The 115,343-nt window shown below is 70.9% G+C and carries 78 protein-coding genes and 1 pseudogene (1 of these 79 cut by a window edge); 37 read left to right on the plus strand and 42 right to left on the minus strand.

The features are described 5' to 3' along the window. Positions 1-1,261, plus strand: partial view of a hypothetical protein gene (locus WMF29_RS26385; RefSeq protein ID WP_437322905.1) — the 3' portion only. 650 nt of this gene lie to the left of the window's left edge; only the last 1,261 of its 1,911 coding nucleotides appear in the window; its start codon lies off the left edge, out of view; its stop codon occupies positions 1,259-1,261. A 239-nt stretch (positions 1,262-1,500) separates the two neighbouring features. On the opposite strand, the gene WMF29_RS26390 is transcribed toward WMF29_RS26385, so the two are convergent. After that, positions 1,501-2,496 (minus strand): zinc-dependent alcohol dehydrogenase family protein, encoded by a 996-nt coding sequence (locus tag WMF29_RS26390; RefSeq protein WP_437322906.1) that lies wholly within the window; start codon positions 2,494-2,496, stop codon positions 1,501-1,503. An 874-nt stretch (positions 2,497-3,370) separates the two neighbouring features. On the opposite strand from WMF29_RS26390, the gene WMF29_RS26395 reads away from it, so the two are divergent. From WMF29_RS26395 to WMF29_RS26415, 5 genes are all read left to right on the plus strand, one after another. Beyond that, on the plus strand, positions 3,371-4,027 hold the full coding sequence (locus WMF29_RS26395; RefSeq protein ID WP_437322907.1) for an RNA polymerase sigma factor: 657 nt from the start codon (positions 3,371-3,373) through the stop codon (positions 4,025-4,027). A 453-nt stretch (positions 4,028-4,480) separates the two neighbouring features. Beyond that, positions 4,481-5,923 carry a DUF1592 domain-containing protein gene (locus WMF29_RS26400; RefSeq protein WP_437322908.1) on the plus strand — a complete coding sequence of 481 codons (1,443 nt, stop codon included), beginning with the start codon at positions 4,481-4,483 and terminating at the stop codon, positions 5,921-5,923. Between the two features lie 73 nt (positions 5,924-5,996). Further along, positions 5,997-7,559: a DUF1552 domain-containing protein gene (locus WMF29_RS26405; RefSeq protein ID WP_437322909.1), complete on the plus strand. Its 1,563-nt coding sequence runs from the start codon at positions 5,997-5,999 to the stop codon at positions 7,557-7,559. Positions 7,560-7,844: 285 nt separating this feature from the next. After that, entirely contained in the window at positions 7,845-8,795 is a 951-nt protein-coding gene (locus WMF29_RS26410; RefSeq protein ID WP_437322910.1) for an STAS domain-containing protein, read from the plus strand. A gap of 272 nt (positions 8,796-9,067) precedes the next feature. Next, positions 9,068-10,456, plus strand: a complete 1,389-nt coding sequence (locus WMF29_RS26415) for a pectate lyase family protein (protein ID WP_437322911.1) — start codon at positions 9,068-9,070, stop codon at positions 10,454-10,456. Positions 10,457-10,484: 28 nt separating this feature from the next. Here the strand turns inward: WMF29_RS26415 and WMF29_RS26420 are convergent, their stop codons facing one another. From WMF29_RS26420 to WMF29_RS26430, 3 genes are read right to left on the minus strand one after another with little or no spacing between them, the layout of a single operon-like run. Continuing rightward, positions 10,485-11,504, minus strand: a complete 1,020-nt coding sequence (locus WMF29_RS26420) for a hypothetical protein (RefSeq protein WP_437322912.1) — start codon at positions 11,502-11,504, stop codon at positions 10,485-10,487. 3 nt (positions 11,505-11,507) lie between these two features. Further along, positions 11,508-12,869 carry a FecR domain-containing protein gene (locus WMF29_RS26425; RefSeq protein WP_437322913.1) on the minus strand — a complete coding sequence of 454 codons (1,362 nt, stop codon included), beginning with the start codon at positions 12,867-12,869 and terminating at the stop codon, positions 11,508-11,510. Beyond that, the gene (locus WMF29_RS26430; protein ID WP_437322914.1) at positions 12,866-13,501 is read right to left on the minus strand and encodes an RNA polymerase sigma factor; all 636 of its coding nucleotides are present in this window, start codon (positions 13,499-13,501) and stop codon (positions 12,866-12,868) included. The genes WMF29_RS26425 and WMF29_RS26430 overlap by 4 nt, the downstream gene beginning before the upstream one ends. 136 nt (positions 13,502-13,637) lie before the next feature. Between WMF29_RS26430 and WMF29_RS26435 the strand changes: the two genes are divergently transcribed. The 5 genes from WMF29_RS26435 (at position 13,638) to WMF29_RS26455 (ending at position 19,678) form a co-directional block, all read left to right on the plus strand. Further along, positions 13,638-15,368 carry a pectate lyase family protein gene (locus tag WMF29_RS26435; RefSeq protein ID WP_437322915.1) on the plus strand — a complete coding sequence of 577 codons (1,731 nt, stop codon included), beginning with the start codon at positions 13,638-13,640 and terminating at the stop codon, positions 15,366-15,368. Positions 15,369-15,584: 216 nt separating this feature from the next. Continuing rightward, positions 15,585-16,832, plus strand: coding sequence for a pectinesterase family protein (locus WMF29_RS26440; protein ID WP_437322916.1), 1,248 nt, complete (start codon positions 15,585-15,587; stop codon positions 16,830-16,832). A gap of 53 nt (positions 16,833-16,885) precedes the next feature. Next, positions 16,886-18,109 (plus strand): pectate lyase family protein, encoded by a 1,224-nt coding sequence (locus WMF29_RS26445; RefSeq protein WP_437322917.1) that lies wholly within the window; start codon positions 16,886-16,888, stop codon positions 18,107-18,109. Between the two features lie 400 nt (positions 18,110-18,509). After that, positions 18,510-19,484: a GAF domain-containing protein gene (locus tag WMF29_RS26450; protein ID WP_437322918.1), complete on the plus strand. Its 975-nt coding sequence runs from the start codon at positions 18,510-18,512 to the stop codon at positions 19,482-19,484. Continuing rightward, positions 19,481-19,678, plus strand: a complete 198-nt coding sequence (locus WMF29_RS26455) for a hypothetical protein (RefSeq protein WP_437322919.1) — start codon at positions 19,481-19,483, stop codon at positions 19,676-19,678. The genes WMF29_RS26450 and WMF29_RS26455 overlap by 4 nt, the downstream gene beginning before the upstream one ends. A 50-nt stretch (positions 19,679-19,728) precedes the next feature. Here WMF29_RS26455 and WMF29_RS26460 read toward each other — a convergent pair whose 3' ends face one another. Further along, positions 19,729-20,880, minus strand: a complete 1,152-nt coding sequence (locus tag WMF29_RS26460; protein ID WP_437322920.1) for a hypothetical protein — start codon at positions 20,878-20,880, stop codon at positions 19,729-19,731. Here WMF29_RS26460 and WMF29_RS26465 point away from each other — a divergent pair. Together WMF29_RS26465 and WMF29_RS26470 are read left to right on the plus strand one after the other, a co-directional pair. Then, a complete protein-coding gene (locus WMF29_RS26465; RefSeq protein WP_437322921.1) occupies positions 20,834-21,796 on the plus strand; it encodes a glycoside hydrolase family 5 protein in 963 nt (320 codons plus the stop codon). The genes WMF29_RS26460 and WMF29_RS26465 overlap by 47 nt on opposite strands. Before the next feature lie 909 nt (positions 21,797-22,705). Then, positions 22,706-24,619: a cytochrome-c peroxidase gene (locus WMF29_RS26470; RefSeq protein WP_437322922.1), complete on the plus strand. Its 1,914-nt coding sequence runs from the start codon at positions 22,706-22,708 to the stop codon at positions 24,617-24,619. 499 nt (positions 24,620-25,118) lie between these two features. Here the strand turns inward: WMF29_RS26470 and WMF29_RS26475 are convergent, their stop codons facing one another. Continuing rightward, on the minus strand, positions 25,119-25,943 hold the full coding sequence (locus tag WMF29_RS26475; RefSeq protein ID WP_437322923.1) for a TetR family transcriptional regulator: 825 nt from the start codon (positions 25,941-25,943) through the stop codon (positions 25,119-25,121). Positions 25,944-26,210: 267 nt separating this feature from the next. Here WMF29_RS26475 and WMF29_RS26480 point away from each other — a divergent pair, with 267 nt between their 5' ends. From WMF29_RS26480 to WMF29_RS26495, 4 genes are read left to right on the plus strand one after another with little or no spacing between them, the layout of a single operon-like run. Continuing rightward, on the plus strand, positions 26,211-27,059 hold the full coding sequence (locus tag WMF29_RS26480; protein ID WP_437322924.1) for an urea amidolyase associated protein UAAP1: 849 nt from the start codon (positions 26,211-26,213) through the stop codon (positions 27,057-27,059). Then, positions 27,056-27,730: an urea amidolyase associated protein UAAP2 gene (locus tag WMF29_RS26485; protein ID WP_437322925.1), complete on the plus strand. Its 675-nt coding sequence runs from the start codon at positions 27,056-27,058 to the stop codon at positions 27,728-27,730. The genes WMF29_RS26480 and WMF29_RS26485 overlap by 4 nt, the downstream gene beginning before the upstream one ends. Continuing rightward, positions 27,727-31,479 carry a 5-oxoprolinase/urea amidolyase family protein gene (locus WMF29_RS26490; protein WP_437322926.1) on the plus strand — a complete coding sequence of 1,251 codons (3,753 nt, stop codon included), beginning with the start codon at positions 27,727-27,729 and terminating at the stop codon, positions 31,477-31,479. The genes WMF29_RS26485 and WMF29_RS26490 overlap by 4 nt, the downstream gene beginning before the upstream one ends. Next, the gene (locus WMF29_RS26495; protein WP_437322927.1) at positions 31,472-33,037 is read left to right on the plus strand and encodes an APC family permease; all 1,566 of its coding nucleotides are present in this window, start codon (positions 31,472-31,474) and stop codon (positions 33,035-33,037) included. The genes WMF29_RS26490 and WMF29_RS26495 overlap by 8 nt, the downstream gene beginning before the upstream one ends. A 26-nt stretch (positions 33,038-33,063) precedes the next feature. On the opposite strand, the gene WMF29_RS26500 is transcribed toward WMF29_RS26495, so the two are convergent. Both WMF29_RS26500 and ssuD read right to left on the minus strand, forming a co-directional pair. Beyond that, a complete protein-coding gene (locus WMF29_RS26500) occupies positions 33,064-34,638 on the minus strand; it encodes a hypothetical protein (protein WP_437322928.1) in 1,575 nt (524 codons plus the stop codon). A 682-nt stretch (positions 34,639-35,320) separates the two neighbouring features. Then, positions 35,321-36,460: an FMNH2-dependent alkanesulfonate monooxygenase gene (ssuD, locus tag WMF29_RS26505; RefSeq protein ID WP_437322929.1), complete on the minus strand. Its 1,140-nt coding sequence runs from the start codon at positions 36,458-36,460 to the stop codon at positions 35,321-35,323. Between the two features lie 2 nt (positions 36,461-36,462). Between ssuD and WMF29_RS26510 the strand changes: the two genes are divergently transcribed. The 5 genes from WMF29_RS26510 to WMF29_RS26530 all read left to right on the plus strand — a co-directional run bounded on the left by WMF29_RS26510 (position 36,463) and on the right by WMF29_RS26530 (position 41,714). Then, entirely contained in the window at positions 36,463-36,630 is a 168-nt protein-coding gene (locus WMF29_RS26510; protein ID WP_437322930.1) for a hypothetical protein, read from the plus strand. 175 nt (positions 36,631-36,805) lie between these two features. After that, the gene (locus tag WMF29_RS26515) at positions 36,806-37,849 is read left to right on the plus strand and encodes a sulfonate ABC transporter substrate-binding protein (protein ID WP_437322931.1); all 1,044 of its coding nucleotides are present in this window, start codon (positions 36,806-36,808) and stop codon (positions 37,847-37,849) included. After that, positions 37,846-38,658: an ABC transporter permease subunit gene (locus tag WMF29_RS26520; RefSeq protein ID WP_437322932.1), complete on the plus strand. Its 813-nt coding sequence runs from the start codon at positions 37,846-37,848 to the stop codon at positions 38,656-38,658. The genes WMF29_RS26515 and WMF29_RS26520 overlap by 4 nt, the downstream gene beginning before the upstream one ends. 4 nt (positions 38,659-38,662) lie before the next feature. Then, positions 38,663-39,502, plus strand: coding sequence for an ABC transporter ATP-binding protein (locus WMF29_RS26525; RefSeq protein WP_437322933.1), 840 nt, complete (start codon positions 38,663-38,665; stop codon positions 39,500-39,502). Between the two features lie 226 nt (positions 39,503-39,728). Next, positions 39,729-41,714 carry a hypothetical protein gene (locus WMF29_RS26530; RefSeq protein WP_437322934.1) on the plus strand — a complete coding sequence of 662 codons (1,986 nt, stop codon included), beginning with the start codon at positions 39,729-39,731 and terminating at the stop codon, positions 41,712-41,714. A gap of 227 nt (positions 41,715-41,941) precedes the next feature. On the opposite strand, the gene WMF29_RS26535 is transcribed toward WMF29_RS26530, so the two are convergent. Then, positions 41,942-43,258, minus strand: a complete 1,317-nt coding sequence (locus WMF29_RS26535; RefSeq protein ID WP_437322935.1) for a hypothetical protein — start codon at positions 43,256-43,258, stop codon at positions 41,942-41,944. 240 nt (positions 43,259-43,498) lie between these two features. Between WMF29_RS26535 and WMF29_RS26540 the strand changes: the two genes are divergently transcribed. Next, the gene (locus tag WMF29_RS26540; RefSeq protein ID WP_437322936.1) at positions 43,499-44,821 is read left to right on the plus strand and encodes a DUF6688 family protein; all 1,323 of its coding nucleotides are present in this window, start codon (positions 43,499-43,501) and stop codon (positions 44,819-44,821) included. Between the two features lie 348 nt (positions 44,822-45,169). Here the strand turns inward: WMF29_RS26540 and WMF29_RS26545 are convergent, their stop codons facing one another. Then, positions 45,170-46,090: a transposase gene (locus tag WMF29_RS26545; protein ID WP_437331170.1), complete on the minus strand. Its 921-nt coding sequence runs from the start codon at positions 46,088-46,090 to the stop codon at positions 45,170-45,172. Between the two features lie 387 nt (positions 46,091-46,477). Here WMF29_RS26545 and WMF29_RS26550 point away from each other — a divergent pair, with 387 nt between their 5' ends. Beyond that, entirely contained in the window at positions 46,478-48,610 is a 2,133-nt protein-coding gene (locus WMF29_RS26550; RefSeq protein ID WP_437322937.1) for a DUF6055 domain-containing protein, read from the plus strand. 7 nt (positions 48,611-48,617) lie between these two features. Then, positions 48,618-48,978 (plus strand): annotated as a pseudogene (locus WMF29_RS26555) (hypothetical protein); the annotation flags it as partial. A 167-nt stretch (positions 48,979-49,145) separates the two neighbouring features. On the opposite strand, the gene WMF29_RS26560 reads toward WMF29_RS26555, so the two are convergent. From WMF29_RS26560 to WMF29_RS26590, 7 genes are all read right to left on the minus strand, one after another. Further along, a complete protein-coding gene (locus tag WMF29_RS26560; protein ID WP_437322938.1) occupies positions 49,146-50,897 on the minus strand; it encodes a hypothetical protein in 1,752 nt (583 codons plus the stop codon). Next, a complete protein-coding gene (locus WMF29_RS26565; RefSeq protein ID WP_012237562.1) occupies positions 50,894-51,286 on the minus strand; it encodes a DUF4150 domain-containing protein in 393 nt (130 codons plus the stop codon). The genes WMF29_RS26560 and WMF29_RS26565 overlap by 4 nt, the downstream gene beginning before the upstream one ends. 51 nt (positions 51,287-51,337) lie before the next feature. Then, positions 51,338-52,063 (minus strand): DUF3540 domain-containing protein, encoded by a 726-nt coding sequence (locus WMF29_RS26570; RefSeq protein WP_437322939.1) that lies wholly within the window; start codon positions 52,061-52,063, stop codon positions 51,338-51,340. A gap of 208 nt (positions 52,064-52,271) precedes the next feature. After that, on the minus strand, positions 52,272-53,345 hold the full coding sequence (locus WMF29_RS26575; protein WP_437322940.1) for a pentapeptide repeat-containing protein: 1,074 nt from the start codon (positions 53,343-53,345) through the stop codon (positions 52,272-52,274). Beyond that, positions 53,342-56,014, minus strand: coding sequence for a DUF2169 domain-containing protein (locus WMF29_RS26580; RefSeq protein ID WP_437322941.1), 2,673 nt, complete (start codon positions 56,012-56,014; stop codon positions 53,342-53,344). The genes WMF29_RS26575 and WMF29_RS26580 overlap by 4 nt, the downstream gene beginning before the upstream one ends. 6 nt (positions 56,015-56,020) lie before the next feature. Continuing rightward, entirely contained in the window at positions 56,021-58,456 is a 2,436-nt protein-coding gene (locus WMF29_RS26585) for a type VI secretion system Vgr family protein (RefSeq protein WP_437322942.1), read from the minus strand. 308 nt (positions 58,457-58,764) lie between these two features. Continuing rightward, on the minus strand, positions 58,765-59,559 hold the full coding sequence (locus WMF29_RS26590) for an N-formylglutamate amidohydrolase (protein WP_437322943.1): 795 nt from the start codon (positions 59,557-59,559) through the stop codon (positions 58,765-58,767). Between the two features lie 67 nt (positions 59,560-59,626). Here WMF29_RS26590 and WMF29_RS26595 point away from each other — a divergent pair, with 67 nt between their 5' ends. Next, positions 59,627-60,763, plus strand: coding sequence for a hypothetical protein (locus WMF29_RS26595; protein ID WP_437322944.1), 1,137 nt, complete (start codon positions 59,627-59,629; stop codon positions 60,761-60,763). Positions 60,764-60,857: 94 nt separating this feature from the next. Here the strand turns inward: WMF29_RS26595 and WMF29_RS26600 are convergent, their stop codons facing one another. From WMF29_RS26600 to WMF29_RS26615, 4 genes are all read right to left on the minus strand, one after another. Next, the gene (locus WMF29_RS26600; protein ID WP_437331171.1) at positions 60,858-61,628 is read right to left on the minus strand and encodes a YbhB/YbcL family Raf kinase inhibitor-like protein; all 771 of its coding nucleotides are present in this window, start codon (positions 61,626-61,628) and stop codon (positions 60,858-60,860) included. A 428-nt stretch (positions 61,629-62,056) separates the two neighbouring features. Further along, positions 62,057-62,719, minus strand: coding sequence for a pectate lyase (locus WMF29_RS26605; protein WP_373372186.1), 663 nt, complete (start codon positions 62,717-62,719; stop codon positions 62,057-62,059). Between the two features lie 876 nt (positions 62,720-63,595). Continuing rightward, entirely contained in the window at positions 63,596-65,446 is a 1,851-nt protein-coding gene (asnB, locus tag WMF29_RS26610) for an asparagine synthase (glutamine-hydrolyzing) (RefSeq protein ID WP_437322945.1), read from the minus strand. 236 nt (positions 65,447-65,682) lie between these two features. Then, positions 65,683-68,508: a DNRLRE domain-containing protein gene (locus WMF29_RS26615; protein ID WP_437322946.1), complete on the minus strand. Its 2,826-nt coding sequence runs from the start codon at positions 68,506-68,508 to the stop codon at positions 65,683-65,685. Between the two features lie 765 nt (positions 68,509-69,273). On the opposite strand from WMF29_RS26615, the gene WMF29_RS26620 reads away from it, so the two are divergent. Continuing rightward, on the plus strand, positions 69,274-71,169 hold the full coding sequence (locus WMF29_RS26620; RefSeq protein ID WP_437322947.1) for a c-type cytochrome: 1,896 nt from the start codon (positions 69,274-69,276) through the stop codon (positions 71,167-71,169). A 457-nt stretch (positions 71,170-71,626) separates the two neighbouring features. Further along, positions 71,627-72,589, plus strand: a complete 963-nt coding sequence (locus WMF29_RS26625) for a hypothetical protein (RefSeq protein WP_437322948.1) — start codon at positions 71,627-71,629, stop codon at positions 72,587-72,589. On the opposite strand, the gene cobT is transcribed toward WMF29_RS26625, so the two are convergent. The 6 genes from cobT to WMF29_RS26655 all read right to left on the minus strand — a co-directional run bounded on the left by cobT (position 72,541) and on the right by WMF29_RS26655 (position 79,717). After that, on the minus strand, positions 72,541-74,388 hold the full coding sequence (cobT, locus tag WMF29_RS26630; protein WP_437322949.1) for a nicotinate-nucleotide--dimethylbenzimidazole phosphoribosyltransferase: 1,848 nt from the start codon (positions 74,386-74,388) through the stop codon (positions 72,541-72,543). The genes WMF29_RS26625 and cobT overlap by 49 nt on opposite strands. A 184-nt stretch (positions 74,389-74,572) precedes the next feature. After that, positions 74,573-76,216 (minus strand): flavin-containing monooxygenase, encoded by a 1,644-nt coding sequence (locus WMF29_RS26635; RefSeq protein WP_437322950.1) that lies wholly within the window; start codon positions 76,214-76,216, stop codon positions 74,573-74,575. Positions 76,217-76,316: 100 nt separating this feature from the next. After that, the gene (locus tag WMF29_RS26640; protein WP_437322951.1) at positions 76,317-77,540 is read right to left on the minus strand and encodes an MFS transporter; all 1,224 of its coding nucleotides are present in this window, start codon (positions 77,538-77,540) and stop codon (positions 76,317-76,319) included. Continuing rightward, complete coding sequence (locus WMF29_RS26645; RefSeq protein WP_437322952.1) at positions 77,537-78,076, minus strand: glycine-rich domain-containing protein; 540 nt, start codon at positions 78,074-78,076, stop codon at positions 77,537-77,539. The genes WMF29_RS26640 and WMF29_RS26645 overlap by 4 nt, the downstream gene beginning before the upstream one ends. A gap of 2 nt (positions 78,077-78,078) precedes the next feature. Continuing rightward, positions 78,079-79,350 carry a hypothetical protein gene (locus tag WMF29_RS26650; RefSeq protein ID WP_437322953.1) on the minus strand — a complete coding sequence of 424 codons (1,272 nt, stop codon included), beginning with the start codon at positions 79,348-79,350 and terminating at the stop codon, positions 78,079-78,081. Positions 79,351-79,486: 136 nt separating this feature from the next. Further along, positions 79,487-79,717: a hypothetical protein gene (locus WMF29_RS26655; protein WP_437322954.1), complete on the minus strand. Its 231-nt coding sequence runs from the start codon at positions 79,715-79,717 to the stop codon at positions 79,487-79,489. 329 nt (positions 79,718-80,046) lie between these two features. On the opposite strand from WMF29_RS26655, the gene WMF29_RS26660 reads away from it, so the two are divergent. Both WMF29_RS26660 and WMF29_RS26665 read left to right on the plus strand, forming a co-directional pair. Continuing rightward, entirely contained in the window at positions 80,047-80,943 is an 897-nt protein-coding gene (locus WMF29_RS26660; RefSeq protein ID WP_437322955.1) for an SDR family oxidoreductase, read from the plus strand. Between the two features lie 440 nt (positions 80,944-81,383). After that, positions 81,384-87,725, plus strand: coding sequence for a DUF4215 domain-containing protein (locus WMF29_RS26665; protein ID WP_437322956.1), 6,342 nt, complete (start codon positions 81,384-81,386; stop codon positions 87,723-87,725). Positions 87,726-87,908: 183 nt separating this feature from the next. Here the strand turns inward: WMF29_RS26665 and WMF29_RS26670 are convergent, their stop codons facing one another. The 3 genes from WMF29_RS26670 to WMF29_RS26680 are packed head-to-tail and all read right to left on the minus strand — an operon-like array spanning position 87,909 to position 93,675. Further along, entirely contained in the window at positions 87,909-89,168 is a 1,260-nt protein-coding gene (locus WMF29_RS26670) for a PEGA domain-containing protein (RefSeq protein ID WP_437322957.1), read from the minus strand. Continuing rightward, positions 89,165-91,960, minus strand: coding sequence for an FG-GAP repeat domain-containing protein (locus tag WMF29_RS26675; RefSeq protein WP_437322958.1), 2,796 nt, complete (start codon positions 91,958-91,960; stop codon positions 89,165-89,167). Before WMF29_RS26675 ends, WMF29_RS26670 begins: the two co-directional genes overlap by 4 nt. Next, the gene (locus tag WMF29_RS26680) at positions 91,957-93,675 is read right to left on the minus strand and encodes a serine/threonine-protein kinase (protein WP_437322959.1); all 1,719 of its coding nucleotides are present in this window, start codon (positions 93,673-93,675) and stop codon (positions 91,957-91,959) included. Before WMF29_RS26680 ends, WMF29_RS26675 begins: the two co-directional genes overlap by 4 nt. A 660-nt stretch (positions 93,676-94,335) precedes the next feature. Here WMF29_RS26680 and WMF29_RS26685 point away from each other — a divergent pair. Genes WMF29_RS26685 through WMF29_RS26695 form a run of 3 tightly spaced genes read left to right on the plus strand, consistent with a single transcriptional unit; the run spans position 94,336 to position 98,247 of the window. Next, positions 94,336-95,466: a hybrid sensor histidine kinase/response regulator gene (locus WMF29_RS26685; protein ID WP_437322960.1), complete on the plus strand. Its 1,131-nt coding sequence runs from the start codon at positions 94,336-94,338 to the stop codon at positions 95,464-95,466. Further along, positions 95,456-97,465, plus strand: coding sequence for a PAS domain-containing hybrid sensor histidine kinase/response regulator (locus tag WMF29_RS26690; RefSeq protein WP_437322961.1), 2,010 nt, complete (start codon positions 95,456-95,458; stop codon positions 97,463-97,465). The genes WMF29_RS26685 and WMF29_RS26690 overlap by 11 nt, the downstream gene beginning before the upstream one ends. Before the next feature lie 14 nt (positions 97,466-97,479). Further along, a complete protein-coding gene (locus tag WMF29_RS26695) occupies positions 97,480-98,247 on the plus strand; it encodes a phosphotransferase enzyme family protein (RefSeq protein ID WP_437322962.1) in 768 nt (255 codons plus the stop codon). A gap of 93 nt (positions 98,248-98,340) precedes the next feature. Here the strand turns inward: WMF29_RS26695 and WMF29_RS26700 are convergent, their stop codons facing one another. Next, the gene (locus WMF29_RS26700) at positions 98,341-99,207 is read right to left on the minus strand and encodes a HEAT repeat domain-containing protein (protein ID WP_437322963.1); all 867 of its coding nucleotides are present in this window, start codon (positions 99,205-99,207) and stop codon (positions 98,341-98,343) included. 294 nt (positions 99,208-99,501) lie between these two features. Here WMF29_RS26700 and WMF29_RS26705 point away from each other — a divergent pair, with 294 nt between their 5' ends. Next, positions 99,502-100,194 (plus strand): transcriptional regulator, encoded by a 693-nt coding sequence (locus WMF29_RS26705; RefSeq protein WP_437322964.1) that lies wholly within the window; start codon positions 99,502-99,504, stop codon positions 100,192-100,194. 19 nt (positions 100,195-100,213) lie between these two features. On the opposite strand, the gene WMF29_RS26710 is transcribed toward WMF29_RS26705, so the two are convergent. After that, positions 100,214-101,116 carry a nucleoside hydrolase gene (locus WMF29_RS26710; protein ID WP_437322965.1) on the minus strand — a complete coding sequence of 301 codons (903 nt, stop codon included), beginning with the start codon at positions 101,114-101,116 and terminating at the stop codon, positions 100,214-100,216. Positions 101,117-101,263: 147 nt separating this feature from the next. Here WMF29_RS26710 and WMF29_RS26715 point away from each other — a divergent pair, with 147 nt between their 5' ends. Further along, positions 101,264-102,094 carry a hypothetical protein gene (locus WMF29_RS26715; RefSeq protein ID WP_437322966.1) on the plus strand — a complete coding sequence of 277 codons (831 nt, stop codon included), beginning with the start codon at positions 101,264-101,266 and terminating at the stop codon, positions 102,092-102,094. A 227-nt stretch (positions 102,095-102,321) separates the two neighbouring features. Further along, positions 102,322-103,482: a PAS domain-containing protein gene (locus WMF29_RS26720; protein WP_437322967.1), complete on the plus strand. Its 1,161-nt coding sequence runs from the start codon at positions 102,322-102,324 to the stop codon at positions 103,480-103,482. 145 nt (positions 103,483-103,627) lie between these two features. Here the strand turns inward: WMF29_RS26720 and WMF29_RS26725 are convergent, their stop codons facing one another. Beyond that, positions 103,628-104,863: a hypothetical protein gene (locus WMF29_RS26725; RefSeq protein ID WP_437322968.1), complete on the minus strand. Its 1,236-nt coding sequence runs from the start codon at positions 104,861-104,863 to the stop codon at positions 103,628-103,630. Between the two features lie 395 nt (positions 104,864-105,258). Further along, positions 105,259-105,927 carry a glutathione binding-like protein gene (locus WMF29_RS26730; protein ID WP_437322969.1) on the minus strand — a complete coding sequence of 223 codons (669 nt, stop codon included), beginning with the start codon at positions 105,925-105,927 and terminating at the stop codon, positions 105,259-105,261. Positions 105,928-106,003: 76 nt separating this feature from the next. Here WMF29_RS26730 and WMF29_RS26735 point away from each other — a divergent pair, with 76 nt between their 5' ends. Beyond that, positions 106,004-106,972: a LysR family transcriptional regulator gene (locus WMF29_RS26735; protein ID WP_437322970.1), complete on the plus strand. Its 969-nt coding sequence runs from the start codon at positions 106,004-106,006 to the stop codon at positions 106,970-106,972. Positions 106,973-106,993: 21 nt separating this feature from the next. Here WMF29_RS26735 and argC read toward each other — a convergent pair whose 3' ends face one another. The 8 genes from argC to WMF29_RS26775 all read right to left on the minus strand — a co-directional run bounded on the left by argC (position 106,994) and on the right by WMF29_RS26775 (position 115,264). Continuing rightward, the gene (gene argC, locus WMF29_RS26740; RefSeq protein WP_437322971.1) at positions 106,994-107,944 is read right to left on the minus strand and encodes an N-acetyl-gamma-glutamyl-phosphate reductase; all 951 of its coding nucleotides are present in this window, start codon (positions 107,942-107,944) and stop codon (positions 106,994-106,996) included. A gap of 54 nt (positions 107,945-107,998) precedes the next feature. Next, entirely contained in the window at positions 107,999-108,256 is a 258-nt protein-coding gene (locus tag WMF29_RS26745; RefSeq protein WP_437322972.1) for a hypothetical protein, read from the minus strand. 8 nt (positions 108,257-108,264) lie between these two features. Continuing rightward, positions 108,265-108,867, minus strand: a complete 603-nt coding sequence (locus tag WMF29_RS26750) for an RNA polymerase sigma factor (protein WP_437322973.1) — start codon at positions 108,865-108,867, stop codon at positions 108,265-108,267. A gap of 8 nt (positions 108,868-108,875) precedes the next feature. Continuing rightward, on the minus strand, positions 108,876-109,088 hold the full coding sequence (locus WMF29_RS26755) for a YgaP-like transmembrane domain (protein WP_437322974.1): 213 nt from the start codon (positions 109,086-109,088) through the stop codon (positions 108,876-108,878). 206 nt (positions 109,089-109,294) lie between these two features. Beyond that, complete coding sequence (locus tag WMF29_RS26760) at positions 109,295-112,360, minus strand: hypothetical protein (protein WP_437322975.1); 3,066 nt, start codon at positions 112,358-112,360, stop codon at positions 109,295-109,297. A 181-nt stretch (positions 112,361-112,541) separates the two neighbouring features. Beyond that, complete coding sequence (locus tag WMF29_RS26765; RefSeq protein ID WP_437322976.1) at positions 112,542-112,943, minus strand: group II truncated hemoglobin; 402 nt, start codon at positions 112,941-112,943, stop codon at positions 112,542-112,544. Positions 112,944-112,990: 47 nt separating this feature from the next. Further along, positions 112,991-114,529, minus strand: a complete 1,539-nt coding sequence (locus WMF29_RS26770) for an FAD-dependent monooxygenase (protein WP_437322977.1) — start codon at positions 114,527-114,529, stop codon at positions 112,991-112,993. Positions 114,530-114,616: 87 nt separating this feature from the next. Continuing rightward, complete coding sequence (locus WMF29_RS26775; protein ID WP_437322978.1) at positions 114,617-115,264, minus strand: TetR/AcrR family transcriptional regulator; 648 nt, start codon at positions 115,262-115,264, stop codon at positions 114,617-114,619. Between the last annotated feature and the right edge of the window lie 79 nt (positions 115,265-115,343).

A 115,343-nucleotide genomic window follows, 5' to 3' on the forward strand; every position in this document is an offset into this window, starting at 1 on the left:
TTCGATGCCCTGGATCGAGGAGGCCGACACGAAGCCCTGGGAGATTCGCCTCGTCAAGAAGTTCACGCGCCTCACGGACAGGGGAGAGACCCCGCTGTTGCAAGTAAAACGATGCCACGTCATCGACGTCGGCAAGAGCGGTCTGCTCGGCGCCACGGAGGAGCTGATCGCGGTCCGAAAGGCCCTGAACGCGGTGCACGCGAAGCACCCCGACCGCACGATACACCACGCGACCATCCTGAACTGGCCGTTCTGCTCCGTGCTGGCCATCAACCAGAAGGACTCCTCGGGCAAGGGCACCACGCGCATCGTCACGCCCTGCGTCGGCGCCACGGATGCGCGCTGGCAGGTGCGCGTGCTCGACCTGTCATACAACGAGATCTGGCAAGGGCTCGCGCGCTTTTCTCCGCAAGACCAGCAAATAATCGCTCGCGTGCTCATCGGCCTCGTGGAGGGAGAGATGCCGTCCGTGGACGTGCAACGACAGGTCGTGCCGCTCACGGGCGTGAAGGCGCGGTTCTTGCGCGGGGTCAGGCTCGACCAGAGCACCAGCGCGCTGCAGTTCAGCGAGAAATGGTGGCTCTCGAACTATGCCAAGAAGATCGACGTCAAGCTCTCCATGATGGAATTCCTGTGTTCCATGGCCGCGATCCTCTTCGTCGCGGAGCCGCGGCACGCGCGCGCCATGATCCCCGTCACCCTGATCCAGCTCCAGGAGGTCGTCGACGGCGAGCTCACCATGGCGGACCTCTTCGGCGACCTCGGCGGCGGCATCGAATATGGACGATTGCTCGCGGGCGCGAACTATATTGGCGACAAACTCAGGCAGGCCTCGGACCAAGGCCAGTGGTTGACGCAAGCGTGCACGACATGGGCCTCCATCAAGGATCGCATCCCCCCGGGGCATAACCTCGTGGTGCGATCATGCCCGCTGAAAGATCTGAGGATGGTGCTCGCCGACAGCCCGGGCTACGAGGTCACGGCGCCTGCGTCGTTTTTATACCATGGAGCATCGCTGGCCGTCGGGTATACGAGCGCGGCGCGCGCGCCGGTATACCAGGTCCTCATGAAAGAGCTATTCACGATGTTCCTGAGGACGCTCACAGAGATGAAACAGTCACTGAGGCTCAACCTCCCTGCGGCGCCCGTGCCTACCCGTCACGTCCAGGTACCCGCGCTGCTCCCGAGCGACATCGAAGACGTCGCGCTCGGCGAGGCCGAGGCGGCGTTCGACGAGGACATCTCCTCGTTGGATCCATGACGGTCTCGCCGAGCCGCGGAGCCAGGACGCCTCGAACCATCATGAGCAGCACCCCCCCTTGGCCAGCTCATGTCCTTGGGCGCCTCCGTGGAATTGACTTGTTGGACCAACTACGTATCCGGACAAAGTTGGAACGAATACCAGGCTGCGCCTGAGTCACGCGTCGCGAGCGCATCGCCGACACGTCCCAGACAGCACACCTCCTACGGCTGATCGGCGCGGCGCTCGGGGAGCTGGGTTCACGTCGGCACGAGCACCGCTGCCCCCGAAAAGCGGCCGTTCCGCAGATCGTCGAGCGCCTCGTTGGCCGCCAGCAGCGGGTAGACGTTCACCTGCGTCCGCACGGGCACCCGCGGCGCGAGCGCGAGGAACTCCTCGCCGTCCCTGCGCGTCAGGTTCGCCACCGACCGCAGCACCCGCTCGCCCCACAGGATCGAATAAGGGAACGAGGGGATGTCGCTCATGTGGATTCCCCCGCAGACCACGGCGCCGCCCTTGCGTACGGCGCGCAGCGCGGCCGGCACGAGATCGCCGGCCGGGGCGAAGATCAGCGCCGCGTCGAGCTCCTCGGGCGGCGCGTCGAAGGAAGAGCCTGCCCACTCGGCCCCCATCGACAGCGCGAACGCGCGCGCCGCGTCGTCGCCCGGCCGGACGAACCCGAAGACGCGCCGACCCTCGAAGCGGGCCACCTGCGCAACGAGGTGGGCGGCGGCGCCAAACCCGTAGATGCCAATCCGCTCGGCGTCCCCCGCCAGACGCAGCGTCCTGTACCCGATGAGCCCGGCGCAGAGCAGCGGCGCGGCCGAGAGGTCCGGGAAGCCGTCGGGGATCGGAAAGCAGAAGCGCGCGTCCGCGACCGCGAGCTCCGCATACCCGCCGTCGATCTGGTACCCGGTGAAGCGCGCCCGGTCGCAGAGGTTCTCCCGCCCTGCGCGGCAATGCGCGCACACGCCGCAGGTCCAGCCGAGCCAGGGCACACCCACGCGCACGCCCGGCGCGAACCGCGGCCCTTCGCCCACCGCGGGCACCTCCTCGAGGACCTCGCCCACGATCTGGTGCCCCGGCACGAGCGGCAGCCTCGCGTCCGGCAGCTCGCCGTCGACCACGTGCAGATCGGTGCGGCACACGGCGCAGGCGCGCACGCGGAGCAGCACCTCACCGGGACCAGGCCGCGGAGCGGGCCGATCCTCCAGCACGAGCGGACTCTTCGGGGCTCTCAGGACGAGGGCGCGCATGGCTCCGAGCCGAGGTTTCCGAGCCGAGTGTATTGCAGCCAGCGCCCCCCGTCCCGTGTGTGAGCCCAGAAGATCGCCGAGCCCAGCCTGCTCGACGGGAAGCGACGCTATCCTGTGCCCTGACGTCCGCTGCCCGCTGCTCTTGACACGGCGCTCCGGAGGAGCCCCGCCAGCCGTGTCCTCCCCAGGGTTCGAGGAGCTCCGCGGTCCCACCGATAGGAGTTGACACTGCGCGTGTGAGCGTTCACAATCGGCCCTAGCGGGTATCCTTTCGCTTCCCCGCTGAAGGGGTCGGTACGCGCACCGAGACCTTCATGTCCCGAACGACATCGGCATGGATTCGTTCGGTCGTCGCGGATGCGAGTCACGGTGAGCTCAATCAATTGCCCGCGGCTGGAATCGCAGTCCTGGCCGGTAGCATCCTTTGTATAGCAGCGATTACAGCGGCGGTTCATCTGTTGAATAACATCGCTTTATCATCAATGTCTCCCTCTCCCCGCGCCTGACGCGCGGCGCTGTCATGTTGAAACCCGGCCCGCCTGAGGGGCCGTCCATGCCGCGCTCTCGAGAGGTTGAGCCAGGAACAGGGGGAGATGTTCCATGCGGATTGCAACCCCTCTCGAAGGGCGAGCTCGGAGCAGTAGATTCGGACGAGCGAGCCTCGCAATGGTGAAGGCGGCACCCCTCGGTGCATGGCTAGGTTCTGGTATCCGGGAGGCTCGCATAGGATGGATTTCTACGGCGGCGGCCGAAAGACCGATCCGTTCGCGCACCTCGACGCCTTCCTCGCCGCCTGCGACGGCTGCCGCGTCGATCTCATCGCGGCGCGTTGGCAGGCTTGCGACTGGCCGGCCCCCGTGTGTGGTACTGTATCTTGGCGAGCTCCGATGCACCCGGCGGCGAGGTGCAGCCCGTGACCGCCCGCGCCGCGGTCGCTCCGTCGACGCCTCCGCCCGCCGACGCGGTCTCCGCGGCGGGCGTACAGGCCGCGCCGCTCGACTTCGCAGAGGTGTACGAGGAGATCTTCCCCTTGGTCTGGCGGACCGTGCGCCGCCTCGTCGCGGACGCCTCCGCGCACGAGGACGTATGCCAGGAAGTGTTCGCCGTCGTGCACCGGCGGCTCCCGGAGTTCCGGGGCCGCTCGTCGCTGAAGACGTGGGTCTTCGGGATCGTGGTCAACGTCGTACAGGCGCACCGGAGAGCGCAGCGCCGGCAGAGCCCTGCCCACCGCGGGACAGGAGAGATCGTGGATCCCGAGCAGCTCGCGGGGCCGAGCGACCTCAGCCCCTACGAGGTCATGAAGAGGGCGGAGGCCGCGCGCGTGGTGCACGACCTCCTGGCGTCGCTCGACGAGGAGAAGCGCGTGGTGCTCCTCCTCGCCGAGCTGGAAGAGCTCCCGGCGTCGGAGATCGCGCAGGGGATCGGGGTCAACGTCAACACCGTGTATGCGCGGCTGAGGGCCGCTCGACAGGCGTTTTCCGACGCGGTGCACCGCCACCACGCCAAGATCCGAGGAGGCCGCCATGGATGAGCTGGGTGCTGGCGAGCGGGCGCTCTTGAGCGCCCCTTCGAGACGCGGACGAGCCGACCGACGAGGACAGGCGGTCGATGCGCGCGCCCGTGGAGGGCAGGCTCTGGCCGAACGCGCAGGTCGAGCAGGCGCTTGCCCGATGCCGATTGCCGCCGCCCCTGTATTCATACGACCCCCCGCGATCTTCGCGTTTATGCCCGCACGCGGTCGATTTGATCACGAAAACAGCGCGCTCCGGTCACAAGACGGAACTGCCGATTCCACACGCGGGAGCCGACGATGACATTCAGATTGGACCGAGTGTTCGCGAGTCCCTGGATTGCTGCCGGGGGATGCCTCCTGAGCATCTCGTGCACTGGCACCCTCGGGGGTGATGACTCTTCGGAGCAGAGTCCGGGGCAGACCCCGGACCAGGGTGCCGCCATCGCTGTAGACAGGATGCCTCTGCACCACATGACAGCGTCGGAGTACAACTCCACCGTCGCCCACCTCCTGGGAACGAGCCTGCGGCCCGCGGACGGATTCCCGGCCTTCGGCGCGAAGGGCTTCGACGCAAACGTCAACGCGCTCTCGAACCTCTCGCAGGTCCTGGTCCAGGGGTATTACGACGCCGCCAGGACGCTCGCCGAGGACGCGTTCTCGAACGAGGCGCAGCGCGCCAAGATCCTCGTGTGCGACCCGGCAGAGGGCACGGACGACCGGTGCGCACGCGAGATCATCGAGCGCTTCGGGCTGCGCGCCTTCCGGCGCCCGCTCGAGGCGGCGGAGGTCGACCGGTACGCGGCGCAGTACGACGACGCGCGGACCACCCTCGAGATGTCCCCGGTCGAGGCGGTGCAGCACGTCGTCCGGACGGTGCTGACGTCGCCGCACTTCATCCTCCGGATCGAGCTGGGCCCCGACTCGGCGAGATCGCCGGGCGCCCTCAACGGCTACGAGGTCGCGTCGCGCCTCTCGTACCTGCTCTGGAGCTCGCTCCCGGACGAGGAGCTCTTCGACGCGGCGGCGAGCGATGAGCTGGCCACCGCGGGCGAGCTCGAGCAGCAGGTGGACCGCATGCTGGACGACCCGAAGAGCGCCGCCTTCTTCCAGAACTTCTTCGGGCAGTGGCTCGGCACGCGCACGCTCCCCAGCCACAACGCCGACACGAGCCAGTTCCCGAACTGGAACGATGAGATGAAGAGCGCGATGCTCGACCAGGTCAACGAGTACTTCGCCGAGTTCACGACCGGCGGGCGGCCGTGGTCCGAGTTCCTCACGGCGCCCCACCCGGAGAGCCGGCTGATCGAGCCGCTCTATGCGAACGACCCCGAGGGCCTGCGCGAGGGGTTCCTCACGCTCCCGGCGTTCCTGACGCTGTCGTCCCGCGCCGACCGGACCTCTCCCACGTCCCGCGCGAAGACGATCCTGGAGCAGCTCTTCTGCGCGCCCATGGCGCCGCCCGCCAACGTGGATATCCCGGAGCTCGGCGCCGCGGACGGGGAGACGGGCGGCGTCACCAACGTGCGCAAGGAGCTCGAGAAGCACCGCGCGTCGCCCGACTGCGCGGGCTGCCACGACGTGCTCGACCCGATCGGGCTGAGCCTGGAGAACTTCGACCCGATCGGCGCCTACAGGACCCAGTACCCGAACGGCGACCCGATCGACGCGACGGGGGTGTACGAGGGCGCGGCGTTCGAGGACATCTCCGGCCTCGTGCCGGCGCTCGTGGAGGCCGCCCGCTCGGGGACGTGCCCCTCCGAGCAGCTCTTCAGCTATGCCCTGCGCCGGCGCCCGAGCGCCGGGGACAGGACGAGGATCAAGGAGATCGCCGGGCGTTGGGCCGGCGGCACGATCGCGGATCTGGCGAAGCAGGTGGTGACCAGCGATGCGTTCCGCCTTCGAGCGAAGGACTAGGCGCGGTGAGGCCGCACGCGTTGTTTCTGCACACGACGAGGCACGAAGGAGCGATGCGCACATGAAACGCTTGATGACACGCAGAAACTTGTTGCGCGGCGCGGGCGTCTGCCTGGCGCTGCCGTTTCTCGAGAGCCTCGCGCCGCGCAGCGCGCGCGGCGGTGAACCCGGCACCCCGAAGCGGTTCGTGCTCTGCACCTTTCCGAACGGGGCGCCCCATCACTGGTGGGAGACGGCCCCGGCGTTCGGAAAGACGCTGAAGGGCGCCGACTTCAAGCTGCCGAGGGTGCTCGAGCACTTCGCGCCGGTGAAGTCGAAGATGCTCATGATCAGCCGCCTCGGCAACTACACGTGGAGCACGGAGCAGCACCCCTACATCGAGCCTTCGCACTCGCGCCTCGGCGCGGCGCTCTCGACCTGCGTGGACGCCGATCAGCTGGGGAGGGAGGCGCGCCGGGACCTCGGCGAGTGGGTGGGGAACGGCGTCTCGGTCGACCAGCTCATCGTCCAGAAGGCAGGCCCGGAGCAGGCGACCCGCATCCCGTCGCTGCAGACGGGGCTCGGCGTCAAGCCCGGCTTCTTCGACCAGCGCAGCTACGCCTACAATCAGGTCCTCTCCTGGAAGAGCCCGAGCGAGCCGCTGAAGCGCTCGGTCAACCCGAAGGCGGTGTTCGACGCGCTCGTCGGCGCGGGCGCGGCGGGGTCCATGCCAGGGCAGACCGACGAGCAGGCGAGGATCGAGGCGGAGCGGCGCGCGGCGACCGAGAAGAGCGTCATCGACGGCGTGCTCGCGGACGCGAACTCGCTCATGAACCGGGTCGGCACCGACGATCGCAAGATCGTCCAGCAATACCTGGACTCGCTGCGCGAGATCGAGAAGAACGCGACCCGCGTCCAGTCGACGATGACCCCCTCGATGGGCCTTGGCTGCAGCCCGATCAGCCAGCCCGGCGTGGTCCCGGAGCCGCCGGGCCAGGCGGAGGGGCTCAACGAGAACGACAACACGGGAGCCGGCCCGTACAAGCACGAAGATCACGCGAAGGTCATGATCGACCTCATCGTCATGGCGATTCAATGCGACGTGACGCGCGTGATCACCCACATGCACGACGACATGCGCTCCGAGTTCGAGTACCGGTGCATCCCGGAGGACGTCCGCGCCAAGGTGGGACTCGCGTACAGGAGAGAGGCCAGCCTGCACTACCACTCCTCCCAGCACGCCGCCGGCAACCTGGACCGCGCGACCCAGAACGGCCAGTACAAGATCGTCACGCAGAGCAACCTCGACTACGCGGCGATCAACTGCTGGCTCAACCAGAAGAGCGCGCAGCTCGCGCAGCGGCTCGACGCGATCCCCGAGGGCGACGGCACGGTGCTCGATCACTGCGTCATGGTGCACATGAGCGAGATGCGCTCGCACGACCACGACGGGTACGACCTGCCCATCGTGCTCCTCGGCGGAGACGGCGTCTTCTTGAACGACGCGCACGTCGCCTACGACGCCCTCGGCAACGATCGCCAGCTCCGCGATCTGTGGTTCACCATCATGAACCAGTACTACGGCCTGGGCGTCACGTCGTTCGGCGAGGATCGCCGCGGCGTGAAGAACGCGCTCCTCGAGGAGATCCTGCGGTAGCGCGGTGACTCACGGCGACCCGCGCGGACGGTCATGAGCGCACCATGCCGGCAGCGCCCGGCCGCCGCGCGGAAAACCTGCAATGTTGATGGCTGGGACCCAACGTGGGCAAGCCAACGACTGCATCAAATCCATCCAGCCTGGCTTTCAAGTAGATCGCAGGCCTTCCTCTCGCCTATAGTTCATCACGCCTCGGACACACGGCGGTTCGCAGGAACACGTTTGTGGTGCTGGGCGCCGCGCAGCGGTGAGCGTGTGTGAACAAGCTGGCATGAGGGGAGCGCCATGAGCATGGATGGCCGACTCGATCCGAGCGACGCCTCGGCGCTGCGGGAGCGCGTCGTCCGCCTGGAGCAGGAGCTGGCCGAGCGCGAGCGGGAGCTGGCCGAGCACAGGCGCGAGATCGGGGCGCTGCACGAGCGCGAGGCGCAGCTCCTCGAGATCGAGGCGGAGCAGAAGCGGCTCGCCGCCGTGACGGAGAACAGCTCGGATTTCATCGGCATCGCCTCGATGGAAGGGGTCGCCCAGTACCTCAACGAGGCAGGGCGGGAGCTCGTCGGCCTCGAAGCGAGCGAGCTGCCGCGGGTGACGATCGGCAGCTTCTTCTTCCCCGACGATCTCCCCTACATCGAGCAGCACATCATGCCCGCGACGATGGAGCACGGCCGCTGGGTCGGGGAGTTCAGGTTCAGGCACTTCAAGACCGGGGCTGCGATTCCGGTCCTTTACAACTCCTTCCTGATCAGGGACCCGGAGACCGGGGAGCCCATGGCGCTGGCGACCGTGACGGCGGACCTCACCGAGCGCAAGCGCGCCGAGGAGGAGCGCGTCCGCCTGAAGGACGAGATGATCCGGCTCCAGGCCGCCATGCTCCGCGAGCTGTCGACCCCCCTGCTCCGGATCAGCGATCGGGCCGTCATCATGCCGCTCATCGGCGCGGTGGACTCGAGCCGCGCCGCGGCGGTCCTCGAGCGGCTGCTCCAGGGCGTCAGCGCCGAGCAGTCCAGGGTGGTGATCCTCGACATCACGGGCGTATCGAACGTGGACTCCCACGTCGCCGACGCGCTCATCCGGACGGCGAAGGCCGTGCGCCTGCTCGGCGCGCAGATGGTCCTCACCGGCATCCGGCCGGAGGTGGCGCAGATCCTCGTGGCGCTCGGCGTCGATCTGAACAGCATCGTCACGATGGGCTCGCTCCAGAGCGGCATCGCGTTTGCGTTGAGCCAGCCGCGTTGAGGTCGACGCGCCCGCGTCGGCTGAGCCCACTGGCAACACTGCGTGGGCCTCGGCGATATCGCGTGCGACGCAGTACGCCATCCTGCGCCGCGGGTGACGATTTCTGAAAGGTGAGCGGGAGCTCGATCAACTCCGGAGGCATGAAGACCTGGGCGCGAGGCCTGCCAGGCCGGGCGAGCATTTCTCGGCTGGCACTTTTTGCTCTGGGCGCAGCCGCGTGGGCGTGCTCTGAGACGCCGCACGACGGCTCCGGGGGCGGCGGAGCTCCCTCGATGGATCCTGCTGGCACGGGCGGAGAGGCGCCGGGCAGCGAGGCGTCGGGCAGCGACGCCTCCTCCGGGGTGACAACGGGAACCGGGGGGGCCGGCGGTGCGCCGAGCCCGGGTGTGGGCGGCGGCGCGCCGAGTCCGGGTGTGGGCGGCGGCGCTGGGACGGGCGGGTCGGGCGCCGTCGCGTTCGGGGCCTTCCCCGGCGCCGAGGGATTCGGGCGGATGGCCACAGGCGCCCGCGGCGGCGACGTCTACCATGTCACCAACCTGAACGATTCGGGGCCCGGATCCCTGCGGGACGCCATCAGCCAGCCGCATCGCACCGTGGTCTTCGACGTCGGCGGCGTCATCAAGATCGACTCCCGCCTTGTGTTCAAGAACAACCAGACGATCGCCGGGCAAACCGCGCCTGGCGGCGGCATCACCATTTACGGGAACGGCACATCGTTCTCCGGCGCCTCGAACACGATCATTCGCTACGTGCGGTTTCGCATGGGCAAGATCGGCGACTCCGGCAAGGACACCGTCACCATGGCCAATGGTCACGATGTGATCTGGGACCATTGCTCCCTGAGCTGGGGGCGCGACGGCACCTTCGATCTGAACCGGGAGAGCGGGGCGGAGCTCTACAACATCACGCTGCAAGACTCGATCGTCGCTCAGGGGCTCCAGACCCACAGCACGGGCGGCATCGTCAACACGAGCGCCACGTCGATCATCCGGTCCTTGTACATCGACAACAATTCCCGTAACCCCAAGGCCCGCGGGACGCTGCAGTTCGTCAACAACGTCGTCTACAACTGGGTCGCCTCGGGCTACATCCTGGGCGACACGAGCGGACGCTCGGACGGGGCGATGGTCGGAAACTACCTGATCACCGGCCCGGAGACGAAGGGCGGTACCCTGGACAGCCCCACGCCCGACTACCACCTCTATGCCGTCGACAACTGGTACGACAGCAACAAGGATGGTGTCCTGAACGGCCGCCTGCTCGGCCAAGGGGACTTCGGCTCGGTGACCTGGGAGGCGACTCCGAGCGTGGAGGTCCCCGACGTGCCCGCGATGAGCGCAAAGGACGCCTTCGACCACGTGATGAAGCACGCCGGGGCGTCTCTCTGGCGTGACCCGGTCGACGATTTCGTGATGGAAGAGCTCGCGTCCCTCGGGACCGACGGCGCCACGATCAGCGACGAGAAGAGCCTCGGCCTCCCCAACGCGGTTGGAGACATCCCGGGCGGCTCTGCGCCCAGGGACACGGATCAGGACGGGATGCCCGATGCGTGGGAGGTCTCCGCGGCGCTCGACCCCGGCGACCCGGAGGATCGCAATGGCGACCGCGACGGCGACGGCTGGACGAACCTCGAGGAGTACATCAACTCCCTCGTCCCGTGACGCCTCGAGGGCGGCTCGCCACGCGTCCTCAGAACGAGACCCCCAGGCTGAGCGTGCCCAGGGCTTGCGCGATGAGCGGAGCGGAGCGCTCCTCCTCGACGGCGATGACGGGGCGCGGCAGGAGCGTGAGACACGTGAGCTCGAGGCCGAGGCTCACGCTCGGATGAAAGAAGTACTGGACGCCGAGCCCCGCGTCCGCGGCGAAGCTGAAGAATTCCTCGCTGCGCCCCACGAGCGGCGGCTCGACATCACCGGTGGCCTGGAGATGGTAGGCGCCGATGCCGAGGAGCGGCCCCCATTCCCAGTGGAGATCGCCAGCTGCTTGCCCGAGGTTCCAGCTGGCCCGGAGGAGCGCGAGCTCCTGGCGCACCCGGGCGGCGCCGCCTGCTGCACGGAACTCGGCGCCAAAGAGGGGACCTCCCAGGAGCAGGCCGAGACGGAAGCGCTCGTCGAGGCGGGTGTGCGCCCCGATCTGCGCGCCGACGCCGCCGCCCACCGAAGGGGTGAAGAGGACGAGCCCTCCCGTGCGCACGTGAAAGCGGGGCGGCTCCCGGGAGAAGCGGAGCACCTCGGGGGCGGGCGGCTGGGCCTCGACGCCAAGCACATCCCGAGCGGGCGCCTGGCCCGAGCCAAGCTCGAGGAGGCTCGCGCGCAGGAGATCGACGGCGCGCACGGCGAGGAGCATCGGGCCATCGCTGGAGGGATCGATGAGGAGCTTGCGTGTGGTCGTCTTGCCGGTCACGCGGTCCACGATGCACACCTCGGCGGCCGTGCCGCTTCCGTCGCGCCGAAGCGCGACAGCCGCAAAGGCCTCGCTCTGCTGCGCCTTTTGCTCGAGCTCCTCGGCTCCGGGCGAGCGCGCAGCGCTCCCGAGCACGATGACCTCGAAGGACTGCAGCTCCAGCTCGGCAGAGAGCCGTCCGAAGGCCTCGAAGAGCGTGGAATCGCGCGGATCCGGTCGGACGACGAGCACGCGCTGCGCCCACGCCGCTCGAGGGCAGACGAGCAGCAGGAGCAGGACGAAAAGCGTTCGTGCCCGCCGGACCATCGATCAGGGCTGAGCGGCGAGCTGTCGAGCCGTCTTGGCGTGGACCCCGCTCGGATAGAGGCGCAGGTATTCTTGCGCCACCGCGCGCGCGGCGGCCGGTCCTTCGAGGCTCTGGACCGTGCGCATCTTTCCCGCGAGCGCTTCGGCGGCAAAGGCGCCGCCCGGCGCCTCGCGGAGCGCGGTCTCGTACCAGGTCCTGGCGCGCGCGGCGGCGCCGCGGCTCTCGTGAAGGCGCCCGAGCAAGAAGGCTGCGCGGCTCCCCGCGGTCGATGCGTAGCGCGCGCGCAGGGCGAGCAGGGCCTGCTCGGCGAGCTCGCTCTGCCCCACGTAGCGAGCGGCGTCGGCCAGGGCGTTCAGATCGGCGGCATCACAGGAGGTGAGGCAGCTCTGCGTGCCCCGCGCCTCGGCCTCCTGGACGACGCGCCGGAACTCGCCCTGGGAAACGAGCTTGCTCCAGGGCGGTCTGGCGCTCGGCGGGGCGACGAGGGGCGCCGGGGTTTCAGCGACGCTCGGCGCCGGGGGAGCAGCGGACTCCGGCGGCGGCGCCGCGACCTCGGCGTGCTGTCCCTGCGCTGCAGGAGGCGCGGGCTCGGAGCCTTGCGCCGCCGTGTCGGGGCCTTGCACCGCCGTGTCAGGGCCTTGCACCGCCGTGTCGGGGCCTTGCACCGCCGTGTCGGGGCCTTGCGCCGCCGTGTCGGGGCCTTGCGCCGTCGTGTCGCTGACGTGCAGGGTCCTCGCCTGAGCGTCCCCCACGAAGCGCTGCCCCGCGCGCACGCTCACGACCCCAGAGCCGGAGTAGCCCTCCACCTCGACCGCGCCCTCGCGCAGGATCACCTCGAGCCGCTCGCGATCGGCGTCCCAGAGCAGCTCGAAGCGCGTGCCCACCACGCGGACCACGAAGGGACCCGCGACGAAGCGCCAATCGCTGTGCCCGGTGTGCGTGACCTCGGCTTCTATCCGGCCGCGCTCGACCGAGATGCGGGCGCCGCGCTCGTTCTTGATCTCGTCGATGCGAAGCCGCGTCCCTGCCGCGGCCCGGATCCGCGTCTGATCGGAGAAGGTGATGGCGGCCGGGTGATCGACGGGCGCACGCACATAACCGCTCTCGTTCACCGCGCCCTCGACGACGTAATCGAGACCTCGCTCCGTTCGCCAGAAGAAGACGACGGCCATCAGCACGCTCGCGGCGAAGGCGAGCGGAGCCACCCAGCGAACGACCACCCGCGCCTTGCTCGCGCGAGCCTGCTCCTCGTCGACGCGGCGCAGGAAGGCGGCGCGCGCCTCGCGGCGCTCCGGCTCGCTCAGCTGAGCGGCTCTCTGCAGGAGGGCCGCGACGGGATCGAGCTGTCGTTCGGGTTCGCTCATGGCCAAAGTCCTTCACACCGGGACAGGAACTCCTGGAGGGCTGGCTCGCGCGCCTTGAGCAAGAACGCGCGCGCGCTCTCGAGCTCACGGCGCACCGTCGACTCGGACACGCCGAGCGCCGCCGCCGTCTCGAGCATTTCGAGGCCTTGCACGTGGCGCAGCACGAAGGCCATGCGCCGTCGCGTGCTCAGCTTGTCGAGCACACGGTGGAGGGCGCTGAGCACCTCGCGATGCTCGAAGTCGACGCGCGCGAGGGCGCGCTCGGGGAGCTCTCCGCTCGGGGAAAGGCCCACCCAGCGGCGTATCTTGCGCTTCCGGATCTCGAGCGCCGCCTGCCGCGCGGCCATGGACGCGAGATAGCCGCGAAGGGCCCCCCCGTCCTGGATGCGCGCGGCGCCCTGCATCAGGCCCAGGAAGACCTCCTGGACCAGGTCTTCGAGGCTCGTGTCGGGTCCGAGGGCGCCGTACAGCACACCTCGCACGAGACCCGAATACCTGTCCCAGATGACGGCGAGGGCCTCGCGCTCTCCGGCGGCGGCGCCGGCGACCAGGCTCGCGTCCGACCGCTTGTCGGCGGGGAAGCGGGCCAGGGTGGGTCCGGGCGGCGGGGCGGAGCGCGTGGGTTGAGCCACTCTCTCCTAGTTACTTGGGGGCGTCCCGACCCTCCAGAAAAATTCGGCCGCCGCCGGGACGCTGGATCGGAGCGGGCGACTCGGAGCATTTGGGTTGCGCTCTCGGACATCGCCCCCCAGCTTTGCCCTGTTCGCCATGCGCCTCCCCTGCCGCACCTGGCTCCTCCGAGTCGCCGCGCTCTCGGCCTTGGCCTGGGGGCTCTCCTGTGAGGACCGGCTCATCCAGACGGCCATCCGACCCCCGGAGAACGCGGGTGTCGGCGGCTCTCCTTCCCTCACGGAGCTCGCCTGCGACGGCGAGCCACCCGCAGCGGAGCTCCCTCCCGGGGCCGCCTTCGGAGAGGGAGAGGAGCTCGCGAGTTCGCCGCTCGTCAACACGAGCTACGGCGCGCTCGAGGGCCCCGGTCTCTCCATCACGGCGCGCGATACATTCCGCGTCTATGTGAACGGGGATCTCATCGCCGCGAGCGAATCGGCGCGCGCTCCGATCTTCGTGCCCCTCTCCCTGCTGCCGGGAGAAAACGTGATCGCCGTGAGCGTTCATGCTGCAGCGGGGACTCCCGCGGCGCTCGTCCACCTCGACGAGCTCGAGCGCAGCCATGGGAGCGGCAGCGACTGGAAGCTGAACACCGCGCCGGAAGGCGACTGGACCGCTCCCGGCTACGACGACAGCGGCTGGACGGCGGCGCGCGAGCTGGGGAGCGCTGGAGATCTGCCGGGCTGCGATCCGGAGGCTGCCTTCCCCGCGAGCACGGAGGCTCGCTGGATCGGGCCCGCGCCCGGGACGGGGGGGCCCATCGCCCTCCGGAAGGTGATACGGATCGACGCGATCGGCTTTGGCGAGGGCACCACGGGGGGCGCGGGGGCGACGCCCGTGCTGGTCTCCAGCTGGACCGAGCTCGACAGGCTCGCCCGCTCGGACGAGCCGGCCGTGCTCTTGCTCGCCGAAGGCATCCACGATTTCCGCCGCACAGGCTCGGAGGTCGAGGACATCGAGGTCTGCCCGAGCACCTGTTCGGAGGATCCCGAGAAGACGGTCTATCAGATCCTCACCGGGGATTCGACCTGCGAGCGCGCGCTCGTCGAGGCGACGCGGAACGATCGCGTCCTCCACTTCGGCTCCAACAAGACCCTCGTCGGACTCGGGCGCGGCGCCGCCCTGCCGGGCGTGAGCATGGCTCTCGACGAGAGCCAGAACGTGATCCTCCGCAACCTCGCCCTCTACGATGTGAACCCGCACCTGCGCGAAGCGGGCGACGCGTTCACGCTGACGCAACCTTCCAGGGTATGGATCGATCACACGACCGCCAGGTGGATCAGCGACGCCTTCGCCGACGTCCTCGCGGGCACGCGCGGGGTCACCTTCTCCTACGCCCACTTCGATGGCAGCAACGACGCCGAGTGCAGCGGCCGCGAGCGCTGGGCCTGCACGATCACCGACGCCGAGGTGACGATGCACCACTGTCGCTTCGATGAAGTGAGCACGCGCGCCCCCCTCGCCACCGGCTCCCTGGCGCGCGTCCACCTCTTCAACGATGTGTTCTCGAACATCTCGGACTGGGCGGTCGGAGCTTCCTGCGAGGGGCAGCTGCTGCTCGAGGCGAGCGTGTTCGAGAACGCCGAGGCAGCGACGCGGCGCTCGGACTGCAGCGACGGGACGGGCCGCGGGCGCATCCTGGCCGTCCCTGATTCGAACCTCTACCGCGACGAGAGCGACGTTCACCTGGGCGGGAACGGGGAGCCAGCCGACGACGTCTTCGAGCCCCCCTACGACTACGCGCCCGAGCGGGCGAGCGACGCGTTGCCCCAGGTGATCTCCCGCGCCGGAGCCGGAGGGCCCTGGGCCCTGCCGCTCGCACGCGAGTAACGAGGCAGCGCAGGAGAAGGCCGCCCCAGGAAGCGCAGCCCGCTCAGGCACCGCCGCGCGGCGCCGAGAGCGCTCCGCTCCACGCCTCGGGCGCGAGGCCCGAGGGCGGCTCCGCGAGGACCGTCCCTTTTTTTGGCGGGTCTGACCTTCCTCGAGCAACTCGCTCTCCTGAGGTGCACGTGATGCGCACCTGCTTCTGTTCCGGAGAACTTTCCTATGCCGCGTCCTCGCTTCTACCTGGCGCTCCCTTCCCTTCTCGCACTCTCTTGCTCCCTCGCGTGTTCGAGCGAGCAGGGCGCCGATGATCCGGCCTCGTCCGCCGGAGGTGGCTCGTCCGCCGCCTCCAGCGGGCAATCGAGCGGCACGACGGGCAGCGGCAGCGCGGCGTCGTCCGGCGGATCGGGAGGCCCTGGCGCCGGCGGCGCCGCCGGTGTGGGGACCGGCGGCGACGGCGACGGCGGTTCAGGGGAAGGTGGTTCAGGGGGCGACGGCGGTTCGGGTGAAGGTGGTTCAGGGGAAGGTGGCTCGGAGGGCGGCGATACGTCCGACTGCAACAGCGTGACGGGTGGAGCCCTCATCGAGGTGAACCGCGATGGTTCTGGCGATTTCACCTCGGTGCAGGCCGCGATCAACAGCGTCGCTAAATCGAACACGACGCCCACCGTCATTCGCATCGCCCCCGGGACCTACTCCGAGAAGCTCGTCGTCGACCGTCCCCACGTGACGCTCTGCGGCCAGACAGGTCGGGCGGAGACGACGGTGCTCACCTACGGTGACAACGCGAACACCTCGAACGGCGCGGGAGGCACGCTGGGCACGTCGGGGAGCTTCAGCGTCAATATCTCCGCGAGCGACGTCTCCGCCGAGAACATCACCTTCGCCAACAGCACGGGCCCGGGCGTGCAGGCCGTGGCCCTCCTCGTCACCGGCAGCCGCGTGCAGTTCCGCCATTGCCGGGCCCTCGGTTACCAGGACACCCTCTATGTGAAGGGCGGAACCCAGTACTTCAGGGATTGCACCATCGAGGGCAGCGTCGACTTCATCTTCGGCGGCGCCACCGCCGTGTTCGAGGACTGCACGATGCATAACGCCGCGGGCGGGTCGGCGATCACAGCGCCGAGCACGGACGAATCGACTCCTTTCGGCATCGTGTTTCTCGGAGGACGGGCCACGGCGGCCGGATCCGTAAGGTCCGGCTCGGTCGCCCTGGGTCGCAACTGGCGCCCTTACGGCGCGACCACCTACCTCGGGACCGAGCTCGGCGCGCACATCGCGCCCGTCGGCTGGGTCCGCATGGGCGACAACACGCTCGCGACGGCGCGCTTCGCCGAGCACATGACCACGGGACCCGGCGCGAAGCCGAGCCAGCGAGCCCCCGAGTCCAGCCAGCTCAGCGCGGCCGAGGCGGCGCGCTACACGGTCGAGAACATGCTCGCACCCTGGAAACCCACGTTTGCGGACTGAGAGCGCCTCTCGTCACCCTTCATCGATTGCGACCAAAGAAAGACCAGGACGCCATGAAGCAGAGCCGCGTCGCCTCCTTCCTCCTTGCTGTCTCTCCTCTCGGCTTCGCCTTTGCCTGCGGGACTTCAGGGTCCGGCGGCGCGGGAAGCGCTGCCTCGCTGGCAGGAGGAAGCGGGAGCACGAGCACGACGACGGGAGGTGAAGCGAGCGGAGGCGGCTCGGCGACCGGTGGAAACCTGGATCCTGATGGCGTGGGTGGCGGCGGCTCGGCGACCGGCTCCGGGGGTTCGGGCGGCGGCGAATCGAGCGCCGGTTCGGGTGGCACGGACGGCGGTACCGGAGGAGCGGACGGCACGGTCGACAGCGCGGGGTGTCCCCTGACGCTGGAGGGCTTTGCCAGCGTGAGCGGCGAGGGCCAGGACGGGACCTATGGCGGACGAGACGGCGCGGCGGTCACCGTGACGACCCAGGCCGATCTCGAACACTACGCCGGCGCGCCCGAGCCCTATGTGATCCGGGTCCAGGGAAAGATCACGATGTCCCCCAAGGGCAAGGAGATCTCTGTCGCGTCGGACAAGACCATCGTGGGCGTCGGCGCGACGGCGGAGATCTCCCAGGGGGGGTTCTTCCTGGGGGTCGGAGTGCACAACGTCATCCTGCGCAACCTGACCATCGGCGACACCTTCGTCGAAGGAGACTGGGAAGGAAAGACGCAGGACTTCGACGGGATCCAGATGGACACCGCCCACCACGTCTGGATCGATCACTGCCATTTCCACCACATCGGCGACGGCATGATCGACAGCCGCAAGGACACCTCGTACCTGACCGTGTCCTGGAGCATCCTGAGCAACCACAACAAGGCGTTCGGGATCGGCTGGACGGAGAACCTGACCGCGCAGATGACCATCCATCACAACTGGTTCCGCGACCTGAACCAGCGCAATCCCAGCACGGACAACGTGCTCCGCGCCCATCTCTATAACAATAGGCTCCAGCGCATCGGCTCCTACGGCAACTACGCGCGCAACCGCACCAACATGGTGCTCGAGAACAGCGTGTTCGACACCGTGAAGAGCCCTCATTATTACGACGAGGGCACGCTGGTCGCCGCGGGGAACATCTACCGTTCCACGACGGGGACCAAGGAGTCGACCGGATCCACGTATTCCTTCTTCGATCCGAGCGAATTCTACGAGTACTCCCTCGATCCCGCCGACGAGGTCGAAGCGCTGCTCACCAGGTGCGCAGGCCCGAGATCCGAGCTCGGCCTCTGAGCCGCGGGAGCGCGACGAGGCAGGGGACGATCGAGGCCGCCCGCGGGATCGAGGAGACGTTTGATGGAGTGACGTTTCGACCGAGCCAGCCGGAGCGCGCCGCTCCTGCTACTCGGTCACGATCGTGATGGCGTTGAAATAGACCATGACCCCGGTCTTCGACCCCGCGTCATTTGAAAAACCCGACAGAGGATCGATCGCGATCCGCGCCAGGCCGGGACAGCGAAGCCGCCGGCCCGCAGGTGGACGCCGGTGGGGTCGTGTTTCCTGGAGCACCGAGCCGATGAAGCGCCCGCGGGGGCACCTCGAGGCGCCAGGTTGCGGTAAGATCGTGGGCCGGGCGCAGGCATGGCGGCGCTCGCGGTCGAGCCCGCCATGTCGCCCCGGCAAGAGCACCCCCATGGCCGATTTGAACGATCCCGCGCGCCTCGCCGAGCTGCACCACGTGCTGCTGCGCGACGACGCGGACGCCATCCTGGACGCCTGCGTCGAGCGGGCGGCCGAGCTCGCCCGGGCGCCGATAGCGCTGGTGAGCCTGGTGGTCCGACACATCCAGCTGTTCCGCGCGCACCGCGGCTTGCCACCCGACCTGGGCGTCAGCTGCGCGACCTCACGGAGCAGCTCGTTCTGCCAGCTCGTGGTGCGCCACGAGGAGCCGCTCGTCGTCGAGGACGCCGTTCACGACGAGCGCGTGCCCAAGGAGCTGGTGGAGCGTTACGGCATCCGCGCGTACGCGGGTGTGCCGGTGCGGGTGCGCCGGCACGTGGTCGGTTCGCTCTGCGTGCTCGACCTCGTCCCGCGCACCTTCGAGCCGGGCGTCATCGAGGGCCTCAAGCGGCTCGCCGCCGAGGCCGGCGCGCGGCTCGAGGCGCTGGAGAGCGACACGCCGCCGCCGAGCCGCACCGCGAGGGAGCGCCTCGCCCGGTTCGGGCAGACCGCGCGTGCGCTGGAGCGCGCGCTCATGGCCATCGCTCCCGTGATCGCCGAGGCGCAGCGCGCGGCGGCGACGCTGCCGGAGGCGCCCCAGATCGCGCCGAGCCCGGACGATCTGCGCGCGGCGGTCGACTGCTACCGGGACATGTTCGGGATCGCGGCCGAGCTGGCCGACGACGCCGTGGCCCTCTCGCGCTCCGCTCCGGCCGAGGCCGCGTCCGAGCTCGCGCAGGCGACGCGGTCCCTCACGCGGGACATGGTCGAGATCAACCCGCTCGTCCGGCTCGCCGAGAGCGTTCTCGGGGGCACGCTCGACGAGGGCATCGCCGCGAGGGCGGCGCACGTCGTGCGGGACGCGTTCGCGGCGCACGAGACCGCGACCGCCGCGGTGCGCCGGATCATCACCACCGTCGAGCGGGCGCGGACAGCGGAGGCGTGGTGAAAGGCCGAGCGTACCAGCTGCTCCGCTCCTGTCTCGGCGACAAGGACCCTCCGAACGCGCGCGACGCGTTCATCTATGCGCGGGTCATCATGCGCGCGCGGGTCGTGCCCGAGGAGATCACGCCGACGCTCGACGACCCCGACGTCGAGCGCCGGCTGGAGGGCGCGCTGCAAGACATCCTCCGCCGCGCGTAGAGCGGCGGTCACCCGCTTCGGATACGGGCCCACCTCGACGTTTTCGGTGCTCAGCGCACCGGAGTGCGCTTCCGCGCCGAAAACGCCGATCTGGGCCCGTCTCCTGTGCGGGAGACCGCCGCTCTGCTGTGCATGGTGCAGAGGGGGGCGGAAGAGGGGCCGCCGGTCCCTCGCGCCGGCAGGCTCCGAGAGAGACGCCCACGAGAGAGGGGCAGCGTGGTCCCGCGAGGGAGCGTGCGGATCGCGCATCGTGCAGATCGCGCGTCCAGGCGTGCATGGCTCGGTAATTCTCCCACTTTCACCTTCACCCGTCGCGCCGGGCCTGCTATGCAGCGGGTCGCCTTCTTTGCCGATGTCCTTGCTTGACGCCCGCGATAGCGGCCGGGCGCGCCGTTCGAGGCGCCTTCCTTGGAGAATACGATGAGCCATGACTTGACCCCTGGACTGTTCACCGGGCCGAAGTGGACGCGCGGCCTTCTGCAGCTCGCCTTGCCCGCGATGGTGCTGCTCGCTTGCGGAAGCCCGTCGGGAGACTCGACATCAGGGGGCGGCGACGCATCGACCGTGGCGTCGGCGTCGACCTCCTCGAGTGGCGGCGTCGATGCGACGGCCTCGGCCTCCTCGGGCGGCCATGGCGGCTCGGACGGCAACGGCGGCTCAGGCGGCAACGGCGGCTCGGGCGGCAATGGCGGCTCAAGCGGCAACGGCGGCTCAGGCGGCAATGGCGGCTCGGGCGGCAACGGCGGCTCGGGCGGCGACGATGCGTCGACCGTGGCCTCCTCGTCGGCCTCCTCGGGCAGCGGCGGCGATGCCTCGACGTCGGCCGTGGCCTCCTCGTCGGCCTCCTCGAGCAGCGCCGGTGGCATGGGTGGCGGCGATGCCTCGACGTCGGCCGTGGCCTCCTCGAGCAGCGCCGGCGGCGCGGGCGGCGGCGATGCCTCGACGTCGGCCGTGACCTCCTCGTCGGCCTCCTCGAGCGGTGCCGGCGGCGCGGGCGGCGGCGATGCCTCGACGTCGGCCGTGACCTCCTCGTCGGCCTCCTCGGCCAGCGGCGGCGCGGGTGGCGGCGATGCCTCGACGTCGGCCGTGACCTCCTCGTCGGCCTCCTCGAGCGGCGCCGGCGGCATGGGTGGCGGCGATGCCTCGACGTCGAGCGTGACCACCACCTCGAGCGCCACGAGCTCCACCACCTCGACCGGCACGGGCCCCCTCGCGAGGACGCCGGTGGAGCGGCACGGCCGCCTGAAGGTGATGCGCAACCGCGTCGTCGACGAGCACGGGGAAGAGCTCCAGCTCAAGGGCATGAGCATGTTCTGGAGCGTGTGGGAGGGCGAGAAGTTCTACAACGCGTCCGCCGTCGGCACGCTCGTGAACGACTGGGATGTGACCGTCATCCGCGCCGCGATGACCGCCAACACATCGGGGCTCGGCTACGTCAACAACCCGGACGCGGAGAAGCGGAAGGTCAAGGCGATCGTCGACGCCGCCATCGCGAGAGGCATCTACGTGCTCATCGACTGGCACGATCACGACGCGATCCGGAACAAGGAGGCCGCGAAGCGCTTCTTCCGGGAGATGGCGATCGAGTACGGCGATGAGCCCGCCGTGATCTTCGAGGTGTTCAACGAGCCCGACACCGAGACCTGGGAGCAGGTGAAGTCGTATGCCGAGGAGGTGATCCGGGAGATCCGCGGCGCCGGCTCCGACAACCTCGTGATCGTCGGGTCGCCGAACTGGTCGCAGGACGTGGACGTCGCCTCCAGGAACCCGATCACGAGCTACGACAACATCGCCTACACGCTCCACTTCTATGCCGCGACGCACAAGGATGCGCTGCGCACCAAGGCGAGGACCGCGCTGTCCGCGGGCCTCGCGCTGTTCGTCACCGAGTGGGGCACCTGCGCTTCCAGCGGCAACGGCGCGCTGGATCTCGCCGAGGCGCAGCGGTGGCTCGACTTCATGGCCAGCAACAGCATCAGCTGGCTCAACTGGTCCGTCGTCGATAAGGCCGAGTCCTGCGCCGCGCTCAGGCCCGGAGCGAGCGCCGGCGGCCCGTGGTCGGATGGCCAGCTGACCGAGTCGGGGCAGTGGGTGAAGCAGAAGATCCAGGCGCCTTGACGCGGGAGGCCGGCCGAGGGGCGCCGTCGAGGACGGGGGCGCTCCGCCCGGGTCGATCGCGCGGCGACACGTCGCCTCGGGCACGGACAGCGAAGCTCCCGCGGCGCGCTTCCCATTCCTTCGAGGCCTCCTCGAAGACCAGAGTCTAGCCCTCTCGCCTTCGCCTCGATCACCAGGCGATCCGGGCTCGATCGGCTCACTCCTGCGCTTCCTCATCGACGACATTGCCCGAACTCGGTCGATGAGTCAGGGTTTCGGCGACGCACACGGCCGCGCCTGTTCGGCGCGGTGACGGCGCGATGAAGGGATATGTCCTGTCCCTTCATCCCACTTCGTCCGGTCCTCGACAGAGGCCGTCTTCTCCCTCGAATCCCCCGCGCGAGCCGGTGCGCTCGCGACACGAGGAGACGCCCGGCCGAGACGAGGCAGGACGAGACGTCGATGCGCGCCCTGGACACGCGCTGTCTTTCTGAAGATCGGATGGCTTGAAGAGACTCGAACGATGCCGGGCGGAACCCCGTCGAGCGTCGGCGCTCGCGACATCCGCTCATCGCAGGACGGACGAGCATGCCGGCGACCCGCGGTGTCCCGCGAGGACGCTGGTGCGCGCCGCCTGTCATTCACTCGCGCAGCAGCGAAGGAGGCTTCCTCGTGATGGTTAGAGCTCGTTCTGAAGACCCGCGCACGGGCGGGATCGGGGCGTGGATCGTCAGCGTCCTGATGGGTCTATCGTCAACCGCCGGCTGCTTGCCCCAGGGACACGAGCTTCCGTGCTCGGGATGCGGAAGACCCGGACCGTCTTCGTCGCTCGGGGGCAGTGGGCCTTCGTCGCTCGGGGACGGCGGCTCATCGTCGCTCGGGGGCGGCGGGTCTTCGTCGCTCGGGGATGGGGGGTCTTCGTCGCCTGTCATGCCAGGGAGCGGTGACTCGCCGCCGTCGGATCCGCCGGACGACGGCGCGACGCCCGCGCCGGCCGCTCCGCCGCCGTCCCTCGGCTCGCTCCGAGGCGTCCCCATCCCCGAGCCGAGCGAGCTGTCCCGGTACGTCAAGAGCAGGGAGATGGCCGTCGCCCTCGGAAAGGCGCTGTTCTGGGACATGCAGGTCGGCAGCGACGGCGTGGCGTGCGCGACATGCCACTTCCACGCCGGCGCAGACCACCGCAAGAGAAACCAGATCAACCCCGGGCTCAACAACCAGGATCCCGAGCGGCGCACGCGGTTCGAGGCGACGAGGTCGGACGGGAAGGGCGGACCGAACTACGCGCTCGTGGCGAGCGACTGGACCTTCCGCCGCGACTTCCCCGCAGATGCCGACGACGTCATCTCTTCGCAGGGCGTGTTCCACGCTCGATTCAACGGCATCGTGCCCGGGAGCGCGAAGGACGACTGCACGCTGCTGCCGGACATCTTCCAGGTGCAAGGGGTGAACGTGCGGCGCGTCGAGCCGCGGCAGACGCCCACCGTCATCAACGCGGTGTTCAACTTCCGCAACTTCTGGGACGGACGCGCGAGCAACCATTTCAACGGAGTGAACCCGTTCGGCAAGCGGGATCCGGACGCCGCCGTCCACGCCGTGCGCGACGGCATCCTGGTCCCCGAGAAGGTCGACCTGGAGAACTCGAGCCTCGCATCTCAGGCCGTGGGACCGCCGATCAACCCCTTCGAGATGTCGTGTGAGGGGAGGACGTACGCTGATGTCGCCGCGAAGCTCTTGCCGCGCAGGCCGCTCGCTGACCAGATCGTGGACCCCACGGACAGCATCCTCGGCGAGCTCCGCGATCCGAGCGGGAAAGGGCTCGCTCGGTCCTATGGGGAGCTCGTCGAAGGGGCCTTCGTGGACGCGTACTGGCGGTCGGACCAGCGCGTCGGCGATCGGTCGCTCGTGGAAGCGAATTTCTCGCTCTTCTGGGGTCTCGCCATCCAGCTCTACGAGGCCACGCTCGTGTCCGACAACAGCCGGTTCGATCGCTTTGCCGAAGGGGACAGCGCCGCCCTGAGCGACCAGGAGCGCGCGGGGCTCGCGATCTTCCAGGGCAAGGGCAGGTGCATCAACTGCCACCATGGCCCCGAGTTCACCAGCGCCGCGACCCGCCTGCAGCGCGAGGCGCAGGTGGGCGGTTTGATCTCGCGGATGCGGGTCGGGAACGGCGGCGCCGCGCTCTACGACAGGGGCTACTACAACATTGGCGTTCGGCCGACCGAGGAGGACATCGGCGTCGGAGGGGTCGACCCCTTCGGTCATCCGTTCTCGTTCACGCGGCAAGGGAAGCTGCTGGCCGAGGGCGAGGACGCCCCGGATGGTTTCCGCATCGAGCCGGCGTCGTTCGAGGTCGATCCAGGAGTGCCGATCGCGCCGGGCGAGCGCGATACGATCGACGGCGCCTTCAAGGTCCCGACGCTCCGGAACGTCGAGCTGACAGGCCCGTATTTTCACAACGGAAGCGCGCTGACGCTGCGGCAAGTCGTCGAATTTTACAACGCTGGCGGCGGCCGGCGAGAACGGGAGGGCGGCGACACGACCGGGTTCGGGCCCAACGGGACGAACCTCGCTCCGAACATTCAGCCGCTCGGGCTGACGGAAGAGGAGAAGAAGGCGCTCGTGGCGTTCCTGGCGACGCTCACGGACGAGCGGGTCCGGTTCGAAGAGGCGCCGTTCGATCACCCGCAGCTGTTCGTCGTCGACGGTCACTTCTGGAATGAATGGACCGTGGTGGATGACGGCACGGGGCGTGCTCGCGAGAAGGTCAAGGAGGTCCCGGCGGTCGGCGCTGCAGGGCGCAAGCCGAAGGACCTCCCCGGGCTTGCGCCTTTCAACCCGCTCTGAGCGCCCTGGCGCGGCGGCGATCCCAACCTGGGTGGCGGCGATCCTAACCTGCGGCGATCCTAACCTGGGTCGGGTCGCCTCAACCTGTGGAGATCCCAACCTGGGTCGGGTCGCCTGCGGGTCGCCTCAACCTGCGTCGGCTCACCCTCAACCTGGGCCGGGTCGCCTGGTCGCCTCAACCTCGGTCGGGTTGGAGATCTTTGGAGATCTCAACCTGGGCCGGCTCGCCCTCAACCTGGGTCGGCTTGACCCCAGCGATCCCGACCAGCGATCCCGACCCGGGTTGGGTCGCTCTGCCGCCTCAACCTGGGTCGGGTCGCCTCAACCTCGGTCGGGTCCGCCTCAACCCGGGTCGGCTCCCTCCTCGCCCCTCAACCTGGGTCCGGCCGCCCCTCCCCTCTCAACCCGGGTCGGCTCCCCCCTCCCCCTCAACCTGGGTCGGGCCGCCTCAACCTCGGTCGGCTCCCCCCTGCCTGGGTCGGGCCGCCTTCGGGCCGCCTCAACCTCGGTCGGCTCCCCCTGCCTTCCTCCGGAGCGCCGCGAGCCTCGACGGCCGCACCAGCAGCCCGCCGACCGTCTGATCCGCGACGAGCTCCGCGATCTGCTCCGGCGCGTAGCCCACCGCCGCCGGATCGCTGGCCGCGAGCGGATGCACGCGCCCTCCTCCTTCCGGCCGGCACCAGTTCTGCACGCTCTCGTCCTGGGCCAGCACCGTCAGCGCGCACAGGTAGGCGTCCACCTCTCGGAACCTCCCCTCCCCGATCCCGCGCCCCACCATCGCGGCCACCGCCTCGGTCAGCGCGCGCCGCTCGGCCCAGTACGTCGCGAATGCTGTCGGATCCCGCTCGCTGAACCGGTGGATCTCCGTGATCTCCAGGGGAAACCCGCACACGGTCTGCACGTCGAAGCACACGAAGCGCCATAGCTGCACGTCCGCCGTCTCACCGGCCGCCTCGAGGCTCCGCGCGTACGACAGCGGCAGCCGGTTCACCTGCTGCAGGATCTCCGCGACGATCAGCTCCTTGCGCCGGAACCAGTAGTACAGCGACGACTGCCGGAGCCCCGCCGCCTGCGCGACCTCCAGCATCGACACCTCGGCGACCCCCCGCTCGGCGAACAGCCGGCCCGCCACCTGCAGAATCTGCTCCCGCGGCGCGAGATCGCTCCGCTGCGGCGCCTTGCGCGGCCGGCCCATGCGGCGCGGGCTCCCCTCGGCCTTCTGCTCGCCTCCGGCGGTCCGCCCCTCCTCCGCCGGCTGCCTTCCTTCGACGCTGTGCCTGGCGTCGGTCTTCGGGGGAGGAGCCATCTCTGTCTTCGTCATCATCGTCGGAGGTGGCCATCGCGCAGCCGCGCAATCGCCACCGCGCCCTCATGCCGCCTCGCCCTCCCGCGCGTCAATCGGCTCCGCGCTCGCCCCCCTGCGCCATCTGCTCATCATCCAATCCACCACCCACACCGCCACCAAGAAAATTCACCACTTCCGGGAAAAAGCGCGCGCGCCCTGCATTTTACCCCCGCGAAACAGCCAGGAAACCCCGGCCCCGGATAGTCGACCCGTAGTTTCGATTCTCTATCGAAAGTGAGGCGGGCGATGTCTGAAACGGCCACAACGTACGCCGCGCGCGAGCACGCGCGCGCCCAGGAAGGCAGCGTCGTCGAGACGCAACCCACCGTGCCGAGCACGTCGATCGGCGATCCGCCGGCGGGCGTCGAAGCGCGCGACGTCCTCTGGGAGGAGACCCTCGGCGCCGGCGGTTACGCGGCGCGCTCGCTCCCTGTCGGCAGCCGGCTCCGGCTCGTCGACCTCGAGGGCGACACCTGCGTCGCCCTCGTGCTCCACCGCGCGGACCGCCCCATCGAGCGGCTCTGCCTCCCCGACACCGTGAAGCTCCAGTGGCAGGCCTATCCCGGCCCCGGCTACCTGCTCCTCTCGGACATGGGGCGCGTGCTCGCCTCCCTCCTCGAGGACACCGCGGGCCGCCACGACACCTTCTGCGGCACCTCGCTCCCGGCCGAGATCGAGTCCCGCCACGGCAGCGACGCCCACGGCGGCGCCCTCCGCTCCGGCCGCGAGCGGCTCCTCCTCGCCCTCGCCAAGCACGGCCTCGCCGAGCGGGACCTGCCCACGGCCATCAACCTCTTCAAGGGCGTCCGCATCGAGGCCGACGGCGCCATCACCTTCCTGCCCGACTCCTCCCGGCCGGGCGCCCACGTGCTGCTCCGCGCCGAGCAGGACGTCCTCGTCAGCGTCGCCGTCGTGCCGCACCGCCTCGACCCGCGCCCGACCTACCGCGCCGGCAAGGTCCGCCTGACCGCGTGGCGCGGCCGCCCCACCGCCGACGACGACCCCGTGCGCAACGCCACCCCCGAGGCGCGCCGCGCCTTCGAGAACACCGCCGAGGAGCTCGCGCTCGGCCTCCGGGCAGGAGGCGCGCGATGAGCCCCGCCGCCACCCCCGGGAAGCCGGTCGCCGCCCTGCGCGACCCCGCCCTCGCCGGGCTGTCCGGCGCCCTCGTCTCCGACGAGATCGTCCCGGCGCGCGCGCCGTGGGCCAGGATCGTCCGCGCCGGCGAGATCCTCCGCGTCATCGACCTCGAGGGCAACCAGGCCGTCGACTTCCTCGCCTACGTCCTCGCCGACACCGCCGAGCGCTACAGCGCCGCCGACACCATCGTCGCCCAGCGCAACATCTTCCTCACCACCGGCGCCCGGCTCCGCTCGAACCGCGGCCGCGTGATGATGACCGTCACCGACGACAGCTGCGGCCGCCACGACACCTCGGGCGGCGCCTGCTCGTGCGAGTCGAACACCGTCCGCTACGGCCACCACACAAAGCACCAGCACGCCTGCGTCGAGAACTTCCTCCTCGCCGCCGCGCCCTACGGCCTCGGCAAGCGCGACCTCGTCGGCAACATCAACTGGTTCATGAACGTGCCCGTCGAGGCCGACGGCACCCTCGGCATCGTCGACGGCCTCTCCGCGCCCGGCAAGCACGTCGACCTCCGGGCCGAGCTCGACCTGCTGCTGCTCGTCTCGAACTGCCCGCAGATCAACAACCCCTGCAACGCGTTCAACCCGACCCCGATCCGCGCGGTGGTGGTGCGGCCATGAGCGCCATGCCCCCGCCCTTCCGCCGCGTCCTCGTCGCCAACCGCGGCGAGATCGCGTGCCGGATCCTCCGCACCCTGAAGCGCCTCGGCGTCGCGTCGGTCGCCGTGTTCTCCGACGCCGACCGCGCCGCCCTCCACGTGCGGCTCGCCGACCACGCCGTCCGCCTCGGCGGCCAGACCCCCGCCGAGAGCTACCTCCGCATCGATGCCGTGCTCGACGCGGCCCGCCGCGCCGGCGCCGACGCGGTCCACCCGGGTTACGGATTCCTGAGTGAATCCGAGAACTTCGCGCGCGCCGTCGAGGACGCGGGCATCGTCTTCATCGGCCCGACGCCGGGCCAGATGGAGGCCTTCGGGAGCAAGCACCGGGCGCGGGAGATCGCCGTCGAGGCGGGCGTGCCGCTCCTGCCGGGGACCGGCGTCCTCCGGGACGCGGACCACGCCGCCGCAGAGGCCGCGGCCATCGGCTACCCCGTGCTGCTCAAGGCGAGCGCCGGGGGCGGCGGCATCGGCATGGCCCGCTGCGACGGGCCGGCGGAGCTCCCCGCGGCGTTCGAGCGGGTCCAGCGCCTCGCCCGCTCGAACTTCGGCTCGGGTGAGGTGTTCCTCGAGCGCTTCCTCGCGGCGCCCCGGCACGTCGAGGTCCAGATCGCCGGCGACGGCCGCGGGAACGTGCTCGTCCTCGGCGATCGCGACTGCTCGGTCCAGCGCCGCAACCAGAAGGTCCTCGAGGAGGCGCCCGCGCCCGACCTGCCGCCGCGGCTGCGCTCCGCCCTCGCGGAGTCGGCCCGCGCCCTCGCCGCGAAGGTCGCCTACCGCAACGTGGGTACGGTCGAGTTCCTCGTCGATCCCGCACGCGCCGAGCACTACTTCCTCGAGGTCAACACGCGCCTCCAGGTCGAGCACGGCGTGACCGAGCTCTGCACCGGCATCGACCTGGTGGAGTGGATGCTGCGCATCGCCGCGGGCGACACCGCGTTCTTCGCGGGCGGCGATCCGGCGCTCCGGGGCCACGCGATCGAGGCCCGCCTCTACGCCGAGGACCCGGCGCGGGGCTTCCTGCCGAGCGCAGGCCTGCTCACCGAGGTGCGCACCCCCGAGGGCGGCGGCGTGCGCGTCGACGGGTGGGTCGAGACCGGCACCGAGGTCTCCGCGCTCTACGATCCGCTGCTGGCCAAGCTCCTCGTGCACCGCGCGGACCGGGCCGCGGCCGTCGCGGCGCTGCGCGGCGCCGTCGAGGAGACCCGCATCGGCGGGATCGAGACCAACCGGGAGTGGGTCGCGGTCGCGCTCGATCACCCCGATTTCCGCGGGGTCCGGCACCACACGGGCACGTTCGCGGCGCTGCCGTTCCGCCCGCCGACGATCGAGGTGACGGCCTCGCCGGGCGCGGTGACGGTGCAGGACTGGCCCGGGCGCCTCGGCCTGTGGTCGGTCGGCGTCCCGCCGAGCGGGCCGATGGACGACCTGTCGTTCCGGCTCGGCAACCGCGTCGTGGGCAACCCCGGCGGCGCCGCGGGGCTCGAGTGCGAGGTGCACGGGCCCACGCTGGTGTTCCACCGGCGCGCCGTCGTGTGCGCCGCGGGCGCCGCGATGCGCGTGCTCGTGAACGGCACCGAGGTTGCGCCGTGGACGCCGGTCGAGGTCGCGCCGGGCGCCACCGTGGCCTGCGGGCCGGTGCGGGGGCCGGGCGCGCGCGCCTACCTGCTCGTCCGCGGCGGCATCGACGTGCCGGCGCACCTCGGCAGCCGCGCAACGTTCACCCTCGGCGGCTTCGGCGGCCACGCCGGCAGGCCGCTCCGCCCCGGCGACGTGCTGCGCCTCGGCGAGGAGGTCGACCCCTCCCTCGACCCCGGGGCGCTGCCGCCCGAGGCCCGGCCGGAAATCGGCAGGTCCTGGGAGCTCGCCGTGCTCGACGGTCCGCACGGCGCGCCGGACTTCCTCACGCGCGACGGGATCGAGCAGCTCTACGAGGCCGAGTGGGAGGTCCACTACCACTCGGCCCGCACCGGCGTCCGCCTCGTCGGGCCCGCGCCGAGATGGGCGCGCACCGACGGCGGCGAGGCCGGGCTGCACCCCTCGAACCTCCACGACAACGCCTACGGGATCGGCGCTGTCGACCTCACCGGCGACATGCCCGTCCTCCTCGGCCCCGACGGCCCGAGCCTGGGCGGGTTTGTGTGTCCGCTCACGGTCGCCGCGGCCGAGCGGTGGAAGCTCGGCCAGCTGAGCGCCGGGGACAAGGTGCGGTTCCGGTCGATCGTGCCCGCGGAGGCCGACGCGCTGGCGCAGCGGTGCGACGCGCTCGTGGCGCTGCGCGGCGGAGCCCCGAAGGAGGCGCCAGCGCCGCTCGCGGCCAGAGCAAACGGCGCAACCACGGTCGCCAACGGCGCAACCACGGTCGCGGCGAGGGCCGCGCTGGCGCCCGCGCCGCCCGCGGGTCCCGCTGCGCCGGCCGCGCCGCGGCGGCCGCGCGGCGAGCCCGTGCTGGGGCGCGTGCCGGCGCGCGACGACCGGCCCGCGGTGGTCTTCCGCCAGAGCGGCGACCGCTACGTGCTCGTCGAGTTCGGCCCGCCGGTGCTCGACATCGACCTGCGCGTGCGCGCGCACCTGCTCATGGCGCGGCTCGAGGAGCTGCGCATCCCCGGCGTCGTCGACCTGACGCCCGGCATCCGCTCGCTCCAGGTGCACGTCGACGGCGCGCGCCTCACCGTGGCCAAGGCCCTCGACCTGCTCCGCGAGGTCGAGGCCGACCTGCCCGCCCAGGACGAGGTCCGGATCCCGAGCCGCGTCGTCCACATGCCCCTCAGCTGGGACGACCCCGCGACGCGCGAGGCGATCGAGCGCTACATGCGCGCGGTCCGCGACGACGCACCCTGGTGCCCGAGCAACCTGGAGTTCATCCGCCGGGTCAACGGGCTGCCGGACATCGCGGCGGTCCAGGAGATCTTCCTCGCGGCGAGCTACCTCGTGCTCGGCCTCGGCGACGTGTACCTCGGCGCGCCGGTCGCGACGCCGATCGATCCGCGCCACCGGATGGTCACGACCAAGTACAACCCGGCGCGCACGTGGACGCCCGAGAACGCCGTCGGCATCGGCGGCGCGTACCTGTGCATCTACGGCATGGAGGGGCCGGGCGGGTACCAGTTCCTCGGCCGCACGGTGCCGGTCTGGAGCCGCCACCGGCCGTTCCGGCAGACCACGCGCGAGCGGCCCTGGCTCCTGCGCTTCTTCGACCAGCTCCGCTTCCACCTCGTGTCGGCGGACGAGCTGCTCGACCTCCGCGCCGACATGGTGGCCGGGCGCGGCGAGGTGCGCATCGAGGAGACCACGTTCGACCTGGGCGAGCACCACCGCTTCCTCGCCGAGAACGCCGGGGCCATCCGCGCGGCGCAGGCGCGGCAGCGGGCGGCGTTCGACGCAGAGCGCGCCCGCTGGGAGGCGGACGGCGAGTTCGACCGCGTGCGCCGCGCCGGCGCCCGGCTCGAAGGCGCGCCGACCGCCGCCGAGGACGCCATCCCGGCCGGGGTGCTGCCGGTCACGGCGCCGCTCACCGCGTGCGTGTGGAAGGTCGACGTGGCCGAAGGGCAGCGCGTCGAGGCGGGCCAGCGCGTGGCCGTGCTCGAGGCGATGAAGATGGAGTTCCCCGTCGTGGCCGACGTGGCCGGAGCGGTCGGCTGGATCGGCTGCCGCCCGGGCCAGATGGTCAGCGCGGGCCAGCCGCTCGTGGGGGTGTCGGCCGATGCGTGACCCGATCTCGACCGCCGCACCGGCATCGGCGTCCGTCGCGGAGGACCGCGGCGACGCCGAGTACCTCGCCCGCCTCGGCTACCGCCAGGAGCTCCGGAGGGACCTGGGCAGCCTGTCCGCCTTCGCAGCGGGCTTCTCGTACGTCTCGATCCTCACGACGGTCTTCCAGCTCTTCGTGATCGGGTACGCCTTCGGCGGGACCCGGTTCTTCTGGACGTGGCCGGTCGTCTTCCTCGGCCAGCTCGCCGTCGCGCTCAACCTCGCCGAGATGGGCTCGCGCTACCCCGTGGCCGGCTCGGTGTACCCGTGGGGGCGCCGCGTCTGGGCCGGCGCCCCGGGGTGGCTCGCAGGCTGGCTGAAGCTCGTCGGCGACGTCGTGAGCGTCGCCGCGGCGGCCATCGCGCTGCAGGCGATCTTGCCAAGCGTTTGGAGCGGGTTCCAGCTCCTTGGAGGCGACCCGTCGCTCACGTCGCGCGACGGCGCCGCGAACGCCGTGCTGCTCGGCGCGGGCCTCATCGTGCTGACGACGGCGATCAACATGGCCGGGGTGAAGGTGATGGCCTGGGTCAACGACGTCGGCGTGATGGCGGAGCTCGGCGGCGTCGCGCTGCTGCTCGTGGCGCTGTTCCTGAGCGCGGTGCGCGGCCCGGGCGTGGTGCTGGAGCCCATCTACGGGCCGCCGTCGTCGCTGGGGACGGGGGCGGCGGGCCTGCTCGCGGCCGCGCTGATGCCGGCGTACGTGCTGTACGGCTTCGACTCGGCCGGCTCGCTGGCCGAGGAGACCCAGAACCCGCGGCGGATCGTGCCAAGGGCGATCCTGAAGGCCGTCGTGGCCTCGGGGGTGGGCGGCGCGCTGCTCCTCCTCGCGGCGCTGATGGCGGCGCCGAGCCTGACCGACGGCCGCCTCGCCACGGAGGGCCTCGCCTACGTGGTCGTCGGCGCGCTCGGCCCCACGCTGGGCAAGGTCTTCCTCGTCGACGTGGCGCTGGCCGTGTGCGTCTGCACGCTGGCGATCCAGACCGGCGCCTCGCGCCTGGCCTTCTCGATGGCGCGGGACAGCGCGCTGCCGTGCGCGCCGGCGCTCTCGCGCGTGTCGCCGCGCACGAAGACGCCCGTCGCCCCGGCGATCGTCGTCGGCGCGCTCGCGTGCGGCATGCTCGTCGTGAACTACGGCGAGGCGCAGCTGTTCGTGCTCATCACGGAGACGGCCGTGCTGCTCGTGAACCTCTCGTACCTGGTCGTGACGGCGGGGATGCTCCTCCGCCGGCTGCGCCGGTGGCCGGGCCTCGCAGGGGCGCCGGCCGGGGTGTTCTCCCTGGGCCGGGCCGGGCTCGCGCTGAACGCCGCGGCCGTGGCCTGGGGGGTCGCGCTCATCGCGAACATCGCCTGGCCGCGACCCGACGGCGCCGAGGCGACGTGGATGGAGTACTTCCCGGTGCTCGGGGTCGCCGCCACGCTCGTGGTCGGGCTCGGCGTGTTCGTCGCGACGCAGCGGCCGGCAGGAGCGCGGGTTGCCATCGGCCAGCCCGGGGAGCGCTCGGCGTCGTTGACCTCCTGAAGCGGGCTGCTCCGGCGGCGAGTGGATCAGGGAGCGGACGTGATGCTGAGCGCGCCCGCGGCGCTGAGCGACGCCTTGTAGTTCCCGGACCCTGGATAGGTGATGCGGAACCCGGCGAGGTTGGGCGAGAGGGTCTTCGTCTCGCCCGACGCCTGCGTGCCGCCGGCCGGCACCCAGTACTGGGTGCACGTATCCGACTGCCCGGCGGTGTGCGTCTGGACGAGCATGCAGACGTCTCCACCGCTCTGGGTCGCGATGGCCGGGCTGACCTGGTACGTGAGCTCGAGGGCATCGCCGACCGCCGTGAGCTCTGTCGCTGCGTTCATCGAGGTCACGCCCGTCGCGCCGCACTTCAGGTACCAGTGACTGGGCGCGTCGGCGCAGGCGGGGATGGGCGTGGCCACCGTGCCGCGGGTCACCTTGACCGTCGCCTCGGACGGCGAGACCCCGAGCAACGAGATGGCCAGGTTCGCGTCGCGATCGACGAACGTATGACCCCAGGGGAGCGCCTCGCGCGAGACGTTCGCGGGATAATGAGCTACGTCGATCGGCACGGAGGGCGTCATGTTGACGATGCGCGTCGGGGTCCCCTCCAGCGTGCCCCGGTGCACGAGGATTCCGCGAGCGACCGGCGAGCCCGCCGTGAACCGCTGGGAGTCGAAGATGCCAAGCGGCTGGCGATACTCGACCTGGTACGTCTCATCCCCGCCGGGGATGGGGACGACGAGCCGCTGCACACCGTCCGAAGGCTCCTCGATCGGCTCGACGCTGACGATGGACGTCCCGCTCGCGCTCACGGTCGCCGTGTTCTCCGGATCGAACCAGCCGAGCAGCGCCTTCTCCGGAGCATTGTAGTGCAGGAACTGCGCCCCCATCGTGCTGAACGAGTCGCCGTACCCTTGCACACAGCTCGTGTTCCCCGGGTTGAGCTGGCCGCTGTTTGCGCACGCAGGCAGGTTGGGTTGCGCGCAGCTCGAGCTCATCGACGCCCAGTTCCCAGAAGCGTCGGCGCAATTCAGCAAATCGGAGTGTCCCAGCCCCAGGTTGTGCCCCAGCTCGTGTGCGAAGGTGCCAGAGTCGGCGGGGCTGTAAAAATAGGTACTGGAGCCCACGGCTGCAGCGCCGTCGGTACAACCCGCCGGCCTCTCGGAGAAAAAGTACATCGTGTGCTGGTAATTGGACTCCACGTAGCCGTCCGCCGTCGCGGCGATCGCCCTGCCCATCGCCGCGTAGGTGGGTCGCAGCGAGCAGCTCGTGGGCGCCGCGTTGATCGTGTACCAGCCGAAATAGTCCCCGTCGGCGTTGACGTGGCCGGTCAGGTTCATCTTCCCGTAGGAGGCTTCATGGAAGAATTTGCTGGTCGAATCCGCGTTGTTGAAGAGGCGGTCCCGCACGTCATTGGCGGTGTAGGTCGGAGTCGGGCTGGTATTGAACCGGATGAAGATCGCCGCGACCTTGCGATCGCCGATGACAGCAGGCTGCTGGACGGCGGAGATCGTCTCGTCCCCGTCCACCTCACCCTCCGTCGCAGCGCCGCAGGCGGAGAGGGCGAGGCAGAGGAGAAGAAGCCCGCTGCGACGGGTGAATGGAACGTTGCGCATTGTACCTCTGTGGTGTCGAAGAGAGCGCGTGGCAGTGCCGGACGCGAGCGTGTGTGGAGTCACGGACTCCAGACCTCGAGCCCACGCGCAGGCTCGGAGCTCACGACGTGACAATCGACCAGGCCGCCGTCGAAGGCAGCGAGCCCGGGGAAAGTCCAGACGCTTCGGAGACGTCAAGCCCCAGCCGCGGACCCCGCGGACCAGGTTCATTGAACCCTCTCCTGGTCACTGGATGCGGCCAGGCCCGGTCGCCCTTCACGAAATCGTAGCAGTCTCGCCGATTCCAGAACGGATCCGCCGCACTGGGTGCGCCGCATTCTCGGCTCGAGCCGCTGGCGCGAATTGTAGTGAAATTGAATTTTCATGACGCTGCACGTCTGCGGGAGGGGGGCCCGACGAGCTCTCCGCCGCCTACCCCTCCCCCGGCGTCTCCTGGGTCTCCAGCCGGATCGCCCCCTCCGAGATCGTGATTCGAGCGGCCCCCGGGTGTTCAAGCTCAGGATCCAGAAGCCCTCCTGGGTTGGCCTGGAGCCACGCTCCGACGAGGACGACGAGAGCGTCAGCGGCGAAGCGCACACCGACGGCGCGAGAGGCCTCGAGCTGGATCGACCGTCCGCTCCCGAGCCTGGAACCTGGGAGGCCTATCTGACGAGGTGATCGTCTCGGGGCGGGATCGGCCGCCTCAGCTCTGCGATCGGTGCGGGACGATGTCGTTGGCGATGATCTCGCCGAACGGCCCCGTGAGGTTCGGGCGGACGCCTGCGGCCCTGCGCTCGACGGGGAGCCGCGGGAAGAGCAGCTCGGCGACCCGGTAGGCCTCTTCGAGGTGCGGATACCCCGACAGGATGAACGTGTCGATCCCGAGCTCCGCATACTCCTGCATGCGGCGCGCGACCGTCTCCGCGTCGCCCACGAGCGCCGTCCCGGCCCCGCCGCGCACGAGCCCGACGCCGGCCCAGAGGTTCGGGCTCACCTCGAGCGCGTCGCGACGCCCCTTGTGCAGCGCCGCCATGCGCCGTTGCCCCTCGGAGTCGAGGCGCCCGAAGGCCTGCTGCGCCGCGGCGATGGTGCTGTCGTCGAGGTGCCGGATCAGGCCGTTCGCGGCGGCCCACGCCGCCTCGGCCGTCTCGCGGACGATGACGTGAAGGCGGATCCCGAAGCGCACCGTGCGCTGCTCCGCGGCCGCACGGCGGCGTATGTCCGCGATCTTCTCGGCCACGGCGGCCGGAGGCTCTCCCCAGGTCAGGTAGACGTCGATGTGGCGCGCCGCGAGCGCGTGCGCCGCGGGCGACGACCCCCCGAAGTAGAGCGGCGGGTGCGGCGCCTGGAGCGGTGGGAAGAGGATCTTCGCGCCCTTCACGCGCAGGTGCTGCCCCGTGAAGTCGACCGTCTCGCCGGCCATGACGCGCCGCCAGATGCCGAGGAACTCGTCGGTGACGACGTAGCGCTCGTCGTGCTTCAGGAAGACGCCATCCCCCTCGGACTCCGCCGGATCGCCGCCGGTCACGACGTTGACGAGCAAGCGGCCGTCGGACAGGCGATCGACCGTGGACGCCATGCGGGCGGCCCACGTGGGCGACACGACGCCCGGCCGCACGGCGACGAGGAAGCGGAGCCTCTGCGTCAACGGGATCATGGCCGACGCGACCGCCCAGGCGTCCTCGCACGATCGCCCGGTGGGGATCAGCACGCCGTGATAGCCGAGGTCGTCGGCGGCCTGCGCAATCTGACGGAGATAAGGGAGCGTGACGGGGCGCGCGCCCTCGGCGGTGCCAAGGTAGCGGCCGTCCCCGTGCGTCGGGAGAAACCAGAAGACGTTCATCGATGGAGAAGCTCCTCGCCCGTGCTTCGCCGGGTCAGGCGCGCGAGAGCACGATCCGCACCGCGCGCCACGGCGCGCTGGGGCCCACGGCGCCAGCGAACCTCGCCGGGCAGGCCGCGGTGCCGCCGCTGCTGCCCCAGCAACACCAATTGCTGATCGATTGCTGCTGAAGCAGCAGTCAGCCGCTCCTCCACGGGTCCCCCCCGGCGGAGCGCCACGCGTGGACCTGGCATAGCGGCTGCTGGACCGAGGTTTACTCCGCGAATCCGTCGCAGATGCAATTTTACATCATCGATATCATCCTTACGTGCTGACGTGGGTTGTAGAGGAGGCGAAAGAGCCCTCATGAGCAGGTACATCTCGTTCACGACGGTCCGCTCCGCGCTGCTGGGCTGCGCAGCTCTCTCGAGCTGGTTGCTGCTCGGGTGCGGCCGCGACGGCGGCGAGGCGGGCGCCACGGGCGAGAAGGCGGTGAGCGCCAGGGAGACGGCCGAGGACACGCGGGCGGCGGTGGTGGTCCGGCTGGGGTACCAGAAGATCGGCACGCCGTTTCTCCTCAAGGAGCGCGCGGAGGCCCTGACGAAGGCGCTCGAGGCGAGGAACGCCCGCGCCGAGTGGGTCGAGTTTCAAGCCGGTCCTCCGCTGCTCGAGGCGATGCGCGCGGGCGCCGTGGACGTCGGCCACGTCGGCGAGACGCCGCCGGTGTTCGCGCAGGCGGGCGGCGTGCCCTTCGTCTATGCCGCCACCGACGCGCCGGCGCCCAGGGCCGAGGCGATCGTCGTCAAGAAGGACTCTCCGATCCGCACGGTCGCGGCCTTGAAAGGCAAGCGCGTCGCCCTCAACCGCGGCTCCAACGTCCATTACCTGCTGGTTCGAGCCCTCGAGAGCGCCGGGCTGACGCTCGACGACATCCAGGTCGTCTTCCTCGCGCCCGCCGACGCGCGGACCGCGTTCGAGGGTGGCAATGTCGATGCCTGGGTGATCTGGGATCCGTTCCTGGCAGCGGCCGAGCTCGCCGGGGCCCGTGTCCTCCAGGACGGCGAGGGGCTCGTCGACAACCGCCTCTTCTACGTCGTCCGGCGAGAGTTCGCGGAAGCGCAGCCGGCGCTCTTGCAGATCGTGTTCGACGAGTACCGCGCGCTGAGCGCCTGGGAGGACGGGCACCGCGAGGAAGCTTCGCAGCTCCTCGCGAAATCTTCGGGGATCTCGTACGAGGCGTTCCTGCGGTCCGAGCACCGGCGCGCGTTCCAGATACTGCCGATCACGCCCGAGATCGTGCAAAAGCAGCAGGCCATCGCCGATACGTTCCACAAGCTCGCGATCATCCCGCGCGACATCCGCGTCGAGGAGGCGCTCCTGCCGGCGTCCGCGGGCGGAGGCGCGCGATGACGGCCGGCGAAGCGCCGATCGAAGGCAGCGCGGTGCGCGGGTTCGGCGTGCGCATCGCGCCCTGGCTGGCGCCGCTGGCGCTCGTGATCCTCTGGGAGGTGCTGTCGCGGCTGCAGATCATCCCGAAGACCCTGCTGCCATCGCCCGTGGAGGTGCTGGTCGCCGCCTCGAACGCCACGAGGAGCGGCGAGCTGCCCGCGCACCTCGGCGTGAGCGCGCTGCGGGCCGTCGGTGGGCTCGTCGTCGGCGCCGTCATCGGGCTCGTGCTCGGCCTCGGCACGGGGCTCTCGCGCCCGCTCCAGCTGGTCATCGACGGGCCGCTGCAGATGCTCCGGGCGATCCCCGCGCTGGCGCTCGTGCCGCTCGTGATCCTGTGGTTCGGGCTCGGCGAGACCGCGAAGCTCTTCATCGTCGCGATCACGGTGCTGTTCCCCGTGTACCTGAACACGTTCCACGGCGTGCGCAGCGTGGATCCGCAGCTCATCGAGATGGCGCAGGTCTATGACGTGCGGGGGTTCGCGCTCTACCGGGAGGTCATCTTCCCGGGCGCGCTCCCCTCGATCCTCGTGGGTCTGCGCTTCGCGCTCGGGCTCTCGTGGCTCGTGCTCATCGTCGCGGAGACCCTCGGCGCGAGCCAGGGCCTGGGCTATGTCGCGATGAACGCCCGCGAGTTCATGCAGATGGATCTCCTGGTGCTCACGATCGTGCTCTGGGCCCTGCTCGGCAAGCTGGCCGACTCCCTGGCGCGGTGGCTCGAGCGCCGACTCCTACCGTGGCAGCCGCCGCTGCAGCGGCTCGAGGCGAGGTGAGCGAATGAGCGGTTCGGGCGATCAGACCGCCGGCGCGCGGGTCGTGCTGGAGCAGGTCGACAAGCGGTACGGTGACCGGCTCGCGCTCTCGGGCATCGAGCTCGACATCCACCCTGGCGAGTTCGTGACGATCGTCGGGCGGAGCGGCTCGGGCAAGAGCACGCTGCTCCGCGTCCTGTGCGGCCTCGAGCAGCCGACGCGCGGCGCGGCGCGCGTCCTGGCCTCGAGGGAGGTGGCGGCGCGGGAGGCCGTGCGCGTCGTCTTCCAGGAGCCCCGGCTGCTGCCCTGGCGCACGGTGCTGGAGAACACGTGCATCGGCGGGCCGAGGGGGCGCGACGCGCGCGCGCGCGACGTGCTCGACCGGGTCGGACTCGGAGATCGGCTGAGCGACTACCCGGGCGTGCTCTCGGGAGGTCAGCGACAGCGGGTCGCCCTCGCGCGCGCGCTCGTGCACGACCCGAAGGTGCTGCTGCTCGACGAGCCGTTCGGCGCGCTCGACGCCCTGACGCGGATCGGGGCGCAACGCCTCGTCGAGTCGCTGTGGGCGCAGCGCCGCTTCACGGCCATCCTGGTGACGCACGACGTGGAGGAGGCGGTCCTGCTCGGAGATCGCGTGCTGGTGTTCGACGAGGGGCGCGTCGTGGAGAGCGTCGCTGTGGATCTGCCGCGCCCCCGGGCCAGGGAGGTGCCGGAGGTCGGCCGCCTCGCCGGCGTGCTCCTCGACGCGATCTTCAGGAGATCTCCGGAAGAAGGGTGGCAGTCACGGCGCGCCCCGCGCGAGGACGCCGCGCGGCATCCCACGACCCTCTTGGCCCCCGCCGGCCTCGAGGTTGCTCGTCATTGACTGGATCCCGCGCTCCGACGATACAGGCATTGAAGGAGCGTTACGAGCGGGCGCCGCCTGCGGCTCGTTCGCCGCACGGGCTCACGGGGCTCGGCGTTCGCTGTGCGCGCACGGGTCCAGGTCAGTAGATGGCCGAGGCGATGGCCAGCGCGGCGCGCCGCGAGCGACCCGCCTGATGATTCCCGTGAGGAAGCTTGGTAAGGGTGGACCAGGAGACCCTCCCTGCATGGTGGCTTCGCGGCTCGCGCTCCTCCCCCTCACGCTTCTCGCTGCTTCATGTGGTCCCGCCGCCGGGTCGGCCCCCGCGGCGCTCGCGCCGGCTTCGGTCGCCATCCCCCCCGCCCCGCTGGAAGCGCCCGCGCGCGCCGCTGGCGCGCCGGCCGTGGATCCCTCGGCCCCACTGACGTTGCCGATCGCCGCGATCCCGCCGGCAACCTGGGTCGAGCCGCCCCTCGGCGAGCAGGAGCGGGCGAAGGCCGGTCGGGACCCGTTCCGCGAGCACACCGAGATCGCCCTCGGCGAGCGCGTCGCGATCTTCGCGGCGAAGGGAGGCGGCGCCGACCCCGCGGGCGGAGCGTTCGCGGTCGACGAGAAGCTCGGCGTCGTCGGCCCCCTGAAGCTGCCCGCTCGCTTCACCTGGGTTGGCGTCGCCGGCCCGCAGATCGACGCGCTCTATGGGGCCACGCCGGACGGCGTGCTCCACCGCGCCGCCGGCGTCCGCGATGCACTGAGGCCGGACGGCGGCTTCGTGCCGCGTAGCAGCGTGCCTGGCGCGACGGCCTGGGACGCCGCCGGCGCCCTCATCGCGGCCGCGGCAGGAGAGCGCGTCAGCGTCTCCGCCGACGAGGGCCGCAGCTTCACCTCGGCCGTGGTCGCGCCCGGCAAGACGGTGCGTGCGGTGCTCGTGCGACCCGACGGCGTGCTCGCGGCCGTGGTCCAGGCGCCGGCGCGCGGCCAGCAGCCGGCGGCGCCCGACACGTTCCTCTCGCTGGATCGCGGGAAGACCTGGAAGCGATCTGCGTTCCAGCCGCGATCGATCGAGCGCGAAGGATCCTGGATCTGGAACGGCAATGCGAGCTGCCCCGCCGTGCTGAGCCGCGACGGCCAGGCGTGGACCAGGGCCGCTGCTGGCCTTTACACCCGACCCTCGTTCGGCGTCGCGCTGCACCTCTCCCCCGCGATCCGCGCCACCGCGGCCGGCTCGTTCCGCTCGGCCGTCGCCCCGCCGGCGCCCGAGCCGCCCCGGCGCGGCGACACCGCGGTCGGGCGGGAGCCGCCTTGCAAAAGCGACGACGATGGCGTCGTGGGCGGAATCGGACTCATCGGCGATGCTGGCGTCTCGTGCGGAGGAGCGCTCTGCCTGCTCGAAAGCGCCGCGCCGCGGCCACAGCCGACGCGCACACGGATCACGACGTTCGGCGACGGGATCTGCGAACCGACGAGCGCGCGACCGCCCGGCAGCGCCTGCGCCGCGCACCTCACGCGGCCACCGACGTTCGCGGTCGTCGACCACATCGCGAGCACCGTGACGCCTGTCGCGGCGCCCGAGGGGTGCCCGCAGCCGGTCGCGCTGCACAACGCCGCCGGCATCGGCGTGCTCGTCTGCCGCGGAGGCAGCGGGGGCGCGGTCCTCTTCGTGCGGGGCGCGCAAGGTGCATGGCACGCGGAGGGGAGCCAGGCGACCCCGGCCGAGGCGCTCAGATGGATCGCCGCGGCGCCGGATGGCACGCTGCTCCTGCTCGAGCCGACGCCGCCCGCGAGCGCCCGGCAGCGCGAGCCGCTGCAGGCGCTCGTGCGCAGCCCGCTGCCGCTCGGCGCACCGCAGGCGTGGCGCCGGGTCACGGCGCCGGACGGCGTCGCGGCGCTTCCCGCTCCCGGGGGCGCGGCGCTCGTCGCGAGCTCGCCCACGGCCTCGGCGGGCAGACGCCTCGATGTGACGCTGGATCGCCCAGGTCAGCCGGCGCTTACCCTGGCGCGCGACGTGGATGTCGACCAGGACCTGACGCTGATGGAGCTGCGGGACGGGCAGGTGCGGTTCCGTGTGCGTCCAAAGCCCACACCGGACGTCCAGGGAGGGCTGGGACCCCCGCCGCCGGCGCCGCCGGACGCACGTTGGCACGTGCTGACCCACGGCGGCGAGCTCGTGCTGGAGACGCCCTCCGGGCCGACGCCGCCGGCTGACGGGCGCTTGTTCGGCCCCGCGGGGCGCTAGCGCCGCGTCCGTTCGGTCCCTCGCATCGCGGGACTCAACCACGTCACGGGCGATGGGCCGTCGCGGGACTCCCGCTGGCGGGACTCAACCACGTCACGGGCGATGGGCCGTCGCGGGACTCCCGCTGGCGGGACTCAACCACGTCACGGGCGATGGGCCGTCGCGGGACCCAACCACGTCACGGGCGATGGCGATAGCCGTAGACGCCCCCGCCGCCGTCACCGGGGTCAGCGCTCCCGGAGAAGGCGGTCCATCCGCCGACGAAGCCCCTGGTTGCTCTCCCGCCTCGCAGCCTCGTTCAGCAGCTCGATCGCCGGTCCGCGCAGGAAGGCGCCGTGCTCGAGCCCTTCGATCGCCAACCTCCGGGCGATCTCGCAGCTCAGGGACAGCGCCGCGCTCCACACCGCGCCGTCGTGGAGACAGCCGCGCAGGCCGGTCAGGAGCGGCCTTGCGGCGGCAGCGTCGTCCCTCGCGATCGCGCCCCTGAGCCTCGCCGTCAGCCGCATCCTCGCCTGATCCGAGCGGGTGGCCCCGCACGCGGCGATGGCCAGCGCCGCGATCTCCTCGTCGGGATCGGAAGTGAAAGGCCACACCGCATGGAAGAACGGGGTTCCGCCGGTCGCCACGGCCCCGAGGGCGCGAAGCAGCACCTTTTTCCGGGCGAGGGACGCGGTCTGGAGGCGGGGGAGCAGGAGCCCCTGATCCAGGGAGAACTCCCGTCCAAGCGTGTCGAGGAACGCGGCGCAGTCCTCGTCGGGCATGCGGTCGAGCTCCTCGATCCGCGCCTCGGGAACCGGGGGGACTCTGGCCTCCTCCCCGGACTCGGACGCTTCCTTGGCCCCGTCGAGCGCCCCGTCGAGCGCCTCGGCGAGCGCCCTCTGGACCGAATCCTTGTCCCAGGCCTCCGCCGCCCACGCTTCGAGCTTCAGCGCGGCCAGCAACGCCTCGCCGGCGTGCCAGTGCTGTCCTGGATTCCTGACGACCAGGGCCGCCATCACGGGAGCGCGCCGCCACGGATCCGGAGAGGCGAGGGCCCGCTGGAGCGCCGCCTCGGCCTCGGGAACGCGGTACTCGCGGAGGACGAGCGACGCGGCGTGGATGTCCTGCAGCGAAGCCGCCCGCTCGATGAACCGCTCGATCGCGGCGATGAGGTGGGGATCGCTGGGTTCGTAGCCCGAAATGACGTGCTGGAGCACCGGCAAGATGTCGCGATCCAGGCCGTCCGGGTCCTGCGCTGCCAGGAGCGACACGAGGAGCGGAACATCGCCTGGGCGACCGGCTACCCATAAAACGAGGAGCGCGCTCCTGTGATTGCGGCCGTGTTGCCCGGGCGGGCCCCGGAGGGCCCTGATCGCCTGGACGCGCATCGCCCCGGCGATCTCGTGCAGGGGGTTGTCTCTTCCCCACCGGGTCTCGGCCTGGCAGCGCTGGAAGTACTCGAAGAGCCGGTTGATCGCCTCGCGCGAGCCGGACCTGAGCACGACGCGCGCGAGCCTCACCTGCTCCTCGTGGCTCATGGCCGACGTAAGGAGATCCTCGACCATCGCGTGCGCCCGCCGCCGGAGCGGCCGCTCTTCGGCGGAGGTTGCGGGGCGCCGAGGGCGCTTTCGGTCCGGGCTCATGCCAGATCCCATGGATCCTATCAGCATCCGCTCGACGCGGGGTTCGCTGCGCGAGCAGCCGGCACGGCTCGCTCTCCGACGTGCGACGCGGCTCGCGAAGGACGCGCCCTCCACCTCGCAGGATGGATCTCCTGCGACGGGAGCCGTTAGCATGGTGGACACATGCCGCAGCAGCCACCGCCCGAACCGCAGCAGTCGCCGACCGAGCCGCAGCAGTCGCCGACCGAGCCGCAGCAATCGCCGACCGAGCCGCCGTTCTCGCTGACAGACGGTGCCCTCGCCGCCTTGGTCGCCACCGGCTACGGCGTTCCGGCGCTCGCGGCGCTGCTCTTCGGCGCGGCGATGCTGGTCCGAGTCGATGGCGCGATCTTCGTCGCCGGAGCGCTCGGGCTGGCCGGTTGGATCGGCGTGACCGTATGGACCTACCGCGCGATACGGCACCGGGGGCGCGCCCCCTTCCAGGTGGCGGCCGAGGTGCTCACGCTGATCCTCCTGCCCGCCTGGGGCATGGCATACAGCCACGATGCCCCAGGGACGTGCGCTGTCCCGGCATGCGACGCCGGCACGACGGCGTTCCGGCCGCTCGCCGAACCGGAAGTCCACGGTCTGATCGCGCTGCACGCCCTCACCGCGCTCGCCTATGTCGTGTCACGACGCCGGAAAGAAGCGCTGCCTGGCCCTGCAGAGCTCGTCGTCCATGCAGCGCTGATCGTCGGAATTGCGCTCCACGTCCTGCTTGCGGTGCACTTCGGCCCCTGGGTCGGGGCCGGCCTGCTCGTGCCGCCGCTGCTCCTGCCATGCGTCGCGCCGGTGTTCACTGTCGTCTTCTATTCCGCCGAGCTGCGCGCTCGCCTCGTGCGGCGGGGCGTCGAGGCCAGCGCGCCCGCTCCGTTGGCTGCTGCCGACCCCGCCTATCGCGCGGGGCCGACGCAAGTCCCGCTTCCGCCACCGCCCGCGATTCACCGACCCACGTTGTGGCGCGCCCTCGCGGCTTCCCCGCTGCTGCTCGGGGTTCACGCCGTCCTCCACGCGGCCTGGCTGGGACACCCGGCAGCCGCCCTCCAGGTCTTCACCCGCACGTGCGGATACACACTGTCGCAGCTCCCGATCGTGGAACTGCCCGGCGACTGCCACTACCTGTGCACCGTCGCTGCGCGCGGCCACACCTGGCTTGTGCGCCCAATCCGGCTCGGACGGCGGGGAGACACGCCCATCCTCGTCAATCGTCAGCTCGCCATCGCAAACGCCTTCGAGGATCTGCTGCACGAGCGCTGGCCGCGCTTCGGCCGCGCGGCGCGGCAGCTCTACGACCGGACGGGGCTGCCCGTGAGCCGGTACATCGGCGCCGCGTGGGCTGCCGATCTCGTCTATCTCGCGATGAAGCCGCTGGAGTGGGCGTTCTATCTGACGCTCCTGCTGCTCGATCAGCACGCCCCCGAAGAGCGGATCGACCGGATGTACAGGTGCGGCCCCGACCTGGGTTGAGCGATCGCACAAAAGCGTACGTAAGAGGAAACTCGACCCGGGTTGACCGTCACCGGATCTGGGCGCCCCCAATCCATGGTTCGATCCGGATTGATTCAATCGATTCGGCACTCCTGCCGGTCCATAACCGTCCCGTTCTGTCAATCAGAATCTATCTGAAGTCACAGGTCCAATCGCTGCGCACACACTCGACCCGGCCCCCCGTTCGTCGGCGTGCGCGTAGTGCCAGACACATGCTCTTCGCGCCCGCTCCGGCCTCTCCAGACGGACGTTCCCCGAAACACGGCAACACTAGATCGAAGTCGATCCAGCGTTATTCGCATCGCTGTGAACAGCGCCACGCGGTATCTACACCAGAAGTCTGAAGGCCGTCACGCTGGCGCCGTGAAACGTGCGCATCCACCAAGTTCCCGCCGGGAACACCACACTGCGTACCCCGGCGCGCCACCGCTCAAGCGCAGCGCGGTACGACGCACGAAACGCCCGCACCGCAGCGCCAGCGATTCGCCGTGCATCACCCTGCTCGCGACCAACCGCAAAGGTCGGATTACGTTCGCCCAGCGCCTCGAAGCTCGTGACGCGCTCGTACGGGGAGATCTTGCTGACTCGCTCAGCACCAAGAAAGCGACGCCCTTGCTGCTGCAGCGCCGCATGGGCCTGCGCCTCGTGTTCCCGGAGCGAGGCGGCGACCGAGTGGCGAAAGTCATCGATGCTATCCTTCTCGACCGCCGGTGGCAACGCGAGAGGCAGCGTCACTTCCTCTGGCCACTGTGGGTTTTCCGGGTCAAGATACGCAACAGGACGCGCCGCGCGCAGCACGCCGCAGCCGAGCTCGCTCACATCGACTTTCGCCCCCGGCCACTCACGCGCATGCCGGACAAGGCCAGCGGCCACAGGGTTCGCGAGCACGTAGGCGATCTTCTCCACCACGGCAGCGCGCGTCAGGAGGCGCACAACGCTCGTAGCCTCGTGGTCCCATACCGGTCCTTCCCACGCGCGAAGCACCTTGGTTCCGAGCGCCACAATGCGATGAAAGAACTGCAAGAAGCGCGGCAGCACTCCATTCACGTCCGTCACCACCAGATGGAGATGCGTTGACATCGCGCAGAACGCGTGAACCTCGATCCCGAAGCGACCGGCCGAGACCGCGAGGGCGTAAACCAAGAGCTGGCTGATGGCTGCGTCAGGGCGCAGGAGCAGATGCCGGCGCAAGACGCGACGGGTGATCATATAGGTAGCGCCGGGCGAGATCTCGCGGGGGTGGCTCATGGCCCGTCCACACCAACAAACGCTGTGCCAGAGATTGTAGTCAATCATTTCAAGCACTTGCCACGCACCACAGGTGACGATCATAGCGGCAGAGGTGGCGGCCGCCATGCCACCCGCCACATCGGATGGCACATCACCCCATTCCAACAACGACCCAACCCGGGTTGAGATTTGGTGAAGTCGGGTCTTGGGGCGACCTGCGCCGCCGCCGAGTCTCAACCTGGGTCGGGTCTATGCAACCTGGGTCGGGTCTCAAGCGGGTCGGGTCTGGATGGGTCCAACCTGGGTCGGGTCGCGGGTCGCGCCGGTCAAGGCATGGAGCAGCAGGGACCTCGGCAAGCTTTGTTTTCTTTTGCACGGCGAGCGCGCTCCGAACGAGAATACAGCATGCTCGACCAAGCTTATGGCTCATCGGCGATACACAAACGCGCAGCCCGTGAGAGCTTCACTTACATACTCCGGACAGCCGCGGGCGTTCGTCGCGCGACCCGCACATCATTCCAGCAGCCTCTCGCGAACAGCTGGACGCTCGCTGTCGCCGCGCTCCTCGCTGCGTGCGGTCAGGCGTCGGAGGAACCTGCTCCGGCATCGGGGTCCGGCGGCGGCACGACGGCGACCTCAGGCACCGCCGGCGCCGGCACCGCCGGAAGCACCGCCGGCACCGGTGAATCGACCGGCGACGCGGCCGGAACAGGCGGCTCGACCGGGGCCGCGGGCGGCGGCCCCGGCGCCTGCGAGCAGGGCACGACGAGCACGGAGTGGGCGACGAGCTGCCAGAGCACGGGGGCCAGCTGCACAGCAGGTACCTGGAAGGCGCCGCGCGACGGCGGCGAGACGCGCGCGCCGCTGCGCCACGAGTCCGCGCACTTCGCCTTCTACTGGCCCGATGGGACGGACATCGACCTGAGCCAGGCGGAGGAGGCCGCGGACACGCTCGAGACCATCTGGAGCGCATACTTCGGCAGCCCCATCTTCTTCCCCGAGCCGTACTGCAAGTCGGCGGACAAGTGGAAGGCCGCGGTCCATTTCGACAACAGCTTCCCGCTCTGGGGCGGCGGGTGGAGCCGCAACGGCGTCAACTATATGGGCATGTGGATCGGCCCCGGCGCCGCCAGCGACCCGTGGGGGCTCGCCCATGAGTTCATGCACGGCGTCCAGTCGATGACGCAGGCATTCCCCGATTGCGGCGGCACCGGCTGCTGGATCTTCGAGAGCCATGCGAACTGGATGCCGCACCAGATATGGCGAGACAACGTGCACTGCTCGGACATGCTGCCGAACATGCCGCACCTCTACTACGGCAACACCCGGAACCGCTATTGCAACTGGCAGTTCTTCGAGTTCCTGAAGGACAAACACTGCTACAGCGCCGTCAACGACATGTGGGCCTACGAGGCGCCACGCGGCCAGGGCGACCCATGGCAGAAGCTCATGCTGAGCCGTGGCTGGGACATCGAGCGGCTCAACGACGAGTTCGGCGAGTGGGCGATGCACAACGTCACCTGGGACTACAAGGACCCGCCGCCCACGGACGGAGGCGATCCATCCAGCGTGTATCGACAGAAATACGGCTCGATCGAGGCCGACATGACGTCGAACGGCCGCACGGATCGGCGGCTTCGCCTCACGCGGCTCGAGGCGCTCGACGCGGACTGGGCGCAGAGTCGCCGCTTCGTCTCGCCGTATCACTGGGCACCGCAGCGCTGGGGTTACAACATCGTGCGCCTGCACCCGAAATCGGACGCGACGAGCGTGCGCGTCGTGTTCCGGGGCGTGACGCAGGCCGGCGCCGACTCCGGCTGGCGCTGGGGCCTCGTGGCGACGGACCAGGAGCTGATCACATCGCGCTACAGCCCGCTGCAACGCGGGAGCGACGGCGAGTTGGACTTCTGCATCAGCCCTGGCGAGAACGTCTACCTGGTCGTGGTCGCGACGCCGACCGAATACCAGAAGCTGATCTGGACGAACCCCTCGGACGGGCCGGCGTACCCGTCGATCTATCGCTATCCGTACATGGTGGAGATCGCCGGAGCGTGGCCCGCCGGGTTCCAGGACGGCCAGCTCGACGCGTGTCCGCGGGGCACGGCCCGGCACGCGAACGGCGGCGGCTGCGCGCCCGAGGGCACGCCGTCGAGCGTCTACGTCGGTCCTTACGCGACCATCCTCGGCGGAGAGGTGAGCGGCGACGTCCGCGTCGAGGATCACGCGACCATCGTCAACGGCGTCATCTCCGGCGGCCGCGTCGGTGCGCTCAGCCTGGTCGGGCAACGCGGCTCGGGCATCCAGGCGCGCGGGTTCAACGTGAGCGGCTCGGCGAACGTGCAGACCACCTTCTATCCGCTCGGCTGGTTCGGCGATCGCCAGTCTGTCTCCGGAACAGCACAGCTGCTCGGGGATGTCGAGTTCGTCGCCACGTCGAAGTCGAGCAGCACGTTCTACGGGTTCGTCCCCGACGACTGGGCGGGCGTCTCGACGGTCACCGAGGTGACGGTCGCACCGCCGTACACCTGGCGGCGTTGATGCCACGATGCAGCCGATGCTTCATGTTGGGCCCATCGGTGACCGCGACGACGCCGTGACGGCCCACAGGCCATCCCGGTCGCGCTGCGGCTCGCGGGAGAGGCGCTATCCACGCCGCTCTCCTTCGAATGGGTGCCGATCGAGGAGGTGACCGACGCCTCGCGGGTGGCTCGTTATGACGTCCTGTGGTGCGTGCCGTCGAGCCCATACCGGAGCACGGATGGCGCGCTGCGCGCGATCCGCTTCGCCCGCGAGCATCGGCGCCCGTCCCTCGGGACCTGCGGGGGCTTCCAGCACGCGATCAGCACGCGATCATCGAGTACGCGCGCCGTGTGCTGGGCTGGTCGGACGCCGAGCACGCCGGCACACCGTTCAACGAAGGAATGATCTGCCAGGGCGTCGACGACGCCGAACGCTGGATCTCTTCCTGGCATCCGGCGCCTTGTGGTCTCGAGTCCCGGCCGGCTTCAGCGTTCCGATGCCTTTACTGCTCCACGAGTGCTCCTGCGAGGCGCTGCGCGTGCGGTACCGGCGTTCAGCGCGGTTGCAGGAAGTACCTGCGCGCGGCCTCGCAGAGTTCGGGCCAGCGCTGGGCAAGCCCGGGATCTGCTGCGAATCGGCCTGCCCAGAAGGCGTCGAGGGCGGCGCGCGCAGCGGCGGTCGGTACCCCGTAGCGTGCGTTCGTGCTCTCCACGTAGGCGGGGTACAGCTCGCATGCGACGACGAGGCCGGCGTACTGGTTGAGCGTGAGAGAGGGTGGCGGGCGCGCGCTGAGCGGGTCGCCCACGCTCGCGGGGGCCGGTGTGGAGGCGGGCGGGACACTCGGCGTGGCGACCGGCAGCGCGCCCGACGCGGATGCCGGCGGCACGCTCGGCGTGGCGACCAGCGGCGCGCCCGAGGCGGATGTCGGCGGCACGCTCGGCGCGGCGACCAGCGGCGCGCTCGGCGTGGTGACCGGCGGCACGCTCGACGCGGCGACCGGCAGCGGGCTCGCCGTGGCAGCGGCTTGCGCGCTCGACGCGGCGACCGGCAGCGGGCTCGCCGTGGCAGCGGCCTGCGCGCTCGGCGTGGCCACAACGGAATGACGCTCTTCGTGGAGCGGCACCGCCGGGGAGTGGTGCGCGGGCGCCGGACCAGGCTCGCGCACCGGCTGGCCATCGGGGCTGGCGACGGGCTGAAATGGCAGTGCCGAGTCGAAACGAGCGACGGACGGCCGAGGGCGCTCTTCGGAGGCCACCGGGATGAAGGGCAGCGCGGAATCGATGACCCGCGGCGTATCTGGGAGCGTCTTGCTCAGAGGCTTCGACTCCGCGCCGCTCACCGGCGGGTCCGTCCGAGGAACCGACGCAGGCGCGGGAACAGGCACGATCGCGGGCTGGGTGACGGATTGGGGTGCGGGGGTGGACGCAGGCGCCGGGGCGGGCTCAGGCTCGTCCACCGGTGCGGGCGCGGCCACCGATGCGGGCACGGCACCCGGTACTGCCATCGGTGCCGGCGCGGCTACTGCGATCGGCGCGGGCACACCGAGCGGCGTCAGCCCAGGCACCGCCGTTGACGCCAGCACCGCCATCGGCGCGGGCATCGGCACCGCCGCCGGCACCGCCGCCGGCACCGCCATCGGCGCCGCCGCCGGCACCGCCATCGGCGCGGGCATCGGCGCCGCCGCCGGCACGAAGGGCAACCCCCCGTCCAGGCGAGACAGCGGCCCCTGCGCCTCGACCAGCGCCGGCGCGCTCGTCGTCGCGGCGGCCTCCTCCGCTTCACGCCTCGCCGCGGCCGCCGGCACGAAGGGCAGCCCTCCGCCCAGGCGAGACAGCGGCCCCTGCGCCTCGACCAGCGCCGGCGCCCCCGTCGTCGCGGCGGCCTCCTCCGCCGCGCGCTTCGCCGCCGCCTCGTCCGCCGCGCGCTGCGCCGCGGCCCGCTTCGCCTCCGCCAGCCGCTCGTCGAGCGTCCCGTGCGTGTCCTTCAGCACGACCAGCGCCTCGGCGCTCTCGCCCTCCGGACCGAGGACGCCGCCGATCGCCAGGAGCATCGCTCGCGCGGCGCGCAGCGCCGCCTCGTCCGCCGCGCGGCCGGGCAGGTGCCGCCTGGCGAACGCCGTGAGCTCGTCGTCCTCGCATCGAACGAGATCCGCGAGCCGGGCCGCCACGCGGCGCCGATCCGGATCGGCGCTGCTGCCCGTCGGCCTGCGCATCGCGGCGTCGAGCTTCGCGAGCGCCTCGTTCAGCGTGCTCTTCTCCGGCGCCGTCGCAGCCTCCGTGGTGGACCCCTTGCTCTCGCCCCTCACGGCGCGAGCACGAGGACGGTTGTGACGCTCGGCACGATGGCCATGCCCGGCGCGTTCGTGCTGTTCTGGATCGAGATGCTCGTCAGGCGCGTCATGGGCGCGCAGCCGACGATCACCGTGAAGGCCGCGGTCACGTTGCGCGACGGGCCCATCACCATCCCGGACGCGACGCCGAGCGCGACGCCCGGGTTGTCCCCCATCGTGAGCGGCGCGACCGTCAGCATGTTGTGCGCCGGCGCGCACGTGACGAGCACGTTCGGCACGAACAGCACGCTCATCGGATGGAGCGAGATGTTCGGGTACGGGATCGGCACCGGGGCCGGCGTCGGGGTCAGGCACACGTCCGGGAACGCCAGGCACATCCCCCCTGCGGTCGTCTTCGCGAGCATCGCTTCACCCCTCGTCGTTGCTGGCGCCTGCGGCCCCGCGCCGCGCGCCCTTCAGCCGATCTTGACCTGCTCGCCGTCGAGCTTCGCGAGCGTCCGCGCGGCGACGATCGTGTTCTCCCCACGGACCGCCGCGAGGCCCTCCGCGCGGAGATCGAAGACGCCCGCGCGCACCTGCTCGAGCGCCTCGACGAAGCGGAACGCCTGCTTCGCGCGCTGGACGAGCCGGTCCGCGCGCGCCTCCATGCGCTCGGCGACGACGACGGCCTTCTGGATGTGCGCCTCGAGCGACCGGCCGACGAGCCCGATCTCCTCGATCGCCGCCGCCGCCGCCTGCGCGCGGATCTGGAGCTTGCCCGCGAACAGCCCGACCTCCCTGGCGGCGGCGATCTCGATCTGGTCGCCGGCGCCGAGCCCGAGCCGCCCCGTCGCCTGCACCTTCATGTCGCCCTCGGCGACGATCCGCGTCGTCGCGCCCGCCTCGCCCTCCAGCACCGCGAGGACGAAGACCTGATCGCCGTCCACCGCGCAGAGCACCCGATCCCCCGCGTCCGGCGCGACGAGGCAGCTCTTCGCGCGCCGCGCCGCGACCGGACCGCCGCCGAGCTCGACAACGAGCCCCGACGCCGCGCCCCGGACGACGCCCGTCTCCAGCGACGGCACGCGTCGCGGTGAGGGCGAGCGCTCGATCGCCGGCAGATCCACCGCGGCCAGGAGGTCGTCCTGCGCGCTGTCGTCGTGTGCCACCGTCAGGGGCTCGCGGGCCGCCATGCTCTGCATCTCGGGTCTCCTCGGCCTGGATCCGCCCGGTCAGGACGTGCGCGCCGCAACGCTAGTTTCAATGATTTCACGTCAGAAATCAACGGAGTTCGTGGAACGCGGCCTCGCGTCGACGTCTCACGGACCGCGACCGCTGCCGCGTGGTTACGCGCGTTACCCACGTTGCGCAGGGCTTCGTGGTCACGCACGGCGCGCGCGGCAGGCACGATCACGCGCGCTGCCCGTCGCGCTCGCCGCCGCGGCGCGGCTTCCAGTCCTCGATCGCGGCGAGCTTCTCGTCGTCGCCGAGCCAGCCCGCGCCCGCCGGCACCCGCGCCCCGTCGCGGCGAGCGCGGTGCAGCTTGGTGCGGAACATCCCTGCCTGCGTGAAGTCCGCGCCCGAGAGATCGCAGTGCGAGAAGTCCGCGTACGAGAGCTTCGCGCCGACGAAGCGAGCGCCCGGGCACGACGCGAAGGCGAGGTACGCCTCGACGAGCTCCGCCCCAGAGAAGTCGGCCTCCGCGAGCGCGGCCCGCTCGAAGATGGCGTTCTGCAGCTTCGCCCGCGAGAACCGCGCCTTCGCCGCGCTCGCCTCGCAGAAGAGCGCCTGCGTCAGGACCGCATCGGAGAAGTCGCAGTCGGACACGTCGACCCCGGTGAAGTTGCATTGCGTGGCGTCGCAGCCCGCGAAGCTCGATCCAGCGACGCTGCCGCGCATGAACTGCGTGCGGAACAGCTTTGTTCCCTGGAACGCCCGCGCGCCCAGCGCCGCCTCGACCAGCGTCGTGAGCGTCAGGTTCGCGCCGTCGAGCAGCGCGGTGCGCAGGTCGAGCTTGTACAACGTCGCCTTCTCGAGGTTCGCCCGAGAGAAGTTCGCGCCGCCGGCCTTGACCTCGACCAGGTTCGCCCGGTCGAGGTTCGCCCCCTCGAACGAGGCGCGCTCGAGCGAGCACGTCGTCCAGGTCGCGATGGGCGCCTCCGCGCCCGACAGCGCCGCTCCCTCGAACGTCGACTCGATGAAGCTCGCGCCCACGAGCCTCGCCCCCGAGAGCGTCGCCCCGTCGAGGCGGCTCCGGAAGAACGTCGTCAGGTGCAGGTCCACGCCCGCCGCGTCCACGCCCGACAGATCGCACTCCGAGAACGTCGACTCCTTGACGAGCGCGCCCCGCATCGCGCGCGGCATCCGGACCCGGTCGAAGACCGCGCCCGAGAGATCCGCGCCCGTCAGGTCGAGCCCGGAGATGTCCACGGTCTGGATCGGGTCCCCGTGGCGGACCTTGTCGAGCACCTCGTCGCGGTTCATGTCGCGCCTCCAGGAGCCGGCGCCGCCTGCCGGTCGAACCGGGTGAACTCGACGCTCGCCTCGGCGAACGTCGTCCGGTTGTCCCCGCGCGCGCGGCTGAAATCGGCCCGGCAGAGCTGCGCGCCCGTGAAGTCGGCCCCCGCCAGGCGCGATTTCGAGAGGATCGCCTCCGTCAGGTTGCACCCGCGGAGCGACGCGCGGTCGAGGTTCGTCCGGATCAGGAGGGCGTTCTTCATGACGGCGCGGTCGAAGCTCGCGCCCGTCGCGTCGGCCTCGGAGAGATCGGTCATCGTCATCTGGGCTCGATCGAAGCGCGCGCCGCGCAGGTCCGTCGTCCGGAAGCAGGTCTTGTCGAGCACGGCGTCGCGGAAGTCGGCCTCCGGCAGGCCGCTCTTGTGGACGGCGACCCCCTCGGAGAAGCGCGCCCCCGCAAAGCGCGCCTTCGCCCCCGTGCAGCTCATCAGCGACGTCTTGTGCAGCCGCGCGCCGGAGAAATCCGTCTCGTCGAGCGAGCACTCGAGAAGCGTCGCCCGCTCGAGGTTCGCCCCGGCGAGGTTCGCCCCGGCGAAGCTCGTCTGGAGGAACGAGCAGAGCGAGAGATCCGCGCCCGAGAGATCCACGCCGGCCCAGCTCACCTGGAGGGCGTCGGCGCGCTCGAGCCGCGCCCGCTTCAGGCTCGCCCCGGCGAGCTTCGCGCCCATCAAGACGGCCTCGGTCAGATCGGCGTCGTCGAACACCGCGCCCTCGAGGTTCGCCTTGCCAAGGTTCGCGCCCCGGAGCCGCGCGCCCGTGAGGTTCGCGCCCGAGAGGTCGGCCTTCGCGAGCACCGCGCCCTCGAGCACAGCGCCCGAGAGGTCGCAGCCGCGCAGGTCGGCCCCCTCGAGGAACGCGCGCGCGAAGCGCATCCCCCGCAGGTCGACCCCGCGGAAGTCGGCGCCGGTGAGGTCGCGCTCGTCGAGCGGCTCACCCGCCTCGCGCGCCGCATCGACGACGACGCGCGCCATCTGCGCGGCCTCGGCGGTCATCGGCAGGGCCGCCGTCCTCAGGTGCGCCGAGCCGCGGTAGCCCTCGCGCGCCGCCTGCTCGAGGCGCAGCAGCTGCTCGGGGAACCCTGGATCCGCGAGCATCGCCTCCAGCTCCAGGTTCGGCACGCCGCCGAGGCGCGCCGCCTCGGCCAGCTCCGCGTACTGCTGGAGCTGCGCCTTGGCCGAGAAGCGCGGCGGGCCGCCGGGCGGCTCCTCCCCGGTCTGGCCGCGCCGGAGCGCCTCCTCGGACACGTCCATCTCCGCGGCCTGCGCCTTCATGCGCTCTTCGGCCTCCTTCTTCAGGCGCTCGGCCCTCGCCTTCTCCTCCTCCATCTTCCGCGACGCCGCGTCGAGGTACGTCACCAGCGCGTCGAGATCGTCGACCGGCGGAGGCGCTTCCTCCTCCGCCAGCGGCGCGTCGAGGCCGAAGCGCGCCGGGTCGATGCCGTCCGCGAGGAGCTCCTCGCGGCGGCGCTCGCGCTCCCGCTCCGCGCCGCGCCGCAGGTTCTGCGCGGCGAGGTTCTCGCTCTTGAGCCACTGCACCATCTCGATCCCGGCGACGTTCGCGGCGACGCCCGACTCGCGCGGCGGCATGAGATCGCTGTCGCTGAGGGACGCGATCGAGCCCCGGTCCTTGTCGATCCGCCGGGCGAGCGCCTCGCGGTAATGCTCGATCGGCCGGGGGCGGCCGATCTCCTCGCAGGCGACGACGAGGTCGACGATCTCCCCGGCGTCGTCGTCGGCCACGGGCGTCGAGCCGTGGAAGATCACCACGCCGAGGTTGGCCGACGGGAAGAGCCACACCGTGTCGCAGCGGACAGGCAGCTCCTGGAACGCCTCCCCGCTCGCGTCGCGGCGGGTGACGAGCACGCGCGCGGCGAGGCCGGGGAGCGCGCCCTCGATGCGCGGGCGCGTCGGGTGCATGTTCTCGACGAGGAACGCCTCGTCTCCGCGGAGCGGCTCGGCGACCCACTGATCGTTCGGCGCGACGTTGAAGAAGGCGGGATCGACGTCGGGCGGCAGGCCGGGCGCCCACTTCTCGGCGTAGTCCGCGGTGTACGTCCCCGCGCGGGCGCGGCGCTGGCCGAACGTCACGTCCATCGCGAGGAAGGACGCCGGGCCCGGCCTGTCGCCGGGCGAGCGGATCAGCGCGCCGTAGTGCTCCACGTTCGGCAGCGGCCGGACGCGCTGCCCGCCGCGCTCGACCTCCTCGATCCCCTTCCCGTAGGGGTTCGCCGCGTCCTTCGGCCCGCCGAGCGCGCGCGCCCAGTCGATGGGCATCTCGGAGAACGGCTCCGGCTCCGTGAAGCCGTGGCCACTCCAGTACCGGTCGCCCAGGACGGCCAGGCGCTTGTCGACGGAGCCGAGCCGCGCGCGGACGAACGACGCGCCGACGCGGCGGCCCTCCGGGGCGTAGCACCGGCCCGCCACGAGCAGCTCGCCGCGCGCCTTCGTGATGCCGTCGTCGAGCGGGAGGCTCCCGAGCTGCGCGGTCGCGGCCTGCCAGAACGTCATCTCGTCGACGAGCGCGCGCGGCGCGTCGAGGGGGAACGCCAGCATGGCGCCCACGTGGAACCTGGTGCGCCGCGCGACCTCGACGACGCGCGTGAGCGCCGGGACCTTGAGGGGTTTGACGACTCGCATCCGCGCTCAGATCTTCGTGAAGGCGCTGTTCCACGCGATGACCCCCGCGAGGGTCAGGGCGATCGCCTGCTGCTTCAGGTAGGTGCCGAACTGATCCATCTTGGCGCCGACGGCCTTCTTATCGAACGCGTAATAGTCGAGCTTGATCAACGACGTCTCGAGCTTGAGCAAGTAGGCCTGCTGGGCGAGCACGGCGTGGTCCGTCTTGATGACGCCGCTCGCCCCCTTGTAGAAGAAGAGCTCGTGCTTGTTCGGCGTGAGGTCGAACGTCAGCCCGAGCACCTCCCACTTCAGGTTGGTGGCCGTGATCTTCGCGTTGGGCGCCTTGATCAGGAAGTTCGTGTCGGACTTCAGGTCGACGTCGCCTCCGAAGTGGCCTTTCCAGGTCGTGGCGACCTCCGTCTTCCAGCTCTTGTAGTCGTCGAAGTTCTCGGCCGTGACCTTGTGCTTCCACGGCCCGGTCACCGTCGACGAGCCCTCCGGCTCGATCGTCTGCTCGAACTTGCCGTGGACGTCGTGCTTCATGCCGCCGCTCGTGATGGTCAGCGTCAGCCCGTCGGTGATCGTCTGCTTCATGCCGCCGGCTTCGACCGTGTCCACGCGGCCCGTCTTGATCGTGGTCGTGCGCGTCGCGTAGTACGTCTCCGTCGCCGCGCCGGTGACCTGGTACGTGTACGTCCCGCCGACGCCCGCCCAGAGGTTGCAGACCACCATGCTGAACTTGTTGCCGCTGACGTTCTCCCAGGAGTCGCCGCCGATCCATGAGCCGCCGTCGCCCGCGGTGGTCTCCAGGTAGCTGAACGTGACGTCGACGAGGCTGCTGCCGGCGATGGCCGGGTCGGCGTTCTCGGGGGACAGGAACGTGCCGGTCTTCGTGTCGCCGTCGCCCGTGTAGACCGACCCGTGGTTGCCGCTCGGCGTCCCCATGTAGATGCCGGTGCGGTTGTTCGGCGTGTGGAGGAAGATGAACTCCTTGCCCTGCTCGTCCTCGAGCACGAGCTGGTTGCCGCTCCCGGTCCGGATGATGTTCTGGCTGAGGTTGCGCTCCGCGACGACGCTCGGCCGGTGCGCGTTGGGCACGACGCCGGCGATGAAGGGCCGGTCCGGGTCGCCGCCGAGGAAGGCGATCATCACCTCGGTGCCCTTGCGCAGCGGGAAATGGAAGCCCTCCGTCGTCCCGCCGTGGGGCTGCATCATGCGCACCCGCGTCGAGATGCGCGCGTCGGGCAGGCCGCTCGTGTCGAACTCGAAGCGCACGAGGTAGCGGCCGTCGGCGTCGATCTGCGCGTACTGGCTGTCGGCGGGGCCGCAGACGATCGCGTTCTCGAACCCGTAGATGCGCGGCCACGGCGTCGCCTGCGGCGCGCGGAACTGCGCGTCGGCCGGGATCGCGAGCAGCTTGATCGCGTAGATGTCCTTGCCCGAGAGCCCCGTCAGCCGCGCGATCTCGGGCGTGATCCCGGCGATCGACGCGCTGTGCTGCACCTCGAGCGCGAGCCACTGGTCGACGATGTCGGCGGGCTGGTCGTCCAGCGAGAACCGGTACCCGGCCCGCGGCCCGAGCGCGTCGCCGCTCCCGCGCAGGGTCACCTCGCGGCAGCCGATCGACTGCGCGCGCACCTGCGCGAGGCGCTCGGCGTCGCTCTGCACGAAGACGCGGAAGCCGTACTCGCGGATCGCGCCCACCCCGTTCGCGGTGATGCTGCTCTCGCCCTTCACCGACGCGGACGGGTTCGCGTAGTTGTAGTCGGCGATGGTGACCGTCTTCGGCAGCCACTGCACGTTCTGCTCGATCTGGTGCAGGCCCGGCGGCGCGGTCACGTCGTCGCCGAAGAGCGGGACGTAGCGCACCACCCCGCCGCCCGGGAAATCGTCGTGCAGCCCGCGGTCGTCGACGATGACGAGCACCTCGCCGGGCCCGTCCTCCGGGTGCTCGAAGAAGTAGTAGAGGCCCTCGCGCTCGAGCCACCGGTGAAAGAACGCCAGGTGCGTCTCGCGGTACTGCGCGACGAACTCCTCGACCGGGTAGTCGCCGTCGTTGATCGAGAAGCGGAAGTCGCTGCCCGCGAGCCCGCCGTTCTGGAGCGTCGCCGAGAGGAACTCCTTGACGGGCTGGTTCGTGAAGACGTGGCTGCGCCAGAAATGGCGCAGGAACCAGAGCTTCGGCACGAGGAGCGCCTGGTACAGCGCCCGATCCGCGTTCTGGTGCAAGAGGCGGACGCTCGCGATGACGCCGTGCACGACGAGCGGGTCCTTCCCGTCGCCGCGGCTCGCGCGCACCGTCGCCCGCTCGCCCACCGCCTTGCGCACGTCGGTGCTCGTCGGGACGGAGAAGAAGAGCTCGAACTCGTACGGCTGCGAGACGTGCTCGGTGCCGCGGAAGCCGATGAAAGCGACGCTGGCGAGCGCCGAGCACGAGAGCGAGAAACCATCTGGGCGCATGGAGAGCCTCCCCATCCCTGGCCTGGTGTTGAGGGCGGAATCTCGGTGCATCGCGTCGCGGTGTCAACGTCCGGATGCGCCGCGAGCGTGCTGTGGAACAGCGGATCCGGTGGTGGGACGAGCGCGCACCTGTGCGACGTTCGCCGAGCAGCGCGGGCTTCGATCGCACGCGCCTGCCGAGCTCGTTGCGCTCGTGCGCCGCGCCCTCACCGCGCGCGCTCCGCGTCCTTGTACGCCCTGCGCGCGCACCGTGTGCGCCCTGCGCGCGTACGGTATGCGCTCTGCAGCCGTACCGTGTGCGTGCCGCGTTATCGCGCTGCTGCACTCGTGAGCGCGGCGATGACGCTGCGGGTGAAGCCCCGGAGGCGCGCGACATCGTCGGGGCGGAGGGCGAGGGTGCGCGCGTCGCAGTAGAGCCTGCGGGCGATCTCGATCTGGAGCCCGTGGACCCCTTCGTCGCGGCGCGCGTGCCGCTCGAGCGCGTGGCCGCCGGGGAACGGATCCTCGAGCGCGAGCGAGAGGCCGTGCGCGCGCGCGACCTCGGCGACCGCGTCGCGCGCCCAGCTCGCCGCCGTCTCGCCGCGCCGGGTCCCGAGCACGACGTCGGCCGCGCCCGGGAACATCACGTCGGGGTACGTGTGCCCGGAGACGAGGATCGCGACGCCGTGGCGCGCGCGCGCGTCGGCGAGGCGCGCGGCGACCTCCGCGTGGTACGGCTCGAACACGTCGCGGACGCGGCGCTCGACCTCCGCGCGGGGTGGTGGGCTCTCGAGCCACTGCTCGCCGCTCGCGGAGCGCCGCCGCACCTCCCGCAGCCCGTACGGGAGCTTGTCCTCGTAGGGCGTGGGCACGCGCGGGGCCGTGTTGAGATCGATGACGAAGCGGCTCGCCGTCGCGACGACGAGCGCGGCCCCCTCGAGCGTGACGTCGCCGAAGAGCGCGTCCGCCGCGACGTCCGCGTCGGCCGCGAGGGCGCGCTCCGGCACGCGCGTGAAGCGCGCCGCGAGCTCGCCCACGGCGAGGCTCGCGTGCGGGACCTCGACGACGATCGGCCCCGGCGTTTCGGGCTCGTGAACGCGGAAAGGAGACGGCGGCACGGGCATCGTTCCTCCGGAAGGTGGCGCCGGTTTTTTCGCACGGACGCGCCGGTTTGCGCTCTCATGGCGGGCCATGGAACCCCGGATCTGGCTGCTCGTGAGCCGATATCACCTCGACGCCGGGCTGTCGTCGCTCCTGGTGGACGGCGTCGCGACGGCCGGCTTGCTCGCCCTCGCGGCGCTCGCGCTCCGGCGCTCGCGCCGGCAGCGCCGCGCCGCCGCGCAGGCCGAGGCCTCGTTCAGGCCCGGCGCCGCGCTCGCGCCCGGCGAGGCCGTCGTCATGGGCACCGTCGAGCGGGAGCAAGGCGCGGACGTGGCGGTGCGCGTCGAGGTCGAGCAAGAGGGGTCCGAGTCCGAGACCTCCGGGGTCTGGACCCACCAGTGGGCCGAGACCGGCCGCAAGGTGCGTGTCCACCCCTTCTATCTCCGCCACGCGTCCGGCGCGCGCATCCGGGTCGCGCCGGGCGAGGACGTGCAGCTCGTCGACGCGCTCGACGGCATGATCCGGGTCGATCTCACCCGGCGCGTCCGCGTGGCCGAGCTCATGCCAGGCGAGAGGGTCTTCGCGATCGGCGAGCTACGGCGCGCGCCCGATCCCGAGGCGCAAGCCCAGGGGTACCGCGAGCAGGCGCAGGGATACCTGCTCGTGCCCCCGCGCGGGGGGCGCATGCTCCTCTCGTCCGAGCCGCTCGGCGAGCGGTTCGCGCGCAGGTCGGCGTTCCACCGGCGGTGGGCCGTCGCCGCGGCCGTCGCGTCGCTCGCGTTCAACATGGCGTTCACGGCCTTCCACGCGCGCCGCTGGCTGGGGGAGACGGTGGACGCCCGCGTGACGCAGCTCCGAGAGAGCGACGACGGCGACCACACCCGCTTCGAGGTCACGATGCGGGGCGAAGGCGGCGCCGCCTTCTCCGACGAGGTGTCCCAGGGCGCGTTCGCCCGGCTCCGCGAGGGCGAGACGGTGAAGGCGCGCCACGTCCCCTCGTGGAGCGCAGCCAGCGCGATCGGCCCCGACGTGACGGCCCACTCCGTGGCGTACGCCGCCTTGCCGCTGCTCGGCGTCATCGCGCTCGCGTATCTCATTCGCGCGCACGCCACACGGCCCTGGTACGAGAAGAAGCTGATCGACACGGAGAACGGCAGGCTGGCAGAGAGCCTGTCTTCGGCGCAACAGGCCACCAGGCGCCCGGAGCGCAACCGCAGCAATCCGTGAACGAAGGAGCGAGCGATATCGCGCGGCGAGCGTGGGTACCTCGCGCCGTCCTGCGGCCGCAAGGCCCCCGCGGGCGTCGACGCCCGCTACCGATTCATCGCGTCGAGGCGGCGTTGGACGTGCCGGTGAGCTTCGCGCTGTCCAGGTGCTTCGCCTCGAGCTTGGTCTCCGCGTCCTTCACTGCAGCCGTGCCGGTGCCCGTGATCGTGATCGAGTCCTCGGCGAGCGCGTAGATCGTGAACTCGTAGGTGTCGGTCTTCGTGCCGGTGGTGCTGCCGAAATTGGGGCAGGGCCCGAGGTAGTTCGAGTTCTGCTTGGCGCCGAGCTGCGCCGCGTCCGCCTGCTTGAACCCCTCGGGCAGCGAGGTGGTGGTGGCAGGAATGTTGTACAGGACCCAGTGATAGCCGTTGGCCTGCGACGGTGTCCCGTGCGCCAGGGTGACATCGATGAAGGTGATGGCGTAGCTCTTCGTGCCCGCAGGCCCTGGGGTCCAGTGGAGCTCCGGCATGACGCTGTTCTGGAAGCCGGCGGTCTGGCAGGTGTACTTGTCGGCGAACTTGGCGCCTTCCGCGTGATTGGTGCTCGCGAGCGCGAACTCCTCGGAGGGCGCGCTGCCGCCGTCTCCCGTCGAGCCGCCCTCTCCGCTCCCGCCCTGTCCCGCCGAGCCGCCCTCTCCGCTGCCCCCGGCCCCCGACGTCGTGGTGGTCGCGGGCTCGCCTCCGCTCGAGCTCGAGCTGCTGGCGCTGCTGCTGCTGCTGCTGTCGCCGCTGCTGGCGCTCTGGGAGGTGGTGCTCGTCGTCGTGCCCCCGCCGTTCCCGGACTCATCGGGATCGCTGCTGGAGCAGTTCAGGATGGCGAATGGCATGGCCACGAAGGCCAGGTATCGAGCGCTACGTGTGAGCCTATCCGTAATGGTACGCATTGGCGCATGATGCCACGTCGCCGTTCCTACCGCGATGGCAGTCGCTTCCCCTCGTGACAAAGATCCGCAATATTGCGGTACATTTCCGGAGTGGTGAGCGATGGAGGCAATCGCTAACAGAATGTGAACGTTCTCATGACGACGCACCGCTCCGAGCGGCTCGCCACTCCGCCGGAGCGATGGATCCGGAGCGGAGTCTCCTTGACCCTTGACACCGCGCCAGGGCGCTCAGGCGCGCCCGCGAGGACGCGCCTGCCCTGGTGATGCGGCGAGAGCTCGGCCGGCCATCGCTCGTCCATCTGGAGCACGCCGCGGATCGTCCCCTCGCCGTGGCGCGACGTCTGGCCAAGGACAGCCAGACGTCTGCCGGGTCAGTATTGCGTGTTGTTGGACGTCGTGATCTTCGAGGAGCTCACGCCCATGAAGAGCTCCTTGCCGATGCCGCTGTAGCGGGTGTTCGTCATCGTCACGCTGCTGCTGCTGCTGTCCGTCCTGAAGATGGACTCCTTCATCTTCGAGATGTCGCACCGGTCGATGAAGACATCGACCTTGAAGTCGGTCCCGCCGTTCTGCCGGATGAACTTGCCGGCGTTCTGCGCCGTGAAATTCGACACCTTGAACGTGCTGGCCGCGTTGATCTGGAACACCTTGTCGTCGCCGTTCTTCGCGGAGCCGCCGTTCAGCACCACGGTGCCGGACTTCTTGACCGTCAGGGCGTCTTCGCCGATGTCCTCCCAGACGATGTTCTCGAGCGTGACGTTGCCGTACGTGTGGATGCCGTCGGCCGCCGGCGCGCCGAGGACCACGTTCTTCAGCTTCGCGCCGTCCTCGAGCTTGAACACCGGCTTCTGGTCCTCGGCCTGGCTGCCGTCCCCGAGCGTGTTCTTGTCGGCGATGTACCGCTTGCCGCCGCCGTCGAACGTCTCGCCCGCCTTCACGACGATCGTCGAGCTGACGACGCCGCCGCTCCCCGCCGTCGTGGTGCCGCCAGAGCTGCTGCCGCCCGAGCTCCCGCCAGAGTCGCCGCCGCCCACCGGCACGAGCTCGATGTAGTCGACCTTCAGGTCGTACCCGGACGACGAGGAGCTCTTGCCCTTGCACGTGAGCGCGAACTCGACGTTGCCAGAGAGCGATTTCTCCCCGAGCGTCGCGGTCGTCCAGCTGTCGCCGGTGGAGGAGCCATACGCGTCGAAGGACTTCACCGACGATCCCTTCACGGCGAGCTCGTATTTGCCGTACACGTTCCGCTTGGCGTAACGAAGGACGATCTTGTACGTGCCAGACGCGACCGACGCGGAGAACTTGAAGGTATCGCCGCTCTGGTTGGCGCGGAGCTTCACGTTGTCCGCGTTGTCTTCGATCTTGTCGCCCGACGAGATGGACCAGTTCTGGTTCTCGGCCTCGATCCTGACGGCGCTGAGCGCGTCGCTCGCCGAGTCCACGTCCACATCCAGGTCGGCGCCGTCTGCCGCGAGGCAGCCGACGATACCGAACGACAACAGGGCACCGAAAGCATAGGTCAATCTCAAGCTCATGAGTTTATCCCTCAATCGTTAACGTTGCGCGCGACCGACGACCCCCACCCTTCACTCCCTCTCGGCACCCCTCCCCCTCGGGTCGTCATGTCCTCGCCATGTCTTCGTGATGTCTTGTCATGACGTGAGAGCAATGCCCGGGCCATAGCGCGCCATCGACAGCGGCCGCCGTTCAGGGCACCATGATTGCACTTTTCCGCTGAAGGACAGGGTTTCACCCGCCTCGGCGAACAGGCACGCTCGCCGCTGTCATGGACCGCCGTCAACGACGTCAACCGGCGGTTGACACATGAGCCCGCCGGCGGCTCGGCGGCGCGATCCTGCCCTCCGGGCACGGCCGCTGTCGCGCTCGCCGCCGGCGCCAGCCGCGGCGGCTCAGAGCGCGAGGTTGATCCGATAACGCGTCAGCCAGTCGTCGAGCAGGAGCACCTGATGCATGCTCGACCGGAGGATCTCATCGACCGCTCCTCCCGACTCCGAGGCGACGGCGCGGGCGCGGGCCATGTCGAGGAGCGGCAGCACCGGCGCGTCCTTCCGGGCGAGGAGCTCAGCGAGCTGGCCTCGGAGCCGCTCCGAATAGGCCGGATCCTGCGTCGACGGATACGGACTCTTGCGCCGGTCGAGCACCGAGCGCGGCAGGAGATCCTCGGACGCGGCGCGCAGCAGGCTCTTCTCGCGCCCATCGAAGGTCTTCATCGACCAGGGTGCGTTGAAGACGTACTCCACGAGCCGGTGGTCGCAGAACGGGACCCGGACCTCCAGGCCGGTCGCCATGCTCATGCGATCCTTGCGGTCGAGCAGGATCGGCAGGAACCGCGTCAGGTGCAGATAACTTATCTCCCGCATGCGCCGCTCCGCTCCGTCCTCGCCAGGCAAGCGCGGGACCTCGGCGAGGGCTTCCCGGTAGCGCGCGGCGACGTGGCCCGGAAGGTCGATCTGCGCGAGGAGCGCGGGGGCGAGCAGCTGAGTGGCGGCGCCCACGCCCCGGATCTTCCTGCGCATGGCGATCCAGGGGAACGTCTCCGCCGCCACCGTCTCCGGGTCGTGGAACCAGAGGTATCCGCCGAAGACCTCGTCGGCCGACTCGCCGGACAGCGCCACCGTGGAGCGCTCCCGGATGGCGCGGAAGAGGAGGTACAGCGAAGCATCCATGTCGCCGAACGCGATCGGGACATCCCGGGCGCGGAGCACCGCGGCGCGGACCCCGGGGTCGGCCAGCTGCGCTGCGGAGAGCACGATCCCCGCGTGGTCCGACCCGACGTGCCGCGCGACCTCGGCGACGTACGGCGTGTCCTGCGTGCTGCGCAGCGCGTCCGGCGTGAAGTGCTCGGCGTGCCCCGCGAACTCGACCGAGAAGGAGCGCACGGGCCCGGCGCCCTCCGCCCTGAGCGCCCTCTGCGCGAGGGCGGTGACGGCGCTCGAGTCGAGCCCTCCGGACAGGAGCGAGCAAAGGGGCACATCGGAGATGAGCTGTCGCGCCACGGTGTCCTCGAGCAGCTCGCGGACCGCGCGGATCGTGGCCTGCAGGTCGTCCTCGTGCGGCCTGGACTCGAGCGCCCAGTAGCGGCGCTCGGAGATCCCATCCCTCCGCACGTGCACGACATGGCCTGGGCGGACCTCTCGCATGTCGCGGAACACGGAGGCCCCCGGTGTCTTGACGAAGGCGAGGAGCTCGCGCAGGCCGCCCACGTCCACGACCGGCGACGCGAGCGGGTTCGCGAGGATGGCCTTGGGCTCCGAGCCGAAGAGCACCGCCGAGCCGATCTGCTGGTAGAACAGCGGCTTGATGCCCAGCCGATCCCGGACGAGCAGGAGCTCCTCCGCGCGGACGTCCCAGAGGGCGAAGGCGAACATTCCGTTCAGCCGCCGGGGGAAGCCCGCGCCCCACTCGAGATACGCATGGAGCACGACCTCGGTGTCGCTGTGGGTCTTGAAGCGGTGGCCCCGGGCCTCGAGCTCGCCGCGCAGCTCGCGGAAATTGTAGACCTCGCCCGTGTAGATGAGCACGGCCACCGGCGCGCCGCCCTCGTCGGCGATCATCGGCTGGCGGCCCCCCTCGAGATCGATGATGGCGAGGCGGCGGTGCCCGAGGCCCGCGCGCGGAGCGAGCCATATTCCTTCGTCGTCCGGGCCGCGGAGCTTCATCGTCGCCGTCATCGTCTGCAGGACATCGCGCTCCAGCGTCAGATCGCGCTCGTAGTCCACCCATCCAGCAATGCCGCACATGGACGCTCCCCTCCCTCTCAGCGCCGCCGCGCGCCAGCGGCGGGCCCCGACAGCCCGCCGCGGCGCTCGCGGATCGCTCGCTGTTCGGCGGACGAGCGTAGACAGTGCGGCTGGGCCGCGCAACCAAGCTGGCCAGCGCGGCGCTCAGCGCTCAACAGGGATGGATCGGAGATCCTGGACGCGCAGGGGGCGACGAGGCCGGCCGGCGCTGCCCGCCGGGGCGTCGCCCTGCGCGCTCACTCTGCGTAGCAGACCTCGAGGCGCGGGCGGCGCGACGCCGTTGTGTCTTCGCTGGCCCGCCACTGCGTCGACCCCGCCGCGTCCTCTTCCATCACGAACCCGTAATTCGGGAGGACGCCGCTCACCCAGTCCTGCACCAGGTCGGTGAGGTCGGCGGTCCGATCGCCTGTGCCGTTGATGGTGACGATCGACGCGAAGCTGAGCTGCTCCCAGCTCTGGTTGTAGCTGTTCCAGCTCACTGTCGTCTCGCCCCAGGGCGCGAGGGCCTCGTGGAGACGAACGGTGGTGACCGCCGCCTTGTACACCTGATTCATCGTCAAGGTGGCCGAGTAGACCGGCGCGCCCGCGGGGATGAACGAGAGGTCGAACCAGACGAGCGCAGCACGGAAGCCTCCGGTGCCGGCTCCGCCCGTGTAGATCGACGGGTACGACCCCTCCTTGTAGGTCGGCGAGGCCGACCAGAGCGTCGCGTCCCAGACCGTGCCGAAGGTGCCGCGCTGCACGGTCCTGCACACGGGCGTGCCTCCGGAGCCGGCGCCGCCGGCCCCGCCCGACCCGCCCGATCCGCTGCTGCCCACGCTCATCGCGCTGGTCATCATGACGCTGCCCGTGCTCGTGCTGGATGCGCTCGAGCTGCTGCTGCTCGTGCTCGATACGCTCGTGCTGCTGGACGAGCTCGATACGCTCGTGCTGCTGGATGAGCTCGTGCTGGACGAGCTCGAACTGCTGGACGAGCTCGAGCTGCTGCTGCTCCCGCTGCCAGGCGGCGCATAGGTGAGCGTCAGCTCCATGTCGAAGGACAGATCGGTCGAATTGGGGGCCGCTTGCTTGACCATCACGGCGAGGATGTTGCTCCCGACCACGAAAGAGCTCGGGGGGACCGTCACCGTGGTGAGCTCGTCGTCGCGCGACTCCGCGGACGCATAGTCACCGTAGGCCGTGCCGGTCACGCGCTTCGAGGCCACCTGGGTGCCGTTGAGCCAGACGACGACACCGTCGTCGTGGATGAGCTTCATGGTCGCCTGCGCGACCGGCCCGTCGATCGGGATGATCTTCCGGAAGTAGGCCGTGGGATACGACGGCGTGGCCCGGTAGAGGGTCGTGCCCTCCCCGCCGTCGCCGTAGCCGAGCTGCCCCCAGCCGCCCTTCCACGAGGAGTCGTCGTACGTGAGGTTTCGCCAGGCCGTACCCCGGTCGACGCCCAGGTCGTCGTAAACCCAGTAATCGCCGAAGTAGACCGGCGTGCGGGGGAGGCTCTGGATCGTGAACCCGGCGTTGCTCTCGTCGGAGAGCAGCGGGTGCTCGGCGTCGGAGACGCGCACGAGGGCCGTCGTCGTGTCGATGGAGGGAACCACCCAGTTGTAGCGGCCCGTGTTGGCCGCGCTGCTCGTGATCGTGTTCCAGGTCGCGCCGTCGTCGGTCGTGTACTCGATCCGCACGGAGGGGATGTTCCCGACAGTCGCCCAGCGGATCGGGAAGATACCGCCCGGGGACAGGCGCTCCCCGCCGTCGGGCGCCGCAACGTCGATGGCCGTTCCCTTCACCATCGCGAAGCGATCGGTGATCACGCCATCGTAACGAACGTTGGACACCGTGAGCCGGTTGTCCTCGACGTCGAGGAGGCACGAGCCGCTCTGCGCCTCGCTGAAGTACATGAGCGGGTGGCCTCCGGAGCCGCCCACGTACGTGCCGTGGCCGGCGACGACATGGACCGCACCTTCGTGGCTCCCCTTGCCAGGGAGCTTCACGTAGGGGCCGTCGCCGAGCGGCTTGCCGTCGCGCCCGTCGACGATGTGCCCGGCCGCCGTGGTCGGCGTATCGTAGGCGCCGTCCACGAGGAACGAGCGCTCGTAGTTGTGCGAATGGCCCGAGAGCACCAGGTCGACCCCTCCCGCGTCGAGGATGGGCAGGAGGTACTCCCGGTGCTCGATGGTCAGCCAGTCCTCGTCCGAGTCGTGGGTGCCCTTCGTGTACATCGGAAAGTGCATGTACGCGACGATCCAGTCCTGTTCCGTCGCGGCGAGATCGGCGGCGAGCCAGTCCGCCATCGCGCCGGTCGAGTAACGCGAGGAGCCATAGCCGTCGAGCACGACGAAGTGGACGTTCGCATAGTCGTACGAATAGTAAGCCTCCGTACCGGAGGGGACCCCTCCGGCCTCCCCGGCGGCGGGGAGCACGTAGGCGGTGTAATAAGGACCGGTCTGCGTCGCCGAGTCGGAGCTCAGGCCCTCGTGGTTGCCGAACGTCGGCCACACGACCGTGTTGCGAAGGATCGTTGCGTACTGATTGAAGAAGCCGTTGGTGAACTCCTCGGTGGTGCCGAAGTTGTACGCCATGTCCCCCATGTGCAGGAACAGGTTGGGGCGGTACGCGCCGACGACGCTCAGCATCGCGTCTCGCGTGGCCCAGGGCGCTGTGCCGCCGTAGCCGGTGTCGCCGATGATCCACGCCCGGAACTTCTTCGGCGTGGATACGGGCGGCGCCGTCTCGAAGTAGAAGGAGGAGGAGCCGCCGGCCAGCACCGCGCTCGATGTACCGACGCTGTAATAGTAGCGGGTGTTCGGCGTGAGCCCGCCGACGAGCACCTCGTGCTGGGTCGCGATCGCGCCGAGATCCACCGTCTGCGTCAGGTTCGCTGGATCGGTGCCGTAGCGCACGCGGCTGTTCGTGCCCACGTCGGTCGTCCACACCACGTAGACCGAGCTGGGCGTCAACGATTGCAGATAGGGCTGCCTCATCACCGACTGGGCGGCCGCCTGGCCGGCCCACGCCATCGTCACTGCCACCGACGCTGCGGCCAGATGTCCGGGGTTCAATTTCATTGCTTCACCCTCCGTGCTTCCTGATTCATCCCGCCTTGCCTCCGACAAACGCTCGCCATGCGGCGAGCAGGGCGCCTTCCCGGCGCGGTCACGCCAGCGATCGCATCGCGCCTCATACAGCGCGCGATCAGCGCATCGGACGTGAATGCGCTGCTACCATCTTACCGAAAACAGTTTTGAGAGATCATCTTAAATCGGAGAGCCTCGCACCGATGGCAGACCAATCCGGTCTCTGGGCAACGCTGGGGCGCAGCGATTGCCGGGGCGCGCTCAAAGCACAATAAAATTCCACCGACACTGTCAAACGAGCGCGCCGACACTGCCGACACTGAATGCGTGCCCGGCGCCGACGATTGGCCCTCGTCGTCCCAGCGCTCTGTCGCGTCCGCTTGCTCTTGCACGGAGGCTGGACGCCGGGGCCTTCGCCCGTAGCCGCCTCGAGCGACAGCGGCAGGTCAGTCTTGCAAAATCTTTCTGCTCCCTGGCCAGCTGATGCGGCGCCCCTGAGCGCCACGCGGCAGGATCATCATCAGGAGGACCTCAAAGCATTGTCGTCGAGCAACGGGATCGGTGCACGATCGAGGGAAGCTAGCATGAAGCCTTTTTCGATTGTATGAGGGATATGTGTCATCTCGATTTCTGACTCTCAGCGCGGAACCCGAGCGCAAGATCGCGACGGGGGTGTGCGCTGGGTTGCCAACGCGGGCCGTCTCCACCTCGCGAATCCCGCGAATCCCGCGAGCAGCGACGGCCGGGCTCACCGCCATGGCGACGGTCGGCGCGGCCGCCATGGCAGCCGTCCTGCTCCTGGGCGAGCGCCCTGCGCTGGCGGACCCGGGGGAGCCGGCCGAGGTCGAGGCGCGCCGCCTCGTCCATGTGCTCGGCTACGTCGCCATGGATTATGGCGGGTGCGTTGCGAACGGCGCCGTCACCAGCGTCATCGAGTATGACGAGCAGCTGGCGCTGCTCGGCGAGGCGATCCTGGTCGCCACCCGCATCCAGCCGTCCGCGATCGAGGCCGGGGCGGGCGACCTCGCGCAGGGCATCGTCGGCGTGCGCGAGCTCGTCGAGGCGAAGGTCGCTCCAGATCAGGTGGCCATCGCGGCCAGGGGCGCGCGCGACCGGGTCGCGGCCGCGTTCCGGCTGGCGGAAGCGCCGCTCTCGCGGCCAGACGCGGAGCGCGGCGCGGCCCTCTACCAGGAGAACTGCGCCACCTGCCACGGCCCGACGGGATACGCCGATACCCGGCGCGCGGCGACCCTGGTCCCGCACCCGGCGAACTTCCACGACGCGATCATCGCCGAGCAGCTCGCGCCCGTGGGTATCGAGTCCGCGGTTCGATTCGGCGTCAGCGGCACGGCCATGGTGCCGTTCACCTTCCTCTCCGCCCGCGACCGCTGGGACCTCGCCTTCCACGTCGCCGGCCTCCACCACCCGCAGCCCGGCGAGAGCCCGAGGCCGCTCGATCTGCCGGACTACTCCACGGTCGAGCTCGCGGTCCGCTCCGACGCGGACCTGCGCGCCGAGCTCTCCGCGCGCGGGATCCCCGCCGAGCGGCACGCGGCGCTCCTCGCGGAGCTCCGGCGGCGCGTCGCCTATGGCCGCGAGGCCGCGTCACATCCCCTCTCCGCCGCGCGCGCGGCGCTCGACAGGGGGCGCGCCGCGCTGCGCGAGGGCAGGCTCGCCGATGCGCGCGCGGCGCTCAGCACGGCCCAGCTCGACGGCATCGACGCGGCCGAGGCGAGCGTCCGCACCGTGAACGAGGCGCTCGCGAACGATCTCGGCGACGGCGCCTTTGCCCTGCGAGCGGAGCTCTCGGCAGGCGCGACGACGGAGGCGCTCGACGCGGGCATGGCCACGCTCCTGCGCGACGCGACGTACGCCGAGGTGGCGCTCGCGCGGTCCGGGGGCGCGCCAGGTCGGCTCGTGGCCCAGGTCTCGAGCCGCTCGTTGCTGCGCGAGCTCGCCGCTGCCGCGCTCTTCCTGGCCGCGCTCGCCGCCGTCGCTTCGTCGCGGAGCCGGCGTGTCGTCCACGTCGCGTCGGGCGCGGCGCTGCTGCTCGCGCTCGCCGCCTGGGTCGCGGCGGCGCTCGGGCACATGAGCGGCTTCTGGCGAACGCTCACGGCAGGCGCGACGATCGCGCTCGCGCTGGCGCTCGCCGGTGCGGCGGCGCTCGCCTGGCGGCGCGACGCGCGGCAGATGCGCTCGCACGATCCGTCGCGTGACGGCCTGTCGCGAGGCGGCCGAGCGGCCGTGTTCGCGGCCGCGCTGCTGGCCGGCTTCGGCGCGGCGTTCTCGGGGCTCGATGCCGCGCTCGGGGTGACGCTCCCCGTCGCGCCGCCCGCCGTGGCCGGCGTGTCGATCACGCTCGCGCTGCTCGCCGCCGGCGCGGCGCTGGTCACCCGCGCGAGCCGGGCGACCGCGCGCCGCTGGGGGAGCCCTCCAGCCTGGCTCGCCTGTCTGCTGTGCGTCCCGCTCGCCGGCCGCGCCGTGGCCGCCTTCCAGCTCTGCGGGCTGCTGCCGGTCCACCGGCTGCCGCTCCCTCGATTCACCGCGCTCGGCATCTACCCTGCCGTGGAGACATGCCTCGTCCAGGCGGCGCTGCTCGGGCTCGCGCTCGCCGGCGCGGCCCGCCGGCGCCGCGCCGAGGGCGCGTGTTGACGGACGCCGCGCCACGATCGGTAACACCCGGTGATGCCACGCCACGATCGGTAACGCGGTCAGCTCATCGACTTCGCTCTAACGCTCCGCGCCGTGCGTCCGCGCAACTCGGCACCTACGGTATTGCGATGCACGGTCGAGGAAGAGCGCGCCCCCAGCGCCGTGACACGGTTGACGTCACAGGGCTGTCGCCAGGGAGCTCGCCAGAGCTGCCGAGTCGCCAACAGGCGATGGCGGAGGCTTCCTCACGCCGATATATCATGTAGGGAACGGTCGCCGCGCGCTGCCGAGCTGCCTTGATTCGACAGGCTGAGCAGCGCTGGGCCGGCGAGGGGCCGAAAGCCGCTGTCTCGCGCCCGCGCCGCGGCGGCTCGCGTCGCGACCGACGCGCTTCCATTCTGGCACGCAGCGTCCTATCGTGATTGGCCGAAGCTTCTCGGAGATCCCTTCCATGACCATGAACAGCAAGCTGGCTTTTGCGCGGTGGACCAGCGGGTGCCTCATTGCGGTGCTCGGGGTTGGATGTGCCCAGATCTTCGGCTTCGATAAGTTATACGAGGTAGGGAAGGGCGGCGCCGGGGGCGCCGGCGGCGAAGGCGGCGCCGGCGGCACGGACGCGGGAGGCGGGGGCGCTGGCGGTGAAGGCGGCGCCGGCGGCACGGACGCGGGAGGCGGGGGCGCTGGCGGCGAAGGCGGCGCTGGCGGGGAGGCGGGCGGTGGAGGAGCAGGGGGCGGATGCCCAGCGCCGCCGCTGGGCGACCCCACGCTGGAACTGTCGTTGATCGACGACATGGAAGATGACGACCATTTCATCATCGACGTGGAAGATGAAACGAACCCACGGCAAGGGCTCTGGTTCGTGGCGAACGATGGCAAGGGGACGCAAACGCCCGGAGTCGGCGAGCAGTTCGTGATGAGCCTCCTCGAAGCGCCGCGCGGAGACAGCACGTTGGCAGCGCACGTCGTGGCCGACGACCTGTTCGAGAGCTGGGGAGCCCTCTTCGGCTTCCAGCTGAACAGCGCTTCGTCGTCCCAGCTGGGCCTCTACAACGCCTCCGAGTTCAGCGGCGTCACCTTCTTTGCCTACGCCGACAAAGGCTCCTACAACAAGGTGCTCGTGGACGTCGTCGACACGCAGACCTGGCAGGATGGCGGCGTCTGCACCTCTGCTGACGGCGGATGCAGCGATCACTTCACCAAGACCGTCACGCTGACGAATTGCTGGACTCAAATCAAGGTGCCCTTCGCCAGCCTCAAGCAGTCCGGCTGGGGCCAGGCGTTCGAGGCGGTCGACCTGACGAAAGTCTGGGCCGTCCAGTTCCGCTTCGCAGCGAGCCGTCAATTCAGCGTGTGGATCGACGACGTGGCGTTCTACAAGGATCCGGCGCCGGAGGCGGAGACGGAGACCACGACCCCGTGAGCACCGGAGCTGCGCGCGAGCTCGCGACGAGGGTCGAGCCCGCTCAGCGTCGAGACGCAGGCGCCGACGAGGTGCAACCCGAGCACGGCGCCGATCCCCTCGCCCACCCCTAGTCCGAGATCGAAGAGCGGATCGAGCCCGAGCTCGGTGAGCGCGAGGGCCGCCGCGGGCTCGGCCGAGCGGTGCGCCGCGAGGAGCCATGGCCGGAGCGCCGGGGCCATCCTCACGGCGCAGAGGGCCGCGGCGCACGCCGTCAGCCCATCGACGACGACGCCCACCCGCAGCCGCGCGGCCTCGAGCGCGAAGCCGGCCATCGCGGCGATCTCCAGCCCGCCGACCTTCGCCAGCACGTCGAGAGGGTCCGTGGGATCGGGCGCGTGGAGCGCGAGCGCGTCGGCGACGACACAGGCATTGCGCGCGACGGCCTCCGCGTCGAGGCCGGCGCCCGGTCCCGCGAGGCTCGCCGGCGGCGCGCCCGTGAGAGCACACAGGATCGCTGTCGCCGCCGTCGTGTTGCCGATCCCGATGTCGCCGATGCCCGCCAGCGTGACGCCCTCCGCGGCGAGCGCGCGGGCGGTCTCGGCGCCCGCCTCCATCGCGCGAGCCGCCTCGTCGCGCGTCATCGCCGGCTCGCGCCGCAGGTTTCCGGTGCCGCGCCGAACCACCCGCGGCACCAGCGGGACGACCGGCGCACACGGCAACGCCGAGAGATCGCCCGTGAGGCCGACATCCACCGCCACGAGCCGCACGCCGTGGCGCGCCGCCAGCGCCGAGACCGCCGCGCCCCCGGCCATCACGTCCGCGAGCCTCGCCGTCGTCGCCGACGACGGGTGAGCGCTCACGCCCTCGGCGACGACGCCGTGGTCCGCGCAGAACACGGCCAGCCCCGGCGCGGGCAACGGGAGCGGGAGCTCGCCACGCACGCCGGCCCACCACGCCGCGAGCTGCTCGATCCGCCCCAGGCTGCCCGCCGGCAGGCCGAGCGTGGCCTGGTGCGCGCGGGAGGCCTCCATGGCAACGGCGTCGAGCGGTGGGATCGCCGTCGTCCGGAGCGATGAGCGCGGCGCCTCGCCCGCGCGGCCCGCCGCCGGCGTCGCGGCGTCCTCGCGGTCTCGCCAGATGCCATGTTCGTGGACGACCTCATCGAGCGCGCGCCGCTCTCGCCAGCCGCTCTCTTCCAGCATCGGCCGCCGCCGGAAGGCGACCGGGTGGCCCAGGCAGAGGTACGCTACCGGCTCCACGCCCGGCGGGAGGCGCAGCTCGGCGCGGAGGACGGCGGGCTCCACGATGCTGACCCAGCCGACGCCGACGCCCTCGGCGCGCGCGGCGAGCCAGAGGTTCTGCACCGCGCAGCACGCGCTCGCGCGCACCGCCTCCGGCTGGACGATGGTGCCCAGGATCGCCTCCCCCCGAGGCCTCAGGTCGACCGCTACGCACACGTTGAGCGACGCCTCGAGGATCCCCTCGAGACGGTAGGAGAGGTACTGCTCGCGCCGGCCCGCCGGAAAACGGGCAGCCTCCGCCTGACGGCAGCGAAGGAAGCTCTCGCGGATGCGCGCGCGCTGCGCCTCGTCACGCACGACGACGAAGCCCCAGGGCTGGGAGAATCCCACGCTGGGCGCCAGGTGCGCGGCCTCGAGGATGCGCCGCAGGACAGCCCGGTCGAGCGCGCGCCCGGGCTCGAACTGCCGCACGTCGCGCCGCAGGGCGATGACGTCGTAGACCGCCTGCCGCGCGCCCTCATCGAAGGCGACGACGGCCTCCGGGACCAGATACGACGGTTCGTGTGTGGCTGGCACCGCGGTCAGCTACCACGATCGCCAGGCGATGGGCAGCCGACGGCTGCGCGCTGCAGATGGCCCCCTCGCGCGTCTTCCTTCGAGTCAGCGAACGGCGCCGGTGGGGCCGGGCAAGCGGGAGCCGACGTGCTCGGCCTCCGCGCCGATCGCGCCCATCACGAGCGCCCTCCCCGGTTGGACGCGGCTACCCTGCTCTCGACAGGCAGAACCCCTCGTATCCCCGAGCCGCGACCGCCTCGCACCGCTTTCTGTAGGCGCCGACGCCCCCGGCATAGGGCATGAGGACGCGCGGCTTGCCAGGGATGTTCGCCCCGACGTACCAGGAGCTGGCCAGCGGATACAGCGTGCCGTCGGCCACCTCTCTGGCGTGCGCGACCCACCCGTCCTCCGCCTCGGCCGTGGCCTCGATGCGCGCGAAGCCGCGCTCTCGCAGGTAGGCGATGCAGTCCGCGATCCACTCCACGTGCTGCTCGATGGAGACGATCGCGTTGCTGAACACGGACGGGCTCCCAGGGCCGGTGATCGTGAACAGGTTCGGGAAGCCGGCGATGGCGACGCCGAGGTACGTACGCGGGCCGTCGGCCCACCTCGCCTTGAGCGGCTCGCCGCCCCTCCCGCGGAGCTCGATCCGGGTCAAGGCGCCCGTCATGGCATCGAAGCCCGTGGCGAGCACGAGGCTGTCGAGCGCGTACTCGGCGCTGCGCGTCCGGAGCCCCGCCTTCGTGATCTCCTCGATCGGCGACGCCTTGACGTCGACCAGCGTGACGTTCTCCCGATTGAAGGTCTCGTAATAGCCGGTGTCGACGCAGAGCCGCCGGGTCCCCAGCGGATACCCCCTCGGCGAGAGCGCCTCGGCGACGTCCGGGTCGCGGACCGCCGCGCGGATCCTGGATCGGACGAACTCGGCGGCGGTCTCGTTGGCTTCCCGGGACCGCATCACGTCCGAGAACGTGGCGAGGAAGCCGGTGCCGCCCTGCTCCCAGCGAGCCTGGTACGCGCGCTCCCGCTCCTCGGGCGACACCTCCAGCGCCGACCGCGGGTCGACATCCATGATGACCCCGGCGCGCGTCTCGCGGGCCCTCTGCCGGTGCTCCGCGTAGTTCGCCTTCATCCACGACTCATGAGCGGCCTCTAGGGGCGCGTTGCGCGCGGGCACGCTGAAGCACGGCGTCCGCTGGAAAACGAAGAGGCGCGACGCCTGCTCGGCGATGGCGGGGATGACCTGGACGCCGGACGAGCCCGTGCCGATGACGCCGACGCGCTTGCCGGTGAAGTCGACGCCTCCGTGCGGCCAGTGGCTCGTGTGGTATCGCTCGCCCCGGAACGCCTCGAGCCCCTTGAGATCGGGCACCTTCGCGGCGGACAGGCAGCCGGTCGCCATGATCAAGAACCGGGCGGACACGCTGGCGCCGTCGTCGGTCCGGATCACCCACCGATCCGTCGCCTCGTCGAAGGCAGCCGCGGTCACCCGCGTCCGGAGCTGGATGTGCGCGCGGAGCTCGAACCTGTCCGCGACGTGCTCGAGATAACGCAGGATCTCCGGCTGCGTGGCGTATCGCTCGGTCCACGTCCATTCCTGCTGGAGCTCCGGAGAAAACGAATAGGAGTAGTCCATGCTGGCGATGTCGCAGCGCGCGCCGGGGTAGCGGTTCCAGTACCAGGTGCCGCCCACCCCGCCGCCCGCCTCGTAGACGCGGACCGAGAGGCCGAGCCGGCGCAGGCGGTAGAGCATGTACAGGCCCGCGAAGCCGGCGCCGACGACGACGGCGTCGAGCGGGCCGATGGGCGCCGGGTCGCCTCCTGAACGATTCGACTGCATGTCAGACATGATGTTCACCTCCCTCTCCGGACATCGGCGCACGAAAGGCGCGAAAGGTGCGAAATGCGCAAAATGCGCGAAACGTCGATCGCGGCCCCGCGCGATCGCTTCAGAGACGCGCGCCGCCCTGCGCCGGCGCCGGGCGCGAGGCGCGGTGGACGCGAAGCGCGAGCGTCATCAAGCCCAGGACCAGCGCCACCCCGAGGTGCACGAGGCCGCTCCACCCCAGCGCCGCCAGCAGCGCGCCGGACGAGAGCGACGCCGCGCCGCTGGCGGCGAACACGCACAGATCATTGACGCCCTGCGCCCGGAAGCGCTCGGGACCGGAGCGGCTGCGCGCGACAAGGGTCGTCGCGGTCACGAACACATAACACCAGCCGACGCCGACCAGCGAGAGCCCGACCAGGTGCCCTTCGAGCCCTGGAGCCAGGCTGATCACGAACCCCGCGAGCAGGAACAGCAGCCCGAGCCCCTGGAGGGCCGCGATCGACATCCGCTTCAGGAGGGCGCCGACCGAGAGCGAAGGCAGGTACATGCTCAGGAGGTGCACCTCGATCACCCAGCCCGCCTGCCGGATCGAGCTCTGCTCGACGCCGCACATCTGGAGCGGCGTCGGCACCATGATCAGGCTCATCACCAGGAAAGCGCCGGCGCCCATCGCCACCATGGGCCAGTACAGCGCGCGAGCCCCCGCCTCGGGCGCGGCGGAGGCCTCCGCGACCCGCGCTTCCTGCGGCCGGTACGAGGCGAACGCGAGCGCCGCGACGACCTGGAGCGCCGAAAGGACGAGCAGGGCAGAGGGCAGCTCGCTGGACGTCCGCCCTTCGAGCAGGCCGAAGAGCGAGATCCCGGGGACGATGCCGAGCGCGCTGGCGAGCTGGATCATGGTCAGGAGGCGCGGCGCCCGGTGGCTCTCCTGCCCTTCGAGGATCGCGAAGCGGTACTGCTGCACGAAGGCGCCGTGCAGGCCGACGCCGGAGACCGCCGCGCAGAACAGCGGGAGATCGGAGCGGTCCACCGCGTGCGCCGCGAGCGCGAGGCAGCCGGCGGACAGGAGCGCCGCGGCGATGAAGCAGGGCTTGCGCCCGAAGCGGCGCATCAGCTGGCTGGCCGGCCAGGTGCCCAGGGCCGAGGACAGCACGAGCACGGCCACCGGGAGCGTCGCGAGCCGCATGTCCCTCGCGAGCCGCTCACCGACCACGCTGCCGGCGAACTGGACCGACACCACAGAAGCGATCCCCAGTACCTGGCAAAGCAGCAGGACCAGCGTGTTGACGGACGTGGCGGGCGCGGGCGAGGGCGAGGGCAAGGCGACGACAGCCTGAAGGCTCAAGGGACGCGCTCCACGCCTGGCAGGGCGGCCCCGTCTCCCGCGTCGAGCGCCGCGATCGCCTCGAGGGAGAGGCCCAGGCGCTGGTGGAGAAAGCGCACCATCGTCCAGTGAGGCAGCGCGCCCTCGTCGAAGGGGCCGAACTCGTCCCGGTAGAGCGGCAGCCAGCGCAGCGCCTCCTCGATCGCCTGCTCCCGGCTGGCCTGCGCCTCCTGATAGTCCTCGTAGGGCAGGCTGCGGTGATGGATGAAGAAGCGGCCCGGGAGGCGCTCCTCACACAGCTCACGGTACTCCCGCGTCTGCAAGATCAGGTAGTGCCAGACCTCGTCGATCGCCTGCTCCACGGGCAAGAACAGCCCGGCCAGCGGCTCCGGGTAGCGCGATATCAGGTAGAGGTACCGCAGGCATTCGAGCACCTGGCGCTCGACGGTCGCGGGCTCCTCGCCGGTCGTCCGCACGAAATGGCGCACCACGCCGGAGAAGAACGCGCCGTCGAGCAGCGCCTTCAGCGCGGCGGCCGTCGCCCTGGGTCGTTCCATCGTCACGAGCTACCTCGCTCCGCGGCCTCGCCGCCCTGCACCAGCCATGCGTACTTCCCGGACTTGCCGATCGCGATGTGGGCGCGGTGATCGAGGACGCAGTCGAGGCCGGCGCCCTCCCAGATCCGCTCTCGCAGCGCGCGCGCCCCGGCCGGGGCGACGGGTGCCCCGTCGAAGGTTGTATAGAGCAATCGGCCCCGCCGCTGTCCCTCCGCGTGGAGCTGATAGACGAAGATGGACGGCGCGGAGACGGCGATCCAGTCGTCGAGATCGGCCTGCGAGATCGGGCCCTTCGGCTGCGCCCAGAGGAGCTCCCGCTCGCGCCCGCAAAACCGGCGGATCCGGAGCGGATCGGGGGAGCCGTCGACCGTCTCGGCGCAGTCGCCCGAGCGATAGCGGATGAGCGGCATGCAGGGGTTGCGGACGCTCGAGACGATGAGGCTGTAGATCGCGCTGCCCTCCTCGACAGGGATCAGCTCCAGGTGCATCTGGTCGAGGTGAGGCCAGTAGCGGCCGTGACGATCGCTGTAATACAGATATCCGAGCTCCGTGCTGCCGAACAGGTCGACGATCGGGCACTCGAAGTGCTGCGCCAGGAACCGCCGCACGTTCCTCGGCGTGAGCTCGTAGGCGTGAACGATGCTGGCCGGCCTCGGAAAGCGCTCCCACGCTCCGAGGTCGAGCGCCTTCTTCACCAGGTGAGCCAGGTGATAGCCGTCGCAGTCGACGTGGTAAAGGCGTCGCGGGTGCGCCTCTCGGACGGCGGTCATCTCGGCGAGCATGCGCTCGACGTCGCCGCGATCCCAGAGCGCCGGGTCGAGCCGCAGGTTGATATAGAGCGTCCGCGCGTCGAGCCGGCGATCCTCGAGGCTGGGGAGCGCCGGCACCTCGGCGCCGCGCCGCCTCGCGGCGAGCCGCGCCACGTGCTCGGTCGCCAGCACCGTGGTGATCGAGGCGCGCTGGCAGCCCTCATGCCAGGTGACCGCGATGTCGGGGTGCTCGCTCCACAGCCGGTAGTACGACTTCAGGAGGAAGAACGGCGGGCGGATGATCTGCATCCGCGCGTGGTTGGTCCCTGTCGAGAGCACGAGCTCCGCCTCGCCGACCTTCAGCGCCTCGGCGAGCCTCGGGGTCATCCAGTTGTCCGGAAAGCCTCTTGCGATCTCCGGCTTCTCCAGGATCGGGAAGGAGCCCTCCTCGATCGACTGGCGGTAGATAGGGATGTCCCTGACCTGATCGATCATCGCTGCGAGCGTCGGTCCGTGGGTGTCCATCGGTCGACTCCAGGAAGAAGGTTGAACGGCCATCGAGAAGCGCAGCACCCATCCTTCCGGACGCGCGCGAGCGAGGCAGAAGACCACGGGAAGAAGAACATGGTCCTGCCGCCTCGCCCGCGCCCCCGGAGCCCCGTCAGCTGATACAGCCGGCCTTCTTCGAGATACAGCCTTCCTTCCGCGAGATGCAGCCGGCCTTCTTCGAGATGCACCCTTCCTTCCGCGAGATGCAGCCGGCCTTCTTCGAGATGCACCCTTCCTTCCGCGAGATGCAGCCGGCGTCGAGGGTCGGCCCACCGGACGAGTTGGCCGCGATCCACTGCTTCCAGAGACGATCCTGGGCGATCTGGCGAATCAAATGTTCCATTCGAACCTCCGATGATGTGATGGTGGACGATGCAACCACGGCGCACACGTCCGCAACCCGCGCAGGGCTGCGGTCGTGGGCTCGACGGTCCGGCAGACACGCTTTGTGAGCAGCCCGACCGTCTGGCTGACTATACGGTTCAACCCAAAGGGGTCAAGGAGGGCAATCCACTGGTGTATCGCGCCGCCCGGCCATCTAACGAGTCGATCGCTCCAGGCCCAGTGGAACTATTTCGGGGCGCAGAAGCGAGACGATCGCCGTTCGCCGGTTCCGCCGGGTGGATCCAGCGCGATACGCTCCTTGCTCCCCTTTCGAAAGCGAGCGTGAGAATGACCCGAGAGCTCCGTTCCCTCATCACAGGATCCAGCAGCGGCTTCGGCCGCGCGACCGCCGTCACCCTCGCCCGCGCGGGACACCGCGTCTTCGCCGCGATGCGCGCGATCACGTCGAAGAACGCGGGGCCGGCGTCCGAGCTCGCGGAGCTCGCCGCGCGCGAGGGGCTCGCGCTGCGCGTGATCGAGCTCGACGTGACGAGCGACGCCTCGGTCGACGCGGCCGTGGCGCGCGTGCTCGACGAGGCGGGCGGCGTCGACGTCGTGATCAACAACGCGGGCGTCCTGTCCCAGGGGCCGCTCGAGGCGTTCACCGTGGCGCAGGCCGAGGCCACGTTCCAGGTGAACTACCTCGGCGCCGTGCGCGTCAACCGCGCCGTGCTGCCCGCAATGCGGCGGCAGAAGAGCGGCCTCCTCGTCCACGTGAGCAGCGCCGTCGGGCGGGTCGTGACGCCGCTCTTCGGCCACTACAGCGCGAGCAAGTTCGCGCTCGAGGCGATGGCCGAGTGCATCAGCTACGAGCTCGCGCCGCTCGGGATCGACGTCGCCATCGTCGAGCCGGGCGCGTTCCCGACGACCGGCGTGATGGCCAACGCGATGCAGGCCGACGAGGCCCGAGCGGCGGAGTATGGCCCCCTGTTCGCGCTCGCCACGGAGCTGTGGAAGCCGGTGATCGAGACGATGAAGCGCCAAGGCCCGCCAGACCCGCAGCAGGTCGCGGACGCGATCCTGAGGCTCACGGCGCTGCCGGCCGGGGAGCGGCCGCTGCGCACCGTGCTCGACCCGCTGGGCAACGGCGCCGTGGAGGAGATCAACCAAAAGACAGCGGACGTGCAGCGGGCGTACATCGCGTGGATGGGCCTCGGCGGCGTGCTCGGGCGAGCAGGCGGATAGCGCGCCGCCGCGGGATCCGCGGGGCGCGGAGATCTCCGCGCCCTCTTGGGACGCAAACCATCTCCGACGTCCCGTCGCAGAGCGAATGTCAAGACCGAACCGAGCTGCCAGCCTGGCCCGCGGGCCCGTGCACCAGCAGCTGAAATGAAACACCGTGTCCATCCGTCGCTGCGTCGCGCAACGCGCGTCATTCGTCAGCGGCGCTCCGCAGACTCCGCTGCGAACGGGAACCCGTGCGGGAGTGGCCGAGTGGCGCAGGATGAAGTGATTTTCGCCTAGAGGTGCGAAGGGCGGCCGGGCTACCCTGGAAACGGGTCGTCGGCCTTTCTGCCCGAGCGCAGCCGCTCGTGTTCGTCCTGGTCCTGCCCGAGCGCAGCCGCTCGTGTTCGTCGAGGTGTGTCGTGAGTTTGAGAACGTCTTATCTGGCTTTGGCCGTTGGATTGCTGCAAATAGTCGCCGCCTGTGGTGGGGGCGCGCCCTCCACGGGCGAGCCTGGCACAGGCGGCGCGGGGAGCGTGACCTCCAGCGGCTCCGGCGACGGCGGCAATGACTTCGGCTCGGGCGTCGCCTCCGGCGGCGGCGGAAGCGGCGGCGGGCCCGATCCCTGCGCCGTCGACGACCCGCCCCCCGAGTGCCTCTTGCCCCAGGAGCCCGCCTGCGGCGACGGCGAGATCAACCAGGCCAGCGAGGCGTGCGACGACGGCAACAGCCTGCCCGGCGATTGCTGTTCCGGTCTGTGCGAGATCGAGCCTTACTGCGCGTGTCCGACGCCCGGCGAGCCCTGCGTGCTGACCATCGCGTGCGGCGATGGCGTGGTCGATCCCGGCGAGTTCTGCGACGACGGCAATACCGCGGACGGCGACGGCTGCAGCGCAGACTGCATCTTCGTCGATCCCTCGTACGTCTGTCCGAGGCCGGGCGAGCCGTGCACGCTGCTCTACGACTGCGGCGATGGCCGCGTGAACGGCTCCGAGGAGTGCGACGACCGCAACGAGACGTCCGGCGACGGCTGCGGCGCGGACTGCAAGCGGGAGGCGGGCTTCGTGTGCCCGAGGCCCGGGCAGCCGTGCGAGCGCCTGCCGGTCTGCGGCAACGGGATCAAGGAGGCCGGCGAGCTCTGCGACGACGGCAACTCCGCGAGCGGCGACGGCTGCTCGAGCCTCTGCCGACAGGAGTCCTTCTACGTCTGCACGACGCCGGGGCAGCCCTGCGAGCTCCTGATCCGGTGCGGCGACGGCGCGGTGGATCCGGGCGAGATCTGCGACGACGGCAACACCCAGGACGGCGACGGCTGCAGCGCCGACTGCAAGACGCTGGACCCGCTTTACGCGTGCTCCGAGCCGGGGAAGCCCTGCATCCTCCTCTATCGCTGCGGCGACGGGCGCGTGAACAACGGCGAGCAGTGCGAGGACGGCGACGACCCGCCCGCGTCCGGAGACGGCTGCAGCGCCACCTGCATGCGCGAGCCCGGCTTCGTGTGCTCGCGGCCCGGGCAGCCCTGCACGCGGCTCCCGGTCTGCGGCAACGGCGCCCTGGAGAGCGGCGAGCAGTGCGACGACGGCAACACCGCGAGCGGCGACGGCTGCTCGAGCCTGTGCCGGCAGGAGGCCTTCTACACCTGCCCGACCCCGGGTCGGCCCTGCACCCTCCTCTACTGGTGCGGCGACGGCGCGATCAACCCCGGCGAGGTCTGCGACGACGGCAACACCGTGGGCGGCGACGGCTGCAGCGCGGATTGCAAGGCGGTCGACCCGATCTACACGTGCCCCAAGCCGGGTGAGCCCTGCACCCGCCTCTACTGGTGCGGCGACGGCCGCGTGAACGACGGCGAGCAGTGCGAGGACGGCAACACCCGGAGCGGCGACGGCTGCAGCGCGACCTGCATGCGCGAGGAGGGGTATCAGTGCAGCCGCCCCGGCCAGCCGTGCACCCGGCTGCCGGCCTGCGGCAACGGCCTCAAGGAGACCGGCGAGCAGTGCGACGACGGCAACACCGCGAGCGGCGACGGCTGCTCGAGCCTGTGCCGGCAGGAGGCCTTCTACAACTGCCGGACGCCGGGGCAGCCCTGCGAGTTCTTGATCCGGTGCGGCGACGGCGTGCTCAGCCCGGGCGAGGTCTGCGACGACGGCAACACCGTGGGCGGCGACGGCTGCAGCGCCGACTGCAGCGGGGTGGACCCGATCTACACGTGCACCACGCCGGGCCAGCCCTGCACCCTCAACTACTGGTGCGGCGACGGCCGCGTGAACGACGGCGAGCAGTGCGAGGACGGCAACACCCGGAGCGGCGACGGCTGCAGCGCGGACTGCATGCGCGAGCAGGGGTATCAGTGCAGCCTGCCGGGCCAGCCGTGCACCCGGCTGCCGGCCTGCGGCAACGGCCTCAAGGAGACCGGCGAGCAGTGCGATGACGGCAACACCGCGGGCGGCGACGGCTGCTCTAGCCTGTGCCGGCAGGAGTCCTTCTACAGCTGCCCGACCCCGGGGCAGCCCTGCGTGCTCTTGTTCCGGTGCGGCGATGGCACCGTGAACCCCGGCGAGATCTGCGACGACGGCAACACCGCGGGCGGCGACGGCTGCAGCGCGGATTGCAAGACGGTGGACCCGGCGTACGTGTGCCCCGAGCCCGGCAAGGCCTGCGTCCTCGTCTTCCAGTGCGGCGATGGCCGGGTGAACAACGGCGAAGAGTGCGACGACGGCCGCAAACCGCCCGCGTCGGGCGACGGCTGCACGGCGGATTGCCGGCTCGAACAGGGCTGGATCTGCAAGCCCGGCCAGCCCTGCACCGTGAGGACCTATTGCGGCGACGGCACGGTGCAGCTCGGCGAGCAGTGCGATGACGGCGGCGGGGAAAACCCTGTCGGCGGCGACGGCTGCACAGCGCAATGCAAGATCGAGGTCGGCTGGACGTGCCCGCCGGCCGGCGGGCGCTGCACCCCGCCGCCGCCGCCCGTGTGCGGCGACGGCAAGATCAGCGGCACCGAGGTGTGCGACGACGGGAAGCAGCCCCCGGCGAGCGGCGACGGATGCAGCGCCGATTGCAGGACGATCGAGGACGGGTGGGACTGCTCGCGCGTCGGGTTCCCCTGCAAGACCGTCTGCGGCGACGGCGTCAAGAACGGCGCCGAGCAGTGCGACGACGGCAATCCCTTCTCGGACGACGGCTGCGACGAGACCTGCCGGATCGAGCCCGGGAGCGTCTGCGACAACGGAGAGCCCCAGGATTGCACGGGCTTCTCCGTCTGCGGCAACGGCATTCGCGAGGGCACCGAGGCCTGCGACGACGGCAACGGCAACTGGCGCGACGGCTGCACGCCGGACTGCAAGGGCGAGCCGAACTGCAGCGGCGGCGCGTGCATCTCGAGGTGCGGCGACGGCATCCTCCTGCCCGGCGACCCCACCGAGGCGTGCGACGACGGCAACACCACGAGCGGCGACGGCTGCTCCGCCACGTGCACGATCGAGCCGGGCTACACGTGCACCGTTCAGCCCACCGAGATGCGGCTGCCGATGGTCATCCGCGACTTCATCGGCTGGTGCCCGACCTCGTACGACCGCACCGTCAGCAACAGCGCGTGCGACAACAACCTGACGGACACCCTCGTCGGGCACTTCGATTTCGAGATCGAGCCCAGCGGCAATCAGATCGACAAGATGGTCCAGCCGACGCTCGACTCCGCCGGCAAGCCCGTCAGCAGGTTCGGCCCCGGCTTCGTCACGCCGAGCGACGCGAACGGCTGGACCACGGGGCAGAACAACTTCCAGTGGTGGTACCGGGACAACCCGACGTACAACAGGACGCTCGTCACCACCATCGAGCTGACCCCGCAGGCCGGCAGGTACGTGTACCAGCGGAGCCCGTTCTGGCCGGTGGACCCCACCCAGACGAACGGCGATCCGGTGCTCCGCAACAACCTGGTCTCCACCGGGCTGGAGAAGGCGCAGCAGAGCAACCCCTCGCACAACTACTACTTCACGAGCGAGGTCCGGTACTGGTTCCAGTTCACGCCGAACGGCGCCGCGGCCGATCCGGTGCTCACCTTCTTCGGCGATGACGACGTCTGGGTGTTCATCAAGAACACGCTGACCGCGGACATCGGCGGCATCCACGCGCAGCTCCAGGAGAGCGTGACCATCCTGGACAACGGCGACGCCCGCGTGACCCCCTGCACCCAGAACACCTGCCCTGCGGACGCCCGCGCGCCCTACGACGTCGACCTGAACCTCGAGCCGGGCAAGGTCTACGAGATCGCGGTGTTCCAGGCCGAGCGCCACGTCACCGGGTCGAACTACCAGCTCACGCTGTCGGGCTTCAGCGCCGGCACGTCGGTGTGCAGGCCGCAGTGCGGGGTCGACCCGCCGGTCGTGACGCCGGGCGAGGAGTGCGACGACGGCACCAAGAACGGGACGGGCTACGGCCAGTGCAACAACTGCCAGCTCGGTCCGTACTGCGGCGATGGCATCAGGAACGGCATGGAGACCTGCGACAACGGGGTCAACAACAGCACGTACGCCAACGCCTCGAACGCCTGCGCGCCGGGGTGCGTGGCCCCGCCCCGGTGCGGCGACGGCGCGGTCAACGCGCCGTACGAGGCGTGCGACCTCGGCTCCGGCAACACGGCGAGCGGCTACGGCGGCTGCACGCGCGAGTGCCAGATCGGGCCGTACTGCGGCGACGGCAAGAGGAACGGCACCGAGGGGTGCGATGACGGCGTCAACGACGGCTTCTACGGCACCTGCAACCCGAACTGCACGCCGGCGCCGATGTGCGGCGACAACCACGTCGACGCCGACTGGGGCGAGGAGTGCGACAGCACGACCGACCCGAACTGCGTGCGCTGCCAGCGCGGCGAGCACTGCGGCGACGGGATCACGCAGCGGGACCTCGGCGAGGACTGCGACGACGGCGTCAACGACGGCGGCTACGGCCAGTGCGGGCGCTCGTGCCTCTACGGGCCTCGCTGCGGCGACGGCATCGTCCAGTCCGAGGAAGAGCGCTGCGACCTCGGCAGCGCCCAGAACACCGGCGGGTACGGCGGTTGCACCGCGACCTGCAACTACGGCCCGTACTGCGGCGACGGCATCAGGAACGGCGCCGAGGGGTGCGACGACGGCGTGAACGACGGCGCTTACGGCACCTGCAACGCGAACTGCACGGCGGCCCCGAGGTGCGGCGACAACCGCGTCGACACCGAGTGGGGCGAGGAGTGCGACAACGCGGCCGACCCGAACTGCCTGAACTGCCAGCTCCCCCCGCAGTGCGGCAACGGGATCACGCAGCCGGCCCTCGGCGAGGAATGCGACGACGGCGTCAACGACGGCGGCTACGGCGAATGCGGGCGCTCGTGCCTCTACGGGCCGCGCTGCGGCGACGGCATCGTCCAGTCCGAGGAAGAGCAGTGCGACCTCGGCAGCGCGCAGAACACCGGCGGGTACGGCGGGTGCACCGCCTCCTGCAACTACGGTCCGTACTGCGGCGACGGCATCAGGAACGGCGCCGAGGGGTGCGACGACGGCAAGAACGACGGCGCTTACGGCACCTGCAACCCGAGCTGCACGCCGGCGCCGAGGTGCGGTGACAACCGCGTCGACACCGAGTGGGGCGAGGAGTGCGACAACGCGGCCGACCCGAGCTGCGTGAGCTGCCGGCTCCCCAAGCAGTGCGGCAACGGGATCACGCAGCCGAACCTCGGCGAGGAGTGCGACGACGGCGTCAACGACGGCGGGTACGGCCAGTGCGGCCCCGCGTGCCTCAACGGGCCGCGCTGCGGCGACGGCATCGTCCAGCCCGGCGAGGAGGACTGCGATCTCGGCGAAGGCAAGAACACCGGCGGCTACGGCGGGTGCACCGCGACCTGCGACTACGGGCCGTATTGCGGCGACGGCATCAGGAACGGCGCCGAGGCGTGCGACGACGGCGTCAACGACGGCACCTACGGCACCTGCGCTCCGGGCTGCACGCCGGCGCCGAGGTGCGGCGACAACCGCGTCGACGCCGACTGGGGCGAGGAGTGCGACAGCGCGACCGACCCGAACTGCGTGAGCTGCCGGCTCGGCGCGCACTGCGGCGACGGGGTGATCCAGCCGCAGTTCGGCGAGGAGTGCGACGACGGGATCAACGACGGCGAGTACGGCAAGTGCGGTCCCTCGTGCATCTTCGGGCCGCGCTGCGGAGACGGCATCGTCCAGCCCGCGGAGGAGGACTGCGATCTCGGCGAGGGCAAGAACAGCGGCGAATACAACGGGTGCGACGACCTCTGCCAGTACGGGCCGTACTGCGGCGACGGCCGCGTCAACGGCACGGAGACCTGCGACGACGGCGTGAACGACGGCTTCTACGGGAGCTGCATGCCCGACTGCAGCCCGGCGGCGAAGTGCGGTGACCGCCGCGTCGACGAGGAGTGGGGCGAGCAGTGCGATCCCCCGAACGAGGCCACGGGCTGCAGCAACAACTGCCGCCTCGGCGGGCAGTGCGGCGACGGCGTCGTCCAGCCCGGCGAGCAGTGCGACGACGGCAAGAACGACGGCGGCTACGGCCAGTGCGGCCCGCGCTGCCAGCTCGGCCCGCGCTGCGGCGACGGCATCCGCAACGGCCCGGAGCAGTGCGACGACGGCGACGGCAAGAACACCGGCGGCTACGGCAAGTGCGCGCCGGGCTGCGTCTACGGCCCGTACTGCGGCGACGGCAAGGTGCAGAAACCCTACGAGGCGTGCGACGACGGCAACCGCACGGGCGGCGACGGCTGCAGCCTGACCTGCCAGTTCGACGGTTTCCCCAACTGATGATCGAGCGACGGCGGGCGCGCGGGGCGAAGGCGTCGTTCGACGCCTCCCCCGCGGGCCCGCGACGCCCGAGCACCGCGCGTCGCTCGGGTCGACCTCCTCCCAGATACAGCCGCTAGCTCGCGATCGATCGCCGCCGCTCGTCCGCGACGGCCGCCCTCGGCGGCCCGCGCCGCGGTGCCTTCACCAGAACCGGCCGACGAGCCCCGCCCCGCCGAGCCCCGGCCCGAAAATCGGCACGGCCGAGAGCTCGAGCATCGGGCCGCCCGTGCGCGCGGGCGCGGGGTCCGTGCGCGCGGGCAGCGGCGGCGGGTTCGGCGTGTCGAACGCGTAGAACACGAAGCCGCCGAGGGCGAACGCCGCGGCCGTGCCGAACAGGCCCATGGTCGCGTTCGCGAGCTCGTCGCGCGTGTCGAGGTGAGCCTGGTAGTCGCCCAGCTCCTCCTCGGAGATCCCCTGCACCGCGCGCTTGTCCGCGATCTCGCGCGCCTGCTCCTCCTCCTCGAGGCCCGAGGCCAGCGTCAGCACGCCGACGCCGGCGGACAGGACCCCCACCGCGACGAGGCCATAGGACATCTTCCGCTGGAAGGAGCTAGAGAGGCTCACCTCGATGACACGGCGCTCGCCGCGGCGGAGCGTCAGCTCGCGCGAGAACGGCGTGTGGCCGTTCTTCGTGGCGACGAAGAACCGCTTGCCGGGGGCGACCTGGAGGGGCGGCAGCGGCGTCGTGCCGACGAGGCGCCCGTCCAGCGTGACCTGCGCGCCGACGGGGGCCTTCACCTGGAGGAGCGCCGGCCGCTCGCGCAGCTCCCGGTCGATCCCGAGGATGTCCCCCTCGATCGCGACCACCTCGCGCTCCTCGTCGACGTGGCCGTCGGCCGTGATCTTGATCCGGTGCTTGCCCGGCTGCACCTCGGCCATCAGCGGCACGTCGGCCAGCGCGCCGCCGTCGATGGACACGCGGGCCCCCGCGGTCGGCGAGGTGACGTTGATGCGGGTCCGCGGCCTGACGTCGGCCGGCGCCGCCTCCGGCGCGGCGGACGCGGCGGGCGACGACGGAGCGCTCGCCTCGAGGCGCGCGGCCATCACCCCGAGCTCGCTCAGGGCCTCGGTCGCGTCCGCTCGGCGCCCGCCCTGCGGGACCTGCTCCAGGTAGCGCCGGTAGTTCGCGATGGCCGCCCGCAGCGCCTCGGGGCTCTGCTCGACCACGTACAGGCGCCGGTAGGCCTGGGCCAGCGAGAACAGGAGGGCAGGGCGCGGCGCCTTCCTGTACGCCGCCTCGAACGACTGCACCGCGTCGCGGTACCGCGTCGCGGCGTAGGCCTGGGCGCCGGCGTTGTAGAGCGCCTTCGCCTGCTCGATGTCCTCCTCCGCCGAGGCCGCGCTCGGCGCGAGCGCGGTCGCCGCGAAGGCCATGAGCACGACGCATAGCGAGGTCTTCATCGGCGGATCGGGACTCCTTCGTGGACGCGGAGCGCGCCGTCGCTGAGCACCGCGAGATCGTCGACCCCATCGCCGAGGACGTCGCACGTCGCGATCGCGGAGCCGCCGGGGAGGCCGTCGAGCTCGCGGAGCTCGCGCTGGCCGAGGTCATGGCAATCCGCCGCGCCCTCGCTGCACACGTCGAGCGCGTAGGCCGCGCGGCGCGTGAGCACGACGAGCGACCTCCCCGCCCCCGCGTCCACGCGGGCGAAGTCGGCGCTTGTGACCTCGCTCGCCAGGTCCTCGACGCTGGGGTCGGGCGCCTCGAGCTCGATCGGCGCGTCGAGCGCGCCATCGCCCGTGTTCCAGAAGACGGCGAGCCGGCTCGCGGTGATCGCGCGGGTCCCTGGCGCCAGCTCGTACGCGATGCCCACGACGTCCGCGTGCCCGTCGCCGTCCATGTCGCCGGCGCGGAGCCCCCCGTACAGCCTGTGAGGCGCGGGCGCGAAGGCCGCCTCCGGCGCCTCGAAGGCGCCGCTCGCGCCACGGCGCACGAGGGCGATCGCGCCGGCCAGGGCCGGCGTCCCCGCCTCCGCCGCCGCGTCCTCCTCCGCGACCTCGATCGGCAGCGAGAGGACGAGCTCATCGGTTCCATCGCTGTCGAGATCGACGGCGACCCCATCCAGCGCCCACCCGGGCTCCCGGGAGGGAACGAGCTCCGCGGGGAGCGAGACGCGGTGCTTGTCCTCGTCGGCCATGGCGATCGCGCCGGAGTCGACCGCCGGCAAGAGCCAGAGCTCGGCGGAGCCCCGGGAGGAGCCAGGGCTCGGAGGAGCGATCGTCAGCGAGGCGACCTCCGCCCGATCGCCCCCGAAGCGGCCGGCGATGCTCCTCACGGCGCGCAGCTCGCCTGCCTGCCGCACGTCGCCCGAGCGGACGAGCGGCAGCGGCGGGAGCAGCGACCGCGAGCTGCTGCCCTCGATGAGGCTGAACGCGACGTCCCCGCCGTGCGAGAAGAGCACGCTGATGTCGTCCACGGCGTCGTCCGGCTCGGGGAGCCGCACCGCCGCGATGTCGAGGAGCCCCTCGAAGGCGCCGAGCCGCACCGGCGGCTCCGGCGCCTTCATGTACCGGCCGAAGCAGACGGCCAGCGTCGGGTGATCCGCGCTCGACAGCGAGCTCCCGGCGCTCTCGGCGAACGAGAGGTCCGGCAGGAGATCGCCGTCGAAGTCGCCCACGACGAAGCTCGAGACGTTGCCCAGCGTCGGGATCTTGAGCTCGTTGAGCTTGAAGTCGGAGGCCTTCGCGCCGGGGACGCCGTTGAAGAACGTCAGATCCGTCGCGTCCGCGGAGCCGGCCACGACGTCGGGCGCGCCGTTGCCGGTCAGGTCTGCGATCACCGCGCTCGTCCAGCGCCGGCCGTTCGCCGGCGCGAGCCGGCCGAACTCGACCTGGTAGGGAGGAGACGGCCGGGCCTCTCCGAGCCTCACGGCGTCGGGGTCCACGATGTCGATCACCCCGTCACCGTTGAGATCGCCGATCGCGACCGGGGCCCCGAAGCCGGGCAAGCGCCCGGAGCTCATGTCGCCCGCCGGGTACGAGAGATCGCCGTACGGCGCCAGGTCGCCGAACGCGCCGCCGCCCGCGCCCTCCGCGACGTCGAGCTCGTAGCAAGGCGCGCCCGCGGGCAAGCGGGGGTCAGGCTGCGCGCACGTGGCGCCCACGAGCAGATCGAGGACGCCGTCGCCGGTCACGTCCCGGAGGAAGGCCGCGCCCGCGATCCGCGCGCCGGCCGGGAGCTCCACCGCGGTGTGCGCGCCGTCGTCCGGCGAGTAGATGTGCACGGCGGAGTCGTCCGTGAGGGCGACGACCACCTCGTGGAGCGGGCCGCCGCCGAGCTCCGCGCTCGCGAGCGGACCGGCGACGTCGCGCCGCCCGCGCTGCCGATCGATGAGCGAGAGTCGGCCGCTCTCCGACCCCTGCACGACGGCGATGACATCCTCCGGCGCCGCGCCGCCCGTGTCGGTCCCGACGACCAGGGCGACCCACGTCTGTCCGTCCTCGCGCGTGCTTCCGACGGGCAAGAGCCGCGCGCTGCGGAGGGTCGTCGTCTCGGACGCCGCGCCGAACAGCGAACCCAGGCGAAACACCGACGCGAGCACGGGGACCGGCGCGAACGTGCGGCCCGGCTCGCCGCTCAGGATCGCCACGCCAGGCCCCACGCTGAGCGCGATGTCCGTCGTCCCGTCGTCGGTCAGGCGCGCGAGCGCGGGCGTGTCGCCTGCGGAGGGGATCGACACCCGGGTCCCCACCGTGCTGTTCGCATCGAAATAGAGCGCCTCGAGGCTCGTCGAGCCGACGCCCACGAGGTCGCCGCGGCCGTCGCCGTCGAGATCACCGGTGATCAGCCGCTGCGCGCCGAGCGGCAGCGCGGCGCCGAGCGGCTTGAAATTGCCCGTGGAGACGCGGCACACGCGGTCGACCCCGCAGCCCCACCCGCTCGGGCACTCGTGGTCCACGTCGTCGCACGCGAAGCGGCACTCGTTCTCGCTTCCGGCCGGGTTGCACATGGTCTTCGAGGTCGCGCCCTGCGCATCCCGCGTCGTCACCTCGCAGGGCTCGCTGGCCTCGAAGCAGTCGCAGTCCTCGTTGCGCGACGGCTCGATGACGCCGTTGCCGCACACGCCCGGGGAGATCTCGCCGAGCTCCTCGCACCCGGTCGAGCCGGCAGCCGCGACGAGCAGCGCCGCGGCACCCCCGATCGCCCGCACCTGTCGCCGTCGCCTGAAGCTGGGCCGCGCGCGCATGCTCACTGGAACGGGTTTTCCAGGTCGCCCTTCCTGACGGCGCCCCGCGCGATCGACGCCGCCCTCTTCAACGCCACGGTGATCGCGCCGTCCGCGTCCGCCGGGACCTCCTGCACCTGCTCCTGGTACCCGGGCGCCTTGAAGGTGAGCTTCACGGCGCGCCCGCGCGCCAGGCGCAGCGGCCCCGGCGCCTTGCCGACGAGCTTGCCCTCGCTCCACACCTCGAGCTCCTTCGGCGTCGCCTGGATCCGCAGCTCGACGTCGGGCGGCGCCGCATCGGCGCTCGCGGCGGGCGCGGCCGCGGCGGTCGCCTCCAGCGACGGAGGCGGCGCGGCCGGCTCGGGCGCGGCCGCGGCGACGGCGGAAGCCGGCAGGACCGGGGCGACCAGCGCGGCCGACTCCGCTGCGGCCGACGCGCGCGCGCGCAGCGCATCGGCCGCCGGCTCGCCGTGCCCGAGGTGCAGCGTGAGCGCGGCGGCCGCGCCGACGCCGAGGACGGCGGCCGCGGCGAGCGCCGCCCTCCGCCGCGGCGCCGCAGCCGGCGTGCTCTCCAGCTTGCCCGGCAGCGATCCCTGCAGCAGCGTCTCGTTCCCGTGCAGCCCCGAGCTCGCTTCCGCGATGGGACCGCGCTGCGTCGGTGCGAGCCCAGCGTCCAGCGGCGCCGCGGCCGCGGCGCGCGCGCGGCGCCCCGCGGCGGCCTCGCCGGCGCCGCGCCCGACGGCTGCGTCGCTCGCCCGCAGCAGGCCCCCGGGCAGCTCGTACCCCGCGCCGCGCGCGGCCTCCACGAGCGCCACGGTCGCCTCGAGCAGCGACGCCGGGCGGCTCGCGGGGTCCTTCTCGAGCATCCGCAGCAGCGGCGCGTCGAGCGCCGGCGCGAGGTGCGTCGCCACGGTCGACACGGGGGGCGCCGCCTCCGACGTGTGCTTGATCAGGAGGTCGAACGCGTTCTCGGCGTCGAACGGCGGCGCGCCGGCGAGCAGCTCGTGCGCGAGGATCCCGAACGAGTAGATGTCCGTCCGGTGATCGACGTTCTTTCCGCGGCACTGCTCGGGGGACATGTAGAGCGGCGTCCCGATCAGGTGCCCCGTCCGCGTCTTGTGCACCGCGCCCGAGGACTCGCCGAGCAGCTTGGCGATGCCGAAGTCGAGCAGCTTCGGGAAGATCGCGCCGTCCTCGTCGAAGACCAGGAACACGTTCTCGGGCTTGAGATCGCGGTGCGCGATGCCCGCGGCGTGCGCGGCGTCGAGCGCGCGCGCGATCTTGACGAGGATGGGCAGCGCCTCTGCGGGCGGGAGGCGCCCGCGCTTGCGGCGGTAGGCGTCGAGGGTCATCCCCTCGAGCAGCTCCATCACGTAGTAGTGCCGGCCGTCCTCGAGGGCGCCGAACGAGAAGATGTCGATGATGTTGCGGTGCCTGATCTGGTTCACGGCCCGCGCCTCCGCGACGAAGCGGGAGACGAGCTGCGGGTTCGCTGAGCACTGGCGGCTCAGGACCTTGATGGCCGCCGCCTTGCCGATGACGGGGTGGATCGCGCGGTAGACCGTGCCGAAGCCCCCCGCTCCGATCTTCGCCTCGACGCGGTACTCGCCGACCGGCGTGCCCGGCGAGAGCTCGGGATCGGCGCCAGGCGGCGCGGGCTCCGCCGCGAGCGTCTCACCGTCCGTCGCGCAGGCAGCGACGCCGTCCGCATGCTCGGTTCGGCACGTAGGGCATGTCGACATGAGAAATCCACGGAGAGCGTACACGGGGAGCCCGGCGCAGCCCAGGGCCCCGAGCGTCGCAAACCGGCGAGAGCTCTGTTCTCCTCTCCGGCCTCCGGCGGGCGGGCGCAGCGTGGAGCGTCCCTCCGGCGTCGCATGGCGCGTCGCTGCGTCGAAGCCCGACCTAGGCGCCCCGCGCGCAGGAGGTCGCCGCAAGGGCCACCCGGTGGCCCCGGACGGCCGAGGCGCCTTCCGTCCGGCGCCCGCTCGAACGAGCAATACGCCTCCTTCTCATCACGTCTCTCCTCCTCGCGCTTCCCGCTCACGGTGAGGCGGTTGCCGGTGAACGACGCGCCGACATCATGAGGTTCCAGGGACTCGAATCCAAGGAGGCTCCCGACAAAGCCAGTTTGTTCTCCTGGCGACGAATGTTGTTCATGACAGCCTCCTTTCGGTGCGTTGCGCCGCACTCCCTCCCTCGCGGAGCCGGCGTGACCAGAGGCCACGAGGGAAACGATGTAACGGGACGCTGACGTAGCGCCTCGCGCGGAGAACGGGCAAATGCGGCAATCTTGGCGCTGTCACGACAGCATCGGGGCGCCGTCCAGCGACGACCATGACCTGAACGCTATGGTAGGGCCGTTGCCGCTCATGTAAGGTTGCGCCCGTAGCCGAGGGCGCATGGAACAGCACGAGCCGAGATCCAAGGTGCTGGTCGTCGATGACAACGAACAGAACCGCGCGCTCGCCCAGGCCACGCTCGAGGACGACGGCTACGAGGTCGTGCTCGCCGTCACGGGAGAGGAGGCCCTCGAGCAATTCGAGCGCCACAAGCCGGATTGCGTGCTCCTCGACGTGCGGATGCCGGGGATGGACGGCTTCGCCGTGTGCTCCCGGCTCCGCAGCCTGCCCGAGGGCGCGAGCACGCCGATCGTGTTCTTGACGGCGCTCCGCGACGTCGACACGTTCGACAGCGCGCTTCGCGCCGGGGGCGACGACTTCCTGACGAAGCCGATCCGCCCGTCGGAGCTGCTCGTGCGGGTGCAGGCCGCCCTGCGGCTGCGCCGGCTCGGCGCGGAGCTGCGCGACCACGTCGAGCTCGTCCGGCAGCAGCGCGACGCGCTGATGCGCCTCCAGCTCCAGAAAGAGCGGCTCACGGCGTTCGTCGTGCACGATCTGAAGAACCCCGTCAGCAGCATGGACCTGCACGCGCAGTTCCTGCTCCGGGACCGCGCGCTCCCGGAGGAGGCGCGCGACTCCGCGCGGCACATCCGCGACCAGGCGCGCGCCCTGCTGCGGCTCATCTACAACCTGCTCGACATCAGCAAGAGCGAGGAGGGGAGGCTCGCCCCCGAGCGAGCGAGCGTCGATCTCCGCGCGCTCGTGCTCGAGGTGTTCGCCGCGCTCGACCTGCGCGCGAGCTCCCGCTCGATCTCCCTGCGCGAAGCCGTCGAGGCGCCCGCCGTCCGGGCCGACCCGGACCTGCTCCGCCGCACGATCGAGAACCTCCTCGAGAACGCGATCGTCCACGCCCCGCCCGGGACGGCGGTGACCGTGAGCGCCGTGAAGCGCGGCGCCGAGGTGGAGATCCGCGTCGCGGACTCGGGGCCGGGCATCCCCGCCGAGCTGCGCGAGCAGGTGTTCGATCGCTTCGTCCAGCTCGGAGGCGACGCTCCAGTCCGCCACCGCGCCGGCCGCGGCCTCGGGCTCGCGTTCTGCAAGATGGCCGTCGAGGCGCACGGCGGGACCATCCGGATCGAGGACAACGCGCCTGGCGCCGTGTTCTGTGTGAGGTTCCCCGATGACCCATGAAATCTCCTCCGCCGAGCGCCTGCCTGCACCCGAGCCGGCGCCCCATGCACCTGGCGCTCGCCAGCTCGACGACGGCACGTTCCGCCTGCTCATCGACGCGGCGCCCGACGCCATGGTGGTCGTCGACGAACAGGGACGTATCGTGTTCGTCAACGTCCAGACCGAGCGAATGTTCGGCTACACGCGCGGCGAGCTCATCGGGCAGGCGATCGAGATCCTGCTCCCGGAGCGATTCCAGCGGTCTCACGTCGCGAACCGCTCGGCGTTCATCGCCGCGCCCAGGGCGCGCCCCATGGGGTCGGGGCTGGAGCTGTTCGGCCGCCGGAGGGACGGCAGCGAGTTCCCGGTCGAGATCAGCCTCAGCCCGCTGGCGACCGAGGGGGGCACCCTCTTCTCGAGCGCCATCCGCGACATCAGCGACCGCAAGCGCCTCGAGGCCGTGGCGCAACGCACGAGCGACCTCCTGCGGAGCGCGGTGGAGAGCTTCCAGGGCGCGTTCGCCGTGTTCGACGCGCAGGATCGGCTCGCGCTCTGCAACAGCGTGTACCGGCACTGGCTCGGCGCGCGGGTGGACGGCCCCATGGTCGGGCGGAGCTATGATGAGATCCTCGGCGAGAGCCTCGCCGCGGGGCTGTTCGCCCTCGGCGGCGAGCCTCCGGCCGCCTTCCGTGAGAGGATGCTCGCCTACCACGCAGAGCCGAATGGCACGCTGGATCTCTGCACGAGCGACGGGCGCAGCCTGCGCGCGACCGAGCGCCGCACGGCCGAGGGCGGGACCGTGTGCACCCTCTGGGACATGACCGGCGACGTGCAGCGCGAGGAGGAGCTCCGCAAGGCGCGCGGCATCGCCGAGGCCGCGAGCTCCGCGAAGAGCGAGTTCCTCGCCTCGATGAGCCACGAGCTCCGCACGCCGCTCAACGCGATCCTCGGCTTCGCCCAGCTCTTGCACCGCGACAGGAAGACGCCGCTCACCGATCGCCAGAAGGAGCGGATAGAGCACGTCCTCAAGGGCGGCGAGCACCTGCTCAAGCTCATCGACGACATCCTGGACCTCTCGCGCATCGAGGCGGGCCGCGTCACGGTGTCGATCGAGCCGGTGAACGTCCCCGAGGTGCTGGCCGAGGTGAAGACGACGCTCGACCCCATGGCCCAGCGCGCCGGGATCGAGATCGCGCTCGCGCCCCTCCCCACGGAGCTCCCGAAGATCACGGCGGATCGCACGCGCTTCGCGCAGATCCTCATGAACTACGGCTCGAACGCGATCAAGTACGGCCGCAGGGGGGGCCGCGCCACGATCGCGGTCTCGATGCCGGAGGACGGGGTCGTGAAGATCTGCGTGATCGACAACGGTATCGGCATCCCCCAGGAGCAGCACGCGAAGATCTTCCAGCCCTTCCAGCGCGCCGGTCAGGAGACGGGGCCGATCGAGGGGACCGGGATCGGCCTCGCCATCACGAAGCGGCTCGCGGAGCTCATGGGCGGCGGCGTCGGCTTCGCCAGCATCCCGGGCGAAGGGTCCGAGTTCTGGATCGAGCTCCCGGCGCACCAGGAGCCGCCGGCGGTCGCCGCCCCGGCGCAGGCGGGCGCGCGCCTGGAGGCGTCGCCGCTCGCCGGGCCCGGCGGCATCCGTCATTCGGTCCTTTACGTCGAGGACAACCCGTCGAACATCGCGTTCATGGAGGAGCTCATCTCCGAGTTCGAGCGTGTCCACCTGATCACCGCGCCGAACGCCGAGATCGGCATCGAGCTCGCGCGCTCGCGTCGACCCGAGGTCGTCATCATGGACATCAACCTCCCCGGGATGAGCGGCTACGAGGCCATGCGCAAGCTCGAGGAGTGGCCGGAGACGCGCGACATCCCCGTGATCGCGCTCAGCGCGGCGGCGATGGCCCGGGATACCCGCCGCGCCGAGCAGGCCGGGTTCTACCGGTACCTGACCAAGCCGGTGAGGGTCGACGAGCTGACAACCGTCCTCGAGGAGCTCCTCCTCCCGCCGTAGCGCCCCGAGGCTGGATGGTCGACGAGCAGGTATTCAAGGGCGGCGTGAACACCGTGCGCCGGCGCGGCGACAGGGTCCACCGGCCCGCGACGGCGGCCACGCCTGCCATCCACCGGCTGCTGCGGCACCTCCGCGCGGCGGGCTTCGACGCGGCGCCGGAGCCGCTCGGGTGCGACGATGAGGGGAACGAGGTGCTGTCGTACCTCGATGGCGAGGTCCACAACCCGCTCCCGGACGAGCTGCGCACTCCCGAGCTCCTCGCGTCCGCCGCCACCCTGCTGCGCCGGTTCCACGACGCCAGCGCGACGTTCGTGTCGGGACCGGACGACCGGTGGCAGCTCCCGCCCCGCCCACCGGCCGAGGTGATCTGTCACGGCGACCTCGCGCCCTACAACTGTGTCGTCCGCGACGGCCGGGTCGTCGGCTTCATCGATTTCGATACCGCTCATCCGGGCCCGCGCGTGTGGGACGTGGCGTACGCTGTCTATCGTTTCGCGCCGCTGCACGCGCCGAGCAACCCGGACAGCGCCGGCAGCCCCGAGGACCAGGCGCGGCACGCAGCTCGGTTCTGCCGCGCTTATGGCGTCGCGCCCGGGCCCCTGTTGCTCGACACCGTGGCCGACCGGCTGGCGGCGCTGCTCGCCTCCATGCGCGCGCGGGCCGCGGCCGGCGACGTCGCATCCCAGGCGCACATCGCGGCCGGCCACCCCGCTTTGTACGAAGAGGACATCCGCTATTTGCGGGCGCAGCGCGATCGGCTGCTGCGGGCATTCACCCCGTGATGGGCCGACGCCCCCCGCGGCGAAGGCCGGAGGGAAGTTCGTGATCGGGCTCAAGCCCGAGGGGATGCTCGGCGACAGCGACGAGCGGAAGTCCTAGCCACCGTCGACCCCCGACGGGCCCTCGAGCGACCCGAGAGCGCGGCGGGCCACCGCCCGCACGGCGGCGTCCGGATCGCGCTCGGCGAGCCACACGAAGCGCTCCTCCGCCCGCGCGATCTCGCTTCCCTTCGCGCCCGGGCGCATCGCGACGAGCGCCCGGATCGCGGCGCGCCGCACGCCGCCCTGCTCGTGTCGGAGCAGCGTCGTCAGGGGCCGCACCGCCTCGCGCGCGGCGCTCGGGGCCGCCCGCGAGAGCCCGCGCGCGGCCGCCTCGACCACGGGCGCGTACGGATGCTCGAGCGCCTCGAGCAGCGCCGCGCGGTGGTGAAGCGCGCTCTCCGGATGTCGCGCGAGGAGCTCTGCCGCGCTCAGGGCGATCCTGCGGGACGCCGGCGCGAGGAGCTCCGCCACGACGTCGGCCGGCACGCTCTTCCCCGCCTGCGGGCCCAGCCGGCGCAGCGCATCGAGCACGCTGACCCGGGCGAGGATCTGCTCGTGACGCACGGACGAGGCCGAGCAGCACATGGGCGAGCACCGCTCCCCGAGCGGCTCGCGCAGCGTCTCGACGAGCACCGGCACCGCGACGGCGGCGCGGCGGCCCATCCTCCCGAGCGTGCGCGCAACGTGGCCGCGCAGGTGCGCGACGTCCAGACGTGCATAGAGCTTCTCGTCGTACCCCTCGGCAGGACGTCGCAGGTCGAGGACCCGCACCAGAAGATCGGCCGAGAGCTCGGCGGGCACCGGACCGCGGCCGAACGGCATGAGCGCTCTGGCCGACGCGTGCCACAGCGCGCGGCGCTGCGGCTCCCGGAGGAGCGCCTCGAGGACATCCGCCGGCCGCCGGCGATCGGCCGTGCTCATCTCCTGACCTCGCGCGACGCCCGCTCGAATCCCATCCTGCGAAGACCCTCGCCGTGACCGGGCATCTTCCCGCGAAACGCGAGGCCGGCCGCCAGGGGTGGTATCTTAACACACGCGGTGGAGCTCACGTTCGAGACGGCCAACAGGCCTGCACATATCGCACCTTCCGCTCCTCGACGCGTCGACCCCACCACGTTGTCATCCAGGCTCAGCCCGCTCGCCGGCGGTCGCTCCGATCTGCGACGAGCCAATTTCGCTCGACGAAGCCGCGCTCGATCGGCGTAGCGTGGCTGTATGACCCAAAGGCGCGATCATGCCCTCTCCTGCACGACGCTCTTGCTCATCGCGTGTGGACTGGCCGGCTGCGGCAAGGCCTCCACGCCGCCCGCGGCCGCCCCCGAGCCGCTCGCACCTCTCACGTTCCGGCGATCGGCGGACGACATCATCCTCGCGGCGAAGCTGCCGCCCGATACCGCGCCCCGCGCGTCGCTCGAGATCCACCGCCTCGACGCCTACGCCGCGTGCAACGCGGCGCAGGTGCGCCTCTCCGCCAGCGTGAGCGCGCGCGCGGACGCGGGGCCGAGCGCGCTCACGCTGTCGAGCCTCGTCATCGGCGGCCTGGGGCTCGCGGGCGGCATCGCCACCACCGCGCTCGCCGCGGGCCTCGAAGCCAAGCCGCCCCCGGTGGGCGCGCCGTCGCTCCCGGACGCGGAGCCGCCTGACGTGGACGGCAAGACGGGCGTGATCGTGGCGGGGGTCGTCACGGGCGTCGTCGTCGTGGGCGCCGTCGTTGGAACGCTCCTGCTCGCCGGCGGCGACGACGACGACCACAAGCACAAGCTCGATCTGGGCGTCGGCGGCGCAGGGGGGCTCCGCGACGCCATCCGCGCCTTCGAGGCCGCGTGCCCGGACGAGCCGCCCGAGGACGCCCTCGCCGCGTGCATCGACAGGGCGCGCGCCCTCCGCAAGGCCTGCGCAGCCCGGTGAGGCGTGCTCCGACGGCGGCTCAGCGCGCGAGCACGTCGAGGAAGCGCTCCTCGTGGAACCCGATCGAGATACGCGTGCTCGTGCCCTCCATGGCGCGCGCCCCCCATTCGCCCTTCTCGCGGTAGATCTCGACCTCGACGAAGTCGCAGACGCGCTCGTCGAGCGCGCAGGCGGCCGCGACGAGATCGTGCATCGCCTTGCCAACGCCCTTGTCTGCCAGGTACCGATCGAGCGCGTCGATCATCCCCGTTAGGCCGCTCCGCGGCGATCGCCCGGAGACCCGGCGGCTCAGCGCCTCGCGCATGGCCTCGGTGTAGACGACCCCGTGACAGACGTTCTTCGAGACGAACCTGCGCTCTCCGATCTGCGGTGAGGCGAGCAGCGCGAGCGCCTCCCGGGGCGCGCCGCCGGGGTTGAAGCTCGGGCAGGTGAGGCGCCCGCGGAACTTCTCGAGCGGCTCGGCGACCAGGTTGTCCCCCGCGAAGCCGCCTTGCTGGACCCAGCGAGCGAGCCGGAGCCCGGGGGCGTCCTTGAACGCCTTGCCGATGTTCTTGGGCGCGGCCCCGACGAGCACCGTGGCGTCCGGATCGCGGAGCAGCTCGGCGAGCAGCGCGGGGCCGACCGCGACCTCGCCGACCGGGTGCTCCAGGATGCCGGGGCCGTAGCACGCCGGGTGGAAGCCGGAGACCCGCGCCTTCTTGCCCTCGCTCGTCGCCCACCACGCGGGGCCGTGCAGGGCGCCGATCGGGACCTCCGGCCGCCCGCAGCGATCCAGACCCCAGCGGACGAGCCGGCACTGATCCTCGGAGCCGGGCGTGACGAGCACGCCGAGCAGCTCGACGTCGGGGTGATCGGCGAGCCAGAGCAGCGTCATGAAGTCATCCGGGTCCGCTGTCTCCATCTCGAAGATCATGCGCTTCACGCCGCACCTCCATGCCATCGCGCGGTAGAGCAAAATCGATTAGGCTCGATACGAGCGGGCAGCCGGAGAGACGACCGGCCGCGCGACGGAGCCAGCGCTCGACCCGCGCGGCTGCGCGCGGCCAGGCCGCACGACCCCGAGGAGCGAATGAAGCGCATACACCTGTTCGAGATAGAGGATTTCAGCTGGTTTCCCGGGTGGCTACGGGCCTGCATGACTCGCCTGATCGTCGTCATGCACAGGGCGCTGGGCACGAGCGAGGCGCTGGCCGAGCTGATCGCCAGAGCATTGAAGGAGTCGAACACATCGAACATCATCGACCTCTGCTCCGGGAGCGGCGGGCCGATGATCGACGTCGTGCGGATCCTGCGCGAGAGGCCCGGGTTCGAGGGCATCAAGCTGACGCTCACGGACCTGTACCCGAGCAAGGAGGCGGCGGAGCTCATCAACAACCAGGAAGGGAGCAACGTGTCCTACCAGACGAGCCCGGTGGACGCCACGAAGATCGACGGTGAGACACCTGGCTCCGTGGGCCTCGCGGGCCTCGCGGGTCTCAGGACTATGGTCAGCAGCTTTCATCACATGAGGCCGGACGGCGCGAGGAAGATACTGGAGTCGGCCCAGAAGAGCAGGCAGCCGATCTGTATTTTCGAGATCAGCGACAACAGTCATCCGATGTTCCTCGGGTGGCTCGCCCTCCCGATCAACTTCGTGATGTGCCTCCTCATCACGCCCCTTGCGAGGCCCATGACCCTGCGGCAGCTCGTCTTCACCTATATCGTGCCGATCATCCCGCTGTGCTTCGCATGGGATGGCGCGGTCTCGAACGCGAGGACCTACACGCTCGATGACCTGGATGAGCTGCTGAGCGGGCTCCGGAGTGAAGATTACCGATGGGAGAAGGGAGTGACCGGCGGGAGGGCGAAGAAGCTCTATCTGCTCGGCATTCCCACCGGCGACGCCGGCTCCGGCGGCTGAGCCGCTCCGACGCGGACGAACCGGTACGTACCGGTCGTACGGATCACCGGAGATCGCGCGGCGAGCGTGGTCCGAGGCTGTATGTCCCCCTCGTGCGTTCCGACGATTGGATTAAGGCCATGCCTTCGTGCGCGTCGCGGATTGCGCCCTACTATTCGTGTGCGGTCATCGATCTACCTTGTGATGCGCAATCCCGGTATGCCTGTCCGGTTGCGGAGGGGAACACGATGGCTGACGCAAACGGAGCACTGAGCTCGCTGGATGACTTTATCGCACACTCCCCGGAGATGCTGTTCGTCGCCGGGGGCGACGGCGCGCTGCTGCGATGGAGCGACGCGCTGGGCCAGACGATCGGCCCAGCGCTCGCGCACGGAACCCCGTTGACCGAGCTCTTCCACCCGGAGGACCGCGGCGCGCTCACCACGAGGTGGGAGCAGGTGCGGGGAAGCACCGCCCCCGTCCATGTCCACGGCCGCGTCATGAGCGCGGAGCGCAGCTACAAACCGCTCTCGTGCGTGGTGCGCGGCGCGCGCCAGGATGGGCTGGTCTACGGCTCGTTCCGTGACGCGCCGATCGGCGATGGCGCGCTCGACGAGCTGACGGAGCTGAGGGCCCGGGACAGGATGCTCCGCGCCTTGATCCACGCTCTTCCGATAGCGGTGTGGGCCGTCGATCCCGACGGAACGTACCTCTACCATGAAGGCAAGGGGCTCGAGGCCAGCGGCCATCGGCCTGGGCAGCACGTCGGGGCGAACATCTTCGAGCTCTACGGCGACGCCATGGGCGCCATCACGCGCGCGCTGGCCGGTGACCATGTGCACGGGCTGGCCGAGGCCCATGGCTGCGTCTGGGAGAGCTGGATTCTCCCCCTCGGAGAGACGACCGGGCAAGTCAGCTCTGTCCTCGGGTTCTCGCTCGACGTGACGGAGGCGCAGCGCGCGCAGCAGGCCCTCCAGACCAAGCTCGACGTGATCGAGGCGCAGCAGCGGGTCATCCGGGAGCTCGCAGCGCCGATCATCGAGGTGTGGGACGGCGTGCTGGCGCTGCCCATGATCGGCGTCGTCGACAGCGCGAGGACGGCCGACGCGATGGAGAGCCTGCTCGACGCGATCGCGAGCCGCGGGGCGCGCTTCGCGGTCCTCGATCTCACCGGCGTGCAGATGGTGGACACGAAGGTCGCCGATCACCTGATCAAGCTCGTGCGGGCCATCCAGCTGCTCGGCGCCGAGGGGATCATCTGCGGCATCCGCCCGACCGTGGCGCAGACGATGGTGACGCTGGGGCTCGACCTCAGCGCCATCGTGACCAAGGCCAACCTGCGGGCCGGCCTGATGCACTGCATGCAGCGCTTGACCCCGCGCGCGGCGCCGCGAGCGCCGTCGAGCTGAAAGGCCCCGCAACGGGGAGCACGTCAATCGGCGGGGTGGTCCCGTCGTTGCACGTCATCCAGGGCCCCGTGAACGGCGGGATGCTGCTGGCGTACGGCGGGGCGCCGTAGAAATCGCCGTCCTCGAAATCCTCGATGACGAGGCCTCATATCGCGCAGATGAACAGCCCCTGGCAGTCCGGATCGGAGCAATCCGCGAGGCCGTCTGCGTCGTCATCGGCGCCGTTGCTGCACGCCCAATCGGTGTTCTCGAGCCCCGGTGCGCAGTACGGCTGCGACTGGCAGTCCGCATCAGAGCAATCCGCGAAGCCGTCCCCGTCGTCATCGGCGCCGTTGCTGCACGTCCAGTCCGTGTCCTCGCGCACCGGCGCGCAGTACGGCTGCCACTGGCAGTCCGGATCGGAGCAATCCGCGAGGCCGTCCCCGTCGTCGTCGTAGCCGTTGGTGCAGGCCACATCGGTGTTCTCGTACACCGTCGAGCAGTATGGATACCCCTGGCAGTCCGGATCGGAGCAATCCGGGAGGCCGTCCCCGTCGTCGTCCCAGCCGTTGCTGCACTCCCAATCGGTGTCCTCGCCCACCGGCGCGCAGTACGGCTGCCACTGGCATTCCGGATCGGAACAATCGGCGAGGCCGTCCCCGTCGTCGTCATAGCCATTGCTGCAGGCCACATCGGTGTTCTCGTACACCGGCGAGCAGTACGGATACCCCTGGCAGTCCGGATCGGAGCAATCCGGGAGGCCATCCCCATCGTCGTCCCAGCCGTTGCTGCACTCCCAATCGGTGTCCTCACCCACCGGCGCGCAGAATGGCTGCCCCTGGCAGTCCGGATCGGCGCAATCCGCGCGGCCATCCAGATCGTCATCGTAGCCGTTGCTGCAGGCCACATCGGTGTTCTCGTACAGCGGCGTGTCGTCGACCCCGATGACGATGTCGATCCTTCCATGCCCGACGGAAATGACATCGCTGTCTGCCCGGAACTGGAACGCCACGGTCGTCGTCGTGCCTTCGCCGATGAAGACCCCCACCGGATTCGCCGACGTGAGGGACGCCGAGACGGGCTGGAAGCCGACGCCCGTCGATCGCTCGAGGACCCAGCCCGGCTGGAGGAATACGTTGTAGCCACCGACCGGCAGCACCTCCGTGAGCACCGGCGCGTCGCCCCCTCCGTAGATGGTCCGCACCGTCGGGCCGTAGATATCGAACCGTGCCTGGGACAGGCGGTAGGTCGCGCCCGAGGAGCTGCTCCCGACGAGGGCCAGGCTGAGCGAGCCGACATCCGACTCCTGCTCGGCGTCGTCCGGCGCGGCCGCCGTGCAGCCGACCGGGATCGCAGCAATGGCCAGGACCGAACATACGAAGAGTTGTCGCAAGTGTCTCATAATGACCCTCGTATCAGAGCCGGCCGCGCGTGAGAAGCGGGATTCGTGAGCGATCCATAACGTCGCGCGGCCGTTGCGCTTTGCCCGTTGCCCCGTTGCCCCGTTGCCCCGTTGCCCCGTTGCCCGTGGGGCGTAGGCCGTGCGTCGCCGGCCGTCAGCCATCTATGGTTAGTTGCGCAATCCCCCGCCATCATTCATCGCGGCCGTCGCGTCCCCCCGGCCATCGCCTCGCCGCTTCTCGTCGCCCTCATCGCCTCGCGCCTGCCATCGCCTCCTCTCGCATCCCATCCCCCGCTGTCGGCTCGCATCACACGCCATCGTCGCCCGGGCCGCTCCGAGAATGCGCCGCGCCCGGCGCGCCCCTCGCCGGGCGGGCCGGGCGCGATCCGCTCGGGTCAACCGTTCGGCGCCGGCGCGTCGACGGCCTCGGCGGCCTTCGCGTGCCGCGCTTGCTCCCGGAAGTAGCCCTCCCGCTCCTCGGCGAAGGCGCGCGCCACGGCGGGACGTCCGTGGAGGCGCGCATGGTACGCGGCGAGCGCCGGCCAGGACTTCAGGTCGATCGGCGTGACCACGGACCAGTTGAGCACCGCGAAGAGGTACGCGTCGGCGACCGAGAAGCGGTCGAGCAGGAACTCCCGCCCCTCGAGCCGTTCGGCCACCCAGCCGAGGCGGCGCGGCGCCCCGGCCAGCGCATGGGCCTTGACCTCGGGCGCGGCCGTCTTGTTCAGCAGCGGGCTGTAGACCGCCTTGTGGAGCTCGCTCCCGATGAAGCCGAGCCACTGCTGGAGGCGCGCCCGGCCGAGCGGATCCCGCGGCGCGAGCTCCGCCTTCGGGAACCGATCCGCCACGAGCTGAAGGATCGCCGCGTTCTCGGCGAGGATCTCGCCTCCTTCGATCTCGAGCGCGGGGACGAACCCGAGCGGGTGGATCGCATGGTAATCGGCGCCCCCCACGGTCCGCTTCGTCTTCAGGTCGACCTCCACATACGAGGCCTCCGCGCCGGCCTCGTACAAGGCGATGCGCGTGGCGAGAGAACATGCGAGCGGAGCGAAATAGAGCTTCATGAAAACCTCCTGACGGCGCCCAACGTGCGCCTCGCGGGGCTGTGCGTCCAACGCATCGTCGTGATAGGGTCTATGCGTGTCACGCATACCGTCCTCCTCTGCGCCTCCTGCGATCGGACCGCGGCCTCAGCTCGAGATCCGCGATCTGGAGCTCGTCCTCTCGCTGGCTGCCGCCGGGAGCACGGCCGGCGCCGCCTCGGCGATGCACATCACGCAGTCCGCCGTGAGCCGGGCGCTCGCCCAGGCGGAGGAGCGGGTCGGCGCGCTCCTCTTCGAGCGCACCGCGCGCGGGGTCACGCCGACGGCCGCGGGCGAGCGGCTCATCGCGGGGGCCGGGCTCGTCCTCGCGCAGCTCCGGGAGCTAGAGCGAGAGGTCGCGGCGCCGGTCGCCGCGACGACGCGCGTCCGCCTCGTGTGCGAGTGCTACACGGCGTACCGCTGGCTGCCCTCCGCGATGACGAGCCTCCGGCGCAGGCTGCCCCGACTCGAGATCGTGCTCGCGGTCGAGCACACCCACGATCCGGTCTCCGCGCTCGTCCGGGGGGACATCGACGTCGCGCTGCTCACCACGTCGTCCCTGCCGAGCGACCGCGAGGCGGGCTGCGCGCTCGTGGAGCGGCCGCTCTTCTCGGACGAGATCATCTTCGTGATCGCGACCTCGCACCCGCTCGCGGGGCGGGCTTCGCTCACGCGCGACCACCTCCGCGAGGGCCCGCTGATCACGCCGAACGCGACGCCGGCCGAGGCGCGCTGGTTCATGAGCGCCGTCTTCGGGCGGCAGCGGCCCAAGATCGAGCTCCTGCGGTTCCCGCTCACCGAGGCCGTGGTCGACGCGGCGCGCGCCGGGATGGGGATCGCGACCCTCTCGGAATGGGTGGCGGAAGCCTATCTCAGCAGCGGCGACCTCGTGGTCAAACGGCTCTCGACCGGCCCGCTCCGCCGGCCCTGGCGGATCGCGTTCCGGCGCGCGTACGCCGACGCCGCGGAGCGCCTGATCGCCGCCCTCGAGAGCTCGGCGCCGCGGCTCTACACGCGCGCCGGGTGACCCGGGTGACCCGGGTGGCGCTCAGTCGAGGCCGGTGGCCTCCGGCGCGCCCAGCATCAGGTTGAGGTTCTGCACCGCCGCGCCGGAGGCGCCTTTGCCGAGATTGTCGAGGCGCGCCACGACCAGGATCTGGTCCGGCTTGCCGAACACGAACACGTCGAGTCGGTTCGTGTCGTTGCACTCCAGCGCGCCGAGGTAGCCGTCCTCCAGCGCGCCCTGGCCGCCGAGCGGCATCACCCGGATGAACGGCTCGCCGGCGTAATAGGACGCGTAGAGCTCGTGGACCGCGGCGGGCGTCGCCGGCCGCGCCAGGGCGTCCGTGAACAGGGGCACCGAGACGAGCATGCCCTTGTAGAAGTCGCCCACGACCGGCTGGAACAGCGGAGCCCTGTCGAGGCCGGCGATCGCGCGCATCTCCGGAATGTGCTTGTGCTGCAGCGTGAGCCCGTACGGGCGCGGGCCGCGGAGCTGCTCGCGGCGCGCCCCGTCGGCCTGCTCGTAGGCCTGGATCATCTTGCGCCCGCCGCCGCTGTAGCCGGTGAGCGAGTGCGCGATCACGCGGGCGTCCCTGGGCAGGAGCCCCTGCTCGACGAGCGGCGCCACGAGCGCGAGGAACCCGGTCGCGTGGCACCCGGGGACGGCGACGCGCCGCGCGCCGCGGACGGCCTCGCGCTGGCCGGGGCGGAGCTCCGGGAAGCCGTACACCCACCCGTCGGCCGTCCGGTGCGCGGTGCTCGGATCGATGACGCGCGTCCTCGGGTTCTCGATCCACCCGATGGATTCGCGGGCGGCGTCGTCGGGCAGGCACGTGATGAGCACATCCGCCTCGTTGATCAGCGCGCGGCGCGCCGCCGGGTCCTTGCGGCGGTCCGGGTCGATCTCGAGCAGCTGGAGGTCGCGGCGGCCCTGCAGCCGCTCGCGGATCTGGAGCCCCGTCGTACCTTCCTGCCCGTCGATGAACACCCGATGCATGGTGGCCGTGTCCATACGCCGACCGCGCCCCCGGGACCAGCGCTTCGCGCTAGCTCACCGGCGGCTCTGCGGCGCCCAGGCGCATCCGCCGTCGTCGCACGGCTCTTCGAGGTGCTCCCCTCGCGCCCTGGCGCTGACCATCTGGATCAACCCCAGCGTCCAGCACATCGGGCATCCGCCCACCGCCACGAGCGCGACTGGCAACAGCGCCATCGCCAGCCAGAGGGAAGCGCGCGCGACGAGCACCGAGGCCACGAGGGCCGCAAGGCAGATCGCCCCACGCGCGAGGTGCTCCACAAGGCTCTTGCTCATGAACATGGCTAATTTCTCCTCTCCTCCCCTCCCCGCACCCACGAGGCGGAAGGCGCGCCCTCCTGCCGGAGGACCTCCCGCCGCACCAGCTGCCGCGCCCGGTGCAGACGGCTCTTCATGGCCGCCTCGCCGAGCCCGAGCATCTGGCACACCTCCTCGCCCGTCAGCCCCTCGACGTCGCGCAGCACGAGCACCTCTCGATAGGGCCGCTCCAGCACGGCGATGGCCTCATGCACGGCGCGGACCAGCCGCCAGCGCTCGAATGCTGCCTGAGGGTCGAGATCGCCCGAGGGCACCGCGTCGATGTCGTCCACCCGATCTCCCTGCCGCGCGCGCTCTTGCGCGAAGGGGCGAAGCATGCGCAGGCACGCGTTCCGGACCACCGTCATCAGCCAGGAGAGGACGCCCGGATCGCGCGCCACGTCGGGGCGGCGCGCGAGCTTCGTGAAGGCCTCCTGGACCGCGTCGTCGGCGTCGAAGGCGTCGCGGCACGCGCGCAGCCCGAAGCGGTACACGCGGTCATGGTAAGCGCGGACGAGCAGCTCCAGCGCGCCGTCATCGCCGCGCGCCGCCGCCGTGAAGACCGGCTCGTGTGCTCTCGATGCTTCCATTCCGCGCCTCAGCTCCGCTGGAGGGGGCATGTGGATCTGCCGATCAGAGCGTACCCGAAGCACGTGCCCGAGAGCGCCGTAAATATCATGTACACAGCCGACAGACCGAACACGGTGAGGCGCGTCACGAGCGTCAGCGGCGCCGCCCAGGCGCACACCAGCAGCGCAAGTGCACCGAGACCACGCAGCAACCGATCCATCTTCCCCACATTGCTTTTCATGAGCTCCTCCATCCTTCGTCCGGAGAAGCCCCGACGCGGGGTGGAGGATTCACGAAATCGTTGCGCCGGTGGCGCAGAAAGCGACCGAGCGACGCCTACGCGATGCGTCCACGCCTGCGCGACGCATCCACGCCTACGCGACGCGTCCACGCCGCGCAGCTCCAGGGGCTATCGAGCGCGCCGGCCACGGCCAGCGCTCGCCGCGCTCAAGCCGGAGTGACGCGGCTGGCGACGTCGCCGGGTCCGACGGCGCGGGGCTCGGGGCGAAGGTCATTCACCGTGCTCGCCCAACTCTGGCCCGCGCTCCCCGTCGCGTCGTCCAGCGTGCGCACGACCTCGCGAGCGAGCGCCTCGCCGAGCAGCCGGTACGCCTCGAACTGCGCTTCGTCGAAGAACTGATCCGCGGTCGTCTGGTGCGGAAACTCGGGGTAAGACTCCGCATATCGCTGGACGTCGAGCGGCAGCCCCGGCAAGAGGCCGGCCTTGACGTAGACGACCGTGACCTCCTTGGTCGCCGTATCCTTCTCGGTCGCCCCGGTCTTCGCGCCCGGATCCAGCTTGAACTTCCCCACCAGGATCGGCGTGCGCGGTGTGCGCTGCTCCCAGGTGCCTCGCGGATCGTTCGGGCGAACGCGCTCGAGGTCCTCGCGCCTCAGCTCGAAGTCGAGCCCGCGGTCCACGCGCAGGATCCGCGCCGCCTTCGCGAGCTCGTCGCACGTCCACTCGGGATCGGCGCTGGCGTCGATGCACAGGATGAGCTCGCACTCCCGCTCGACGAGCGTGGTCAGTCCCAGGTTGTCGTGGTGACCGCCATCGGAGACGAAGACCAGCGTGTCGCTCTCCTTGTTCCGCGCGAAGATCTCTTTGAACTGATAGGCGCTCCAGAAGTGCGCCCACCTCCGGAAGAGCACGTGCGGATCGCCGGCAGACCTCGCGAAGCGCGGGTTCTGGACCCAGAGGCCGAGACCGCAGTTGAGCACCGTGAGGACGACGCGCGCCCACCGCGGGATCAGCGTGCCGCCCTGGCTGTTCACGGCTGCAGCGCTGATGGCGATCGAATGGGCCAGGGTGAGCGTGTCGCCATAGGCCTCGGCTGGCCCCCACCCGGTCGCGGGCCCGCCGACGGCATAGGGGCTGAACTCGAACCGCGCGGTGCCCCGTTTGTAGAGGACAGGGTCGTTCGACCCCGGGGTGTTGACCGTGGCGGTCACGACGTGGAGCGGCGCGCCGCGGTGCGGCCCGCCCAGGTTCCAGGGCGCTGGATCCGCCGCGTACGTCCTCTCGACGCGCGGCTGGTTCGAGGGCCTCAACGCGGCGAGCGGCCAGGCGGAGGGAGAATCGCTGGCCGGCCGGTCGGAGTCGCCCGGCAACGACAGGTACGCACGGCGGATCTGGTTGGCCCAGAACCGGTGAAGGCCCGTATGGTTCCTCGACGTCATGAAGCTGAGCCCGATGAACACGAGGCTGAGCGCGGCCACGACCATCAGCTCGACGACGTGCAGCGGGTCGTGCTGGCCAGGCACGCGGACGAGCCCGTCGATCGACTGAGTGAGCCGGATCGGCGCGAAGAGCAGCCACCGGAGGACGTTCGCCCATGCCGACGTGACGCCCTTCACGACATCGTAGAGCGCCGTGAAGCCGAGCGCGAACACCTGTCCGCTGACGGCGACCCCGATGACCGCAAGGAGCTGCTCGCGCTTCAGGCGGCTCAGCAGGACGGCAAGCGCCAGAGCCAGGGCAGCGCACAGGGCGAGGAGGGTGAGCAGGGGATCGGCCCGCAGCGCGAGCAGGGAGCACCACGTGAGCGCCGCGAGCAGCGCCACGCGAGCGGCCACCCGGGTCCCCGCCTCGTGGACGGACGGCCGCGAGAGGAGGATCCCGGCGTACATGACGAGCAAGGCCAAGAGGAGGACACCTCCTGCCAACGCGAGGACGAACACGAGGATGTCCAGCACAGGGAGCTCTGCCGCGATCGCGCCGGGCAGCGTGCCCGGCTCCGCGGGCGCCGTGGTGAAGAACAGAGATCGCGCTCCATCGAAGCGCGAGACGACCTCGGCCACGCCGCGCTTGACCGCGCGCGCGAGGAACCCCGACCTCGAGCTCGAGTGGTAGAGGAGGACGAGCGCCGCGAACCCGGCCGTGAGGAGCGACAGCGCGTTGGCGACCGCGCCGACCAAGATCATGAGGAGCGGCTGGAGCGTGTTGGCGGTGAGGCCGATCCCGCCGGGGACGAGGTAGTCGCCTCGCAGGCGGATCCTGTCGAGGAGGCGGTTCCATGAGTCGGCCTCCAGCGGCTTGAAGCGGGGCTCCGCGTCCGCCGTCGGGTGAACGCCGGACGTCAGCGCCGTGAGCGCGCCCCCCGCCCAGCCGCCGCCGGAGACGGAGCTCATGTAATCGACGTACTTGAGGATCACCTCGCCGCTCTTCGTCGGGATCGTGGCGATTCCTTTCAGGAAGCCGAGGCACAGGGTCGCCGAGCGAATCCCTCCGCCGGAGAGCGACAGCCCGATGAGGTGCGCGCCGCGCGGATCATCGCCGTCGCCCGTGGAGGGGTGCTTCAGGTTGGCCGCGCAGCGCCGCGCCCCGATCCACTTGGCTTCGAGCGCGCGAAGGTCACCGATGGTGCGGTACTCGGACTCGTCCCTCGAAGGCCTCGCGGCGGACTCCCACGACTGCAGGATCGTCAGCAGCGTGCCGAGCGTCAGCATGAGGGCAGCGATGACCGAGGAGACAACCCTGTACTGCGGGCTCGTGTGCTGGTCCCCGTGGACCGCGTACCACAACGCCACCCCCCATACCGTGACGAACGTGCTCACCAGCAGACCGACGGCGATCAAGACGCCGCCGCGGCCCATGGGCTTCAGCCGGATCCAGCCCGTCCCTGGGGGTAGATCCCGCCACAGGCGCCGAAGGAAGCGCCCCACGACGAACGCCTGAGGCGCCATGGCCCCGACGAAGACCATGGCGAGCGGGACCGCGGAGACCGCGGCGTCCACGAGCTCGCCGCGCCCCTCGATGACCGGAGTGAAGCGCTCCGGCGACCAGAAGAACGGCACCGCCCCAAAGACGAGGCCCGAGACGCCCAGGACCACCCGATTGGGCCAGTCCACCTCGCGAAAGAAGCGCTTCACCCATGGCCATGGGCTGCGCTCCCCCTTGCCCGGCCCCTGCCGATCCGGCTCGTGACCGGGGAGGGCTCCCGATGGCGGCGGCGTGCGCTCTCCGTCCGGCGGAGCGGGCTTGGTCATCGGGTGCTCGTCGAGTTGGGACATCGTTCCCCGCACGGGTTCCAGGCGCCGCACGCCGGCCTGGCGCAGCGGATCCCCGTGCGCTGGCGGCAGGCGTCTCGCGCGACCTCACGAGAGCGGACGACGTATCGTACGAAAAATCGGGGAGCGATGGGGGCGTCGAGACGCGCGCGACCCTGCGCGCCGCGCCGGCCGGCCCTTCCCGTCAGCCAGGACGGTTTCGCATGAAGTCCGCCACCTCGACGAAGCGCTGGTCGAGGAAGGCGCGGAGCGGCGCGGGCACGTCGAGCTCGGCCATGGCGGCCCGCATGCAGCGCATCCAGGCGTCGCGCATCGCCACATCGACCGGGACGCGGGCGTGGCGCATCCGCAGCCGCGGGTGGCCGTGCGCCGCGATGTAGTCCTGCGGCCCGCCGAGCCAGCCGATCAGGAAGAGCGCGAATCGATCGCGGCTCTCGCGGGCGACCTGGCCGGCCTCGTCGCAGACGTGGAGGCGCGCGAGCGCCGGCTCGTCGCGGCCCATGAGGTCGTAGAAGCGCTCGACGAGCCGGCGCACCGCCGGCTCGCCGCCCAGCAGATCGAAAGGGGTCTCGGACGGCTCGGCCATGGGCGATGCCCTCTACCGGATCTGCGCCGGCGCTGCACGCCGCTGGCTCAAGCCGCGACCGAGGTGCCGCAGGCCGCGCCGAACCACGTGGTGAGCGCGCGGCGCAGCCGGCGGTGGGAAGAGGCCTCGGGCTCGCCTGCCGCGGCCGCCCAGGCGACGTAGCCGTCGGGGCGAATCAGCATCGCCTCCGCCGGGCGCGGCAGCGCTGCGCAGCGCGCGCTCACGACGTCCACGCGATCGCCCCAGGGCGCAGCCACGCCGCCGAGCGCGGCGCCGCCGGTCATGTCCAGCAGCACGCCCCTGGCCCCGTGCATGAGCTGCGCGACCCGCGTCTCCCCCTTCTGCGTCGTCAGCGGGACGTCCGGCGCCCATCGCCCGAGCAGCGGATGCTGCTCGCCGGGCTCGGTCGACATCTCGTAACGGACGTCGGCCGCGTCCAGCATCTCGACGACATACCGCAGGCTCTCCTCGTGCTTGAGCAGCTCGCCGACCAGCTCGCGCAGCGCGGCGACGCGCTCGTCCCGCATCATCAGCGCGCCCTGCGCCCGGGTGTGCATGATCACGCGCTTGCCCTCGGGGAACCGCTCCGCGTGGTAGGTGTCGAGGAGCCCCGGCGGCGCCCAGCCGCGGACCTCCGCGGCCAGCTTCCAGCCGAGGTTGACCGCGTCTTGCAATCCGGTGGTGAGGCCCGGCCCGCCGGCGGGGAGATGGATATGCGCCGCGTCGCCCACGAGCAGCACGCGGCCCGCGCGGTACGTGTCCGCCTGCCGGCTGGCGTCGGTGAACCGAGACAACCACCGCACCTCGCGGACGGGCAGATCCTCGCCGAGCGCCGCGCGAACGCTGGCCTGCAGCTCGTCGAGCGTCATCGGCGCGTCGCGGTCGAAGTCCTGCGGATACGGCTCCGACGTGACCACGCGAAACACGCCCGCTCCAAGGGGAACCAGGGCGATCCCGCCGAGCCCGAAGCGAACGCGGCGACCGCCGGAGAGGACGAGGTGCCCGTCCTCCGTCGCGCCCTCGGCCAGCGTGACGTCGGCGAGGCGCAGGAGCCGAGAGGGCGGGAGACCAGGAAAGCCGATCCCGGACAGCTTGCGCACGGCGCTGCGGCCGCCGTCACACCCCACGACGAAGCGCGCTCGAAGCGGGTAGTCGCCGTCCGGGCCTCGGACGGCGATCGTCGCGCCCTCCCCGTCCTGCTCCAGCCCGATGAGCTCGTGACCTCGACGGATCTCCGTCGTCAGCTCGCGCGCGCGCTCTTCCAGCAGCGCCTCTATGCGCGCCTGATGGATGCTCAGGAAGCGCCTGGAGACGCGCGCGTGCTCGCCGCCGACGGCCAGCGGGATCCCGCCGAAGTGCACGAAGCGCGTCATTTCTGCGGCGCTCTGCTCCGCGCGAAAGCGATCGAGAAGGCCCCTGTGGTCGAGGATCTCCACGGCGCGCCCGCCGAGGCCGAGCGCCTTGGAGAGCCCCGTGGGCTCGGGCAACCGCTCCAGCACGACGGGGCGCACGCCGGCCAGCCGCAGCTCGCAGGCCAGCATCAAGCCGGTCGGACCGCCGCCCACGATGACGACATCGACGTTCATACGCGCTCTCCTTGTCGAGAAAACGATCGATTGACAACGATTGATCAGCGACTACCAGCGGGCGACGGCGGATCGACGAGGCTCACGTCATGTGGTCTCTCCGGCGCCCGCGCGGCCGCCCCATCCAGGCGTGGTCACGCCATCCAGCACGAGGCTCACGGTCTGCTCGCCGAGGCGCGCGGCGAGCTCGAGATCGCACGAGAGGCGCGCCCGAAGGTCCGAGAAGCGCGGCCCGAAGATGCCGATCCCGGCCAGCGCCCCGACGACGGTGCAATAAAGGAGCTCGAAATCGCAGTCTCGCCGGAACACCCCGCTGGCTTGACCGCGCGCGTAGAGATCGCGCAGCTGCGATGGAAGCATCGCGAGCGTCGCGGGCGGCGCGGCCTGCCAGCCGCTCATCGCCTCGTGCATCGCGAGCGGCATGCACAGCGGGCGCGAGAGGAGCAGCCGGAAGAACATCGTGAACGCGCGCCAGAGCCCCTCGCGCGGCTCGAGCGCCGCCGACGCCTCGAGCGCCGGCCGCCACCCCTCGATGAGGCCGGACCACTGGTCCTCGAGGACCGCGCGGTAGAGGCCATCTTTGCTCCCGAAGTGATGGTAGATCATGCGTTCGTTGACCCGGGCGCGCCGCACGATGGCGTGCACGCGAGCCCCCTCGGGCCCATGCCGCGCGAACTCCTCGGCGGCGGCGTCGAGCAGCGCCCGCCGCGTCTCCTTTTTCTCGTCTGCCGGCATCAGGTAAATGTTTATTTACTCATGAACGGTCGGCGGTCAAGGGCGCGATCCGGCCGCGTCCCCTCTTGAGGGGACGAGG

Origin of the sequence: Sorangium sp. So ce381 (assembly GCF_051473845.1) — a bacterium.
In the GTDB taxonomy this organism is placed as follows: Bacteria; Myxococcota_A; Polyangia; order Polyangiales; family Polyangiaceae; genus Sorangium; species Sorangium atrum.

Excerpts from the sequence above, each read along its gene's own strand:
- WMF29_RS26715 (WP_437322966.1), top strand. The coding sequence starts at position 101,264 with ATGAAGCGCATACACCTGTTCGAGATAGAGGATTTCAGCTGGTTTCCC.
- WMF29_RS26405 (WP_437322909.1), top strand. The coding sequence starts at position 5,997 with ATGACACGCAGAAACTTGTTGCGCGGCGCGGGCGTCTGCCTGGCGCTG.
- WMF29_RS26510 (WP_437322930.1), top strand. The coding sequence starts at position 36,463 with ATGGAGAAGCTCCTCGCCCGTGCTTCGCCGGGTCAGGCGCGCGAGAGC.
- WMF29_RS26490 (WP_437322926.1), top strand. The coding sequence starts at position 27,727 with ATGAGCGCCATGCCCCCGCCCTTCCGCCGCGTCCTCGTCGCCAACCGC.
- WMF29_RS26625 (WP_437322948.1), top strand. The coding sequence starts at position 71,627 with ATGAACAGCAAGCTGGCTTTTGCGCGGTGGACCAGCGGGTGCCTCATT.
- WMF29_RS26500 (WP_437322928.1), bottom strand. The coding sequence starts at position 34,638 with ATGCGCAACGTTCCATTCACCCGTCGCAGCGGGCTTCTTCTCCTCTGC.
- WMF29_RS26580 (WP_437322941.1), bottom strand. The coding sequence starts at position 56,014 with ATGCGAGTCGTCAAACCCCTCAAGGTCCCGGCGCTCACGCGCGTCGTC.
- ssuD (WP_437322929.1), bottom strand. The coding sequence starts at position 36,460 with ATGAACGTCTTCTGGTTTCTCCCGACGCACGGGGACGGCCGCTACCTT.
- WMF29_RS26495 (WP_437322927.1), top strand. The coding sequence starts at position 31,472 with ATGCGTGACCCGATCTCGACCGCCGCACCGGCATCGGCGTCCGTCGCG.
- WMF29_RS26545 (WP_437331170.1), bottom strand. The coding sequence starts at position 46,090 with ATGAGCCACCCCCGCGAGATCTCGCCCGGCGCTACCTATATGATCACC.
- WMF29_RS26690 (WP_437322961.1), top strand. The coding sequence starts at position 95,456 with ATGACCCATGAAATCTCCTCCGCCGAGCGCCTGCCTGCACCCGAGCCG.
- WMF29_RS26425 (WP_437322913.1), bottom strand. The coding sequence starts at position 12,869 with ATGAGCGAACCCGAACGACAGCTCGATCCCGTCGCGGCCCTCCTGCAG.
- WMF29_RS26485 (WP_437322925.1), top strand. The coding sequence starts at position 27,056 with ATGAGCCCCGCCGCCACCCCCGGGAAGCCGGTCGCCGCCCTGCGCGAC.
- WMF29_RS26390 (WP_437322906.1), bottom strand. The coding sequence starts at position 2,496 with ATGCGCGCCCTCGTCCTGAGAGCCCCGAAGAGTCCGCTCGTGCTGGAG.
- asnB (WP_437322945.1), bottom strand. The coding sequence starts at position 65,446 with ATGTGCGGCATTGCTGGATGGGTGGACTACGAGCGCGATCTGACGCTG.
- WMF29_RS26760 (WP_437322975.1), bottom strand. The coding sequence starts at position 112,360 with ATGTCCCAACTCGACGAGCACCCGATGACCAAGCCCGCTCCGCCGGAC.
- WMF29_RS26775 (WP_437322978.1), bottom strand. The coding sequence starts at position 115,264 with ATGCCGGCAGACGAGAAAAAGGAGACGCGGCGGGCGCTGCTCGACGCC.
- WMF29_RS26480 (WP_437322924.1), top strand. The coding sequence starts at position 26,211 with ATGTCTGAAACGGCCACAACGTACGCCGCGCGCGAGCACGCGCGCGCC.
- WMF29_RS26420 (WP_437322912.1), bottom strand. The coding sequence starts at position 11,504 with ATGGTCCGGCGGGCACGAACGCTTTTCGTCCTGCTCCTGCTGCTCGTC.
- WMF29_RS26595 (WP_437322944.1), top strand. The coding sequence starts at position 59,627 with ATGGAACCCCGGATCTGGCTGCTCGTGAGCCGATATCACCTCGACGCC.
- WMF29_RS26515 (WP_437322931.1), top strand. The coding sequence starts at position 36,806 with ATGAGCAGGTACATCTCGTTCACGACGGTCCGCTCCGCGCTGCTGGGC.
- WMF29_RS26730 (WP_437322969.1), bottom strand. The coding sequence starts at position 105,927 with ATGAAGCTCTATTTCGCTCCGCTCGCATGTTCTCTCGCCACGCGCATC.
- WMF29_RS26570 (WP_437322939.1), bottom strand. The coding sequence starts at position 52,063 with ATGCAGAGCATGGCGGCCCGCGAGCCCCTGACGGTGGCACACGACGAC.
- WMF29_RS26550 (WP_437322937.1), top strand. The coding sequence starts at position 46,478 with ATGCTCGACCAAGCTTATGGCTCATCGGCGATACACAAACGCGCAGCC.
- WMF29_RS26400 (WP_437322908.1), top strand. The coding sequence starts at position 4,481 with ATGACAGCGTCGGAGTACAACTCCACCGTCGCCCACCTCCTGGGAACG.
- WMF29_RS26700 (WP_437322963.1), bottom strand. The coding sequence starts at position 99,207 with ATGAGCACGGCCGATCGCCGGCGGCCGGCGGATGTCCTCGAGGCGCTC.
- WMF29_RS26655 (WP_437322954.1), bottom strand. The coding sequence starts at position 79,717 with ATGGAACATTTGATTCGCCAGATCGCCCAGGATCGTCTCTGGAAGCAG.
- WMF29_RS26645 (WP_437322952.1), bottom strand. The coding sequence starts at position 78,076 with ATGGAACGACCCAGGGCGACGGCCGCCGCGCTGAAGGCGCTGCTCGAC.
- WMF29_RS26575 (WP_437322940.1), bottom strand. The coding sequence starts at position 53,345 with ATGAACCGCGACGAGGTGCTCGACAAGGTCCGCCACGGGGACCCGATC.
- WMF29_RS26540 (WP_437322936.1), top strand. The coding sequence starts at position 43,499 with ATGCCGCAGCAGCCACCGCCCGAACCGCAGCAGTCGCCGACCGAGCCG.
- WMF29_RS26705 (WP_437322964.1), top strand. The coding sequence starts at position 99,502 with ATGACCCAAAGGCGCGATCATGCCCTCTCCTGCACGACGCTCTTGCTC.
- WMF29_RS26590 (WP_437322943.1), bottom strand. The coding sequence starts at position 59,559 with ATGCCCGTGCCGCCGTCTCCTTTCCGCGTTCACGAGCCCGAAACGCCG.
- WMF29_RS26695 (WP_437322962.1), top strand. The coding sequence starts at position 97,480 with ATGGTCGACGAGCAGGTATTCAAGGGCGGCGTGAACACCGTGCGCCGG.
- WMF29_RS26660 (WP_437322955.1), top strand. The coding sequence starts at position 80,047 with ATGACCCGAGAGCTCCGTTCCCTCATCACAGGATCCAGCAGCGGCTTC.
- WMF29_RS26680 (WP_437322959.1), bottom strand. The coding sequence starts at position 93,675 with ATGTCGACATGCCCTACGTGCCGAACCGAGCATGCGGACGGCGTCGCT.
- WMF29_RS26475 (WP_437322923.1), bottom strand. The coding sequence starts at position 25,943 with ATGATGACGAAGACAGAGATGGCTCCTCCCCCGAAGACCGACGCCAGG.
- WMF29_RS26670 (WP_437322957.1), bottom strand. The coding sequence starts at position 89,168 with ATGAAGACCTCGCTATGCGTCGTGCTCATGGCCTTCGCGGCGACCGCG.
- WMF29_RS26725 (WP_437322968.1), bottom strand. The coding sequence starts at position 104,863 with ATGAGACACTTGCGACAACTCTTCGTATGTTCGGTCCTGGCCATTGCT.
- argC (WP_437322971.1), bottom strand. The coding sequence starts at position 107,944 with ATGCATCGGGTGTTCATCGACGGGCAGGAAGGTACGACGGGGCTCCAG.
- WMF29_RS26525 (WP_437322933.1), top strand. The coding sequence starts at position 38,663 with ATGAGCGGTTCGGGCGATCAGACCGCCGGCGCGCGGGTCGTGCTGGAG.
- WMF29_RS26565 (WP_012237562.1), bottom strand. The coding sequence starts at position 51,286 with ATGCTCGCGAAGACGACCGCAGGGGGGATGTGCCTGGCGTTCCCGGAC.
- WMF29_RS26410 (WP_437322910.1), top strand. The coding sequence starts at position 7,845 with ATGAGCATGGATGGCCGACTCGATCCGAGCGACGCCTCGGCGCTGCGG.
- WMF29_RS26615 (WP_437322946.1), bottom strand. The coding sequence starts at position 68,508 with ATGAAATTGAACCCCGGACATCTGGCCGCAGCGTCGGTGGCAGTGACG.
- WMF29_RS26435 (WP_437322915.1), top strand. The coding sequence starts at position 13,638 with ATGCGCCTCCCCTGCCGCACCTGGCTCCTCCGAGTCGCCGCGCTCTCG.
- WMF29_RS26650 (WP_437322953.1), bottom strand. The coding sequence starts at position 79,350 with ATGGACACCCACGGACCGACGCTCGCAGCGATGATCGATCAGGTCAGG.
- WMF29_RS26535 (WP_437322935.1), bottom strand. The coding sequence starts at position 43,258 with ATGGTCGAGGATCTCCTTACGTCGGCCATGAGCCACGAGGAGCAGGTG.
- WMF29_RS26585 (WP_437322942.1), bottom strand. The coding sequence starts at position 58,456 with ATGCGCCCAGATGGTTTCTCGCTCTCGTGCTCGGCGCTCGCCAGCGTC.
- WMF29_RS26765 (WP_437322976.1), bottom strand. The coding sequence starts at position 112,943 with ATGGCCGAGCCGTCCGAGACCCCTTTCGATCTGCTGGGCGGCGAGCCG.
- WMF29_RS26445 (WP_437322917.1), top strand. The coding sequence starts at position 16,886 with ATGAAGCAGAGCCGCGTCGCCTCCTTCCTCCTTGCTGTCTCTCCTCTC.
- WMF29_RS26720 (WP_437322967.1), top strand. The coding sequence starts at position 102,322 with ATGGCTGACGCAAACGGAGCACTGAGCTCGCTGGATGACTTTATCGCA.
- WMF29_RS26470 (WP_437322922.1), top strand. The coding sequence starts at position 22,706 with ATGCCAGGGAGCGGTGACTCGCCGCCGTCGGATCCGCCGGACGACGGC.
- WMF29_RS26415 (WP_437322911.1), top strand. The coding sequence starts at position 9,068 with ATGGATCCTGCTGGCACGGGCGGAGAGGCGCCGGGCAGCGAGGCGTCG.
- WMF29_RS26770 (WP_437322977.1), bottom strand. The coding sequence starts at position 114,529 with ATGAACGTCGATGTCGTCATCGTGGGCGGCGGTCCGACCGGCTTGATG.
- WMF29_RS26530 (WP_437322934.1), top strand. The coding sequence starts at position 39,729 with ATGGTGGCTTCGCGGCTCGCGCTCCTCCCCCTCACGCTTCTCGCTGCT.
- WMF29_RS26750 (WP_437322973.1), bottom strand. The coding sequence starts at position 108,867 with ATGGAAGCATCGAGAGCACACGAGCCGGTCTTCACGGCGGCGGCGCGC.
- WMF29_RS26745 (WP_437322972.1), bottom strand. The coding sequence starts at position 108,256 with ATGAGCAAGAGCCTTGTGGAGCACCTCGCGCGTGGGGCGATCTGCCTT.
- WMF29_RS26440 (WP_437322916.1), top strand. The coding sequence starts at position 15,585 with ATGCCGCGTCCTCGCTTCTACCTGGCGCTCCCTTCCCTTCTCGCACTC.
- WMF29_RS26520 (WP_437322932.1), top strand. The coding sequence starts at position 37,846 with ATGACGGCCGGCGAAGCGCCGATCGAAGGCAGCGCGGTGCGCGGGTTC.
- WMF29_RS26620 (WP_437322947.1), top strand. The coding sequence starts at position 69,274 with ATGGCGACGGTCGGCGCGGCCGCCATGGCAGCCGTCCTGCTCCTGGGC.
- WMF29_RS26600 (WP_437331171.1), bottom strand. The coding sequence starts at position 61,628 with ATGCCATTCGCCATCCTGAACTGCTCCAGCAGCGATCCCGATGAGTCC.
- WMF29_RS26635 (WP_437322950.1), bottom strand. The coding sequence starts at position 76,216 with ATGTCTGACATGCAGTCGAATCGTTCAGGAGGCGACCCGGCGCCCATC.
- WMF29_RS26685 (WP_437322960.1), top strand. The coding sequence starts at position 94,336 with ATGGAACAGCACGAGCCGAGATCCAAGGTGCTGGTCGTCGATGACAAC.
- WMF29_RS26450 (WP_437322918.1), top strand. The coding sequence starts at position 18,510 with ATGGCCGATTTGAACGATCCCGCGCGCCTCGCCGAGCTGCACCACGTG.
- WMF29_RS26755 (WP_437322974.1), bottom strand. The coding sequence starts at position 109,088 with ATGAAAAGCAATGTGGGGAAGATGGATCGGTTGCTGCGTGGTCTCGGT.